This is a genomic window from Rhizobium sp. SJZ105 (assembly GCF_007828365.1).
GTDB lineage: Bacteria > Pseudomonadota > Alphaproteobacteria > Rhizobiales > Rhizobiaceae > Agrobacterium > Agrobacterium tumefaciens.
The window spans coordinates 286,584-399,926 of the sequence record NZ_VIUP01000003.1 but is presented as its reverse complement, the minus strand read 5'-3'; the positions used below and the strand labels follow the sequence as shown (position 1 = coordinate 399,926).

Genomic DNA, 113,343 nt, shown 5'->3' with positions numbered 1-113,343 from the left:
CATGATCCCAACGGCGTGTTCGACATCGAGGCGCTGAAGGCGGAAGCCAAGGCATGGAGCGGTCTCGTCGGCCTCGACCTCGCCATCGAAGCCACATCCGGCCAATCCTCCACCTGGACGGAAACGCCTTGGGTTTGGAACGAGGGTTACGGCACGCTGAATGAAGCCGATGCGAAGTACCATGTCGTCTGCGTGGATTTCGGCGTCAAGCGCAACATCCTGCGCCTCTTCGCCGGTCTCGATTGCAAGGTCACGGTGGTTCCGGCCCAGACATCCGCCGAAGACATTCTGGCATTGAAGCCGGATGGCGTTTTCCTTTCCAATGGTCCGGGAGATCCGGCCGCGACAGGCGAATATGCCGTACCGGTCATTCAGAACCTCATCAACAGCGACCTGCCGATCTTCGGCATCTGCCTCGGCCACCAGATGCTTGGCCTGGCCGTCGGCGCCAAGACTGAAAAGATGCATCAGGGGCACCACGGCGCCAACCATCCGGTCAAGGATTTCACCACCGGCAAGGTGGAAATCGTGTCCATGAACCACGGTTTTGCGGTTGACGCCAAGTCGCTGCCTGATGGCGTCGAAGAAACCCACACGTCGCTGTTCGACGGCACCAATTGCGGCCTGCGCATCGTCGGCAAGCCGGTCTTCTCCGTCCAGCACCATCCGGAAGCATCGCCCGGCCCGCAGGACAGCCACTATCTCTTCCGCCGCTTCGTCAACCTGCTGCGCGAGAGACAAGGTGAGGCAGCGCTCGCCGAGCGCTGAGACATCTTCGGAAAATCAGGAAAGATATACGGCCCGCTTTCAGCGGGCCGTTTTCATTTCACGCTTCACCAGAATGACGAAACGTATAGTCAGGAGAACGGCCGCCGTCGAAAGGCCGATCACGAAACCGAACCAGACGCCACGTCCGCCAAAGCCGAGCGGAAAGGCCATGGTCCAGGCCAGCGCCAACCCGATCGGCCAATAGGAAATCAGCGCCAGCATCGCCGGAATGCGCGCATCCTTCAATCCGCGCAGCAAACCTGCTGTCACGGCCTGGATACCATCGACCAGCTGGAAGATGCCGGCGATCACCACGAGGCTGCTTGCGTAGGCAAGCACTTCCGCCGCTTCCGGCAATTTCGCGTCAAGAAACCACTTCGCCAGAAATTCCGGAACAGCCGCAAACAGGATGCCGCCGCAAACGGCAATGCCGCAGGCAATCGCGTAGACCATGATGGCGGCGCGCACGAGGTTCCTGAAATCACCCTGACCGAACGCGACACCGACCCTCACGGTCGCCGCCTGCGACAGGCCGAGCGGGATCATGAAAGCGATGGAGGCAAGCTGCAGGGCGATGCCATGCGCCGCAAGCTGCACGGTGCCAATCTGTCCCATCAGGATCGAAGCGGCCGCAAACAGCGTCACTTCGGCAAGGATGGTGATGCTGATAGGCAGGCCAAGGCGCAGCACTTCGAACAGCGCATGCCAGTCCGGCCGCCAGAAGCGCACGAACAGCTCGTATTTCCTGGTTTCCTCACGCGTCTGCACATAAGCGACGATGAAGATGAAGCTGAAGGCATTGACGATGACGGCAACGACGGCCGCGCCGTTCATACCCATCACCGGCAATCCGAAATGGCCGAAGACCAGCGCATAGGCCATCAAACCGTTCATCACCAGCATGATGATGGTGACATACAGAATGATGCCCGCACGGCCGATTGCACTGACAAGCCCGCGCAGCACGTAAAAAAGCAGCGCCGGCAAAAGGCCGAACTTGGCGATGGCGAGATAATGGCCGGTCAACGCCGCAACTTCGGGGTTTTGCCCGAGATAGACCAGAATACGCTCGGCGTTGAAGAATATCGGCAGGGCAAGAATCCAGTACGCGATTGCCACCCACATGCCCATGCGCAGCGAGCGGCGGGCAGCCGTCGCATCGCCCTGCCCGTAAGCCTGCGCCACCATTGGTACCACGGCCACGGAAAATCCCGAGCCGAAAATGAAGACAACGAAGAAGAACTGCCCGGCCAGCACCATGGCCGCCAGCTTCTCAGCTCCGAGCTGACCGACGATGACCATATCTGTAGTGTGGATGCCAAGCTGCGCGAGCTGCGCACCGACAAGCGGAATTCCAAGCGCAAGCGTAGCCTTGAAATGCGAAAGCCACGACCCCGATCCAGAGGGAACGGTTTCTGCAACAACCGACGAAGACATTGTAATTCACCTGAATTTTGGCCATTGCCCGCGAATTGCGCAATGGCAGCAGGTGATGAATAAAATATTCCCTTCCTGCACGCAACCTTTGCGGATCAATGATCAAAATTTACGCAGAACGGCAATTTTACGTCCACTTGGGCCGAAACGGCGTGACATAAAACAAATTTAGCCGAATTTTACCATTTCACTTTACGCATTAGAATATCGCGAAGTTCTTTCAAACCATAAGCTGCATGACGCAGAATATTCCCGCCATTGAGGCATGTCTTTCCCATTATTTTCCAAGATGAGCCGAATGGGCACATCTGGTTCCAAGGACGTGTAGCTTGCCCAAAAAAACCAATCTCATGACGCGCATTCTGTTTGCGGCGTCATCGCTTGTCGTCGCCGCTTTTGCCGGCTTTTCCTTCTATATCGACAGTCTTCAGCACCAGGTGACAACGCAAGCCGTAGCGGAAAATATCGATTCGTCCGGCAAGCAGGCAGCGCAAAGCATCGCCAACTGGCTGAACGGCCGCATCATGCTGACCGAAACGGTTGCGAAGACGCTCGCCAAGCTCCCAGATGACGACGCCAAACTGCAGTTCCTCCAGAACGACGTGCTGACGGCTCAGTTCATGTCCACCTATTTCGGCAATGCCGAAAGCGGCAGTTTCACGACTTTCCCGAAATTGCCATTGCCGGAAGGCTACGACCCGCGCAAGCGCCCCTGGTATCTGGACGCCGTCAAGGCCGGCAAGCCAGTACTGACCGAGCCCTATAGCGATGCGTCGACCGGCGGCCTTATCATCACTGCCGCCATTCCCGTGTCCATCGACGGCAAGCTGGCCGGCGTGACGGGTAGCGACTTCTCGCTGGATTCGCTGGTAACGATGATCAAGTCGGTGGATGCCGGCAAGGATGGATACGCCTTCCTCGTCAGCAAGGACGGCAAGATCCTCATGCATCCCGATGCGAAATTCGTCGACAAGCCGCTGACCGATCTCTTCAAGGTTGATACACCGGCAATTTCTTCCGCGATTTCGCAAACCGAGATCGACGGCAAGCGCAAGATCACCAGCTTCATTCCCGTCGCCGGTCTGCCCTCGGTCGATTGGTATCTCGGTTTCGTTGTCGATTCCGACGTCGCCTACAGCGCGATCGGCCAATTTCGCCTCGCGGCAACCATCGCGACAATCCTTGCCGCCGCGATCATGATCGCCCTGCTGGCAACCGTTCTCAGCCGTTTCATTGTTCGCCCCGTCACGCAGATGACTGCTGCCATGGAAAGGCTTGCCGCCGGCAATCTCGATGTCGCCATTCCCGGCCAGGAGCGCAGTGACCAGATCGGCTCGATGGCTGCGGCGGTTGCCGTATTCAAATCGAACGCCACGGAACGTCTGCGTCTTGAGGGCGACGCCGAACAGAACCGCACGCTTTCCGAACAGGAGCGCAACGACCGCGAACGACTGGCGGCGAAAGACGCGGCCGACATCCAGTTCGCAGTCGATTCGCTGGCAAAGGGACTGACGCACCTTTCGAACGGCGACCTCAACTACCGGATCGAGACACCTTTCGTGACCCGCATCGACCGCTTGCGCGACGACTTCAACAACTCCGTCGCCAAGCTGAACGTTGCCTTGAGCACAGTCGGCCAGAATGCACGCGCAATCGATGCCGGTGCTGGAGAAATCCGCCAGTCTGCCGACGATCTGGCCAAGCGCACCGAGCAGCAGGCCGCCTCTGTCGAGGAGACTGCGGCCGCGCTTGAGGAAATAACCACGACGGTCAAGGATTCCGCCCGCCGTGCCGAAGAGGTAGGCCGTCTGGTCGACCGCACGCGCAACAACGCCGAGCAGTCCGGCATCATCGTCGAGGACGCTGTTCGTGCCATGGAAGGCATCGAAAAATCGTCGTCGGAGATCAGCAACATCATTGGCGTGATCGACGAAATCGCCTTCCAGACGAACCTGCTTGCGCTGAATGCCGGCGTGGAAGCCGCCCGCGCCGGTGAGGCAGGCAAGGGTTTTGCCGTCGTCGCACAGGAAGTGCGCGAGCTTGCCCAGCGCTCGGCAAATGCCGCGAAGGAGATCAAGACGCTGATCAACGCCTCAACATCACAGGTGCAATCCGGTGTCGATCTCGTCGGCAATGCCGGCAAGGCGCTGGAAACCATCGTGCGCGAAGTCCAGGAGATCAACCGCCACATCGACGCCATCGTAACGTCGTCGCGCGAACAGTCCACCGGACTTCAGGAAATCAACACCGCCATCAACACCATCGATCAGGGCACCCAGCAGAATGCCGCCATGGTCGAAGAACAGACTGCGGCAAGCCACGGCCTCGCCTCGGAAGCGGCGGCGCTCAACGAATTGCTTGCGCAGTTCCAGCTCGCCACGGCAACGCGGCGGCAGGCTGAATATGGGCGTGCCGCGTAGACCGAAAATAGCTCACTGGTGAGACAATCGCAACGTTACCCCGGATCCACAGTCCGGCATGACGGAGGAGACGTTTCAGTCTTCATTATGGCCGGAGCGATCCGGCCATTTTTCTTGTCCGCCCTCAGCACGCGAAAAACCCTGTTCCCGCCACTCACACGATCAGCTAGAGCTTGATCGATCATGATTTGCGGAGGGATCTATGCTGGATTTGATTTGGCGCGGTATTGCCATGGGGGTGGGTGGCACCGTGTTTATGGATATATGGGCGATTGTGCTGCACCGGTTTTTCGGCCAGTCCGCCCCGAACTGGGCACCGGTCGGCCGCTGGTTCTGGCATGTGCCGAAGGGCAGGATATTCCACGATTCTATCGCGACGGCCGCACCTTACGAGCATGAACTGGCGCTCGGCTGGGTCTCGCATTATGCCGTCGGCATTCTCTACGGCATCATTCTCGCCCTGATAGTGCCGGCCTCGTGGTTTTCAGAGCCTTCCTTCATTCAGCCTTGGATCGTGGGCATCGTCACGGTCGGCGCGGGCTGGTTCCTGCTGCAACCTGGCCTCGGCATCGGCTGGGCGGCATCGAAGACGCCGAACCCGAACAAGGTTCGCTTTCTCAACCTCGTTGCCCACACGATCTTCGCGCTTGGCATGTATGCCGTGGCGCTGTTGATGCGCTGAATAAAAGGGGGCTGAAAAGCCCCCTCGTTCATTTGATTATCAGATATTCGCCGAAAAGGTGTCGCAGTCCTCGACGCGTCCGTTCTGGAAGCCGCGCTTGAACCATTCCATGCGCTGCGCCGACGTGCCGTGGTTGAAACTGTCAGGCACCACATATCCTTGGGTCTGCTTCTGCAGGGTGTCGTCGCCGATCTGGTGGGCAGCGTTGAGCGCTTCCTCAAGGTCACCGGTTTCCAGAATGCCCTTCTGTTCGGTGAACTTGCCCCAGATACCGGCATAACAATCGGCCTGAAGCTCCACACGCACCGACATCTTGTTGGCGTCCACCTGGCTCATGGACTGGCGGCGGCGGTTGAACTCCGGCAGGACACCGGTCAGGTTCTGGACGTGGTGGCCCACCTCATGCGCAATCACGTAAGCCTGCGCGAAATCGCCAGACGCGCCGAAACGCTTGTCCAGTTCACTGAAGAAACTGGTGTCGAGATAGACCTTGCGGTCACCAGGGCAATAAAACGGGCCGCTGGCCGCAGAAGCAGAACCGCAGGCAGACGCAACCTGCCCGGAAAACAGCACAAGGGTCGGTTTCTGATAGGTCTCGCCGGCGGACTGGAAAATGCCGCTCCACGTATCTTCCGTCTCAGCCAGCACGGTGCGCACGAAAGCCGTCGTCTCGTCGGACGATTGGCCCTGCGGCCGAGTGCCCGCCTGCTGGCCGGATTGCTGCGTGGTACCGCCCCCATCCAGTGAAATGTCTCCGCCCGAAAGCAGCGTCAGCGGATTGATGCCAAGCACCCAGCTGATCAGCAGGATCAGCAGAAGACCGCCAATGCCGATGCCGCCGCCGCGGCGCCCGATCGGCACGCGCATTCCGCCACGCGAAAAAGGATCGTTGCCGGATGGCCCCGATCCCGCCGACATGCCGCGCCGATCCTCGATATTGTCCGACTGGCGGCGCCCTCTCCATTCCATGCTTTTCTCTCCGCAAACGTCGCCTCAACAGGCAACCTTATAACGGCACTATAATACATCTTGTTCCGGAAGAAAGCGGAGGTGGGTGCATTCGTTCAGGAGGCTCGCCGCCTTTGCGTGAAGACGGTCAGAGACAGCAGGGCAAACACGAACACGCCCGCGAAAAGCACCACAAGACCCGGCTGACCGTCACCGAAAGCAACCTCGTGAATGATCCGCCCCGGAACGAAGGTGAAACCGCCTGCGATGACGATACCGCCGAGATAGACACTCTGCATGATCCTCATATGGCGCCTGATTTCGCCCCTGCGCGCGAAAAGGACCGATTGCAGACAGCCATATATGGTGAGAACCGATAAAAGATGAATCGGGCTGAAACCGTAAAGCATCCTCAATTCATGGATGAAGAAGGTCGAAACGGACGTCATGACCATCAGCGTCACCCAGATCCTACCGAGTAGCCGGTGGATGGCGGTTCCTTTTGGGCGAAGAAAAATGAAGGCACCGAGAATCGCGGCCGGAACAACGGTGGCGACATGGAATTGCACGGCAAGCGGTGCGTCTAGCAAAGGCTGGAGTGACATGGTGAAGCGTTTTGACCCGGTTGAAATTATCGCTAACTTCGGCAAAACATGCGCGAAAGAAAAACGCATTGGCGTCAACCGCAGGAAAACTTCGTGGATCACCTCTCTTTGCAGTCCACGCTTCGTGAAATGCACGCCATCCTGCAATCGCGCAGACTGTGGCTGACCTTCCTTGCCATATTGGCGATCTTCATTCTGACCGGCCCTTTCGGGACAAGTGAGACCATGAGTTTCGCCGACCGGCTGCTTTACTGGACAATCGTTCAGGCTGGCGCATGGACGTTCGCAATATCCTTTTCCATCCTCGCCAACACCATCCTTGCCAGCAGCATTGAAAATATGCTGACACGCATGATGATCGGCTCGCTGACGGCAGCCCTGCCCATCGGGCTGCTGCTTTCCATCATGAACCAAATCTTTTCCGGCAGGGAAATGGGTTTCGCTGCCTTTCTGAAAAGCAGCCTGTCGGCCCTGCCGCTCTGCGCCATCTTTTGCCTGCTGAGCTACCTCACGGCCTGCCAGTCACGCGCAACGGCAACGGATGCCGTTGCGGACCCGAATGGAGATGCCAAAGGTGAGGTGAAAAGCATCGCGCCGCTGCTGGAGCGGCTGCCGCCGCAAAAGCGCGGAGAATTGCTGCGGCTGTCGGTGCAGGACCACTATACCGAAATCGTCACCACGCGCGGCCATCAGCTCGTTCTGCTGCGTTTTGCCGATGCGCTGAAAGAAATAGGCCTCACGGAAGGCTTGCAGGTGCACCGTTCCCACTGGATTGCCATTTCCGACGTCGTCTCGTTGCGTAAACAGGCTGGCCGTCTGCACGTCATTACAAGAGACGGCTCGGAAATACCCGTCAGCCGCTCCCATAGTGCGGCCGTGCAGGCCCGTTTCGCCGCGCATACACCGGCGGGTTAAGAGTTTCTGTCGATTCCGGAATTTATGGGGTTCCGTTCTCAAAAACATTTGCCTATAAGCCGCTTCTAGCCTGAAAACTTTGAATTGCGCGCCCCGGCCGGTGATCTTTCACCCTGGCTGGTGTTTTGCGCAACCAAAACGCGGAACGAGAGAGCCATGCCGAAGCGCCAAGATATCAAGTCCATCCTCATCATTGGCGCAGGACCGATCGTGATCGGCCAAGCATGTGAATTCGACTATTCCGGCACCCAGGCCTGCAAGGCGCTGAAGGAAGAGGGTTACCGGGTCATTCTGGTCAACTCCAACCCGGCCACCATCATGACCGATCCGGGCCTCGCCGACGCAACCTATGTCGAGCCGATCACCCCGGAAGTCGTCGCCAAGATCATCGCCAAGGAACGTCCGGACGCGCTGCTTCCCACCATGGGCGGCCAGACCGCGCTCAACACCGCGCTGTCCCTAAAGCGCATGGGCGTTCTCGACCGCTACAATGTGGAAATGATCGGCGCCAAGCCCGAAGCCATCGACATGGCCGAAGACCGCGCCCTCTTCCGCGAGGCCATGGCTCGCATCGGCCTCGAAACGCCGAAGTCCATGCTGGCCAACGCCACTGAAATCAAGGACGCCGACCGCAAGAAGCACGAAGCTGCCCGCGCCGAACTCAAGGCGAAGCTTTCCGGTGCGGAACTGGACAAGGCGCTGGACGATCTGGAAAACCAGTGGAACCTTGGCGAGACCGACCGCAAGCAGCGTTACATGGCGCATGCGATTGCAATCGCCGCCCAGGCGATCGACCATGTCGGCCTGCCCGCCATCATCCGCCCGTCCTTCACGCTCGGCGGCACTGGCGGCGGCATTGCCTATAATCGCTCCGAATTCTTCGACATCGTCTCGGGCGGCCTCGACGCTTCGCCGACCACCGAGGTGCTGGTCGAAGAATCGGTTCTCGGCTGGAAGGAATATGAGATGGAAGTGGTCCGCGACACCGCGGACAATTGCATCATCATCTGCTCCATCGAAAACATCGATCCGATGGGCGTCCACACCGGCGATTCCATCACCGTTGCGCCAGCGCTGACGCTGACCGACAAGGAATACCAGATCATGCGCAACGCCTCGATTGCGGTGCTGCGTGAGATCGGCGTGGAAACCGGCGGCTCGAACGTGCAGTTCGCCGTCAACCCGAAAGACGGCCGCCTCGTCGTCATCGAAATGAACCCGCGCGTTTCGCGCTCGTCCGCTCTCGCCTCCAAGGCAACCGGCTTCCCGATCGCCAAGATCGCCGCCAAGCTCGCCATCGGCTATACGCTCGACGAGCTGGAAAACGATATCACCGGCGGCGCGACGCCTGCCTCGTTCGAACCGTCGATCGACTACGTCGTCACCAAGATCCCGCGTTTCGCCTTCGAGAAGTTCCCGGGCGCCTCGCCGATCCTCACCACGGCCATGAAGTCCGTCGGTGAAGTCATGGCCATCGGCCGCACCTTCGCAGAATCGCTGCAGAAGGCGCTGCGCGGCATGGAAACCGGCCTCACCGGTCTCGATGAAATCGAAATCCCCGGCTTCGAAGAGGGCGAAGGCTCCAAGAACGCCATCCGCGCCGCCATAGGCACACCGACGCCGGATCGCCTGCGCATGGTCGCCCAGGCGCTGCGCATGGGAATGACGGAACAGGAAGTCCACGAAAACTCGAAGATCGACCCTTGGTTCATCGCCCAGTTCAAGGCAATTGTGGACATGGAAGCCCGTGTCCGTGAGCAAGGCCTGCCGCAGGACGCAGAGAACCTGCGCATGCTCAAAGCCATGGGCTTTTCCGACGCCCGCCTGGCAATTCTGACGGGCAAGCGCCCGAAGGAGGTGGCCGAACTGCGCAACAGCCTCAATGTTCGCCCGGTCTTCAAGCGCATCGATACCTGCGCGGCAGAATTCGCCTCACCCACCGCCTACATGTATTCGACCTATGAAATCCCCTTCGTCGGCGCCGCCCGCTCTGAAGCGCAGGTTTCCGACCGCAAGAAGGTCGTCATCCTCGGCGGCGGTCCGAACCGTATCGGCCAGGGCATCGAGTTCGACTATTGCTGCTGCCATGCTGCCTTCGCGCTGAAGGATGCAGGCTTCGAAGCGATCATGATCAACTGCAACCCGGAAACGGTTTCGACCGACTACGACACTTCCGACCGCCTCTATTTCGAACCGCTGACGGCCGAAGACGTGATCGAGATCATGCGCGCCGAACAGGAAAAGGGCGAGTTGGTCGGCGTCATCGTGCAGTTCGGCGGCCAGACGCCGCTGAAGCTGGCCGAAGCGCTGGAAAAGAACGGTATTCCGATCCTCGGCACCGCGCCTGACATGATCGACCTTGCCGAAGACCGCGACCGCTTCCAGAAGCTTCTGATGAAGCTCGACCTCGCCCAGCCGAACAACGGCATCGCCTATTCGGTTGAACAGGCGCGCCTCGTCGCTTCGGAAATCGGCTTCCCGCTGGTCGTGCGTCCTTCCTATGTTCTGGGTGGCCGCGCCATGCAGATCATCCATTCGGAAGGCCAGCTCCAGACCTATCTGCTCGACACGGTTCCGGGCCTCGTGCCAGAGGACATCAAGCAGCGTTACCCGAACGACAAGACCGGCCAGATCAACACCCTGCTCGGCAAGAACCCGCTTCTGTTCGACAGCTACCTGACCAACGCCGTCGAAGTCGACGTCGATGCACTGTGCGACGGCGAAAACGTCTTCGTGTCGGGCATCATGGAGCACATCGAAGAAGCCGGTATCCACTCGGGCGACTCGGCCTGCTCGCTGCCGTCCCGTTCGCTGAGCAAGGAAACCCTCGACGAGCTGGAACGCCAGACGACGGCGCTTGCAAAGGCGCTCAACGTCGGTGGCCTGATGAACGTTCAGTACGCGATCAAGGACGGCACGATCTACGTTCTCGAAGTCAACCCGCGCGCCTCGCGCACGGTGCCCTTCGTTGCAAAAACCATCGGTGCGCCGATCGCCAAGATCGCTGCCCGCGTCATGGCCGGCGAAAAGCTTGATGCGGCGATTGCCGCTTACGGCAAGAAACCCGACCCGCGCAACCTGAAGCACATCGCCGTCAAGGAAGCCGTTTTCCCGTTCGCCCGCTTCCCCGGCGTCGACATTCTGCTCGGACCGGAAATGCGCTCGACCGGCGAAGTTATCGGCCTCGACACCGATTTCGCACTCGCCTTCGCCAAGAGCCAGCTCGGCGCCGGCGTCGACCTGCCGCGCTCCGGCACCGTCTTCGTCTCGGTGCGCGACGACGACAAGGACCGCGTATTGCCCGCAATCCGTATTCTGGTCGAGAGCGGCTTCAGGGTACTGGCAACCGGCGGCACCCAGCGTTTCCTTGCTGAACAGGGCATCAACGCCGAGAAGATCAACAAGGTGCAGGAAGGTCGTCCGCATATCGAAGACGCCATCCGCAACCGGCAGGTCCAGCTGGTCATCAACACCACCGACAGCAACAAGGCGATTTCCGACTCGAAGTCGCTGCGCCGCGCAACGCTGATGCAGAAGGTGCCCTACTACACGACGATGGCCGGTGCGGAAGCAGCAGCCCTTGCCATCAAGGCGCTTAAGGCCGGCAATCTGGAAGTGAAGCCCTTGCAGAGCTACTTCCTGTAAAATCAGCCGACAACGAAGATCATGGAAACGCCGCGGGTCATGCCTGCGGCGTTTTGCATTGTCTCACAAAAAGCTCAAAAGCCTCACGCCGCCAGGGCTTCGCGCACGCAATTGCGCCCATCCGTCTTGGCGCGGTAAAGGGCGCGGTCCGCCATTTCCGCCAGGGTCTGAAGATCGCAGCGTGCATCTCCGCTGGTTGCGACGCCAATGCTGATCGTCACACCGACACGCAAACCGCCGCAATCGACTTCGGTTATCGCAATCGCATCGCGAATGCGTTCTCCGATCATGCAAGCCTTTTGAACACCGGCACCCGGCAGGAAGATGATGAACTCCTCGCCACCGTAACGCGCCAGCACGTCACCACCGCGTATGCTGCCGCCGATACGCTTCGCCACTTCCTGAAGAACGCTGTCGCCGACGGCGTGGCCGAAGCGGTCGTTGATTGATTTGAAGTGGTCGATATCGAGCAGCATCGCCGCATCGTTGGGACCCGGCACCGCCGGCATGGCCTGGAAGAAAAAACGACGGTTCTTGACGCCCGTCAAAGGATCGGTGTTGGCGAGAACCAGCAATTTGCGCTCTGACCGCTCGGCTACCAGCATCATCACGAACAGCGCAATGGCGAAGTTCAACATGATGATCAAGAAAAACGCATTGACCAGATCGATGGCGGCGTATTGGGGCAAAAGCACGCTCTTTGCCACCGACAACGAAATCAGGCCGGAAATACCCGCAATCGCGCCCAACGCGAAGCGGGACAGGAGTGGCTCCTTGCGCCACCGCGCAAAAAGCCCGCCCGCTCCCGCAAGATAGGCCACAGCCGCACAACCGTTGAACAGGGCCGCACGATAAGCGTTATTGTCAGCCACCTGCTGTGCAAGGACAATTGCCAGCAAGGCAATCAAACAGACAGCTGATACTGTCCCCCTGCTGGCAGCACGTCCATCGCTCACGATTTTCAGGCCAAGCCAGATCAGCGCATAACCCACGATACCGAAGACGATGCTGCCGAATTGCCACAAGGCCGGAGACATTATTCCCCATTCGCCGTACCCAGCGAGCGTGGAGCCGGCAGCCATGGCTGCGAAGCCTGCTGCAAGAGCTGTCGGGCCGTGCAAACCACGATTTGTGAGCTTCAGATATATAAAACTCAGCATTCCAACAATGTAAGAACACTTTTGCATCAGTATCACTGTTGCAAGATCTAGTTCGCCGAGCATCATACATCCACGCAATGAATAAATATAAATATCTGAATTATGGTATCAAGTATAAAATTTCAATAAAAATAACCAATAAACAAAAATTTAATCATATCGATGAAGATATCGATGATCATCCAATATAGCATAGCAACACACAAAACAGTCTATTAGAATAATCTTATAAAATCAATTTCATTCCTGAAATTCTGCATTTCCGCCTCCTTCTGCTGCGAGTCGGGAAGGCGAAGAAGATAGGAAGGGTGCACCGTGACAAAAAGCGTCCGCTCCTCCTGCATCGGTATCGGGCGACCCCGAACCTCGGAGACCTTTTCCTTTCCGCCTGTCAGCGCATAAAGCGCAGTTGCACCCATGGCAACGATAAGCTTCGGCCGTACCAGCTCGATTTCCTTGTTAAGCCACCAGCGGCATTGCTGCACCTCGCCCGCATCCGGTCGCTGGTGGATGCGCCGCTTGCCGCGAGCCTCGTATTTGAAGTGTTTGACGGCGTTGGTGACATAAAGCTTTTTGCGGTCAATACCGGCTTCAACCAACGTCCGGTCGAACAACTGACCAGCGGGACCGACGAAAGGTTTTCCGGCAAGATCCTCGTGATCTCCCGGCTGTTCCCCGACGATCATCACTTTCGCATCTTCAGGTCCCATGCCGAATACTGTCTGCGTTGCCTTGCAATGCAGGGCGCAGCGCGTGCATTGGCCAGCCTCCCGCGCCAATGAAGCGAGCGTACCGTCCGGCGCCGGTGGCGGCTCTTCACGCGCCGAGGCCGCGGCCTGCAGGCGGTGATGGAATGGTTGCGGCTGGCTCGCAGCCTTTGCCGCCATCTCCAGCACCCGCGCCTCGGCACCGAGAACGAGACCTGGAATAAGCTCGGCTTCCGGCAAATTTTTCCAGTATTTCTTTGGCATCTCTGCCGTCATCGCTTTTATCTTCAGACGCGCCGGATTGAATATATTGGCATAATAAGTTCGCCACAGCTCGTCCGTTTCATCCGTCAGCTCAGGCTTGGAAGCGGCCTGCCGCAATGTCTCCAGCACGTTTCCGTCCCACCGCGCGGAGCCGTTCGGTGTCGCGATCAGCCAGTCCATATCCGTGAACCGCCGCTGGAAAAACGGGGCCGTGCGCTCGACGATGAAGTGATCCGGCTCGAACCATGCAACGAAGCGCCGCCGCCCGCCCTGCCCCTGCAGCAAGGATAATTCCTTGAAGCGAACAAAGGCCGTCATCTTGTGACAATCGCGGCGGACCGATTTTTCAAGCTGCCGGGCTTCGGAAACATCCGCATCGGACTTGAACTGCAACAGGGCGCGATCCCGCTTCAGCCGCCACAGCAACCGGTAAAGCAGTGCGAAACGACCCGGATCGCTATGACAGATAATCGCTTGCGCCAACGTCACGAAGGAGGCTGGAACGGACACCTGCACGTCATCCGCACGGGCCGCCGGCAAAGGCTCTCCGGCAAAATCGAGAAGCCCGCCTTTCTCATCCCGCAACCGCCAGTCAATCGCCTCCGGCGGCACATTGGCGGCGAGAGCCGCGCGCGCCGCATCACGCCACTCGCCGAAATCGCCCCGCCCTTCCAGAACCGGGCCGTACATCACAGCAGCGATAATTGTTCGGGCTGCGGAGCAAACATCGCTCGCAAATCCGGCCGTTCGGTCAGCTTGCCCGGCGTCCAGCCGTCGGCAACGATGAAGGCCTTCACCTTTTTCAGGGAAACGCCGAAGCGGGCGATATCCTCCAGCCGCAATCGGCGAAACCGGCGTGAAGACAGGATCGAGGCGACCGTCTTGGTACCGAAGCCGGGCACGCGCAGCAATATTTCGCGATCCGCCACGTTCACGTCCACTGGAAAACGGTCGCGATTTTTCAGCGCCCAGGCAAGCTTTGGATCTATATCTAGATCGAGCATTCCGTTACCGCCGATCGCGGTTATTTCACCAATGTCGAACCCATAAAAACGATAAAGCCAGTCGGCCTGATAAAGCCTGTGTTCCCGCATCAAAGGCGGCTTGATGAGCGGCAGGTTCTTCGACGAATCCGGAATGGGGCTGAAAGCCGAATAATAGACGCGCCGCAAACCATAGCTGCCATAAAGCCGGGCGCTGGTGGACAGAATGGTGCTGTCATCAGCCCCATCCGCCCCAACGATCATCTGCGTGCTCTGTCCGGCAGGCGCAAAACGTTTGGTCTTTCGCGTCCTGACAGTCGGCTCCCCCGCCTCCTCGATCTTCAGGCGGATATCAGCCATCGAGCGGCGAATATTGGCGGGCTGCTTTTCCGGCGCAAAACGGCTGACGCCGCTATCAGTCGGCAATTCGATGTTGATCGACAGCCGGTCGGCGTAAAGCCCCGCTTCCTCAATAAGCTTTGGCGATGCTTCGGGAATGGATTTCAGATGGATGTAGCCGCGAAAGCCATGCGTGACGCGCAGTTCCCGCGCCACCCGCACCATCTCTTCCATCGTATGATCGGAAGAGCGGATAATGCCGGAAGAGAGAAACAGCCCCTCGATATAGTTGCGCCGATAGAACTCCAGCGTCAGCCACACCACCTCCTCGGCAGTAAACCGCGCCCGCTCGACATTGCTCGAAGAACGATTGATGCAATAGGCGCAATCATAGATACAGAAATTGGTGAGCAAAATCTTCAGGAGCGAAATGCAGCGCCCGTCCGGCGCATAGGCATGGCATATGCCCGACCCCTCCGTGGAGCCAAGTCCGCCGGATGCAGCAGAGCTGCGTTTCGTCGTGCCGCTGGAGGCACAGGACGCATCGTATTTGGCCGCATCGGAAAGAATGGCTAGCCGTTGCCTGATTGACTTCTTCATGGTTATGTTCACTATATGTTCTATTGAAAAATGTCAATCTCATCTGTTAAAGCCCTGAACGAATGCAAGAAAATGCCCGTCTCAAATTTGCTGGCATTTCGTTGTCGTCTTCTGATATAGTCGGCTTAGTTATGATTTTGGCATGGTTCCGGAGTTCCCCTCCGGAACCTGTTTCTTTTTGTGTCTGCAAGTAAAGCGACAGGACTGCGAAGGATAAAAAAATGGTAGAAAAAGTACCGATGACGCACGGTGGATTCATCAAGCTGCAGGAGGAGCTGCGCTTTCGCCAGCAGGAGGAGCGTCCCCGTATCATCGAGGCAATTGCGGAGGCGCGCGCCCATGGCGACCTTTCGGAAAATGCCGAATACCACGCTGCCAAGGAAGCCCAGAGCCATAACGAAGGCCGCATCACTGAACTCGAAGACTTGACCGCACGCGCGGAAGTCATCGACCTTTCCAAGATGTCCGGTTCCAAGATCAAGTTCGGCGCCACCGTCAAGCTTATCGACGAGGATAGCGACGAGGAGAGAATCTATCAGATCGTTGGCGACCAGGAAGCCGATGTGAAGGCTGGACGCATTTCCATTTCCTCGCCCATCGCCCGCGCCCTCATCGGCAAGGAAGTCGGTGACAGCATCGAAGTCAACGCACCGGGCGGCGCCAAGGGTTACGAGATTCTCGCCGTACAGTGGGGCTGATCTGCCCTTTCATGCAATGCGCCCCTCGGGCGCATTGCATTGATATCCTGAACTGAACATCCTGCCTTAGCCGCAAAGACGGAAGCCCATCTTGTCCCACGCCAGTCTGAAAGATGTGCAGGTGCTTGCGCCGAACTTCAAGCGCAGGCTCTCCGGCGTTACCTCCACCATCGTGCAGCTTATTCCGGTACAAAACCGGCTGGGTCAGAAAGTGGGCGTCATCGGCCCGGGCCTGCCGCAGCATCTGCCACATGTTCGCTTCCGTGATCTGTGGCGGCTCTGGCAAAACGGCCCGCTCAGCGGTCCGCGCATATGGCACGCCCGCCGCAATCTCGAAATGTTGCCGGGCATTCTCATGCGTGACGTGCTGCGCATGAAGGTGAAGCTGATGTTCACCTCGGCGGCGCAAAGGCGACATTCCGCCTATACCCGCTTTCTGATTTCAAAAATGGATGCGGTCGTCGCGACAAGCGGCCGCTCAGGCTCGTTTCTGGAAGTACCACACAGCGTCGTCATGCATGGCGTCGATACCGAGCTGTTTCATCCCGCAACCGGCCCGGAGGATACGATCGCTTCGACCGGCCTGCCGGGGCAATTTCTCATCGGATGTTTCGGACGGGTGCGCCACCAGAAGGGAACAGACCTTTTCGTGCGCGCCATGATCGAACTTCTGCCCGACTATCCCGAATGGACGGCCGTCATCTCCGGCCGCGTGACCGCAGAGCACAAGGCCTTCGCCGACAAGCTCATGGCCGATGTCGCAGCAGCCGGTCTTGCGGACCGCATAGCGTTTCAGGGCGAGGTGGACGACATCAAGCCCTGGTATCGGCGGCTAACCCTCTATGTCGCACCGTCACGCAACGAGGGCTTTGGCCTGACACCACTGGAAGCAATGGCTTCCGAGACGGCTGTCGTTGCCAGCAATGCCGGCGCTTATGAGGAAATGATCGTCAAGGGCGAGACCGGCATGGTCGTTGAGGCCGGCGACTACGCGTCCCTGCGGGATGCCATTAAAACCTATCTTGCCGATCCTGCTCTCGCCAGGGACCATGCCCGTGCCGGACTTTCGCATGTGCGCACTGCATTTCCGCTGGAAAAAGAGGCGACGAGCCTCGGCACGATCTATGACGCGTTGCGGCGCGGGTAAGCGCCGGCGCAATCACTCAAAGGTCCGCCGATCAAATTTCCACCAGACCGACGCGCTTGACCTGACGGATGGTGAGCATGGTGCGCACGGTGTCGACGTTTTCGTCCGCTGTCAGAACCTCGATGACGAAATCCTGAAACTCGGTCAGGTTTCTGGCGATGCAATGCAGAAGGAAATCGCTTTCGCCGGATACCATCCAGGCCTGGCGCACCAGCGACCATCCGGCCGTCGCCGCTGCAAAGGCTTTCAGATTGCTGTCCGACTGGCGTTTGAGGCCGACCATGCAGAAGGCAACCAGATCGAAACCGAGCTTCGGCGCGTTCAACATGGCGTGATAACCCTCGATCACGTCGGCTTCTTCCAGCTTGCGGACGCGCCTGAGGCACGGCGGCGCGGAAATACCGACCCGTTCGGCCAGCTCCACGTTGGTCATGCGCCCGTCGCGCTGCAATTCGCGCAGGATTTTCAGATCGATGGCATCGAGTTCGACGCTGGTCACGGAGAGGTTCCTCGTTAAGCCGGAGAACTTCCTTGTACTACCAGGCGCAGGATTCGCAACAATATGCCGCCGGCCGGTCACAAAATTGCGCGCGCATCCACAACTGCCTTGTTGGTAACGCAAGGCTGCCCTTGAATAAAGGCACTAGACAACCTTAAATACCGGGCAACGAAGGGGTTGCGGCCTGTCCACCGTGCTGCGGCTGGAATGTTCTGCTGCCGAAAGGCCCCGCTACTTTAAAAAGGATTGTTTCCATGTCTGCCCGCCACACCAAGGTATTGATCATTGGCTCTGGTCCCGCCGGTTATACCGCGGCGATCTACGCGGCCCGCGCAATGCTGAAACCCGTGCTGATTGCCGGCATGGAACAGGGTGGCCAGCTGATGATCACCACCGATGTCGAAAACTATCCGGGCTTTGCCGATCCGATCCAGGGCCCCTGGCTGATGGACCAGATGCTGAAGCAGGCGACGCATGTGGGTGCGGAAATCGTCAGCGACCTCGTGACCGAAGTCGAAACCAACACGCGCCCCTTCGTGGTCAAGACCGATTCCGGTCAGGTCTGGACCGCCGACACGCTGATCATCGCAACAGGCGCAAAGGCCAAGTGGCTCGGCATCGAGAGTGAGCAGCACTTTCAGGGCTTTGGCGTTTCCGCCTGCGCCACCTGCGACGGTTTCTTCTATCGCAACAAGGATGTGATCGTGGTCGGCGGCGGCAACTCTGCCGTGGAGGAAGCGCTCTATCTCGCCCATATCGCCAAGTCCGTAACCGTCGTGCACCGCCGCGACAGTTTCCGCTCGGAGAAAATCCTTCAGGAACGGCTCTTCGCCAAGGAAAACGTCAAGATCCTGTGGAACACGGAAATCGCCGAAATCACCGGCGCTCCCGCCAAGCCGCCAATCCCACCCTCTGTTTCGGGTGTGCGACTGCGTGACACCAAGACCGGTGTGATCAGCGATACGCCCATCGACGGCGTCTTCGTCGCCATCGGCCACGCGCCGGCCGTCGAACTGTTCAAGGGCAAGGTGAAGCTCAAGGACAATGGCTACATGTGGACCGCGCCCGATTCCACCGCTACCGACGTGGAAGGTATTTTCGCCGCCGGCGACGTTACCGATGACATATACCGTCAGGCCATCACCGCCGCCGGTATGGGCTGTATGGCCGCCCTCGAAGCAGAACGGTACCTCACCGCGCAGCAGCCGCTTGCGGTAGCAGCCGAATAACCGAAAGGCAGGATAGGCATGGCAATGCCATTGGACTGGGATAAACTGCGCATTTTTCATGCCGCAGCCGAAGCGGGGTCTTTTACCCACGCTGCCGACAAGCTGCATTTGTCCCAGTCGGCCATCAGCCGCCAGGTCAGCGCGCTGGAACAGGATGTTGGCGTGAAGCTGTTTCACCGCCACGCCAGAGGTCTTATCCTCACCGAGCAGGGCGAACTGCTGTATCGCACCGCCCATGACGTGTTGCTAAAGCTCGAAACCGTCAAGATGCAACTGACCGAAACGACGGAGAAGCCGAGCGGCAAGCTGCGCGTGACGACGACGGTTGGTCTCGGCCAGGGCTGGCTCACGGACAAGGTGCAGGAATTCCTGCAGCTCTATCCGGAAATGTCGATCCAGCTGATCCTCGACAATGAGGAGCTGGATGTGAACATGCGCCACGCCGATTGCGCCATCCGCCTGCGCCAGCCGCAACAGTCCGACCTTATCCAGCGCAAGCTGTTCACGGTGCACATGCACGTATATGCGGCGCCGTCCTACATCAACCGCCACGGCGAGCCGCAGTCGATCGAGGATCTGGACAACCACCGCATCATCTCCTTCGGCGAACCGGCACCCAACTATCTGCTTGATGTCAACTGGCTGGAAAATGCGGGACGCTCGTCGGACAACACCCGCATTCCGCATCTTCAGATCAACAGCCAGACCTCGATCAAGCGCGCCTGCCTGCTGGGAATAGGTATCGCCTGTTTGCCGGATTACATCGTCGGGCGCGATCCGGGATTGATTCAGTTGTCGCTTGCCGCCGATATTCCCTCGTTCGACACCTACTTCTGTTACCCGGACGAGATGAAAAACGCTGCAAAACTGAAAGCCTTCCGCGACTTCGTCGTTGCCAAGGCACGGAACTGGAACTTCTGACGTTTAAATAGGCCAGCGCCACAAAATATCATACTAATTCATGGGGTTGGCCGTCCCAAGATGGCGGCGCGCCAGACGCGCCGCACTTCAGCTTTGCACATAAATTATACCGGAAATATCCAGACCTGCATCGTACGCATGCCTGACCTGCACAAAAAAGAGTTGTTTCGTGCACAAAAAAGCACCATATCGCTCTCAGTTGATGCACACGGTGGCTTTTCCTCCCAGTTCCACCGCATCAGCTGTTCCCCTCTGGAGGTTTTTGACCTTCACACTTAAAGGGCCCTGGATTTATCCGGCGGCCCTCTTTTTTTTACCCGCAAGAATTTTCTCCAATTTGGCGAAATATCGCATGATGCAACCTTGTTTTGCATTCTTGCCACTCCCATATTTCAATCAGCTGTCACGCCTGCCTATGCACGCGACAGCTGTTCCCCTCTGGAGGTTTTAACCTTCAAACTCATTGGCCGCGGAGAAATCCGGCGGCCATTTTTTTGCGCGCTGTTCTCGGCTCGGGTGACTACCTCACAGAGACGTGAATTGTATATCGAAAACTATCGATATAAATATCGGGCATGTCAGATATTAGAGAAACGCAGATGAACCCGGAGGAAATCCTCAAAGCCCTTTCACACCCCGCAAGGCTGAAGTTCCTCGAGTGGCTGAAGAGCCCTGAAAGTCACTTCTGTCAGGACCATCCGCTCAGCATGGGCGTATGCGCCAATCAGTTCCAGATCAGCGGCCTGTCGCAATCGACGGTCTCCTCACATCTGGCGGTTTTGCAGGCAGCAGGCCTGATAAGGTCAAAGAAAGTCGGGCAATGGGTGTTTTTCGAACGCAACGAGGAAACCATCGACGCCTTCCGCAATTATCTGCAAGCCAATCTTTGAGCCTCCCAAGCTTATAAGACCGGGGCGTCGGACCGGAAACTGCAAGGCGGTTTTCTCTCTGATGCCCATACATTAGGAAAGCGCGCCAGCCGCGCAATTTCGCCAACCGACCAGAAAGTGAAGTCGCATGACAAGTCTTTTCGAACCGGCACAGGCCGGCGATATCGCACTCGCCAACCGTATCGTCATGGCTCCCCTCACCCGCAACCGCTCGCCGGGGGCAATTCCCAATAATCTCAACGCCACCTATTACGAGCAGCGCGCAACAGCCGGGCTGATCGTGACCGAAGGCACGCCGATTTCCCAGCAAGGTCAGGGTTACGCGGATGTTCCGGGCCTCTACAAGAAGGAAGCGGTTGAGGGCTGGAAAAAGATCACGGATGGCGTGCATGTCGCCGGCGGCAAGATCGTCGCGCAGATTTGGCACGTGGGACGCATTTCCCACACCTCGCTCCAGCCGCATGGCGGACAGCCGGTCGCCCCTTCCGCGATTATCGCCAAGTCCAAGACCTATATCATCAATGATGACGGCACCGGCGCGTTTGCGGAAACCTCCGAGCCACGCGCACTGACTATCGACGATATCGGTCTTATCCTTGAAGATTACCGGACCGGCGCGCGCGCCGCACTTGAGGCTGGTTTCGACGGTGTCGAAATCCATGCCGCCAACGGTTATCTGATCGAGCAGTTCCTGAAATCCAGCACCAACCAGCGCACCGACGAATATGGCGGCTCGATCGAAAACCGCGCCCGCTTCCTCCTGGAAGTCGTGGATGCGGTTGCAGAAGAGATTGGCGCAGGCCGCACCGGCATTCGCCTGTCACCCGTCACACCCGCCAACGACATTTTCGAGGCCGACCCGCAGCCACTCTATAATTACGTTGCGGAAGAACTCGGCAAACGCAATCTCGCCTTCATCCATGTTGTTGAAGGTGCGACCGGTGGTCCGCGCGACTTCAAGCAGGGCGACAAGCCCTTCGATTACGCAGCCTTCAAGGCCGCCTATCGCAATGCGGGCGGCAAGGGCCTGTGGATCGCCAACAATGGCTACGACCGTGAGAGCGCCATCGAGGCGGTGGAAAGCGGCAAGGTTGATGCCGTGGCCTTCGGCAAGGCCTTCATCGCCAACCCGGATCTGGTGCGCCGTCTCAAGGACAACGCGCCGCTGAACGAGCCGAACCAGCCGACCTTCTATGGTGGCGGGGCTGAAGGCTATACCGACTACCCGGCTCTTGGCTGATCAGTGCTAAACTTGAAACGCCGCACCGCTCCACAGCGGTGCGGCGTTTTGCCGTTTCAGGACAGGCCTCGCGCCTGCCGCGCAGCAAAGTCTGAAAATGCGCCCATTACGAAGGCGTTGGCCACATGCAGCGCCTGCAGAAAGCCACTGCCCGTTTCCCGACCGATGCTCATCAACGCCACCTGAAGGCAGTAGAGAGCGAGCAGCACGAGCGCGCGCCCAAGGTTTGGCCGGAGGTCATCATGACGAAGGGCGAGCACGACTAGAGATACAATGGGAACGGCGATCAGCATGCCAAGCCCTTTGTGAACCACAAGCAGCGATCCGTCATAATAGATCGACAGCCCGGCCAGCAGCACCTGCGCGAAAATCAACACCGGCACGCCTGCCGAAATCACGGCGAACATACGGCGCCGCCGGGAAAATCCATTAGCCACTGTAACCATCACACCCTACCCCCGGCATCGGTCGCATGATGAAGGCCCGCCGGTTGCTGCACCTCGGCGAGACACCCAAGGCTCGCCAGTGTTTCCGATACTGCCGCATCGATCGGCGTTCGCGGTTCCGCGCCGAGGAATTCGACAAGCTTGCGGTTGCTCATCCGGATCGGCATCTGCCAGAGATATTTCATTTCCATGACTTCGCGGAACAGGGGAACGAACGGTGCAGCCAGCCCGATGGCTAACCACGAAAGCCGCCGCATCTTGACCGGATGGCCGACGGCCCGCTCGATTGCCCCAACCAGTTGCAGCCCGTCGAAATCCCAGACACCCTCCATGTGGTAGACGGCAAACGTCTGAAGCTCGTCCGAGCGATCGAGCAGCCGTCCGATTATCTCCGCAACATCCGGCAGATAGGCCCATTGATGCCCGGCATTCGGTACTGCTGGATTCTGAACACTGCGAACCGGCTTGCCCGGTCGCACCAGCATCTGCGAAAACCAGTTGTTCTTCGCGTCAGGACCAAAGAAATCACCGGTGCGGACGATCAGGACCGGCACGCCGCGCATCGACGCCATTTTCAAACGCCGCTCCATTTCAACGCGCAAGCCGCCCTTGCGGGTGAAAGGCTTTTGCGGACTGTCCTCCGTCAGAAGCGGAAAGGCATCCGGGCCAAAATTATAGATGCTGCCTGGAAACACGATCCTTGCCCCGCAGGCCTCGGCAGCGGCAATGGTATTGTCGAGCATCGGCAGCACTTGGCTGTCCCAGTTGCGATATCCCGGAGGATTGACCGCATGGACGATGAGCCCGGCGCCTTTTGCCGCCTTCACCACATCCTCCCGGTTCATGGCATCGCCAATCACGCGCTCGATGCCATCGACGGCATCAACTGGTGCCGATCGGCGAGTCATCGCCCGCACCCGCCAGCCGCGCTGCAACAACATCTTTGAGACATGGCTGCCGACGCCACCATTCGCCCCAACAATCAGCGCCAGAGGCCGGTTATTCTCTGCTGTATTTGCGTGGATTTCATATATCATTGCCATTACTCCTTCTTCTGGGCTGGAGTATTGGGCCATCAGGCGATATACGAAATTGTCCAAATGAGTGGAGCCGCTATACAAAATATTATAATCAGAAGCCGCGATGTCAGCTGGGATTTTTACCGCACCTTCCTCAGCGTGCTGCGCGACGGCTCGCTTTCCGCCGCCGCCCGCGAACTCGGCATTACCCAACCGACAGCTGGGCGCCATATCGGAGCGCTGGAAGAGGCCATCGGCTTTCCGCTGTTCATCCGCTCGCCGCACGGGCTGATGCCGACGGAAGCGGCGCTGGCGCTCCGGCCATATGCGGAAAATCTGGCGGCGACGGCCGCCGCCCTTATGCGGGCGGCCTCCGGCGAGGTCGGCAAGATCGAAGGAACCGTGCGTATCAGCGCATCGGATATCATCGGCGTTGAAATGCTGCCGCCGATCATCGCTGCCATGCAGGAGATTCACCCCCGGCTTGAAATAGAACTTTCACTCTCCGACACGCTGGAAGACCTTTTGCGGCGCGAGGCTGATATCGCCATCCGCATGACCGAACCGCAGCAGGATGCCATCGTCATGCGCTATATCGGCAATTTCCGTCTGGGATTTCATGCCACACGCGACTATCTGGCAAGAGCCGGCATCCCGAAAAACATGGAAGAACTGAACAACCACCGTATGATCGGTTTCGACCGCAAGACGCCTTTCATCAGGGCGGCGATCCAGCGCATGCGCTCGCTCGATCCGGAAATACCCGATATCGAAGAAATTTCCTTCGAAATTCGCGCCGACAGCAACCTCGCCCAGCTTGCCATGATCCGCGCCAGCGCGGGCATCGGCGTCTGTCAGATCGGCCTGGCGCGCAAGGATCCGCGGCTTGTCCAGGTCCTTCCGAAAACCGACATCCCGCTGCACGCATGGGTCGCGATGCATGAAAATCTCAAGACCTCGCCGCGATGCCGTGCCGTGTTCAGCGCCCTTGTCGACGGCCTGAAGGCCCACCTGAAGGAAACCGATCCGGGCGCCCCGCCGCAACGACGCTAGCGCCATTACAGCATCGATGACGCGCGGCCTTGCGCCCGCAAATCCGCAAGACATACCGGCGAAGCATGGAGCGTGATGCTGTTCTCACCGGAAATGTTGACGCACTCCATCAAAACGGTCTGGCCGGCGGTGAAATCTTGTCGACCACTTCCGCCTCCGGCCGGTCGCCGCCCTGGCTATATTCCTCATGCCACTGGCCGCGTTCGTCCTGATAGCTGATTTCCTCATCATCGCCGCCCACCTGCTGTTCGGCAGCAACGATGCGCGCGGCCTCGACCGCATCGGCATAGGTAGGAAATGTTTCGGAATAAGCGCCGTTCATGCGGTAGGCGAAGCCACCGTCATGTTCCACGACTTCATATACCACTTTTGTCATGCATGTTCCTCCTGTTTCAGTAGGCGACATCGCAACCACAACCGCGCTTCAAGCATTGCACCCAACGGGGGACAACACGGCATGAGCAGCATGTCCTTGACCGTACTACTATCCTACCAAAAGCACTCAAGCGCAAATCCTGCTTGATCTTAACGACGATACGTCACAGCCTCACACTCTCAGGGGAAGGGAAATCGATGGCGGGTTCTATTTTAAAGCAGGAGCGCATGTTGCTGCTGGCAATACCGGTGGCAGCCGTCGCCTATATGGCCGAACATGCGATATTCGAGGCCGGCAAAACGGCGTCGCTGATTGCCGCGATCGCCCTGATCGGGATGATCGTTCTGGTGTCGATGCGGGTTGCCCACCACGCCGAAATCCTCGCCGCCAAGGTCGGAGACCCCTATGGCACAATGATCCTGACGCTGTCTGCCGTGGCGGTGGAAGTGTTGATCCTTGCCATCATCATGAGCGAATCCAATTCGCCGACGCTCGTGCGTGACACGATCTATTCCGCCGTGATGATCGACATCAACGGCATTCTGGGACTGGCCGCCCTGCTGGGAGGCCTTCGCCACGGCGAGCAGCCCTACAATGACGATTCAGGCAAGACGTACGGCGTCATGATCCTGACTGCCATGGGCATCTCGATGATCGTGCCGGAATTCATCCCCAAGGAAAGCTGGCACGTCTATTCCGCCTTCACCATCGTCGCAATGATCGCGCTTTATGCGCTGTTCCTGAAAATGCAGGTTGGTCCGCACAGCTATTTCTTCAGCTACGCCTATCCCCGCAAGGCTCATCCCAGCGGTCATCCATCCGGCGATCACACGGAGGACGAGGATGAGGGCAGCGTGTCCCTCTCCATCGGTCTCATCATCGCGGGCGTCGTGCTGATCGGCGTGCTGGCGGAATTCATGGCGGCCTTCCTAAGCCAGAGCCTCGAGGGCACAAGCGCGCCACCGGCACTGATGGCCGTCGTGGTCGCGACGATCTCCGCATCACCGGAAATCCTGACCGCGCTCAGGTCCGCATTGCGCAACCGCATGCAGGCTGTGGTCAATATCGCCATGGGCGCATCGCTTTCGACGGTCATCCTCACCGTCCCTGTGATGGAGGGCATCGCACTCTACACCGGTCAGCCGTTCATCATGGCGATGACGCCGGTTCAGACGGTCATGGTCTTCATCACCCTCATCGTCGCCGCCATCAACCTCAATGACGGTGAAACCAACGCGATCGAGGGAATGACGCATTTCATCCTCTTCGCCACCTTCATCATGCTGTTGTTTCTCGGGCTTTAGCCGCAACAAAAAAAGCCCGGCATCGCTGCCGGGCTTTGTTATTCAATATCCTAGACCGATCAGCGGCAATCGGCGCAGAAGCGCTGGATGCGCTTGCAGGCCTCTTCCAGCAGTGCTTCCGACGTGGCGTAGGAAATGCGGAAGTTCGGGCCGAGGCCGAACGCCGATCCTTGCACGACGGCAACACCTTCGGCTTCCAGAAGCTCGGAGACGAAATCCACATCCGACTCGATGACCTTGCCGGACGGCGCGGTCTTGCCGATCATGCCGGCGCAGGACGGATAGACGTAGAATGCGCCTTCCGGAGCCGGGCAATTGATGCCTTTCGCCTGGTTGAGCATGGAGACGACGAGATCGCGGCGGCCTTCAAAAATCTTCTTGTTGGCCGGAATGAAATCCTGCGTGCCGTTCAGCGCTTCGACAGCCGCCCACTGAGCAATCGAGCTGGCGCCCGAGGTCTGCTGGCCCTGGATCATATCCATGGCCTTAATGAGCGGCAGCGGGCCGGCTGCATAGCCGATACGCCAGCCGGTCATGGCATAGGCCTTGGAGACGCCGTTCATAGTAAGCGTGCGGTCATAGAGCGAAGGCTCCACCTCAACCGGCGTGACGAATTTGAAGTCGCCATAGGTCAGGTGTTCGTACATGTCATCAGTCAGCACCCAGACGTGCGGATGCTTGACCAGCACGTCCGTCAATGCCTTCAGCTCGTCATGCGAATAGGCAGCGCCCGAAGGGTTGGACGGCGAGTTGAAAACGAACCACTTGGTCTTCGGCGTGATCGCCTTTTCCAGCGCTTCCGGCTTCAGCTTGAAATTGTCTTCGAGCGTCGTGTCGACGAAGACAGGCGTACCGCCGCAGATCGCCACCATTTCCGGATAGCTGACCCAGTAAGGTGCAGGAATGACGACTTCGTCACCCGGGTTGAGTGTCGCCATGAAGGCGTTGAAAAGGATCTGCTTGCCACCGGTGCCGACGATGGTCTGCTCCGGCTTGTAGTCCAGACCGTTTTCGCGCTTGAACTTGTCGGCAATCGCCTTGCGCAGTTCAGGAATACCTGAAACGGGCGTGTATTTCGTTTCGCCGCGCTTGATGGCGTCAATGGCGGCTTCCTTGATGTTTTCGGGCGTATCGAAATCCGGCTCGCCGGCGCCAAGGCTGATCACATCGCGGCCCTTCGCTTTAAGCTCACGGGCTTTCTGGGTAACAGCGATGGTGGCGGATGGCTTTACGCGGGAGAGAATGTCGGCAAGGAAGGCCATTTTTAATCGGTCCTGTTGTGGTTGACATCGGCAGAGGCGGAAAATCCTGTCTTCTGCGGCATTTTCTATGTCGAAAGACAGGCGCTCTTTCAAGGTCAAAAGCAGCATATGTGACACGGGGAAGAATTTAAACCTTCCTTAACCCGGAAGTAACGCTTGATGCGCTATATTCTCCGGCTAGAGGTCGTGTCTCTGTAGCTGGTTGAAAAATGGCGCCCAAAAGCATCTTTTCCAGTCTTGTCCGCGAGGTCGATGGCACATGGTCCACGGCCTATGGCACCTTCAACTTGAAATCCGCCCTGCAGCCCATCTTTCGCCGAACGATGAACGGCGCTCTCGACATCGATTCCTTCGAGGGTCTGGTGCGTCCCCATCGCAACGGCGAACCTGTGACACCGGGTGAATTCTTCTCGCTGGTGGCGCCTGAAGATATAGAGAATATCGACAGTATTCTGCGCACGATCCACATTCTCAATACCGGCAGGCTCAATCGTTCGCGCGCCCGCGTTTTCGTTAACTTCCATCCGGGCCTGTTCCAGACCCCGGCCAAGATGCGTCAGGAAGTGGAGCGCATGCGCCTTACCGCCCACGAGGCCGGCATGACGGCAGACCGCATCGTCTGCGAAATCTCCGAGAAAAAAGTCTCCGATACGCAGATGGTCGCCGACTTCGCCTATCATATGCACGACATCGGTTTTCGTGTGGCGCTGGACGATTATGGCGCGGGCGATTCCGACATTGACCGGGTGAAACTCATCAAGCCGGACTATGTGAAATTCGAGGCAGGCTGGGTGCGTGATTTCATGCAGAATTCGGCAGGCGCCGCCCTTCTGCGCGTCATCGTCAGCCAGTTTCGCGACGATGGGATAGAGCCGGTGTTCGAAGGACTGGAAACCGGCAGGCAGGTGGATATCTGCGAGGACCTCGGCGTCCTGCTGATGCAGGGATACGTGTTGGCAAAACCCGAACTAGCGCCGACGAGTTTCGATGCGCGCTTTCCCGAACTCGGCAGCGGATATTTTTCACCCTCGCCAAGGTCGGACAGAAGCGCTGCGACACCGGCATTCCCGCGTGAAGACCGCCCAGCCGAGCCGCATACCCTGCGCCAGACCAGAACCTTCGGAAAACGCGGCCTTTGAGGCGGTTGACAGCGAAATTGTCCCGAAATCGGCTTTGCCACGATATTGCCACAATAAATACTGCGGAACGCCTGAATTCGGTCTCCAAGCCGTCCATTTCGGAGCCTCTTTTATCCTTTGAGAACAGGGACAAGAGGCGATCGCCATGTTTACCAACGACAGGACATCAGTTGAACGGTTAAGGGCGCAGAGAACGCTGTTTTCGCTCTGGATGGCCATTGCCGCCTTTCTTGTCGTCGTCACCATGGCCGCCGGGATCGCAACCTCGGCCAATGCAGCCCCTCAGGCAATCGACACCCTGCAGACATCCTCTATTCCGCAGGTGACGGCAACCGCGCGGGCGGGCGGGCACATGTTGCTGGTTATCTTCTCGGCCGCAGCCTTCATCAGCCTCGGCATAGGCGGCCTCGCGCTCACCCGGCGAAGCCTGAAGGACGAGGCCCGCCGCCACAAGTAAGCCGCCCTCTCCTCGACTTGCGGCATCGGCGTGTTGCTGCTAAAGCACAGGGGAAGTCGTCAGAACGACGTTTCAAAAATCCCCGAAATGCCAAGGCCGCGACGGAATGATCTTCGGGCCCCTGCTGTGCTGGTGCCATCAATGACGCGTATTCAGGCCAACATGCTGCTTCTGCTCGCCGCGGCGATCTGGGGAGGCGGTTTCGTCGCACAATCATCCGCCATGGCCTCGATCGGGCCATTCTGGTTTGTCGGTCTGCGCTTCGCCATTGCCGCCATCGCCGTGCTGCCATTCGCCCTGATGGAAAACCGCTCGAAAAAATCGTCGCCACGTCGCAGGGAAATCGGCGGCTTCGTCCTTGTGGGCCTCGCCCTGTTCGGCGGCGCGACGACGCAGCAGGTCGGGCTTTTGACTACAACCGTCACGAATTCCAGCTTCCTGACGGGACTTTACGTCATCTTCGTGCCCGTGATCGCCGTCGTTCTTTACCGGCGCCATCCCCACTGGATCGTCTGGCCCGGCGCCCTGATGATGCTGGGCGGAATTTTCCTGCTCTCGGGCGGCGCATTCGAGACGCTGACGCAGGGCGATATTCTCAGCATCATCTGCGCCTTCTTCTGGGCAATCCAGATTACGCTTGCAGGACGTTTCGTTTCCGAAAGCGGACGGCCGCTTGCGCTCTCATGCACTCAGTTTGCGATTTGCTCTCTCTTGAGTTGCATGATCGGCCTTGCGGTAGAACCCATCAGCATGGCGTCCATAGAGGGGTCGCTGGCGGAAATTCTATACGTCGGCCTCGTATCCTCCGGCCTCGCTTTCGTTTTGCAGGTCGTTGCCCAGCGGTATACGACCGCGCCGCAGGCTGCGATATTTCTCTCTTCAGAGGCGCTTTTCGGTGCCTTGCTGGCGTCGATTTTCCTGAAGGAAACCATTTCCAACGCCGGTTACATCGGCTGCGTGATCATTTTCGCCGCTATATTGATCGTCGAACTGGTACCGGAACTGACGCGTAAACGGCAAAAAACCGTCGTTGGAACGGCCTGACGCAGAAAGAACTGATTTTTCTGTTTCGAGGAAAAATCGTACCACCGCATTCAAAATTTTGCCCGGAAACCGAAGGCAACCGGCAATTATTTCATCAATTATCAAATATGCGGAAAAAATGTGCGACTACGCGCAGGAATTCTACCGCAGGTTTTTATCCGACAAAAAGCCCGTGAAAACTTTTGCTTGCCAATTTTCCATAAACGCAGCAATCTACTGCGGTTCGGGCAATTTGCGAGCATGGGAAGGCCTATAAATTTGCGCACTGGGGACGCTATAAACCTCGGGCGGTGGGACGAAAAACGTTGGATGAGAACGCCATTACTTCCCGCTGTGAAGGTCCTTTTTCTCAATAGTCAAGAGCTGCCTGCCAACGCCCTCGCAGGGCAAAACTGTAATGCTGCCTGTAGCTGAACGCGGGCAGAGCGAAAAGGACCTGATGCATGGCCGAAACTGGCACCGTAAAATTCTTCAACACAGACAAAGGCTTCGGCTTCATCAAGCCAGACAATGGTGGCGCTGATATCTTTGTTCATATCTCTGCCGTACAGGCTTCCGGCCTGTCCGGACTTTCAGAAAATCAGAAAGTGAGCTTCGACACGGAACCGGATCGTCGCGGCAAGGGCCCGAAGGCAGTCAATCTGCAGATTGCTGGCTAACCCTAAAACGGCTTTCATTTCTAGTTGAAGCCCGGCAGGAATGCCGGGTTTTTTTATGCCCAATCCGGAGGCGCCAATACGCGCCCGGAAACTCAGATCCCCTTGAGATAGGGGTTGGTGCGCCGCTCCTCGCCAAGCCGCCCGCCGGGGCCATGGCCGCAGATAAATCCGACATCATCACCCAGCGGCAGCAGCTTGTCGCGAATGGACGCCATCAGTTGCTCGTGGTTCCCGCCCGGCAGGTCGGTACGCCCCACCGACCCCGCAAACAGCACGTCGCCGACATGGGCGAATTGCTGGTCGCGATTATAATAGATGACGTGACCTGGAGCGTGACCCGGGCAATGGTAGACTTCAAAGACATGATCCCCGAACGATACCGTGTCGCCCTCATTCAGCCACCTGTCCGGCAAAACGTTCTGAAGACCGCTGATGCCGTATTTCTCAGCCTGGGTCTCGATCCTCTCGAGCAGCGGTCGATCGTCCTCATGCGGGCCGATCACCGGCAGGGAAAGCTTCTCGCGCAGTTCCTTGGCGCCGCCGGCATGGTCGAGATGGCCGTGCGTCAGCCAGATTTCCTTGAGCGCGATGCCGTTTTCGGAAACCACCTGAAGAATGACATCCACATCCCCACCGGGATCGACGACAACGCCTTCCTTCGTATCCTCATCGAAGAGAATGGTGCAGTTCTGCTCGAACGGCGTGACCGGAATAATGCCCGCCTGCAACTTTCCCATATCCCGTGTCTCCCTGTCTGACAAATCCCGCCTCCTATAGCCTGCGGCCGGTTCCGGCACAATGGCGGAGGAAAAAGCAACGGTTTCCGGTGACCTTGCCACTTTCAAAACCATGAGTTAATTCAATCAGATATCGGATATTTTCCCGCTCGAGACGGGAGGTATCTGTGAAAAATGTGGAACGCCCTGAAGGCTGCGACGTTGTAGGTCCAGTCTTAAAAGGAGTGAGACACATGGACAAGACGCTTAAAATGCTCATGGCTGGCGGCGCTTTCGCCCTCATGGCCGGTTACGCAAACGCCGCCATGGTCGCCACAACAGCATCGGACGTTTCCGTTCGTTCGGGCCCAGGCGAGGATTATCCCGAGCTTGGCCTTGCCACCCGTGGCAGCAACGCGGTTCTGGATGGCTGCATGGACGGCAGCAGCTGGTGCCGCATCGAAGTCAACGGCCTGCGCGGCTGGGCACATGCAGATTATCTGAATGTTATGTATGAGGGCTCTCCCGTCATTCTCGAACAGCGCCGCTCCGATATCAGCGTGCCGGTCGTGACTTACGAGAAGACCTCGAGCGTACAGGCAGAACCCAACCCCGGCGATCCGAACCTTGGCCGCGTCGGTGAAGTCAATCCGCCCGAAACAGTCATCTCCTATATTGACGAGCACCCTGCGGACACTGTCACCTTTGATGGCGAGGTAGCGGTCGGCAGCACCCTGCCCTCCGATACCCGGCTCGTGGAAATCCCTGATTACCAGTATCGCTACGTTCAGGTGAACGACGTGCCTGTTCTGGTGGAGCCATCGACGCGCCGGATTGTCTACGTCTACCAGTAGACGCGAACTCGATACCGGCAGCATGAAACCAATGAAGAGCGCGGGCTTTCCGCGCTCTTTTCTATTTCCGGTAAAGGCCAGTCAGGATTCCAGTTGCACCGGCACCCGCAGCATATTATCCACCGCAACAGAAAATGATCGCGGCATCCTCCCGAGCGGACGCATTTTCGGCTATGTTTACAGAATATTGGCGCATCGACGCATGTCAGCCGCAGAATATGAAGGAACCGCAGTGCCACCGCAATCGCTCAAAACCGCAGCCGCCAGGCAGACACCGGCACTCCCGAAGGTTGACGACGGCAAGATCGACTTCGATACGATAGAGGCGCTGTTCTTCGCGTATCGCGATTTCGTCTCAGATCCAGATGTCATTCTTTCGAAACTGGAATATGGGCGCGCGCATCACCGGGTGGTCTATTTCGTCAGCAGGCAGCCCGGCATGACGGTGGCGGATCTGCTCGACACCCTGCAGATCACCAAGCAGAGCCTTGCCCGCGTGCTCAAGCAATTGATCGACGACGGTTATATCCGCCAGATGGCTGGCCCGGAAGACCGCCGCCAGCGCAGGCTCTATCCAACGCTGACAGGGCGCGAACTGGCGCTGGCGCTGAGCGAGCCGCAGTCGCGCCGGATCGACCGTGCGCTGGAAGGGCTTGGACCCGACGCCCGCGCTTGCGTTCGCAAGTTTCTGGCGCAGATGCGCAGCCCGACACCGGGGGAAGGCGACTGACGATGGCCACGGCAACGACAAAACTCCCTCCCGCCGATGACGATGCGGCCCACCTTCTGATCGTCGATGACGACGCCCGCATTCGCAATCTTCTGCAACGTTTCCTCGGCGACAAGGGATACCGCATCTCCGTCGCAGCAGATGCGGCAGAAGCCCGGCGCAAGATGGTCGGCATCCGTTTCGACCTTCTCATTCTCGACGTGATGATGCCGGGGGAAAACGGGCTTTCGCTCACCCGGTCGCTGAATGAGAACAAATCCGTGCCGGTCATTCTCCTGACCGCCCGCTCGGAGGCGGATTCGCGAATTGCTGGGCTGGAAGCCGGCGCGGATGATTATCTCGCAAAGCCTTTCGATCCGCGCGAACTTGTCCTTCGTATCAACAACATCCTGCGGCGCAACACTTCGCCGGATACGCCCAAGATCGAACAGATCATGTTCGGCCCCTACAGCTTCTCTATCCCCAGGAAGGAATTGCGGCGCGGCCCTGAAACGATCCGCCTGACGGATCGCGAACAGGAGATCATGCTGCTCTTTGCACTTCGCGCCGGCGATACCATTCCACGGCACGAGCTGGTCGAGGCGGAATCCGAAGTGGGCGAAAGAACAATCGACGTGCAGATCAACCGCCTTCGCCGCAAGATCGAGGACGACCCTGCCAACCCGGTCTATCTGCAAACGGTGCGTGGCATCGGCTACCGCCTGAGCGTGGATTGACAAGGACAAACGAAAGGCGGGCGCACAGCCATGGCGAGCCTCGATTTTCTAATCACTGTCAGGAATAGCGGCGTAGCGAAGACCTGGCGCGCATTTACCAGATGGCTTCGCCACTGGCTGCCCACCGGGCTTTATACGCGCTCGCTGCTGATCATCATCCTGCCGATGATCCTGCTTCAGGGCGTTGTCGCGGCCGTTTTCATGGAGCGTCACTGGCAGCTGGTTACCGAGCGCCTTTCCTCCGCCGTAACGCGCGATATCGCAGCGATCATCGAGCTTCTGCAAACTGATGAGGAAGAAGACGACTATCAGCGCGTCATCCGCATCGCTCGCGAGAAGCTGGGTCTCAGCATCTACATCGAGCCGAAGGCCGATTTGCCGGCCCCGAGACCAGAACCGTTGTTTTCCATTCTGGATACGATCCTCGCCAATCAGCTGACCCAGCAAATCGGCCGGCCATTCTGGATCGATACTTATGGCAACGGTTCCCTGGTTGAAATACGTGTCCAGCTCGAAGACAAGACGCTCCGCGTCTTTACCAGTCGCAGCGCCGCTTATGCCTCCAACACGCATATCTTCCTTGTCTGGATGGTCGGTGCATCGCTGGTCCTGATCGCCATTTCCATCCTGTTTCTGCGCGGGCAGATCAAGCCTATCGAAGCGCTTGCCAAGGCGGCCGAAAATTTCGGCAGGGGCCAGAAGATCAGCGCCTATTCCCCACGCGGCGCAGACGAGGTGCGGCGGGCGGGACTTGCCTTCATATTGATGCGCGAACGCATCGAGCGGCAGATGGAACAGCGCACTGCCATGCTGAACGGTGTCAGCCACGACCTGCGCACCATCCTCACCCGTTTCAAGCTGCAACTCGCGCTTGCCGGCGACAATCCTGATCTGGAAGGGTTGGACAAGGATGTCGAGGATATGCAGTCGATGCTGGAGGCCTACCTCACCTTTGCCCGCACCGATGTCGAGGAGGATGTCGGCACGCTGGAGCTTCCGGCACTTCTGGAAAAAATCGACTATGATTTCGAGCTGCACGGCAAAAAATTCAGCTATGAGCTTTATAATATCGACCAGATCATCGCGCGCCCGAATGCCCTCTCCCGCCTCGTCGCCAATCTCGCGGAGAATGCCCGGCGCTATGCCAGCAAGCTCCATATCGACATCCGCAAGGCGCCACGCTCCATCATCATGACGTTTGATGATGACGGGCCGGGTATCCCGGAAGCGTCAAGGGAGGATGTCTTCAAGCCGTTCTTCCGGCTGGACGAGGCACGCAACCTCAACGCCTCTGGCACCGGGCTCGGCCTCTCCATCGTCCGCGACATCGCCCGCAGCCATGGCGGTGACGTATCGCTGGACGACAGCCCGATGGGCGGATTGCGGGTAATCGTCAAAATTCCGGCGTAGAGCAGCGGAGAGAAAAATGTGACGCGGCTCGCCCGCTTGCGTCATTCCAGCCTTGAACCGGAACGACGGAGAAAGAATGTTCAGCCTGCGCAATCTTCTGGTTGCGTGTTGTTGTGCGTTCTCAGCACATTTTCTCGCCGTTCGGCACCGGCCGCTCCACCGCGGCAAGCACGATGTCGCCGTTGCCATCGGCAAACCCCAGTGTCAGAACTTCGGAGCGGAACGGGCCAATCTGGCGCGGTGGAAAATTCACCACACCCAGCACCTGTCGGCCGATCAGACTTTCCGGGGTATAATGCACCGTGATTTGCGCCGAGGATTTCTTGATGCCGATCTCGGGGCCGAAATCGATCTTCACCTTGATCGCCGGCTTGCGTGCTTCCGGAAAAGGCTCTGCCTCAACGATCGTGCCGACACGGATATCGACCTTCTCGAAATCGGCATAGGAAATTTCACTGCTCATGCCATGCTCCCGCCAGCCTGCTCGTCTTCAACCAGCCAGTTCTTCGGCGCGATTTTTCGCCGCAGCGATCGCCTTGTCAAACAGGGGCTGCATGCCGTCTTCGGCCATCAGCACCGAAAGTGCGGCGGCCGTTGTACCGCCCGGCGAGGTAACGTTCTGGCGCAGGCGCGCCGCCTCGTCAGAAGACTGATGCAGGAGTTCGCCAGCACCGGCCACGGTTTCACGCGCCAGCCGCATGGCTATATCCGCCGGCAGACCTGCCTTGCGACCGGCTTCCGCCATGCATTCAACCAGATAGAAGACATAGGCCGGACCGCTTCCCGAAACCGCGGTAACCGCGTCGATATCGCTTTCGGTTTCCACCCATTCGACCGGACCGCTGACCTTCAGCAATCCATCCACCACGGCTTTAAGTGCCGGCGTCACCAATTCGTTGGCATAGGCGCCCGTCACGCCACGGCCAACCATGGCCGGCGTGTTCGGCATGGCCCGCACGGCGGCGACCGAGCCGAAATGCGAAACGAAAGTGCCGATGGTGGTGCCGGCCGCAATCGAAACCACCACGGTCTCGGGTCCGAGCAAGGGCTTGAGGGAGGGTAGCACTGCTTCCATCATCTGCGGTTTTACCGCGACAAACAGAATGCCCGCCTTCACGCCGTCAGGCACGCTTTCGCTATGCGTGGCGCCCGCTTCCGCAATTGTCGTGCGCATGGCGTCGGAGGGGCGCGGATCGATGACGATAACCTGCGAACCCGGCACGCCCTTTTTCAGCCAGCCCGAAAGCAAAGCGCCGCCCATATTACCCGCCCCAACGAGGACGAGAGGACCGGAAGCCCTGTAGACCATTTTCAAGCTTCTCCGACGGTCTCGAACATGACCGCTTCAATTGCACTTTTCGCATCCAGCCCTGACCATACGACGAACTGGAATGCCTGATAATATTGTTCGCATGCCTCAAGCGCGCTGGAAAGCAGCACTTCCACCTGCTGGTTGTTAGGCTCCGCACCGCCAGCCAGAAGCAGCGACTGGCGGAAGATCACAACATCTTCCTGCCGCCACAGATCGAAATGACCCATCAGTACCTGGCCGTTGACCTGAGACAACAGGCGAATGACTTCGTTGACGCGCTGATCGGGCACCTTGATGTCGAAGGCGCAGGCCAGATGCAGTGCCTCGAAATCTTCCATCCAGGAAAAGGAAACGTGATAATCGGCCCAGTGGCCCGCCACCGTCATGGCGATCTCGTCTTCGCCGGAACGTTCGAACGACCAGTCGTTCGAGGCGGCGACAATTTCGATCATGTCCACGGGATTGGACTGGCGCTCAATTTCAAATTCTATCAGGCTCATGCGGCACCTTCTCATCCGGTATGGATGTTCTGTTTTGAACGCCGGGCACAAAACGCACACACAAACCGGATTCAACACTTGAGACGATTGCCCGACACCAACAGAGTTACACATTCACCCTGTGTGGAGCTTACCAGGTTCGTTTCGAATCATCATTTAAAATCAGTGTATAATGGCCGAGTCCTGCTGCCACCCCTCGGGCAGCATTTTTACTTTTTGAACAGTGGATATCTTCTCCCCCATCACCTCAGGCGAGATACATAAGCGACTCTGGCAATTGCGTTTTTTGGAAGTGTCCACAGGCCTCAAAAAATTAACGATGGAGGCAGGTCCGGATCGACAGGGAATAATTTCGGGTTGCATGGCCCGCAAACAAAAAGTCCCGGAATCGCAGGCGATCCGGGACCTCTTGATGAAAAAGCGCGAAAAGAATCAATCCTTGGCAGCAGAAAGCTTTGCTTCCAGAGCCTCGATGCGAGCGCGCAACGCATCGTTTTCATCGCGCGCCTTGATCGCCATCTCGCGCACCGCGTCGAATTCCTCGCGCTTGACCACGTCGAGGCTGTTCAGCCAGCGATCCGCCTGTGCGTGCAAGGCAGCCTCGGCCTCCTTGCGCATTCCCTGCGCAGCGCCCGCCGCATCGGTCATCAGCTTGGCGAATTCATCCAGAAAACGATTGGTGCCTGTCGTGGTCATGGCCCTGTTCCTTCGTCGGTTCAGGGAGCGTTCCGTTCCCTGCTGTTGATGCCTTTCAGGTAGGCACTCGACAGCCGCCTTGCAAGCAAAATCGAAAAATCCACATGGCTTGCAATGGCCTTCGGCATCGCAAAGCGTCCCTTGAAGAATAATCTTGACCGGCGCTGCGGCAATCGCCATTTTCCTCGCGTAAAGAGACCGGAGAGCATCATCGCCCGCCTCCTTGAGGCAATGGGTCATTCTGTTGTCCGCCCAGCAACGATGACGGAATATACGGATTGTTAGCCGCTCCCACCCAACTTGCCATCATGCCATTTCCGAATATCGATCCGGTTGCCCTGTCTCTCGGGCCTCTGGCGATCCATTGGTACGGCATTGCCTATGTCGCCGGCATCATGCTCGGCTGGTTTTATGCCCGCCGCCTTGCGCTTACGCCTCGCCTGTGGCCAAACGATACATCGCCAATCTCGGCGCAGCATCTTGACGACTTCATCCTGTGGGCAGCCGGCGGCATCGTGCTTGGCGGGCGCATCGGCTACATCCTGTTTTACGATCTTGGCGCCGTCGCCGCAAACCCTATAAGAGCCCTTGAGATATGGAACGGCGGCATGTCGTTCCATGGCGGCCTGATCGGCACGACCATCGCCATGATCCTCTTCGCCCGCAAGAACGGCATCCCTGTCTGGAGCATGTTCGATATCATCGCAGCCGTCGCACCTGTCGGCCTGCTGTTCGGACGCATCGCCAATTTCATCAATGGCGAATTGTGGGGACGTATCGCCGACGTTCCCTGGGCCGTCGTGTTCCCGACCGGCGGGCCGTTTGCGCGTCACCCCAGCCAGCTTTACGAAGCGGGACTTGAAGGCCTCGTTCTCCTCGTCATTCTGGCGGTCACCATCTACGTTTTCAGGGCGCTCAAGACACCTGGCATCGTAACCGGCATCTTCGTTTGCGGTTACGCGCTGTCGCGCATCTTCGTGGAATTCTTCCGCGAGCCGGACGCCCAGATCGGTTATCTCGCGGGCAACTGGCTGACCATGGGCATGGTACTCTCCACGCCGATGTTCCTTCTTGGCCTCTGGGCCGTCTTGCGTGCGCGGCGCGCGAAAATACGCGCTTAAGCGGAATGGCCTGCCATGACGACACCGCTTGCGCAACGCATCAAATCCCTCATCCGCCTGAACGGCCCGCTCAGCGTCACCGATTTCTTCTCGCTTTGCCTTGCCGATCCTGAACACGGTTATTACCGGAGCCGCGAGCCTTTCGGCCGATCGGGCGATTTCATCACCGCTCCGGAAGTCAGTCAGCTTTTCGGCGAAATGCTCGGCGTTTTCGTGGTTCACGCCTGGCAGCGCCATGGCGCACCCGCAGATATTCGTCTGGTGGAAATCGGCCCCGGCCGCGGCACCATGATGTCTGACATGCTGCGCGTCATCCGCCGCATCGCCCCACCGCTTTACGAGACGATGCGGGTGCATCTGGTGGAGACCAGCCCTCGCCTTTGCGCCATCCAGAAAGAGACGCTCGCTGCGCATGCCGAACGGCTGACATGGCATGACAGTTTCGATGCGGTGCCGGAAGGTTTCCTGCTCCTCGTCGCCAACGAGCTTTTCGACGCCATCCCAATCCGCCAATTCGTGAAAACGCCGCAGGGTTTCCGCGAACGGGTGGTCAGTCTTGGTACCGATGGTGAACTGGTCTTCTCGACTGGGCTTGCCGGCATCGACCCGGCGCTGCTGCCGCCCGGCCCGGAACGGCAGCCGATTGGCAGCATATTCGAGATCGCACCCGCCCGCGAAGCCGTAATGACCGCAATCTGCCAGCGCCTGTCCGCATATGGCGGCACCGCACTCGCGATCGACTACGGCCATCTGGTCGCCGGGTATGGCGACACATTGCAGGCCATGCGCAACCATGCCTTCGACCCGCCGCTTTCTCATCCCGGGCAAGCCGATCTGACCAGCCATGTCGATTTCGAAAGCCTTATCAGGACGGCTGAGGCAAACGGCGTTCATGTCAACGGCGGCATCAGGCAGGGCGACTTTCTTTATGGTCTTGGCCTGAAGGAACGGGCAACCGCCCTTGCCGCAAAAGCTACACCCGACCAGACGCTTGAAATCGCCGAAGCGGTCAACCGTCTCGCTGGCGAAGGGGCTGGCAGGATGGGGGAACTTTTCAAGGTCATCGCCGTTTCAAGTCCCGCGCTCCATCTCATGCCGTTTCGCGCGGTGGATTGACAGTGCAATCACCTCTGGGCCAACATCGGCCTAGAACGAAGCAAGCGAACGCAGACACACTGCACCAGACAAACGCCGCGCAACGCCGTGGCAACAGGAAACATCTCGCTTAACGCATCCCACTGGCCAACAGCGACATTCTCCAAGGAACTCCCGCACCATGCAGAACGAAACGCTGCCGCTCCCCATCCAGAGCCCCCTGCTTGCCGCCTTGAGTGAAAACCGTGTCCGTCACGGTTTCTTCACCCGGCAAGGCGGTGTCTCCGAGGGGCTTTATCAGGGCCTCAATGTCGGCCTCGGTTCGAATGACGAGCCGGAACTGGTGCAGGAAAACCGCCGGCGCGTCACGCAATGGTTCGGCTTGTCTCCGGAACGTCTCGCCACCGTGCATCAGGTCCATTCTCCTGATGTCCTTGTGGTCGATGAAAGCTATGACGGCAGCCGCCCGCAGGCCGATGCGATGGTGACGGCGACGCCGGGTTTCGTGCTCGGCGTTCTGAGCGCCGATTGCGGCCCGATCCTTTTTGCGGACGCTGAAGCGGGCGTTGTGGGTGCCGCCCATGCCGGCTGGAAGGGTGCATTGTTCGGCGTGCTCGAAAACACGATCGAGACCATGAGGAAGCTGGGCGCCAGCCGCGAACGTATCTCCGCCTCCCTCGGCCCCTCCATCAGCCAGGCCAATTATGAGGTCGGGCCTGAATATGTGGCGCGCTTCACCGATTTCGATCCCGCCTATGCGGCCTATTTCACCGCTTCGGACAAAGGCGGCCATGCGCTATTCGACCTCAAGCAATTTACAGTAGACCGGCTGGTCAATGCGGGCGTGAGAGCGGAAAACCTCGGCCTATGCACCTATCCTGATGAAGAACGCTTCTATTCCTACCGACGCACGACCCACCGTGCCGAGCCCGACTACGGGCGGCAGATTTCCGCAATCGCAATTCTGGAGGACTAAATGGCCCTGCACTTCGAGCTCTCGGAATTCGATGCCCGCCGCGAACGGCTGATTGCGAAGATGGCGGAAGAGAAGCTAGACGCCATTCTGCTTTTCGCCCAGGAAAGCATGTACTGGCTTACCGGCTATGACACCTTCGGCTACTGCTTCTTCCAGACGCTGGTGGTCAAGTCGGACGGCTCCATGATGCTTCTGACCCGTTCGGCGGATATGCGGCAGGCCCGGAATACTTCGACGATCGAAAATATTCTCGTCTGGGTCGACCGGCCCAATGCCGACCCGACGCTCGATCTTAAGAACCTCCTCAGCGATCTCGATCTCCTTGGCGCCAAGATCGGCGTGGAATACGACACCCACGGCATGACCGGGCGCGTCGCCCGCCTGCTGGACAACCAGCTTGCCAGCTTCTGCCAGATGATCGACGCCTCCTATCTGGTCAGCAGCTTGCGGCTCATCAAGAGCCCAGCCGAGATCGCCTATGCGAGGAAGGCAGGCAGACTTGCGGACGAGGCTCTGGACGCTGCACTGGAACTCATCAAGCCCGGTGCGGACGAAGCCGCGATCCTCTCGGCAATGCAGGGAGCGGTTCTGGCCGGCGGCGGTGACTATCCCGCCAATGAATTCATCATCGGCTCCGGCGCGGACGCGCTGCTGTGCCGTTACAAGGCCGGGCGCCGCAGGCTCGATGACAAGGATCAGTTGACGCTGGAATGGGCGGGTGTCAGCGCCCACTACCACGCCGCCATGATGCGCACGGTGGTGATCGGCGAACAGGACTTCCGCCAGAAGGAGCTTTACAGCGCCTGCCTGCAAAACCTCACCGACATCGAAGAAGTGCTGCGGCCCGGCAAGACCTTCGGCGATGTCTTCGACGTGCACGCCCGCGTCATGGACGAGCGGGGGCTGACCCGCCATCGCCTGAACTCCTGCGGTTATTCGCTGGGCGCGCGTTTCTCACCGTCATGGATGGAGCATCAGATGTTCCATGCCGGCAACTCTCAGGAAATCGCCAGCGACATGACCCTGTTCGTGCACATGATCGTGATGGATTCCGATTCCGGCACCGCCATGACCCTCGGCCAGACCTACCTTACCACGGAAGGTGCGCCGGAACCGCTCTCGCGCCATAGCCTCGATCTTCTCACAGCTTAAATCTGCACCGGGTTTGACAGAGCGGGAAAACCGGCCCTACATTGCCGCCACCTTGGGCAAGAAGGAGCGGAACATGAGAGGAAACGTCGCATGAGCCGGACGGGGTTTACCCGCCCTTTCCAGACGTTTGTCGTTTCGGTCCTCGCCATTCCGGCGCTGGCGTTGACCCTGTCGGCCTGCAACACCACGGAGGCGCTGACGCCGCAGGTGAATGTCGGGCACAACAGCTCGCAATCGACACCGGTGACGCAGGGCGATCTCGACCAGATGGCTGCCGCCGCCGACCGCGCGCCCGCAGGCGCACCGGCAACCGCCTCTTCCGTGCCCGCTTACGCACCGCAGAACTCCCTGCAGGCGCAGGCACAGGCGCTTTCCAACGGCAATGAGTACGGCGAACCTCTTGGTCAGACCCAGTCTACCGGACAATCTGCAGGCCAGTCACCCGCCAGCACCCAGCCGCCGCCTCCACAGCAGACGGCTGCACTTGCCCCCGCTGCTTCCGGCAACACCATCCGCTTCCTGCCGATCATCGGCGCGCCCGTTCAGGCCGTCACGCCGCTTTCGCGGCAACTGGGCGCCGAGGCGCGGGCAAAGGGGCTGACAATCCGCGCCTCCAACGACAATTCGGCAGAGAACATCCTCAAGGGATATTTCTCCGCCTTCGCCGATGGCAGCAAGGTCAACATCATCTACGTCTGGGACGTTCTGGATGCCAATGGTGTCAGGCTCCATCGCCTGCAGGGGCAGGAAACGGTGGCAGCCAAAGGCAGCGATCCCTGGGCCGCCGCGACCGACAGGGTCATGCAGGATATCGCCGCAAAAACGCTCAACGAGTATTCGTCATGGAAGCAGTCTCAAAGGGGATGAGATGAAACGGCGGGAGAAGTCACAGAGATTTCATGAAAATCATTGCGAAAGCACGGAGTCCTCTTGCAATCGGAAGCAACAACGCTATTAAGGCGCGCATGGCAACAAGGCGTATCCGGCAAAGGCTTTTCAGCCGGATGTTCCTCCCCTTGAACGACGCTTGGTTACGGCAGACACTTTCCCGTGGCGCAAGGCGATTGCATGGAAACAGGCGGGCGCAATGAAGGTTTTCGCAGGCAATTCGAACCGGCACCTTGCCGAAGCGATCTGCAAGTATCTCAACGTTCCCTTGGGAAATGCCACCGTAAAGCGGTTTGCTGACCAGGAAATTTTCGTAGAAATCAGTGAAAACGTACGCGGGGAGGACGTTTTTCTCGTCCAGTCCACTTCGTTTCCGGCAAACGATCATCTGATGGAACTGCTCATCATGATCGATGCCATGCGCCGCTCCTCGGCAAAACGCATCACGGCAGTACTTCCCTATTTCGGTTACGCCCGCCAGGATCGCAAAGCCGGCCCCCGCACACCGATTTCCGCCAAGCTCGTCGCCAACCTGATCACCGAAGCAGGCGCCGACCGCGTTCTGACGCTCGATCTTCACGCCGGCCAGATCCAGGGCTTTTTCGATATTCCGACCGACAACCTCTTCGCAGCGCCCATTCTGGCCCGCGATATCAAGGACCACTACGACACCAACAACGTCATGGTCGTTTCGCCTGACGTTGGCGGTGTGGTGCGCGCCCGTGCCCTGTCGAAGCGTCTGGACTGTCTGCTGGCCATCGTCGACAAACGCCGTGACCGTCCGGGTGAATCCGAAGTCATGAACGTCATCGGCGACGTATCCGGCAAGGACTGCATCCTGATCGACGATATCATCGATTCCGGCGGCACGCTCTGCAATGCTGCCGAAGCGCTGTTGAAAAAGGGTGCAACCAGCGTCACCGCCTATATCACGCACGGCGTGCTTTCCGGCGGCGCCGTTGCCCGCGTGGCCTCATCGAAGCTGCGCGAACTCGTCATCACCGACAGCATCCAGCCGACCACCAGCGTCCAGTCCGCGCACAATATCCGCGTGATCAGCACTGCGGGCCTTCTGGGCGAAGCGATCAACCGCACCGCGCAGGAACAGTCGGTTTCCGGCCTGTTCGACTGAAGCAATCGTTTCTCTCGTACATCTGCAAAATCACTGCATCCGCATACTGTCACCTCGGATTTAGTCCGGGGTCCAGTGCGATCAAGTCTTTGATCGCGTGAGACCCTTTCTTACGGCGCGTCCGCGCCGTGGCTGGATGCTGGTTAAAGTTTGGCATGATGAGAAGAAAGCTTATCAATTTTGCCAGCTATCTCAGCATCCGCAGAGATCGCAGCACTCCATCTGCACCACTCAGGAAGATGCCGTGCCCGCATCCGGCGGTCGTTGCAGCCGTGTGGCGGCGGCCTTGATTTTCGGCCACCAGCGCCGAGCGCGGGTGCGAACAGCATGGCTGCCATTGCGCCAAAGGCTGATGGCATCGGCCGTAACGGCATCGCCGGTAAATAGATGACGATGACGGGCAATTGCCAGCGCCCGGTAAAGGAACAGCGTCGTCAGTGCGGAAAACAGCACGGACATCACCACATCGCTGAGAAAATGCCCGCCAGCTGCAATACGCAGACCGGACATGAGGATGATAGCGCCGGCGGCAGTGCTGCCCATGAAAAGACGCCCGCCCCATTGCAGGCGGTTCCAGACAAGCGCGCAGAGCGGCAGGAAAAAGCTCGCTATGAGCGCCGTTTCCCCGGAGGAAAACGAACAGTTTGAATAACATTGCGTGCTGAACTGGAAAGGCGGCGTAAAAAGCTGATGTCCACCGAAATCGCTGACGCTGAACGGGCGGGCGCGGCCGATATTGGCCTTCAGCACCCCGTTTACCAGAAGCCCGGCGCAGAGCACCACAGGCCCGCAGAGAAAGGCCCAGACGCGCCAGCCCGTGCGCTGCAGCGCCCCCAGCCTGATGTTGCCGACCAGAACGATGAAGGCCAGAAGTGCGGCCAGTTCCGTTAACTCCCGCAACGTATCGCGAAACCATTCCGGAACCGGCAGGCTTCCAGCCCACAGGCGCGCTTCGGGCGAGAAGAACAGGGAAGAAAACTCGAGGTCGATGGACGGGAAGGTCGCGAACAGGATGACGAGCGCCAATGTGGCGAACGTAACCCAGATCGTGATCCGCATATGCGAAAGATCATTGTCCATCGGCAACCCTCGGGATGCATTGTGGCGGCAGACGCCAGAGACCGATTTCCTTGCCCTCGAACGAGCCCGGCCCGGCAACCCAGGTCGACAGCGGCGCCTGGCCATCGAGACAGCCCGGCAGGCTGTCCGCCCTCGCAAGATAGACGGGATTTGTCGCCTCTCCGGCTTTCAGCGGGTAAAGAAGCGCGTAGTGGCTGGAAGGAACGCCGGTTTCAGGCAGAGCGCGCGGCATGAGCAGCTTTTCGTCCCGCAGCTGATAAAAAAGCTCGGCCAGAATGGAGCGATCTGCAGCGACGATTGCATCCGCCCCCGCCTCTCGCGCCCTTGAAAGGCCGGTCGACACAAGCTCCGAGCTGCCGAGATAACGCTTCATCGCCAGGTCGCCATTCGGCAAGCGCAATTCCGTTCCGGCAATCGTCATCAACGGCAGTGCGATGGCAACGATGCCGCCGAGCACAAGGGTGGAGACGGTAAGCCAGCGCCGGGATGCCAGGACAGGCACCGCCAGAAGCACGCCCGCGGCATAACCCCCCACCGCCCAGTTGGCGAGCGCCCGCGACATCAGTCCCTGTGCCGTGATCAGAAGCACGATCGGCACCGAAAGGGCGACAAGCGCCCGGGTTTCAGCGGTTTTGGCCCTGAACGTCGCGACGATCATGCCGATGAAGACGAACGGCCCGACAACACCCGCCTGCGAGAAGAAGAACTCGAGCGCCGGACCAATTTTCAGCTTAACGCCATGCCAGTTGGCATTGTCCGCCGTGTGGCGCGCGGTCATGAAATCATGCGCAGCATTCCACCACAGATTGGGAGCGATGACGGCGGCGCAGACAACTACAGCAATACCGGCGTCACGCCAACGGATGCGCCAGCCCACGCACAGCCAGCCGGCAGCGATGAAGCAGGGCAGAAAATAGATCATCGCATATTTAGACATCAGCCCGAGGCCGAAGCTTAGACCGAGCGCAATGCTCCAGAGCGTCGCGGACACACCGGCAGCGCGTGCTTCCGCGAGCTTGCGCACGCAGATCATCGACAGCACGATGAACAGCATCATCGGCGTATCGGTCGAGATCAGCAGACTGCCGAGCGTCACGGCGGGCAGCGTCAGATAGATGACGGCAGCCAGCGAAGCGAGCTTCGCATCATAGATCATGCGCCCGAGCGCAAGGATCGCCGCGGCCGCTATGCCATGGATGACCGGCGCGGCGAGCCGCACGTCGAAGGTGCTCTCGCCGCCGCTCAGAGTGGTGGCGGCGCGAATGATCCAGCCGATCAGCGGTGGCTTGGAATAGGCGCCGAACGCCATCTCCCGGCCCCACAGCCAATATTGCGCCTCATCAACGAAAAGATCGGTGCGGTTCAAAGCAAGCCCGAGGACGCGCAGCACGGTGACGAGCACGATTGCCGCAAGCGCAAACGTCATCCATTGGCGCTGCTCATTCGCCTGCGCGTAAGGCAGAGCTGCGGCCTCATGCATGCTGGCGGCGTTCTGCATGGATCAACCAGAGATTTCGGGCATAAATGAACAGGCCGGAGGCCTGTCCCAGAATGAAAACGGGATCGCGACGCCAGATCGCGTATAATAGCAGCACAAGGCCGCCGACGATGGAGAAATACCAGAAGGCTACCGGAATGACCGAGCGGTTCGCCCGTTCCGACGAAATCCATTGAACCAGAAAACGCATGGTGAACAGCATCTGGCCCATAAAGCCGGTGCAGACCCAGAGAAATTCCTTCCAGCTGTTCACATGCAGCATGGACCATAAGGCCGGTGCGTTCACGGCGATGTCTCCGTTTTGAAGGTTTCGGCCCAACTTGCCCGCTTGCGCCGCCGCAACAGCCAGGCAACGCCGATCAGGTCGTGGATGCCGACAAGCGCGCGGCCGATATTGGTGTAATGGGAATTGCCATGAAGGCGCGCCCGGTGCGTGACATCGACATGGGCAACCTGCCAGCCGTCGCGATTGAAGAGCGCCGGAAAATAGCGGTGGTGGTGATCGAAATAGGGCAAGGCGAGATAGGCGTCGCGACGGAAAGCCTTGAGGCCGCAGCCGGTATCCCGCGTGCCGTCCTTCAATATCCGCGCCCGCAAGCCATTGGCGAAGCGGGAGGAAAGACGTTTTGCAAGCGTATCGCGCCGGCCGACGCGCTGCCCAGCCACAAGCGCAAGCCGGCTCGGCGCGTTCGTGGCAAGAAGCGGCGCAAGAAGCGCCGGCAGATTGTCCGGCGGGTTCTGCCCGTCTCCGTCAAGCATACAGACAACCGGCGCGCGCGCTGCCTGCACACCGCTATGGATCGCAGCCGATTGCCCGCCCTGCCGGTCATGCCGCACCAGCCGCAGCATCGGATAACGCCCGGCAAGCGAAAGCGCCACATCCGCCGTGCGATCGGAAGATGCGTCGTCCACCACGATAATCTCGAACGGACCGACCGGCTGGCAGGCAGCAACGATCTCAGCGACAAGCGTTTCAACGCTCGCTTCCTCATTGTGCATGGGTACGATAACCGCGAAATCCGGAATAGATCTCAAAGGGGCTCCGTCATATCCATCCGCGGGTGTTCCGCAAACATCGTCGATAGTGGCAAGAGCAGGAGCGCGAAAAGCTTGCATGAATATGAACAGCCGTTGAACTTCGCACGGTATGCGCCCGTTCCATTGCAGTTTTATTACGGAGAATGGCCGGCCAGGGCCTTGGATTTTTTCACGGTATGCGGGAAATAATCATACAATTCCCCGCCAAGCTTAACCCGACCGTAAACAATTGTTGCGACGGTACCGCAACGTTCTTTTGGGGGGAGGAAACAGGATGCCGGGTGCAAATCCGACTGCTGTCAAAGCTAAATCATTGTCAATCAAGGCCAAATTCGCAGCGCTCGTCACGGGCGCGACGCTGGTTTCGTGCCTGGCCGTTGGGCTGCTGTCATACGAAATGGGCAAGTCCGGCCTGATCGACGCCAGCAAGATCAGGCTCGAGACGGTTGCGGGAAACCAGTCCAAACAGCTTGATGCCTATACGCTGCGCGTCGAACAAAGCATTTCCGAGCTGTCGCAGAACGCTGCGATCGCTCAGGCGCTGGAAACCATGACCACGGTCGTACCGACGGAAAAGGATGCGATCATTCAGGCATTCCGCCGCGAGGGCGTATCCGAGGAGGAGCGCGCCTCCTTCAACGGTGAAGGTTTGCGGCTGCTCTATGCCATTCGCCACGCCACGATCAACGCGGCCATCGCCAGCGTCTGGCGCAACACCCGGGTCAGCGACATCTACGTCATCGACAAGGCAGGCCTCATTATCTATTCCGTGACCAAGGGCAAGAACTTCCTGACCAATGTGACGGAACCGCAAAACAGCACGATCAAGGAATTGTTCGACCGCATCGAGGCCGGCAAGGACGGTGTCATCAGCACAACTGGGTTCAGCGATGGCGGCACCAATGACTCGGCCCTGATCGGCATGCCGCTCGCGGTCTCGAACTGGGGTCAGTTGCAGCGCAAGGGCGCCGTCATCATGCGCATTTCCGCAGACCGTATCGGTGCGGTGGTAACACCTGAGGAAACCGGCAAGTCCATCGACGACGCCGTTCTTCTGAGCGCTGAAGGCAAACTTCGCGCGGGCGTGCTCTCCGGTGGGGCTGGTGTCGCCGTTTCCGAAAGCCTCGCGGCACTTACAGGTGCCAGCGAAGCCGGAACGGTCATGGCGAAGACCCCTGCGGGCAGCATCTTCTACGCCTATCGTCCGGTCTCCGTTTTCGGACAGAAGCATCTTCTGGCCATCGGCCAGCAGGAGAGCAAGGTGCTGGCAGCGGCCAATGATCTCGCCTTCTGGGCTACGCTTGCAACACTTGCGGTGCTTGCCGTCATGACACTCATCGGCATTTTCGTTTCCGCCAGCCTGACCAAGCCGCTGACCGGCCTTGCCGGGTTGATGGAACGTCTGAACGGTGGTGACCATAATATTGAGATCAAGGCCGTTTCCCGTGGCGACGAAATCGGAACCATGGCGCGCGCCCTGGAATCCTTCCGCCAGGGCATTCTCGACAAGCAGCGCATGGAAACCGAGTCCCATCGCAAAAGCGAGGAACTGGACGAGGAACGTGCCCAGCGTGAGATGGAAAAGGCAAGAAGTGCAAAGGAGCTGGAAGAAGCAGTCGATGCGCTTGCGACCGGCCTTGCCAATCTTGCTGCGGGCAGGCTCGATCTTCGCATTGAAAAACCTTTCGTGCCGTCGCTCGACCATCTGCGCGTCGATTTCAACAACTCCATAGCGGGGCTGGATGCGACGATCTCCAGCATCGGCGAAAGCGCCAATGCCATCCGCTCCGGCTCCGGCGAGCTGAAAAGTGCATCGGAAGATCTGTCGCGGCGCACGGAACGCCAGGCGGCCGCCCTCGAAGAAGCAGCCGCCGCACTTGGAGACATGACGCAGGCCGTCAACGTTTCCCTCTCCCGCTGCGACGTCGCAGTCGGAACGACGGCGGAAACCATGCAGGATGCCCATAAATCCACCGCTGTCGTCAAAGAAGCAATCGTCGCCATGGAGCGTATCGAGACGTCGTCGTCCAAGATCCGCCAGATCATCGACGTCATCGACCAGATCGCCTTCCAGACCAATCTCCTGGCGCTGAACGCCGGGGTTGAGGCCGCCCGCGCCGGTGAGGCCGGAAAGGGCTTTGCGGTCGTGGCACAGGAAGTGCGGGAACTCGCGCAGAAATCGGCGGCCGCCGCACGGGATATCACGACGCTCATCGCCACCTCTGCGGGCGATGTGGAAAGCGGCGTGGCACTGGTGCTGAAAACTGGAGAAAGCCTCGAGCAGATCCAGAAACGCATCCAGTCGGTCAACGATCAGATCGGTGAAATCGCCACAGCATCGCGCGAACAATCCGGCCGCCTCGGCGAAATCAACGCCTCCGTCAACGAACTCGACCATGTGACGCAGCAGAACGCGGCGATGGTGGAGGAAACGACGGCTGCGGCCTTCTCGCTCGCAAGCGAAGCTGATGGCCTGACCGAACAGGTGGGCCAGTTCTCCGTAGGCGCCACCCGAAACCGCGACCAGCGTTACGCGGCATAGTCCGCAGTAAAAAGGCCGGAGGCAAAACCTCCGGCCTTTTATTTTGCTGAACTTCATCCGGGTTCCCAGGGACCGAAGCCCCTGGGAACTCGCCGGCGGCCGGAAATCAGGACGATCCGTCGCCGGCTTCCGGGGAGGAACTCAGAAGAAGCCAACCTTGTTCGGGCTGTAGGATACGAGCAGGTTCTTGGTCTGCTGGTAGTGATCGAGCATCATCTTGTGGGTCTCGCGACCAATGCCTGACTGCTTGTAACCGCCAAAGGCGGCACCGGCCGGATAGACGTGGTAGCAATTGGTCCACACGCGGCCCGCTTCGATGCCACGGCCAGCGCGATAGGCGATATTGGTATCGCGGCTCCAGACGCCAGCGCCAAGGCCGTAAACCGTGTCATTGGCGATTTCGAGCGCTTCTTCCACCGTCTTGAAGGTGGTGACCGAAACGACAGGACCGAAGATTTCCTCCTGGAAAACCCGCATCTTGTTGTTGCCTTCGAAGACCGTCGGCTGAATGTAATAACCGTCCTTAAGATCGCCCGTGAGCGTTTTGCGGTCACCGCCGGTCAGAACCTTTGCGCCTTCCTTCTTGCCGATATCCAGATAGCGCATGATCTTGTCGAACTGTTCCTGCGAGGCCTGCGCACCCAGCATGGTCGACGGATTGAGCGGGTCGTCCTGGCTGATGGCCTGAACGCGCTTGATCGCCTTTTCCATAAAGCGGTCGTAGATCGATTCATGCACCAGCGCACGCGACGGGCATGTGCAGACTTCGCCCTGGTTGAGCGCGAAGAAGGCGAAACCTTCAAGCGCCTTGTCAAGGAAGGCGTCGTCTTCATTCATCACATCGGCAAAGAAGATGTTCGGCGACTTGCCGCCCAGTTCCAGCGTGATGTTTGTGACATTGTCGGCCGCATAACGCATGATTTCCTTGCCGACCGGGGTGGAGCCGGTGAAGGCGATCTTGGCGATGCGCTTGCTCTGCGCCAGCGGCTTGCCCGCTTCAACACCAGTGCCGTTGACGATGTTGAGCACGCCCGGCGGCAGCAGGTCTTCGATAAGCTCCATCACCACCAGAATAGAAGCAGGCGTCTGTTCCGCCGGCTTCAGTACCACGCAGTTGCCGGCGGCGAGTGCCGGTGCAAGTTTCCATGCGGCCATAAGGATCGGGAAGTTCCACGGAATAATCTGGCCGACGACGCCGAGAGGCTCATGGAAATGATAAGCGACCGTGTCATTGTCGATTTCGCCGATCGTGCCTTCCTGCGCGCGGATGCAGCCCGCGAAATAGCGGAAATGGTCGATCGTCAGCGGAATATCCGCATTGGTGGTCTCGCGTAGCGGCTTGCCGTTATCCCAGGTTTCGGCCCGTGCGATGAGATCCAGATTGTCCTCAATGCGCTGGGCGATCTTGAGCAGGATGTTGGAACGTTCGGTAACGCTCGTCTTGCCCCACTTCTCCCGCGCCTGGTGGGCCGCATCCAGTGCGAGTTCGATATCGGCCGCATCGGAGCGCGGAACCTCACAAATCTTGTGACCCGTTACCGGCGACAGATTGTCCATGTAGCGGCCGGATTTCGGCTCCACCCATTTGCCGGCGATGAAATTTCCGTATTTCAGCTTGAAGGGCGCTTCGCCAGCTTTGTGCTGAACCTGAATATTCATGATTTCATCCTCCCTGATGAAAACGATCCGCGACGGACCGCATGACAGGAAGGTGGGCCTAGATGATCGTGGCGGGTAGTGGCACCGCGCGGTTCCGCAGCGCACATTGTCTCACATCTGCGACAAACCCGCTCCGATCCCGCTGAATTGAGCGGGTATCCTCTCGGGTAGCCTCAATGCACGTCGAATTTCTTCATCTTGCGATGAAGCGTGGCGCGGCTGATGCCGAGCAGGGACGCGGCCCGCGTGACATTGCCATTGGTGCGCGACAGAACCCGGCGCAAAGCCGAACGTTCCGCCTCCTCAAGATCGGAACCGCCGTCGTGACGCTGTTCCTGCAACACATCGGCGGCGGGCAGCCCCTGCGCAATGCGATGGTCATCGAGCTTCAGCGCAAGGCGCGCCGCGCGCGTCGCCCCAAGCACGAGATCGTCCTGATCGACGGCAAGCAACGAAAGTGCCGGACTGAAACCCGTAGGCACCACGACGATGCGCGCGCCGGGAAAGGCCCGGCGGAAGAGATTGCCCTCGATACGCTGGGCCGCATCCCGCACCGCCTGCGTGACGAAAGAAAACGTCATTTCGTTGATGTCGTCGCGGCATGTGGAAATATCGAGAGCGCCCGTCACCCGGCCGGTATGGTCGCGGATCGGGGCCGTGGTGCAGCACAGTTCCGTGTTCGACGTGAAGAAATGCTGATCGCGATAGACCACCACCGAACGCTCGTCGGCAAGTGCCGTTCCAATACCGTTGGTTCCGACGCTCGCTTCGCTCCAGACGGCGCCGGACCAGAGACCGAGCGCCCGAAAATCGCGATCGTCGCCGGCAGCACCCCGGCGCTCCAGCGCGACGCCCTGGGCGTCGGTCAAAAGCAGGCAGCAGCCGGATTTGCCGACACTGTGAAAAATGCGGTCGAGTTCATCCGTGCTTTCGGCAATCAGGCCCGCCGCACTTTCGCGTGCGCGGCGGAATTCGACGTCGGTGAGAAAGATCGGCTTGCGGTTTTCCTCCGGCGCAAGACGGTGCGTGACCATGCAACGGCGCCATGAGGCGATAATCGGAGAACTTGCGGCTGCGGAACGTTGGCGCGCTGTTTCATACACGCGGTCCGCATGGGCGATGTCTGTCGGCATTCGCTCCTCCCAAAGCTTTTCGGCAATGGTGCGCTGGAAGCGTTCACGTTTCAACTAAAAACTTTGCGACCCGCATCCGTCAGCGCAACCGCGAACTGCGCCTGATATCATACCGCCTTGAAATAGCGTTGGCCGGTGGTGGTGACCTCCGGCTCGTCCTCCGTCGAGAGGAACGTGTCGTCGACGAGATTGGCGATGGAGGTCAAGGGACCGGGCCTGCCGAAGAAGAAGCCCTGCACCTGCAGGCAGCCTTCGCGGCGAAGGAACTCGATATGGGCCTTCGTCTCGACACCTTCCGCAAGCACCGGAATATTGAGGCTATGCGCCAGAATGAGCGTGGAGCGAACGATCGCCTCCGACTGCACATTGGTCGACAGGCCATCGATAAAGGCCCGGTCGATCTTGATCTTGTCGAAGGGAAAGCTCTGCAGGGTCGAGAGGGAGGAATAGCCCGTGCCGTAATCGTCCATGGCGATCTTGACGCCGAGCGCCTTGAGTTTGCGGATCGTAATCAGCGCGTGGCGGTGGTCGGCGATGATGCTGCCTTCGGTGATTTCAAGCTCAAGCCTCTCAGGCGCAAGCGCCGTCTCCCGAAGAATCTTCTCGACCTTCTCGGGGAAATCATTGTCCGCAAGCTGCTGCGGGGCGACATTGACGGCGATGGAAAGCGATTTTTTCCAGAGAGCCGCCTGCGCGCAGGCTTCGCGCAGAACCCATTCGCCCAATTCGACGATAAAGCCGGTCTGCTCCGCGATCGGAATGAATTCGACGGGCGAGATCATACCGCGTTCCGGATGTTTCCAGCGCAACAGTGCCTCGAAGCCGACGATGCTGCCGCTCTTGGTATCATTCTGCTGCTGGTAATAAAGCTCGAACTCGCTGTTGGCGAGACCGCTGCGCATGGCCACGGCAAGCGCGTTGCGTTCGCGTGCGGCTTCATCCATGGACTTGTCGTAAAAGCAGATCGTGTCGGAATTCCCGCCTTTTGCCCGATACATGGCGACATCGGCCTGCGCCATCAGCGTGTCGGCGTCAATGGCGCCGGTATTGCGTACCGATATGCCTACACTCGCGCCGACCGAAAATGTCTGCCCGTTCCATTCGACCGGCCTGCTGATCTGCTCGATCAGCCGCTGGGCGAATTCCGCACCATCGGCGCGGGTATAATAGGAATGGGTCATCGCCACGAATTCATCCCCGCCCATACGCGCCAGAAACTCCCCGGCTTTCAGAACGGAACTTGCGCGGTCGGCAATGGCGCGCAGCACGGCATCGCCCGCCGCATGGCCGTGAACGTCGTTGATTTCCTTGAAGCGGTTGAGATCGATGGACAAAAGCGCCGTGTGCGCGCCCATGGAGAGATGGCGCGTGCGGCGGTTGAGATGTTCGATAAATGCCGCGCGGTTCGGAATGCCCGTCAGCGGATCGTGGAGCGAAAGATGACGATAGCGGGCGACCGCCTGCTGGGTGGACTGGGCGTCGATGACATAGGTGGAAAGCCCGAGCGCCAGCAGGAGAAGCGTCACGGCGATGGCGCCCCCACCCATGATGGCGGGCGGCAGCAGACTTTCCGAAATGACGATGCGCGGATCGAACTCGAACAACATCGAGGCCATGCCGGTGTAATGCATGGAGGCGATGGCCAGGATGAGGAACGCAACCGAGCTATATTGGCAAAACCGGTTGACTGGGCGCGCGATGCGATTGACCGCGAGCGCGCCGAATACAGCCCCGAGGACCAGCGAAGCGATGACGTAGGTCTGGTTCCAGAAAATCATGCCCTGAATCTGATAGGCAGCCATGCCGGTATAATGCATGGCCGCAATACCGAGACCGACTGTCGCACCACCCGCTTCCACCAGGGCCGTGCGTCCGCCATAGGCGGAAATGGCAAAGCCGGTTGTCGTTGTGGCAATGGCGATAAGAAGCGAAAGCCCGGTCAGATAGGGATCGTAACCCACCTCCCCGGCAGCGACATAACCCAGCATCGCCACGAAATGGGTGGTCCATATCGCCGACCCACCATTGACACCAGCCAGAAACAGCCAGTTGACCTTTTGCCAACCCCTCGCCTGACGCGCCCTCGAGAAAAGACGCATCGTGACGAAGCTCCCCAGCATGCAGACGAGGACCGCTGCTGTGGTGTATCGGAAGTCATGATCGACGGTAAGGCACTGGAGAACTTTAAGCATTGTCATCTACGCAATTGGAATTCCAGGCAGCCTTATCACTTGCCAAGTTTGCAGCCGGTTTATATGAATGGATAAGCATATATTAAAAGTTGCAATGCACGAGTGAATTAGACAAGTCTAATAAAATCACAGCATAGCATCCGTGGAAAACGGCCGCTCTTGTCTTTGTCTTCCGTTTGTATTATAGCGCCCGCACCCGTGTAGACACCCTTGGAGGCAACGCGGGCGAGATGGCTTTTAGCCTCTCCAGTTCAGCGCCTGCGGGCATGAACTCTCCATATAACCTCGAAAGGAATTGCCATGAGCAAAGAATCGTATGAGCTCAAGGCCGAGGCGCGCGAACGAGTTGGTAAGGGGTCCTCTCGTGAACTTCGCCGCAACGGTTTGATTCCCGCTGTCATCTATGGTGACAAGCAGGCCCCCATTTCCATCGCTCTGTCGACCAACGAAGTAACCAAGCGTATCCACGCTGGCGGCTTCATGACGACTGTGGCGGTAATCGACGTCGACGGCAAGAAGATCAAGGTCCTGCCGAAGGACTACCAGCTTGATCCGGTCCGCGACTTCACCATGCACGTCGACTTCCTGCGCGTTTCGGGCAACACGCTCGTCAACGTTGAAGTTCCGGTTCACTTCGAAAACGAAGAAAAGTCGGAAATCAAGATCGGCGGCGTTCTGAACATCGTTCGCCACACGGTGGAATTCCACTGCCCGGCCAACGACATTCCGGAATTCATCACGGTTGATCTCTCCGGTCTGAAGATCGGCGACAGCGTTCACATTTCGAATGTGAAGCTGCCGAAGAACATCTCGCCTGTAATCGCCGACCGTGACTTCACGATCGCAACGATCGTTGCTCCGGCTGGCGGCGTTGCTGAAGAAGAAGAAGAAGCCGGCGAAGCTTCTGAATAATAATCTGCGGCCATAAGGCCAGACAGATTTGAGCTAAAAGGCCCGTTCCGTTTTTCGGAACGGGCCTTTTAGTTTTTATGAACTTTAAAAGCAAAAACCTCTCGCCGCGTGCAGGATGCCGGTCCCGTTTCAGCGTGAATTAACAATTCCATGAAACGATGCCCATTGCGTTATCGTGAAAACACCGGACGGGTTGAAGAAATACAGTGAGGATACAAGGCCGTTGCCGAAAACCTCAAGGATGTCTCTCCGGACGGGGCGGAAACGGGGCGCAGTTATCTGGGGTAGAGGGTACTGCAATAGAACATGGCTCATTCCGTCGAAAGTCGCTTTATCGCGATTGTTTCCGGTGCACTTCTCACAGTGGTCGCCCCGCTTTTCACCCTTTTGCTGACCCTCTCCTATCACGAGGCTATCCGTAGCCAGCGCAATCACCTTGAGATCCTGCTGTCAACCAATGCGCAGGCGCTTGCCCGCCCGCTATGGGATCTCGACGACGACACCATAAATCAGATTACCGGCACCCTCGTTTCCGACCCCGTGATCCGCATGGTAGAGGTCAAGGATACCTCTGGCCAGCTAGACATCATCCAGACGGCCGGCAGCGACATCATTCAGGATGCAGCCTCCACGACCCGCGAAGTGACCTACAAAACCACAAACGGTGTCGTCACCGTCGGGCAACTGACAGTCTATTACGACGATATCGGTCTTCTGACCTCTCTCAGCCGCACCGAACTGGCGTTCATCACAATTTTCATTCTCGCCATTCTCACCACCGTTCTTGCGGCCATCGCCGGCAACCGCTTCATGGTCATCCGCCCGCTGATGCGGCTGGCGGCAGCGATAGAAGCGACACGCCGCGTCGGCTCCCGCCACCATGTCGACTGGCGCTCGAAGGACGAGATCGGCAGGCTGGCAAAAAGCTTCAACGAAATGCAGACCCAGCTTGAAAAGGAAGAGCTGGAAATCAAGCATGCCCATGAGCGGAAGACGGAAATCTACAATCGCACACCCGCCATGCTGTTCTCGCTTGACAGATACGACCGGATTGCCGCGGTCAGCGACTATTGGGTGCAGGCGACCGGTTATGATCGGGCCAGAATACTCGGCCTGAATTTCGCCGACCTCATCCACCCGGATGACCGGTCCCTTTTCCTGCAGCGCAAGGCGGCGCAACATTCGCCCGACGCCGCACATGCGGGTATCACGGTGCGTTTTCATTGCATGGATGGCAGCGTTATGGACGCCCTCATCCTTGAAAAAGCCCTTGATTCCGGCAACGCACATCAGGGCACATATCTCTGCGTCATGACTGACGTGACGGAGTTGCGCCAGTCGGAAAAGCGCAACCGCCAGCAGGCTATTTCCGACCATTTGACCGGCCTCTTCAATCGCCAGGGTTTCGAGGCCATTCTCGACGTGCAGATCCGTGACGCAGACAGGAACGGCAGCGAACTGGCATGCCTTTTCATAGACCTCGACCGGTTCAAGGCCATCAACGACAATCTCGGCCATGCGGCGGGCGATGCGGTTCTGCGGGAATTCACGCTGAAAATCGAACCACTGCTGACACCGCTGGACAGCGCATCGCGTCTGGGCGGCGACGAATTCGCCATCCTGCTTGCCGGCGACAAGGTGGAGGAGCGCGCCCAGCTGTTCTGCGAGCGGATTTGCACCATGCTGGACACGCCCTTCGAGATCGAAGGCAACAGCATCCGTCTCAGCGCCAGCATCGGCATGGCGATCTACCCGCTGCATGCCGCAAGCGCGTCCGAACTTTTGCAGAATGCCGACATGGCCATGTATACCCGCAAGAGAACGGGCAAGAACGGCTCGCAGATCTTCGACAGCTCGATCATGGACCGGGCGCGCGAACATGCGGAACTGGAACGGGATATCGCGCAGGCGCTTTCCGACAATTGGTTCGAGGCTTATTTCCAGCCGATTCAAGATCTTGCAACGGGCCAGACGGCGGGTTTCGAGGCGCTGTTGCGTCTCAACCATCCGGAAAAGGGATTGCTTCCTCCCGCCACGATCATCAGCCTTGCGGAAGAAAACGGCACCATCCATCGCATCGGCAATGTCATCCTCGACCAGTCAATCGCCAATCTGGCCAGACTGTCGCACCTGCCCGGCATGGAGCAATCCTATGTGGCGGTGAATTTTTCGCCGCTGCAGTTCGAACCGGGATTGCCGACCCGTATCGCCGGCGTCCTTCACCGCTACGGCATTCTTCCCAAACGGCTGATTATTGAGATAACCGAGGCGGTCATCATGAAGGACGATCCGCAAATCCGGGCGATCCTCAATGCCATTCACCAGCTGGGCTGCCGCATCGCGCTGGACGATTTCGGCACGGGTTATTCGTCGCTGAGCTATCTCAGCCGCTTTCCGGTCGACATCGTCAAGATCGATCAGTCCTTCACGCGCTCGATCTGCGACGACACGGTGGAGATAAGGCAGCGCAGCCGCATGCTGGTCGAGGGTATCGCCGCAATCTCACACAAGATGAATTGCTCCGTCATCGCCGAAGGCGTCGAGACGGAAGAGCAGAAGGAGCTTCTGACAGTGATAGGCGCGGATTACGGACAGGGCTATTATTTTGCGCGACCGCAGCCCATCGAACGGCTGATAGCTGCATTGAATGCGGATAACGGCGCAGACCGCGCCGCGGCGCGACAGGCGTAAACGGGTGGGAGCAGCCATGGGATTGATCCGCTTTTGTCTGATCTTTCTTGCTCTTGCCGGCCCGGCCAGCGCAGCCAAGCTTTTCCTGACCACCGAGGTTTACCCGCCTTATAATCTGCAAAACGACGACGGCAGCGTGGCGGGCGTTTATATCGACCAGCTCAGGATCGTACTTGAGGATACCGGCACCGATTACGAGGTTGCCGTCATGCCCTGGGCGCGGGCAATCGCATTGGCCACAACGAAGGCCATGCATTGCGTCTTTGCCACGGCGAGAACGTCCGAACGGGAAAAACTATTCAAATGGGTCTCGCCGATCCATAGCGACCGCAACATCCTCGTGGCGCGCCAGAATGCGGATATCAACGTCTCCAGTCTGGAAGACGCGAGGAAATACCGGGTCGGCACCCAGCGTGGCGACTACACCGAGGTCCTTCTTGGCAACCTCGGTTTCGAGCATGTGGATGTCGGTGCTGATTTCCAGATCACGCTTCACAAGCTGAACGCAGGCCGCATCGACCTGATGCCCATGTCGGAAAGCACTTTCAAAAGCCAACCCCCAGGCACGTTCAGGGAAGTGATAACGCTGGCGCGGCAACAGCTGGGTCTTGCATGCAACAAAAGCGTTCCAGACGAGGTCATTGCAAAATTGCAGGCGCGCCTGGACAGACTGATCGCCGATGGAACGCAACAGAGCATATTCGACCGCTACAAACTCGTCAGCCCTTGAGCGCCCGCTCGCCACATCCAAAAAATCCATAAAAAGATTGACAGCCGGAACATTTCGGGGTGGTGACAACAGCATCGTCAGGCAAAAAAGCGGACATGCCCCATGAAGATCATCGCAGGCCTTGGTAACCCCGGCGCCCAATATGCGGGAAACCGTCACAACATCGGCTTCATGGCCGTGGATGCGCTGCAGCGCCTGCCTTCCTTCTCGCCCTGGGCGCGGAAATTCAAGGCGGAGATTTCCGAAGGCGAAATAGGCGGTGAGAAAGTTCTGCTGATGAAGCCCCTCACCTACATGAACCTGTCGGGTGAATCCGTCGGCGAGGCCATGCGTTTCTTCAAGCTTGCACCGGCAGACATTATCGTCATCCATGATGAACTCGATTTGCTTGCAGGCCGCGCGCGCATCAAGACCGGCGGCGGCCATGGCGGCCATAATGGCCTGAAATCGATCGACGCCCATTGCGGCAAGGAATACCGCCGCCTGCGTCTCGGCATCGGCCATCCCGGCGACAAGGAGCGGGTGCATGGCCACGTTCTCGGTGATTTCGCCAAGACCGACCGGGTCTGGCTCGATCCGCTGCTGGACGCCATTGCCGACAATGCCGCCATGCTGGTGAAATCAGAGGATTCGCAGCTGATGAACAAGCTGGCGCTTGCCACCGGCAGCAAGCCGGAAACGGAAAAACCGGCCAAGGCGGCCAAGCCCGCCGCGCAATCCCACATCCATCAGGCGCGCAACAACGCCCAACCGAAAAAACTGCCGGAAACCGGGCCGATGGCAGAGATGCTGAAGCGGATGTTCGGCAAGAAGGATTGAGCGCAGATGTCTTCAGAGACCATGAGCCTTCGCGAAGCTGGCCCGGACGATCTGCCGAAACTGCTCGAACTTTACCAGGCGCTGAACCCTTCCGACCCGCAACTGACGGCGCAAGAGGCAAGCACGGTTTTCGCCGCCATGCTCGGCCAACCCGGCCTCACCGTGTTCTTTGCCATGGAAGAGCAGGAACCCGTTGCAACCGCCACGCTTCTCGTCATCCCGAACCTGACGCGCGCTACCCGTCCCTATGCCTTCATCGAAAATGTGGTGACGCTGGAAAGCCGTCGCGGCCGGGGATATGGCCGCGCAGTCGTGCGCCACGCCATCGAGACCGCCTTTGCCGCAAATTGCTACAAGGTGATGCTGCTGACCGGCCGGCAGCGTCCTGAGGTACATGCCTTCTACGAAAGCTGCGGTTTCATTCAGAACAAGACGGGTTTTCAGATCCGGCGGGATTGAGCATAAAGCCGTCACTCCTCCGGCTCGGTGGTGAACATCAGCGGAAACCCGGCCTCCTTGCCAAGATCGTTCGCCTCCTTGGCCTTGGTCTCGGCAATGTCGCGCTCGCAGACAACGACGACCGCGCTCCCGAAGCGATGCGCCGTCATCATCACCCGGTGGCCGGTGTCCTCGCCCATGTGGAAGACGACCTTCAACACCAGGGTGACGAAGTCGCGCGGCGTATAGTCGTCATTCAGCAGAATGACCTTGTAGAGCTTAGGCCGCTCCAGCTTCGGTTTGACTTTCGGTTTCGGTTTGAGATCAACAGGACTGTCACTCATCATTGTCGCCCGTGATTGTCACTCAATTGTAGCCCATGGGGAAAATCCCCGTTGATGACGAAAGATCGGTTGCTCGACCGGCGCATATTGCGCCGCAACCGCAGCATCGACAACCCCGGCCTCAAACTTGCGCAGAATTCCGCGCCATTCGCGGGGCTTTGCCCGCCCAAATCGGCCCCCGGGCTTGACCTTGCCCTGCCCTTTCCGCAAAAGGCTCCTCAACGAATTCTTTCAAACGGACAGGTTTCAAGCCATGGGCTTCAAATGCGGTATCGTCGGGCTGCCGAATGTCGGCAAGTCCACCCTCTTCAACGCGCTGACGAAAACGGCGGCCGCGCAGGCCGCCAACTATCCCTTCTGCACCATCGAGCCCAACACTGGCGAAGTTGCCGTGCCGGACCCCCGCATGCAGCAGCTTGCGGCCATTGCCGGATCGAAGGAAATCATTCCGACCCGCATTTCCTTCGTGGACATTGCCGGCCTGGTGCGCGGCGCATCGAAGGGTGAAGGTCTCGGCAACAAGTTCCTCGCCAATATCCGCGAAGTCGATGCCGTCGTGCATGTACTGCGCTGCTTCGAGGACGACGACATCACCCATGTGGAAGGCCGCATCAATCCGGTTGGCGATGCCGACACGATCGAGACGGAACTGATGCTCGCCGACCTCGAAAGCCTGGAACGCCGTGTCGAGCAGACGCGCAAGCGCGCCACCAGCAAGGACAAGGAATCATTGGCCCAACTGCCGGTGATGGAAGCCGTAATTGCTCTGCTAAACGACGGAAAACCGGCACGTCTGCTTTTGAAGACACTGGCGGACGAGGAAATCGAAATCCTCAAGGGCCTCAATCTCCTGACGTCGCACCCGGTGCTTTATGTCTGCAACGTCTCTGAAGCCGACGCATCCACCGGCAACGAGCACACCGCGGCTGTCGCGGAGATGGCAAAGCAACAGGGCGCCGAATGCGTGATCATCTCGGCGGCGATCGAGGCCGAAGTCGCGCAGCTTCCGGCCGATGAAGCCGAAGAATTCCTCTCAGCCCTCGGGCTCACCGAAGCCGGTCTCGACCGGTTGATCCGCGCCGGCTATCACCTGCTCGACCTCATCACCTATTTCACCGTCGGCCCGAAGGAAACGCGCGCCTGGACGATCGTGCGCGGCACCAAAGCGCCCGCTGCCGCCGGCGTCATCCATACCGATTTCGAACGCGGCTTCATCCGCGCCTTTACCATCGCCTATGACGACTACATCGCCTACAAGGGCGAAGTTGGTGCCAAGGAAGCCGGCAAGGGACGCGACGAAGGCAAGGAATATGTCGTCCAGGACGGCGACGTCATCCACTTCCGCTTTAATACCTGATCTGGTCTTGAGCGCGGCGGCGGTCACATCGCGTCTTTTGACGCGCTGACCGAAGTGACACACACCCGTGGCTTGTTTCTTCTCCCCGGCGGGGGAAGATAGCCCGGAGGATCGGATGAGGGGGCAAGGCTGGCGAATTACACGACCCTTGCCCTCATTCCGCTATCGCGACCTTCTCCCCCTCTGGGAGAAGGCAGCATGCCGCACTCGCTCTCTCAACAGCATCTCCCTATGCCGCAAAAGCACTCTCGATTTGACCTTTACGTAAAGGGAAAAATCATTTTAGATGCCGGTGACATCGACTAGGCAAGGGAGGAAGCCATGGCGCCGGTCGCGACATATGCCTATGAGGATTTTTCCGTTGGACGGGAATTTCCCCTGGGACCGCAATCGATTTCTGCAGCACAAATCATCGAATTCGCCAGCGAGTTCGACACCCAGCCCATGCATCTATCCGAAGAGGCTGGCCGCCAGAGCATTCTCGGCGGGCTGGCGGCATCCGGCTGGCACACCTGCGCCCTGCTGATGCGAATGATGGCGGAGAGCTATATCAGCGATTCGACATCGCAAGGCAGCCCCGGCATCGATTATGTCGACTGGAAAAAGCCGGTTCTGGCTGGCGATACGCTTTCGGGAAAATCCATTGTTCTGGAACAGCGCACCTCCAGCTCGCGCCCCGGCATCGGCCTCGTGAAGTTTCGCCATGAGCTTTATAACCAGCGCGGCGTTCTGGTATCGCACGGCGAAAACACCGTGATGTTCCTGATGCGTGCGGACGGAGGCCTTGCGGCATGAGACTGGCAGAACTTTCCCCGATCGGCGAACGGGTCACCCTCGACACATTGCATTTTTCCGCCGAAGACATTGTCCGTTTCGCCCGCGATTTCGATCCGCAGCCCTTTCATCTCGATGCCGAAGCGGCGAAAAACAGCGTCTTCGGCGCGCTCTGCGCTTCCGGTTGGCACACCGGAGCTGGCTGGATGAAATGTTTCCTTTCCCATTGGGGCAAGGAAGTGAAGAGGCTGAAACAACTTGGCCTTGAACCGCCGAAACTCGGCCCGTCCCCCGGCTTTCGTGAACTCAAATGGAAAAAGCCGGTTTTCGCCGGAGACGACGTGACCTATTTCGTCACCTTGCTCGATGCTCGACCGCTGGAATCAAGAGCCGGGGTTTGGCTGAACACCACCTTCAACGAGGGCGTGAACCAGTCCGGAGAAACCGTGATGACCTTCCAGAGCGGGGTTCTGGAGTTCGAATAGCGGCTGGCCGAGATAGCCCGCGCGCGATACCCTCGGAATCGGCATCGCGGCGGGAAGGCAAGAATGAACGATATCCTACAGGGTTATGCTGAAGCGGCAACGCCAGACCTGATTGCCAGGTTCGATGGACTGGATTGCCGGGAAATCTACGCACCGGTCATCGATCTGTTGCCGGTCACACCGGCCCGCGTCGCGGATATTGGCAGCGGCACCGGTCGCGATGCCGCCTGGTTTGCCGAATGCGGCCATGATGTTCTGGCGATAGAGCCGGTCAAGGAACTGCGTGAACCCGGAAAGAGATTGCACCTGTCGCACAAGATAACCTGGCTTGACGACTGTTTGCCCGATCTGATGAAAGCGCGCCGCCACGGCCCGTTCGATCTGGTTACGCTGTGCGGCGTCTGGCACCATATCGATGACGAGGCACGGCAGACCGCCATGAAAAGCCTCTCGGAGATGACGGCAGAGGGGGGATTGCTGATCATGTCCCTGCGTCACGGCCCCGCACCCGAAGGCCGCCGTGCTTTTTCCATTTCACCAGCGGAAACGACGGGCAATGCAGCCCGTCTGGGGTTCACGTTGATACGACAGGTAGAAGTTGCTTCCATTCAGGCGGGTAATCGCGCCATGGGCGTCCACTGGACATGGATCGCACTACGAAAGACCGGACAAAACACCGGCCTGTCGCAACATTCCTAGCCGGAAACCGGCCTCAATGCCCCGAAAACTCCACCAGTGTCCGCACTTCGACACCGAGGTTTTCCAGCTTCCTGCGGCCGCCGAGATCGGGCAGATCGATGACGAAGCAGGCCGAAACGATTTCCGCGCCCATCTGCCGCAAGAGTTTCACCGCACCTTCGGCGGTGCCGCCAGTCGCGATCAGGTCGTCGACCAGAATGACTTTTTCGCCCGGCTGCACGGCATCCACATGCATTTCCATTTCGTCGACACCATATTCAAGGCTGTAGGCCACGCGCACGGTGGTGTGCGGCAACTTGCCTTTCTTGCGGATAGGCACGAAACCGGCGGAAAGCTGGTGCGCCACCGCTCCGCCCAGAATGAAGCCACGCGCTTCCATGCCGGCGATCTTGTCGATCTTCGTCCCCGCATAGGGCTGCACAAGCTCGTCCACGGCACGGCGGAAAGCGCGCGGATTGCCAAGCAGAGTCGTGATGTCCCTGAAGATGATGCCCGGCTTCGGATAGTCGGGAATGGAGCGGATGGCAGCGGAAAGCTCCGAAGCGATAACGGTCATGGTATTTCCAGGTAGATTGGGAAATGGATCAGAAGGTTCGGGCCACCCTATCAACTTGGTGGCTGCGGACCAACTAAAAAGGACCGCCGCTCATTCCTGCCCCGACATTCCCTCGATCAGCGCCCAGACCGGGCAGACATCCGTGGAGGAATGCGACAGAGGCCGTAGCGCCTCGTCATTTCTGTCGTCAAAAGAGCCGGAAACGAGGGCGACAGTCGGTGCATCGTCGATGGCGCCAAGCGTGCTGCCGCAGACTGCGCAAAACGCACGGCTGGAATAATCGGAAGACCGGAAAACCATGGGCTGACCGCGCTCTCCGTCCAGACCACTGCATCGCTCGCAAACTCCACCCAGGCAAGGCTGGAAGCGCCGGAATGCCGCTGGCAGATATCGCAGGAGCAGCTGTGCGGATTGTCGGGTTCACCCGTGGCCTCGAAACGGACGGAACCGCACAGGCAGCCACCGCTCCGGACTTTCGCCATTTCTCATCCTCCTTCGACACATGAAAAGGCCCCCAGGGCAGGACCATGGGGGCCAATGATTGCAGGCATTTGAAGCCGCTCAATGTTCCTTGTTGGCGTAGACCGATTTCTTGGTGAGATAGATCAGCGCCGTGAAGATGAACAGGAACACCATGACCATGAAGCCGGTGCGCTTGCGTGCTTCCAGATGCGGTTCTGCGGCCCACATCAGGAAAGCGGACACGTCCTTGGAATATTGATCCACCGTCTGCGGCGCACCGTCGTCGTAAGTCACCTGATCGGCGCTGATCGGCGGCGCCATCTTCAGCGCCACGGCGCTGGCGAAATACGGGTTGAAATGCGTGCCTTCCGACACTTCAACGCCGGCAGGCGCGTCCTGGTATCCGGTCAGCAGCGCATGGATGTAGTCCGGGCCGCCTTCCTGATAACCGCCGATGATCGGAATCATGTCGATGACGAACTGCGGAAAGCCACGCTCCACGCCGCGCGCCTTGGCAAGCAGCGACATGTCCGGTGGTGCAGCTCCGCCATTGGCAGCAGCAGCCGCTTCGTGGTTCGGGAATGGCGAGGGGAAATGGTCGGAAGGCACAGCCTTGCGATTATACATTTCGCCGTCGGCGTTCGGCCCGTCCTGCACTTCATATTCCGCAGCAAAAGCCTTCACCTGCTCTTCCGAATAACCGAGATCGCCCAGCGTGCGGAAGGAAACGAGGCTCATCGAATGGCAGGCAGAGCAGACTTCCTTGTAGACCTTCAGGCCGCGCTGCAGCTGGCCCTTGTCGTATTTGCCGAAAGGTCCGGCAAAAGACCAGCTCTGCTCCTCGGGCTTGATGACCGGGAAGTGACCGCCAGCGATCGCATGCTCGGTCTTGGTGGCGAGATCGTGGCTCTCCTCCGCCGCAAAAGCGGCGGCGGAACAGCCGATGGCAGTGATAAGCGCGATGCTCGTTACAAGCTTCTTCATTGTCGTCATCCTTCCTTCGCGCTCAGACTTGGGCGGCCGCTGGCGCGGCAGTCTTCTTGGCGGCGTTCTTTTCCAGAACGGCCTCGGTAATCGAATTCGGAATACGCCGCGGCGTTTCGACCAGACCGAGGATCGGCATGATGACGAGGAAGAAACCGAAGTAATAAAGCGTGCCGATCTGCGACATGATGACATAAAGGCCTTCCGCCGGACGCGAACCCAGCCAGCCGAGCAGGATGGCGTTGACCACGAACAGCCAGAAGAACAGCTTGTACCAGGGACGATAGACGGCAGAGCGAACCTTCGAGGTATCGAGCCAGGGCAGGAAGAACAGCACGATGATTGCGCCGAACATGACGAGAACGCCACCGAGCTTGGAGTCGATCGGCCCGATATTGAAGGTGATGGCGCGCAGCATCGCGTAGAACGGCAGATAATACCATTCGGGCACGATATGCGCCGGTGTCTTCAACGGATCCGCCATGATGTAGTTGTCGGGATGTCCGAGGAAGTTCGGCATGTAGAAGACGAACCACGCATAAGCGATGAGGAACACCGAAACGCCGAGTGCATCCTTCAACGTCGCATAGGGCGTGAAGGGCACCGTATCGGTCTTGCTCTTCACTTCCACACCGGTCGGATTGGTCTGGCCGGTCACATGCAGCGCCCAGATATGCAGGATGACGACACCCGCAATCATGAACGGCAGCAGGTAGTGGAGCGCGAAGAAGCGGTTGAGCGTCGGATTGTCCACCGCAAAGCCGCCGAGCAGGAACTGCTGAATCCACTCACCTATGCCCGGGAAAGCCGAGAAGAAGCCGGTGATAACAGTTGCGCCCCAGAAGGACATCTGGCCCCACGGCAGCACGTAGCCCATGAAGCCCGTCGCCATCATCAGGAGGTAGATCACGCAGCCGAGAATCCAGAGGATTTCGCGTGGCGCCTTGTAGGAGCCGTAATAAAGTCCACGGGCGATGTGCAGGTAAACCGCGATGAAGAAGAACGACGCACCGTTGGCGTGCATGTAGCGCAACAGCCAGCCGTGGTTGACGTCGCGCATGATCTTTTCGACGGAATTGAAGGCAACCGTCGTTTCAGCGGCGTAATGCATGGCAAGCACGACGCCGGTGAGGATCTGCACGATCAGCATGACAGCCAGCATCGCGCCGAATGTGTAGGCGTAGTTCAGATTACGCGGGACAGGATAGGCAACGAAGCTGTCATAGATCATGCGCGGCAAGGGAAGCCGCGAATCGATCCACCTCTCGATGCCGGTGGACGGCTGATAACTGGAATGACCACTCATAAATATCTGTCCCCTTATCCGATCTTGATCACGGTATCGGATGTGAATGCAAATGTCGGGATGGCGAGGTTCTGCGGCGCCGGACCCTTACGTATGCGGCCCGCCGTATCGTAATGCGAGCCATGGCAGGGACAGAACCAACCGCCGAAATCGCCGGCCTGGCCGAGCGGAACGCAACCGAGATGGGTGCAGGAACCGATCATGACGATCCAGTTTTCCTTGCCCTGACCGGCGGAACGGTCAATGTCCGTCGCCTGCGCGTCGGGGGCAATGTTGGCGTTGCGCGCCACCGGATCCTTGAGATCGGCAAGAGCGACCGCATTGGCTTCGCCGATTTCCTTTTCCGTGCGGTTACGGATGAAAATCGGCTTGCCGCGCCACTTCACGGTCAGCGACATGCCCGGCTCGACCGCCGCGACATTCACCTCGATGGAGGCAAGCGCCAGCGTCGATGCGTCTGGACGCATCTGGTCGATAAAGGGCCATGCCACTGCGGCGGCACCAACGGCGCCCGTCATTCCGGTTACTAGATAAAGAAAATCGCGACGGGTCGGTTCACCCGAGGCGTCGTGATTGGTTACGTGCTCGCTCACCGCTACACCATCCTCTGCGCTGTTTTTGCCGTAAATCGCATGAGTCCTCCCGCTATGATTTGATCCAAGACAATCTCCGTCCCACCGTCTCGGTCATCCTCGCGGCGTTTGAGAAACCGCGTCATTCTGTTTGATCGCAAAATATTGACTGACTTGGCAAGAGCAAAGCACACAAAGCTGCCGTAATTCTGCCAGAAGGGGCGGATTTGTTTCTCATTTTTTCCTAAGCCCCGGCAAGCGGGCAACATTGTGCCCACCCTTGCGGCATGTTACGAGACATCAAGGGAGAGCTTGGAAAGCAGGGATTCGGATGACGGCGAAGCTCTCGTGCATGGTCTCCACGGTCGTGGCTGCCGTACTTTTCATCGCCAGCCTGCGTTATGTGACGGATTTCTGGCTTTTAGCCTTCGTCACCAGTTTCCAGCTTCACATCGCCTTCGTCTGTATCCTGCTGTCATGCCTGGTATTTTGGCTGACGCGTGACGCGATTTCCGCTTTCCTCATCATCTGGTCGCTTGCACTCGCCATCCACGCCGTCGCCATGCTCATGGAATTCTCGACAAGCGCCAATGCGGCACCTGGCGCCAGACCCTTCCGGCTATTGTCCTTCAACGTATTGATGGATAACGCCGCCAATGCGGATGCGATTGCCGACAGGATTCTCGAATCAGACGCGGATGCGGTCTATCTGTTTGAGGCGGCTGCGCTGGAATCGGTTTTGCCGCGTCTGCAGCAAACCTACCCCCACAGGCTTGGCTGCTATGCGGGAACACCGACCTGTGATCTTTTGATCCTGTCGAAGCGGCCGCTGCTGGAGGGCCGTTTCCATAGCCTCAGCGATCTGCGCCGCGACCGTTTCGCCATCGCCAGCATCGATTTCGACGGCACGAAGCTGACGCTCGCTGCAGGTCACATCACCAAACCCTATTTCGACGACTATCACCGGGACGAGCTGGACGAAGTCAGCGAAATTCTCTTTCGTGTCACCGGGCCGCTCATTCTGGCCGGAGATTTCAATTCGGCCAGCATCGCTCCCGACATGCGCGACTTCCTCGCCGCCAACGACCTGAAGAAAGCGCCATGGGAACCCGCCACATGGCCGACGAAGGCAGGTCGCTTCGGCATCGCCATCGACCATATCTTCGCCCGCGAACCGGCCACGCTCTTGAAAACCACCCGTCTGCCCGACAGCCTCGGTTCCAATCATTTCGGCCTGATGGCGGATTTCATGATCGGGAAATAGCTGCCAAAAGACCCTATTGGGCCGCCTCGTCCACAGCAAGGAAACCGCCCGACTGTCGCGCCCAGAGTTCCGAATAAAGTCTGCCCTGCGAGACGAGATCTGAATGGCTGCCCTGCTCGACGATACGGCCCTGATCCATCACGATCAGCCGGTCGAGAGCAGCAATTGTTGAAAGACGGTGGGCGATGGCCAGCACTGTCTTGCCCTGCATCAACTCATCGAGATTGCTCTGGATCGCCGCTTCTACTTCCGAATCAAGCGCAGACGTCGCCTCGTCGAGGACGAGGATCGGCGCATCCTTCAGCATCACGCGGGCAATGGCGATGCGCTGGCGCTGGCCGCCGGACAATTTCACGCCGCGTTCGCCGACATGCGCGTCGAAACCCGTGCGGCCGCGCTGGTCTTCCAGCCGTGCAATGAACTCATCCGCCTTGGCCCGGCGCGTCGCCTCCAGCAATTGCGCTTCGGTGGCATCCGTGCGCCCGAACATGATGTTGTCTCTGATAGAACGGTGCAGCAGCGATGTATCCTGCGTGACCATGCCGATATGGGCGCGCAGTGATTCCTGGGTGACCTTGGCGATATCCTGCCTATCAATGAGGATGCGGCCTTTCTCGACATCGTAAAACCGCAACAGCAGATTGACGAGGGTGGATTTGCCCGCGCCGGAGCGTCCGACGATGCCGACCTTCTCCCCCGCCTTGATATCGAGATTAAGATTGTCGATGACCCCGTTCGCCCGCCCATAATGGAAGCTGACGTTTTCGAAGCGGATACTTGGACTTTTCACGTCCAGCACTGTCGCATCCGGCGCGTCCACAAGGCCGATCGGCTGCGAAATCAGCTCCGCCGCATTCTGCACCGTGCCGAAATTGCGCATGATGCCGTTGAACTGCGTCATCAATCGCCCGAGCAGGAAGTTGAGGCGCAGAACCAGTGCCAGCGTGAAGGCGACAGCGCCGGAACTGATCTTGCCGGACAGCCAAAGGTCGATACACAGCGCCGCCATCGACGTGATCATCACACCAGACAGCAGCGCCATGGAGGCGCGCACACCGGTGATGAACCGCGTGAACGTCATCGTAGCGTTCTGGAAGATATCGAAGCCCTGCCGCATGTAGCGGTCATTGGCATCGTCGCGCCCGAACAGCCTGAGCGTCTGGATATTGCTGTACGCATCCACCATCCGGCCGGAAAGCATGGAGGCTGCCTCCGCCGTTTCTTTCGAATGGGAGCGGATACGCGGCACGAAATAACGCGCCAGCAGCGAGAAGATCAGCACCCAGACGAGGACGACGACGGCAAGCCGCCAGTCCAGTCCGCCGATCAGCAGCAGCATCGAGACGGAGTAGATGCCGACGAACCAGACGCTTTCCATAAGCGAGGTGACAAGATCGCCTGCCGCCTGCCCGCCCGACCAGACCTTGGTGACGATGCGGCCGGAAAAATCATTCTGGAAAAAGGTCAGCGATTGCCGCGCCACATGCATATAGGATTGCCAGCGCACCAAATTGTAAAAGCCGGGCGTGATGATCTGTTGGTCCACCAGCGCGGTTACCATGGTGACGATAAAACGCACGATGCCGATCAACACCAGCATGCCGACGAGTTCGCCGCCATGGGCTGCCAGCAGTCCAGCCCAGCCCTCTTCCGGCTTGACGGTCGAGAGAATGTCGACCAGCCGCCCGACGAACCAGAAAAGCGCAGCCTCAATGGCAGCCGTCAACCCGCCCAGCACCAGCATGGCAAGAAACGGCGCCTTGGCCTGCGAGATATAGAACCAGATGAAACCGGACGTCTTTTCCGGCGGCCGCAAATCGTCCTTTCGGGCGAAGGGCTTTATCCAGTTCTCGAAAAACTCGAAGATGCGGGTAATGACCATGATCCGGATATAGGCGGATTCCCGGAGCGGGAACAGCCGCAGAGCGTTCGGGAAGAGATTATATTTCGGTAACGTTCGGGAAATGAAAAAGGGCGAAGAATGTTCCACCGGGCTCTGGATAGATCCACCTGGATTTTGCGCACTCGCAGCATCCTCACTCCGTCACCAAGGACTAGATCCGGGGTAAAGCGCGATTCAAGTCTTTGATCGCGGATACTCCTTTCACGGCGCAGACGCGCCGTGGCTGGAAACCGGCTCAAGGCCGGCATGACGGAGGAGAGGTTTAACTCGCCTACATAGATAAACGCGAACCGCAAACGAAAGGGCGGGAAACCATGCTTCCCGCCCTTCGAGCTCTCCTTACTCGGCAGCCACTTCCGCCTCGTGGTCGGCGATGAAGCCGCCGGACTGTCGCCGCCATAGATCGGCATAGATACCGCCCATCGCCGCCAGTTCCGCATGGCTGCCCGATTCCACGATCTGACCCTTGTCGAGGATGATGAGCCGGTCCATTTCGGTCAGCGTCGACAGGCGGTGCGCGATCGCGATCACCGTCTTGCCTTCCATCAGCGAGAACAGATTTTCCTGAATCGCCGCCTCGACTTCCGAGTCGAGCGCCGAGGTCGCCTCATCAAGTACCAGGATCGGCGCGTTCTTGAGGAACACGCGGGCAATGGCGATACGCTGACGCTGGCCACCGGACAGCTTTACACCGCGTTCGCCCACCTGGGCATCGAGACCCTGGCGGCCATGCATATCGACAAGCGTTTCCACGAAGTCCCAGGCATTCGCCCGCTTTGCCGCCGCGATCACCTGCTCGTCGGTGGCCTCGGGATGGCCATAGGCGATGTTGTCGCGGATCGAACGGTGCAGCAGCGAAGTATCCTGCGTCACCACACCAATCAACTCGCGCAGGCTGTCCTGCGACACCTTGGAGATGTCCTGCCCGTCGATGGTGATCTTGCCCGCTTCCAGATCGTAGAAACGCAGGAGCAGGTTCATCAGGGTCGTCTTGCCCGCACCGGAACGCCCGACCAAACCGACCTTCTCGCCCGACTTGATATCCAGCGTCAGCCCGTCGATCACGCCCTTGTTCTTGCCGTAGTGGAAGCGGACGTTATCATAACGGATCGCGCCCTGCGGTGCCGCAAGCTGCGGCGCCTTCGGAGCATCAACGATATCGTGCGGCTTCGTCATCATCGACATGCCGTCATAGACCGTGCCGATGTTTTCGAACAGCGAGGTGACTTCCCACATGATCCATTGCGACATGCCGTTGACGCGCATGGCAAGGCTTATGGCAATGGCAACCGAGCCGGCCGTGACCGAACCCTGCATCCAGAAATAAAGACCGAGCGAGGCCGTGGAAAACAGCACGACCGCATTGTTGAGGTCGATCAGGATGTTGAAGCCGGAAATCTTGCGCATCTGGCGGTGAACGGTTCCGAGAAACACGTTCATACCCTCACGCGCATATCTTTCCTCGCGGCCCGCATGCGAAAACAGCTTGATCGTCGAGATGTTTGTATAGCTGTCGACGATACGCCCCGTCATCATCGAGCGCGCATCGGCCTGCTCCTGTGCGAGCCGGCCGAGCTTCGGCACGAAATAGGTGAGGATACCCATATAGATGCCGAGCCACACCAGCAGCGGAATGACCAGCCGCCAGTCTGCGGCCGCAACCATGAACAGCATCGAGACGACGAAGCTGATAGCGTAGACGAACACGTCGATCACCTTCAGCGCCACTTCGCGGATCGCCAGCGCCGTCTGCATCACCTTGGTCGAAACCCGGCCTGCAAATTCGTTGGCGAAAAAGTTCATGGAGTGGCGCAGCAGGAAACGATGCATCTTCCAGCGCGCGATCATGCCGAAATTGCCGGCAAGCGTCTGGTGCATCGTCATGGTGTGGATAGCGCCCATCAGTGGCAGCAGGAAGAGCACGAGCCCAGCCATGACCATCAGATGCCAGCCCTCATCGGCAAAGAACGTCTCTCGATTGGCCGTGGAAAGCCAGTCAACGATGCTGCCGAGGAATTTGTAGAGCATGGCTTCCGCAACGGCGATGCCCATGGACATCAGGCCGAGCAGCAGGAGCCACGGCCATGCGGGCTGCACATAATGCCACACGAACGGCAAAAGCTTCTTCGGCGGCACAGACGGCGCCGAAGAGGGAAAAGGATCAAGGCGTTTTTCAAACCAGCCAAACATAGGCCAAGCTCCGGCAAGCAATCGCCCCATCGTGAAACGTGAGCAAACGCAAATATGGCTCACGACGGAACAGAAAAGTATTGGATATGGCCGCAACAGCCACATGACGAATCAGACTATGGGAAACGCGGTCGAACCGCGGGGGTAACACCTAGGCCAGCAGCGGCACTACTGGGGCCGGGAGGCGAATACGAATGTCATTTTGCATCAGAACCTCCCTAGCTGGTGTTGAAGATGTCGCCTTGTAGCGCAAAAATTAATCGTTGACCAGCCGCAAAGATACCGAACGCGTCAGAAAAGCTCTCGATTGCGACCGATTCTGCCGAACGGGCGGAGAAGACCCGGCAAAGGTCTCCGCCCGTTGTAAGGCCTGGATACGCAGCTTACTCGGCGGCGTCCTGCGCCTGCCCGAGCGCCTTGATCTGCGCCAGAGTATCGGCCAGCGTGGCCGAGGTGTCGGAATAAATATCATCGTCCTGCACCTGCGGATTGCCCACATGCAGGTCGGTCAAATGGACGAAATTCGCCCGTTCGGACATGATATCTTCCTGTTTTTGCTGCGCGGGATCCGGATCGAAACAACGCCGATCCGACGCAACCGGATGTGCCGGATCGGCCTGACGACACGTTGGTTAATGGGTAGCCCGACTGTGTGTCACGCGAATGAATACGGCACTCTTCGAAACGGTCTTCTCCGGCTGCATCTGTCACAAACCCGCCGCCCGTGATAAGCGCTCCGACATTCCAAATGCGGTGAGAAGACCATGAGCGATATCAGACCCGAAATCAGGATTGCCCTCTACCAGCCGGATATTCCCGGCAATACCGGCACGATCCTGCGGCTGGCGGCCTGTCTCGGCCTCGGCGTCGATATCATCGAGCCGGCCGGTTTCGATATTTCCGACCGCAACCTGAAAAGGGCAGGCATGGATTATATCGCAGCGGCGGCGCTGACGCGCCACGTCAGCTGGGACCGGTTTGAGGAGTGGCGCGCAACCACCGGCCGCCGCCTCGTTCTCGCCTCCACCAAGGCCGCCCTGCCCTATACGAAAATCGCCTATCGCCACGACGATATCCTGCTTTTCGGCCGTGAAAGTGCTGGTGTGCCAGACCACGTGCATGAGAAGGCGCAGGAGCGAATCATCATCCCGATGGTCGAGGGGCAGCGCTCCATCAACGTCGCAATGTCCGCCGCGATGATCACCGGCGAGGCTTTGCGCCAGACCGCATGGTCTTAAGCGCCTTTTTTAGCGCCATTTTTTCATGCAAATACAAAAATTGACCGTTTTTGCTTCAAAACTGTCGCAACCCGGCCTGTACCGAAGGCGTTCAGGCTCCTATACTTATTAGCCGGACAACAAAAATCGCCCTCGCCGCAGCCATCCGCCGGCGGGTGTGAGGAGACGTCGCATGCAATCCACCATTGTCATCGTCAACCTTCTCGGCGCAGTCGCGCTGCTGCTCTTTGGTCTTGCCCAGGTCAAGGATGGGGTTACCCGTGCCTTCGGCATGAAACTGCGAAGTGTATTGGCGACGGGCACCCAGAGCGGCCCGCGTTCCTTCTTTTCCGGCTTTTTCGCCACTGTCGCGCTGCAAAGCTCGACGGCAACCGCGCTTACCGTCGCCTCCTTCGCAGAACGCGATCTCATCAAGCCGCGCATGGCGCAGGTCGTGCTGCTCGGCGCCAATGTCGGCACCGCCGTCACCGCCTGGATTGTCGCGGCCGGTGTGGAGTGGCTGTCGCCGCTGCTGATCCTCTCCGGTATCGTGCTCAAAAAGGGTAGCTCAAACGCCCGACAAGGTGGCGGAACCGCGGTCATCGGCATCGGCCTGATGCTTCTGTCATTGCATCTGTTGAGCGGCGCGACCGAACCGATGCGTGCCTCGCCAGCCCTTGGCGTCTTCATCGGTCTGCTTGATGGCGCATGGCCCGTCGCGCTGATCTTCTCCGCCGTGCTGGCCTTCGTCTCCTCCTCCAGCCTCGCTGTCGTGGTGCTTATCCTGTCGCTTGCTGCTACCGGCACGCTGTCCGCCGGTCTCATCATCGTTCTCATTCTCGGCGCCAATCTCGGCGGCGCCATTCCGCCGGTCATCGCCACGCTCTCCGGTCCGGCCTCGGCGCGGCGCATCACCATCGGCAACCTTGTGGTGCGCACCATCGGCTGCCTCATCGCCATGCCACTAGCATCCTATGGCGCAACGCTTTTGCAGCAATTGCCGCTTTCGCCCGCCAAATTGCCTGTTGATGCGCATCTCATCTTCAATGTCATTCTAGCAGCGGTTGCCTGGCCCTTCTCAGCCCTCATATCCGACCTGATGGCAAAGCTGGTGCCGGGCGATCCGAAAACCGAAGATGGCCCGAATTTCCTCGATCAGCAGGCGCTGGATACGCCTGTTGTGGCGCTCGCCAATGCCACGCGTGAGGTCTTGAGCGTCGGCGATGCTATCGAGCGCATGCTGATCCGCGCCGAAAACGCCTTCAAGCATAATGATCTGGCACCCCTTCAGGAGGTGTCCCTGCTCGAAAAGAAGGTCGATCGCCGTCAGCAGGAGGTGAAGGTCTATCTTTCCCAACTGGGGCGCAAAGGGCTTGCAGACGACGAAGCGCGCCGTTCGATCGCCATCATCGATTACGCGATCAATCTCGAACATATCGGCGACATCATCGAAAAAGGCATTTGCGAGCAGATCCGCAAGAAGGTGCTGAACAGCTTCAAATTTTCCGACGACGGTTATGAGGAGTTGAAGACGCTGTTCGACATGACAATCGAAAATCTGCGGGCCGCCCAGAGCATTCTGGTGACCGGCGATTTCGATCTCGCCCGCCGGCTGATGGAAAGCAAGGTGGATATACGCCGCCTCGAAAAACAGTCGTCCAACCGCCATCTGGAGCGGCTGCGCGATGGGCTGACGGAAAGCATGCAGACGAGTTCACTGCATCTCGACATGCTGCGCGACCTGAAGCGCATAAACGCCCATATCGTGTCTGTGGCGCATCCCATTCTGGATGAAAGCGGCGTTTTGATCGAAAGCCGCCTGCGTTACGCCGAACCGCGTGCTTAAAGCTTAGTCTGCCGAAGGAAGCCGCCGCATGGTGAATTCGATGCGGTCGCCTTCCAGCTGCCGCCAGCTTTCCACTTCGGTCCAATAGGCGGCCTTCGGAAAACTGTCGAACCACTCGCGCGCCTTGGCACGGGCTTCTTCACGGTCGAGACAAAAGGTCTGCCGCACGAACATGCCGTTGCGCATCGCATCGCCGCCGTCACTTTCACGCGCCTTGCGGTGATTGGCGATCCTGCGCTTCAGCCCGTCCAGGGGCGGCGGTCCGGCAAATTTCGTCATGATATTCACCTCTGGCACCTACATCGCTAAAGATAGTGCCCGCATGTGAACTTGGCGAGTCGAATTTGTGCGCAAGGCCAGCACCTGCTAGATGCGACAGGGAATCGACTTCACCAAAGGAGAACATGCATGGAACGGCCATCTTTGCCGAAGGGCTTGCCCGAGGACATAGAAGACAAGAAGGCCGCCGCCCAGGCCTGGTTCCAGCATCTGCGCGACACCATCGTTACCTCCTTCGAAACCCTTGAAGACGAGCTGAGCGGCCCGCTCGCCGATCAGGAACCGGGACGCTTCGTGCAGAAGGACTGGCTGCGCGACAATGGCGCGGGCGGCGGCGGCAAGATGTCGATGATGGAGGGCCGCGTCTTCGAAAAGGTCGGCGTCCACACCTCCACCGTCTATGGTGAGTTCTCGCCGGAATTCCGCCAGCAGATACCGGGTGCGGAAGAAGACCCCAGCTTCTGGGCCTCGGGCATTTCGCTGATCGCCCATCCGGTCAATCCCAATGTGCCGGCTGTTCATATGAATACCCGCATGGTCGTCACCACCAGCCACTGGTTCGGCGGCGGCGCGGACCTGACGCCCGTCCTTGGACGCCGGCGGACGGAACAGGATCCGGACACCCAGCTTTTCCACCGCGGCTTCGAGATCACCTGTAACCGCCATCCCGTGGCCGACTATCCGCGCTACAAGTCGTGGTGCGACGAGTACTTCTTCCTCAAGCACCGCAACGAGCCGCGCGGCACCGGCGGCATCTTTTTCGACTGGCTGCACCCGGAAGAGGAAAAGGGCGGCTGGGACGCCAATTTCGCCTTCGTGCAGGATGTTGGCCGCGCCTTCAACCTGGTCTACCCAAAAATCGTGCGATCCAATTTCAACCAGTCCTGGACCGAAGAGGACCGCGACGAGCAGCTCATTCGCCGTGGCCGCTATGTGGAATTCAACCTGCTTTACGACCGCGGCACGATCTTCGGCCTCAAGACCGGCGGCAATGTCGAATCGATTCTGTCTTCCCTGCCGCCCGTGGTCCGGTGGCCCTGAAATACTCACGTAAATTTGACGCCCGTCAGGAATTTGGGCGCAAATCGCGCAAATTAGGACTTATGGAAAAATAAAGGCAATGATAATCTCCTGCGTGCAGACGTACTGGAGGAGCTATCGTCATGATTACTTCGAACAGCATGCCTATATCCGCTTCCGCTGAGGGAGCCTCGCATTCCATCGATACCCCTGATTTGATCGACCGCATGGCAGCGGAAATGCGTGCCACCGGCGATCGCGAACTGCCGCATTCCTTTTATGTCGAACAGGTAAAACGCACGCTTGCCGGAAAAGCGGTGACGCGGGCCGACAATGACGAAATGCCTCGTACAAAAATCCCGGCAGCCGGCACATCCTCTGTTTTCCAGTGCTGGGCGATGCCCGAATAGGGCCTGAACAGGGTCAGCGGACACCGCTCTGGAACATTAGCGGCGACCGTTCGTTTCTTGTCAGAGGGACAGCAGGCACTTGCAGGCTGTCCCTCTGTCTAAAACAGGGAGGCAAGACCATGAGACTGTTTGAATGTGGAACGCTCGTGCCCGGCTGTGCCTGGCACACCCGCGCGGATGACGACGCGGAAGTCGTGCGCCGCACCGTGGAACATATGCGATCGGCCCACGGCGAAACCATCATCCGCGAAAACATGATCGAAAACATCAAATCCCGCATCCGCGACGAGGCAAATGCGGCCTGAGCCGCAACGCCTCCGGCACTGCGATCTCAATTCTCCAGCATATCCTTCAGCCGGGCAGTCAGCGCTGCCCGGTCTAGCGAGAAATTGACGTCGATCCACTTTTCTTCGAGGCTTTTCAGCACCTCGCCTACCTTCGGACCGGACTCCACGCCCGCGGCCATCACATCAGCGCCGCTCAGCGGAAAGCCGGGCTTGTGGAACTTGTTCGCTCTCGTCAGCAGCGTCGAAAGTCGCGCGACTTTCTGCATCGCCGCCTCACCGCCCGAAAGGTCGGCGCGGGCCGAGGCAAGCGCCAGTTTCAGGCGCGTCTTCACACCGTCAACGCCCTGCCGGTAAAGAAGCCGGTCTAGCGCCGTCTCCTTCATCTCCGGATCGATCACCGGCGCGGAAGCCCAGTGGGCGAGATATGCAGCTTCAGCCTTCGACAGCCGCAGCCGCCCAGCAAGCGCCGTTAGCCTCTCCCTGTCGGGCGGCACTATGGCAGCAAGCCGCAGCATCGGGCCAACTGTCCAGCCAAGCGCCTGTTCGGTTGCCACCAGCCCGTGAATGGCGTCGATACCCCATTTTTCCGTTTCGGGAAGAATTTCCGCCAACACGCCGGATTGCCGCATCCACAGCAAGGCGCGGGAGGGATCGCGCGCGGAAAGCAGCTTTTTCAGCTCGCTCCACACCCGCTCGGCCGAGAGCGTCCCCAGCTTGTCCTTGGCCCGCGCACTGGCGCGCAAGCCATCGGCATCAGGACGACCGGAGCCATAATGGGCGAAAAAGCGGAAGAAGCGAAGAATCCGCAGATAATCTTCCGAAATCCGCATTGCCGCATCGCCGATGAAGCGCACCGTGCCGGTTTCAATGTCGGGCAGACCATCGATGAGGTCGATGATCTCGCCTTTCTCGTCGGCGTAAAGTGCGTTGATGGTGAGATCGCGCCGCTCGGCATCGGTTTGCCAGTCTGTGCCAAAAGCGACCTGCGCATGACGGCCATTGGTCTCGACATCGCGGCGCAGCGTCGTCACCTCGAAACCTTCGCCGTCGATCACCAGCGTCACCGTGCCGTGTTCAATGCCGGTCGGTACCGCCTTGATGCCCGCCGCCTTGGCGCGCTCAACCACCACATCGGGGGTAAGCGTCGTCGCCATATCGACATCGACGACCGGTTGTTCCATCAGCGCATTGCGCACGGCGCCGCCGACGATCCGCACCTCGCCGCCATCGGCGTTCAACAGCGCGAAGATGCGCTTCAGCGCCGGCTTTTCAAACCAGTCCCGCCCGGCAAGGCTGCTCATGAATAAAACCTCTCGTAAATCGTCCGCACGATGCCCGCCGTAATGCCCCAAATGTAGCGCTCGCCATAGGGCATTTCGTAGAAAAACCGCTCCTTCCCCTGAAAGATGCGGCTGCCGCGCCCGTGATTGGCTGGGTCCATCAGGAAAGACAGCGGCACCTCGAAAACCTCATCCACTTCCGTGGGATTGAGCGTCAGGTCAAAGCCGGGACGAACGACCGACAGCACCGGCTTGATGCGAAAACCGGTACCGGAAATATAATCCGGCAGACGCCCGACTGTTTCCACGAAAGATCGCGAGAGGCCGATCTCCTCTTCCGTCTCGCGCAGGGCCGCCTCTTCCGGTGTGCGGTCCCCGGCATCGATGCCACCGCCCGGAAAGGAAATCTGGCCGGAATGTTTGCGCAGGGTTGCGGTACGCTGGGTGAAGATCACCCGCGCTTCGTTGCCGTCGTCGATGACAGGCACCAGCACGGCGGCGTCCTTCAGCCTTATGCCGTTTCCCGAAAGCACCACGCCCGGATTGAGCAGATGATCGCCATTCTCGCGTTCCGCCACGCCCTCTCCTTCCTCCAGCACCCGGCGGCGGAAATCGGCGGCGGTAAAAGTTTCAAGGCGGGTTGTCGTCATTGTCATTGCGAAAGCCGTTCCAGTTCTTTGGCGGGCATCACGGGAAAGACAACCCCGCCCGAGCGCACGGCAAACATCTCGACGCCGTCCACATCGATCACCTCGCCGAGTGCCACGAGATCATACATCACCGCCCGCGAGACGAGCGCCTCCAGCCTGCCGCGCACCAGAATGTAGGGTTTCAATTCGCGGTTTTCTCCGAAAATCGTAAAGCGTAGCGGATGCTCCGGCCCGGCCTCCACCACATCGCCGACATTGGTGCGGAAGGTCAGCAGCGGCCCGCCATCTTTCTCGCCCGCCGTCACCTTCATCTCGACGGCCACGAAAGGAGCATCCACCACGCGGATGCCGACTTTTTCCACAGGAGTTACAAGATAGGTCTTGCCGTCGTCATCCTTGCGCAGGACCGTGGAAAACAGCCGCACCAGCGGCGCCCGGCCAATGGGCGTACCCATATAGAACCAGGTGCCGTCTGCGCGGATTTCCATGTCGAGATCGCCGCAAAAGGGGGGATTCCAGCGCTCCACCGGCGCAGGTCCACGTTTGGCGTCGCCGGTCTGCTCGGCGGCGCGTGAAATCATCGCCGCCAGCCCTGCTGCATCGCTTGCCGAATTTATCGTCTCCGCTGCCATATTCGAGTCTCGCTTTGCCGATAAGGAAATACTAAGTCACGACATAGTCATTCGAATGGCGCTTGTCAGCGGCCAAGAGAGCAATAAGCTAGTTGCAGCGCGAAATCCGCTCCGGCCAATGGCCATCAAGATCGGAGCAGGAATGGGTCGGCGGCAAAGGTATGAGGAGAGCGACATGGGCGTGATGAATACCGGCGAAACCCTCGACGAAAAAGCCATCGTCGCCTCGGCCGAAAAGGCGCTTTCGGATATTGCCGCGATCCGCGCGGAGGTATCCAAGGTCATCTTCGGCCAGGAAAAAGTGGTGCAGAACACGCTTCTCGCCATACTCTCGGGCGGCCACGCGTTGCTCGTCGGCGTTCCCGGGCTTGCCAAGACCAAGCTCGTCACCACGCTCGGAACGGTTCTCGGGCTCGATGCCAACCGCATCCAGTTCACACCGGACCTCATGCCATCGGATATTCTCGGCTCCGAAGTCATGGATCAGGATGAAAACGGGCGGCGCTCCTTCCGCTTCATTAAAGGTCCGGTGTTTGCGCAATTGCTGATGGCGGATGAAATCAACCGCGCCAGCCCGCGCACGCAGTCCGCACTGCTGCAGGCCATGCAGGAATATCACATCACCATGGCCGGCCAGCGTTACGACCTGCCGAAACCCTTCCACGTTCTCGCAACCCAGAACCCGCTGGAACAGGAGGGCACCTATCCACTGCCTGAAGCGCAGCTCGACCGCTTCCTGCTGCAGGTGGATGTCGGCTATCCCGAGCTTGCTGCCGAACGCCAGATATTGCTCGACACGACAGGCACCGCATCGGGCGAGGCACGCAAGGTTATCGACGCCGAACGCATGATGGAAATCCAGGCCCTCATCCGCCAGATGCCAGTCAGCGACAAGGTGGTGGACGCGATTCTTTCGCTTGTCCGCTCTGCCCGCCCCGGCCACGGCAACAAATTGACCGACAAACACGTTGTCTGGGGCCCGGGTCCCCGCGCCGGCCAGTCCCTGATGCTGACGGCACGCGCCCGCGCGCTTTACGAAGGCAGGCTCGCGCCGTCGCTGGACGATGTCTATGCGCTGGCCGAACCGGTGCTGGAGCACCGCATGGCGCTGACATTCGCCGCCCGCGCCGAGGGCATGTCGGTGCGCGATGTCATCGCAGCCCTTGTGGAGCAGGCGAAGAACTAAGGCATCGGACCGAAAAGTGTGACGCTGTTTTCGGAAAATCCGATGCTCGACAAAAACTCGGAGCGGCCCGCCGCTCTGACATCTGCCTAAGCTTTCTCGAAAGGAGTGCCTGTGGCATCCATCGGCCAGATCGTAGATAAGACACCGGGTAGCGAAGTCCTGGCGCGCGCGCGCCAGCGTGCCGCACTGGTGCCGGACTGCATGGTCGAAGCCAAGCGCATCGCCAACACCGTCACCGCCGGCTGGCACGGCCGCCGCAAGCGCGGCATTGGCGAGAATTTCTGGCAGTTCCGCCCCTATGCCGAAGGCGAGAGCCTGTCGCGCATCGACTGGCGACGCTCGGCCCGCGACGACCACACCTATGTGCGCGATCGGGAATGGGAAGCTGCCCACACCATCTGGCTGTGGGCCGACATGTCGCCGTCGATGATGTTCAAATCCACCCTCGGCTCCGTTTCCAAGGAAAGCCGCGCATTGGTGCTGATGCTGGCGCTGGCGGAAATCCTTGCGCGCTCGGGCGAGCGCATAGGTTGTCCCGGTATCATGGAGCCCATCTCGGCCAGAAACGCCGCCGAACGTCTGGCTGCCGCCATCATGCACGCGCCGCTCACCACAGGCATGCCGGAAACGGGCATGATCCGCGGTGCAAGCGACATCGTCCTCATAGGCGATTTTCTCGACGATGCGAAAAACGTTATGGAGCGGATTTCGCCACTCGCGCGGCGCGGCTTGCGCGGCCATGTGGTGGAAATCGCCGATCCGGCCGAAGAAACCTTCCCCTATTCGGGCCGCACCGAATTTACCGACCCGGAAACCGGTGAAAAACTCGTCTCCGGCCGCGCGGAAACCATTCGCGAGGATTATACCCGCGCCTATCTCGCCCGCCGCGAAGCGCTGTCTTCGTCGCTGCGCCGTCTAGGCTGGAATTTCGTGTTTCACCGCACCGATCATCTTGCCTCCGAGGCGCTTGTGGCTGTTCACATGTATTTGTCCGGTGCGCCCGCGCAAGGCGGTGGCAACCGATGAGCGCATTGCCCTTCGTCTTCACCAGCCCCTATATTCTCTTCGGCCTTCTGGCGCTTCCAGCCATCTGGTGGCTGTTGCGGCTCACCCCGCCGCGCCCCAAGGCAGAGGTTTTTCCGCCGCTGAAAATTCTGGCCACCGTGCTGAAGCGCGAGGAAACGCCCTCGAAAAGCCCGTGGTGGCTGACATTGCTGCGCATGGCGCTCGCCGCCGCCGTGATTTTCGCGCTGGCCGATCCGGTGGTGAACCCACGCAACAACAGCATTGCCGGCACTGGTCCCCTGGTGCTTGTGGTCGATAATAGCTGGGCCTCCGCAACTGATTGGCAGAGACGCGTCGACACCGCTCAGGCCCTGATCGGCGATGCGGAAAGGGCTGATCGCCCCGTTTCCATCAGCTTCACCGCAGATGCCGAACACGACGCCGTGCCAGCCACAACGGCGGTGGCGCTGGACAAGCTCGCCGCCGCCAAGCCGAAGCCGCTTGCGCCCGACCGCGTGCGCACGGCGGAAGCCATTACCGAGGCGCTGAACGGCACCTCCCCCGGCACGCTCGCCTATATTGCCGACGGCGTTGCCACCGCGCAGGATGAAAGCGCACTCAAAACGCTGGCCAGCCTCTCAGCTGCCGAGTTCCGCATCGTCACGGGTGATGGGAAATCCATCGCCGCCATTACCGGCGCCGCCAACAATGCCGATGCGATGAGCGTCACGCTATCGCGGCTCGACACGGCCTCCCCCAGCCGGTTGACCGTCAATGCGCAGGACAGCCAGGGCCGCATCCTTGCCACTGGCACCGCCAGTTTCGCCCCCGGCGAAGCGGAAACGACGGCAACGGTGGAAGCGCCTTTCGAATTGCGCAACGACTTCGCCCGCCTCTCCATCGAGGCAGTTTCGACGGCGGGCGCGGTGCATCTTCTGGATGACGGTTTCCGCCGCCGCCGCGTGGCGCTGCTGGCCGGTGAAACCGGCAATGATTTCCAGCCGCTGCTGCAGCCGCTTTATTACATCAGCCGCGCCCTTCAGCCTTTTGTCGATCTCATCCCGCAACGACAGGCAGATCTTGCGCAGGCGATCCCGGAAATCCTGCAATCCAATCCTTCCGTCATCGTCATGGCCGATATCGGACGTCTGCCGCAGGAGACCTATGAGCCGATGCAGCGCTGGCTTGCCGCCGGCGGCACGCTGATCCGTTTTGCCGGACCGCGCCTTGCCGCAGCCCCCACCAATGATCCGCTGGTGCCGGTGACGTTGCGGCAGGGTGAACGCGCACTTGGCGGCGCGCTCTCATGGGCCGAGCCACAGCCGCTTGCCGATTTTCCGAATTTCGGCGCCTTTGCCGGAATGCCGAAGGCCGATGGCGTGCTCGTAAAACGGCAGGTTCTGGCCGAACCGACACCGGACCTCGCCGAGCGCACCTGGGCGAGCCTTGCCGACGGCACGCCACTCGTCACCACCCGCAATGTCGAAGCGGGCCGCATCGTGCTGTTCCATGTCAGCGCCGAGGCAAGCTGGTCCGACCTGCCGATATCAGGCCACTTCGTCGATATGTTGCGCCGTATCGTGCAATTGTCCAAGGCAGGCGGTGCTTCCACCTCCGCGAATGCCCCGGCCGCAGCATTACCGCCCTTCCGGCTACTGACGGCCGAAGGTGCCTTGTCAGCCGATGTCGGCTCCGCCCGGCCGTTGGAAATGCGCCCCGGTCAGGCTCCCCGCACCGGTTTCGACAATCCCCCCGGCCTTTATGGCACAGAGGATGGTTTCGTGGCTCTCAATCTTCTACCGGCTGGCGCCACGCTTCGCCCGCTCGATACCTCGCTCGCCGGTGTCAACACCACCAGCGAAGCACTGATCGGCGAAACGGCGAAATCGCTGCGCCCGGCCTTGTTCATCGCCGCCTTCCTGATGTTGATTGCCGACAGTCTCATCGTGCTCTTTATGAACGGCGCCTTCGCACGCCTGCCAAAAGCCCGCAGCGCTACAGTCGCGACCGTACTACTGGCCATTGGCGCCTTCGCCGCGATGTCCCCGAGCGATGCGCGCGCCGACGACCCCAAACCCGGTGACGAGCAGATTTTCGAGCGGCTGGACACGACGCATCTCGCTTATGTCCGCACCGGCGAGGACGATGTCGACCGCATTTCCGAACAGGGTTTGCAGGGATTGAGCGAATTCCTGACATGGCGCACGACGCTGGAGCCCGGCCAGCCGGTCGGCCTCGATATATCCAAGGATGAATTATCGTTTTACCCGATCATCTACTGGCCGGTGTCGGCCTCCGCCCCCATGCCGTCGAGCGCTGCCATATCGCGTATCGATGCCTATATGCGCGCCGGTGGCACCGTTCTGTTCGACACGCGCGATCAGTTTTCGTCGCTCGACACCGGCGCGACCAGCCCCAATGGCGAACGTTTGCAGGCGATCCTCGCCAATATCGATATTCCGCCGCTGGAGCCCGTGCCGGAAGACCACGTCCTGACGCGGTCTTTCTACCTGCTCACCAATTTCCCCGGCCGCTACAACGGCTCGCCGCTCTGGGTGGAATCGCGCCAGGGGGCGGCAAAGACGACATCCGGCCTCTCTTCCTCCGGCGATGGCGTGACGCCGATCATGATAACAGGCAATGATTTTGCCGGCGCATGGGCCGTCGATGCGCAGGGCGCACCGGTGCTGCCCACTGTGCCGCCGGACGAGTTGCAGCGCGAACATGCGTTTCGCTCTGGCGTCAACATCATGATGTATATGCTGACCGGCAACTACAAGGCCGATCAGGTACACGTTCCCGCACTTCTCGAACGGTTGGGGCAGTGACATGACATTGACATTCGCCCCCTTCCTGCCGTGGATCGTGATTGCCGTTCTGGCCGTCGCCGCCCTTCTTCTCTCCTTCATCGGCCTGTGGCGCGGCGTGCGCGGCGCATGGCTGCGCGGGCTGGCGCTTGTCGCCCTGCTTGCCGCCATCGCCAATCCGCTTTTGACGCAGGAGGAACGCGAGCCTCTCTCCACAATCGTCCCCGTTGTCGTCGATCGATCGCAGAGCCAGGACGTGCAGGACCGACCGCAGATGACGGATACGGCGCTTGCCGCGCTGAAAGACCGGCTGTCGCGCTTCCCGCGCATCGAACCGCGCATCGTGGAAGTGCGTGATGATGGTGAAAGCGATTCACCTTCGACGCAGCTTTTCTCGGCCCTCTCCTCCGCCGTCTCGGATGTTTCACCCTCCCGCGTCGGCGGTGCGATTTTCCTCAGCGATGGCCAGATCCACGATATTCCGAATGCTCTGCCCAATGCCGAACAGGCGCTTGGTTTCCGCGCTCCCCTCCACGGGCTGATCACCGGCAAGGCCGATGAATTCGACCGCCGTATCGAGATCGTCCGCGCGCCGCGCTTTGGCATCGTCAACGAGGAACAGCAACTGACGCTGCGCGTCTTCGATGATGGCCGTGCAGCCGCAGGCGGTGGTTCGGCGGAAGTAACCGTGAAGATGAACGGCGAAGAAATCGCCACCTTGCAGGCCACACCCGGCCAGCCGACACCCTTTACTTTCAAGGTTCCGCGCGGCGGCAACAATGTCATGGAATTTTCCGTCGCCGAGCTTCCCGGCGAAGTGACGGCCGCGAACAACCGTGCGGTTCACCTGATAGAAGGTATCCGCCAGAACCTTCGCGTGCTGCTGGTCTCCGGCGAGCCGCATGCGGGCGAGCGCGCCTGGCGCAACCTCCTGAAATCCGACGCCTCGGTTGATCTGGTGCATTTCACCATTCTGCGCCCGCCGGAAAAACAGGACGGTACGCCGATCAACGAGCTGTCGCTGATCGCCTTCCCCACACGCGAATTGTTCGTCGAGAAGATCGAGGATTTCGACCTCATCATCTTTGACCGCTACCAGCATCGCGGCGTGCTGCCGATCCTCTATTACGATTACATCGCGCAATATGTCGAAAAGGGCGGCGCGCTATTGATCGCAGCCGGCCCGGAACATGCCGGTCAGGATTCGATCGCCATGACGCCGCTTGCATCCGTGCTGCCGGCCCAGCCGACAGGCCAGGTGCATCAGTCCGCCTTTTATCCCCGCCTCTCGGAAGCGGGCAAGAAACACCCCGTTACCCGTGGGCTGGACGGGTCGGGCGATGAGCCGCCGCATTGGGGCCGCTGGTTCCGCACCGTCAGCGTCGAGCCGCCGCAGGGCCAGACCGTGATGCTGGGTGACGGGCAGGACCCGCTGCTGGTGCTGAACCGCCAGGGTGAAGGCCGTGTCGCCATGCTGCTTTCCGATCAAGGCTGGCTTTGGGCGCGTGGCTACGAAGGCGGCGGCCCGCATGTGGCACTTTACCGGCGCATCGCCCACTGGCTGATGAAGGAACCGGAGCTTGAGGAAGAGGCGCTGACGGCGCGCGCCAACGGCCGCACATTGCAAATTACCCGCCAGACCATCGGCGACGACCCCGGTCAGGCAAGCGTGCATTTCCCCTCGGGCAAAACCGAAAACATGGCCTTCAACAATACCGAGCCCGGTCTTTACAAGATCGAGCGTCGCATGGACGAGACCGGCCTGTTCGAAATCAAGAACGGCGATTTCACTACGCTCGTCCATGTCGGCGCGGTGGATGCGCCGGAATTCAAGGCAATGATTTCGACAACCGAAACGCTGAAGCCGCTTGCCGACGCCACCAAGGGCAGCGTGCACCGTGTCGCAGACAATTCGGGCCGCGTGGCACTACCCGATATCCTGCCTGTCAGGGGCGATATCAGGGTTGCCGATGAGGATCGCATGCTGATACGCATGACCGACGAGACTGTGCTGAAAGGTGTCAATACCCTACCGCTGTTTGCCGGTTTTGCCGGGCTTGCCGCCCTGCTCCTTGCTTTCTCCGCGCTCTGGTGGCGTGAGGGCCGGTAGGAGCTTTCCGGTGGAAGCTTAGGCGCTTTCACGTCTCGCAGTGGAAACGAGAAACGGCCGCCGCTCGGCGACCTGGGAAAGATAATCATGAATTTCGTTTTGAGCGACATCGCGGATGCAGAAGCTGAAAAGGCCATCCGCGATCCCCTGGTGGCCTATAATCTCGCCCGTTTTGGCGAAAGCGACAAACGCGAACTCATCATCACCATCCGCGACGATGAGAACACCGTCACCGGCGGTCTTGTCAGCTATACCGGCCGCGGCTGGCTTTATGTGCAGCTTCTCTTCATCCCCGAGACCTTACGCGGTCAAGGCACGGGCGCGAAGCTTCTCGGCATGGCGGAAGAGGAAGCGAAAAAGCGCGGCTGCATGGGCGCTTATATCGACACGATGAACCCGGATGCGCTGAGGCTTTATGAGCGCTGCGGTTTCACCAAGATCGGCTCGCTTGCCCCCCTCTCCAGTGGCCAGGCGATCACATGGCTTGAAAAGCGTTTCTAATCCGTTCGAAAGAAAGCGGTTGGCGCAGCAGTGTCAGGAGAGCGCCACCCGCCGCGTTTCCGCGTTGATCATCGTTGCGGCAATCGCAGCCAGCACCAGCAGCCCGGCGAAAATGCCGATGGCGAAACCGAAGCCCTGCGCGATGGCATAACCCAGCAACGACGGCGCCAGAAGGCCGCCCAGCCTTGCCATGGCGCCCGCAGCCCCCATGCCGGTCGCACGCGATTCCGTCGGGTACAATTCGGGCGTGAAGGCGTAAAGCGCACCCCAGGTGCCAAGCAGCGCAAAGCTCATGATCAGAAGCGACGTGGCGATCATTGCGCCGCCTGTAGCGAGCGTGAAGAGCAGGCAACCGAGGGCGGACAGCAGGCAGAAACCGATCAGCGTCGGCTTGCGGCCCCATTTTTCAACGCCATAGGCGGCAAGCGCATAACCGGGGATCTGCGCCAGTGCCACCAGCACGAGGAAACCATAACCGCGCACGAAGCCGAAACCGTCTCCCGCCAGTTTTGCCGGCATCCAGGTGAAGACGCCATAATAGGAAACGGAGACAAGGAACCAGATGGCAAGGATCATGATGCTGCGCTGTCTGAGCGCCGGCGAAAATATCCCCTGCCCTTTTGAAACCTCCGGCTGAAAAAGCCCTGTCCCGGCATCAAGTGGCGCGCGGCCGTTTACCACCAGCATACGGTTGACGATGACCTTGGCTTCGTCCGATCGGCCTCTTCGCACGAGGTAAAGCGGCGATTCGGGCACCATGAACCGTAAACCCAGACCCACAACGGCTGGGAAAGCCGTAACCGCGAAAATATAACGCCAGGCATCGACAACACCGGCAAGGCTTGCGCCCCACGCTGCAAGCGCCACGATCAGGGTTCCGATGGCCCAGAAGCCTTCCAGCATGACCAGCCAGCGACCCCGGTTCTTTGCGGGCAGGAATTCCGCCATCATCGCATAATCCACCGGCAGGGTGCCGCCGACAGCCGCACCCGTTAGAAAGCGCAGGACAAGAAGAATGGCAAAGTTCGGCGCAAAGACGGAAAGCACACCGAACACGGCATCGCAGGCCACGGTGACGATCAACACACGGCGGCGACCGTAACGGTCCGCCAGACGCCCGAAACCGGCAGCACCTAAAAGCATGCCAAAGAAGAAGGCCGTTCCGGTTTGAAGGGCCTGCGGAACAGTCAGGCCAAACGTTAGGGCAATCGAGGCGGCAGTGAAGCCGACCGCAAGCACCTGCATGGCATCCGCTGCCCAGACGAGGCCGAAAATACCCATCAACCGCCGCTGATAGGCGCCCGCACCTGCGCGTTCCAGCGCATCGTTCATGGTGATTGCCGTCATATGCTCGCCCCCGTGCCGAAATCGACTATCGAGTGCTATCGCATAGGGGAAAGAAACGGAATTGAATTTTGCGAAGTACGATGCATGGTTTCAAGGCAGAACACCATCCCGTCATCTTTAGCGAAATAACCGGCCAGTGTATGGGCGATTCAACGCTCCGTCCCTCATCAAGTCAGTCGTATTTGATGAGGGAAAAAGTGCGCACTGGTGAAGGGCGGGAAATCCGACGTAACGAAATCCGTCAGCCGTAAACCCGAAGAGGCTCTTCGAAGCCGTCGTCTTCCGCCTGGGCTGCAGGCATGGCGGCCTCGCATTTGCGCCAGCCGATCTTGCCCTTCAGCCGCTGGTGCACGTCGTCACCAACAGGCACGACCAGCACCCGGTTCGGATCCACCGGGCCTGGAAAATCAAGCGCGGCGTAGGCGACCTTTTCGAAACCAAGCGGCATGTAATAGGGCGGATCGCCGATCAGAATGACGGCCTCCGAACCCTTCCGCCGGGCGGCAGCGATGGCAATCCGGACGAGTTCACGACCGATGCCCATGTTCTTGTGCGAAGGCCGCACGGCAAGCGGGCCGAGCATATGGCCTTTCACCCCACCGGCCAGAACCGGCGTCATGCGCACCGAAGCGATCGTCTCGCCATCATCGGCGCAGACGAAGGACAGCGACCGATCATGCGGACCCTGCTCGCGAATGCGCGCGGCGGCACGGGTGTGCCGACCGGGGCCGAATGCTTCTTCGTTGATGATTTCGATGATGGCGTCGTGCGACGCGTCCTCGGTGAGGTAGACAAGATCGTGCTTGGACATGAAGAGACCGAAACTTCCAAAATGCGGATGCGACAATAGATGACGGCTGCGCCGGTAAAGGCGTTCAGGAGCGTCAGCGTCGTCGGAGCATCCGTGTTTCGATCATAATCTACGATTTCCTCAGATTTGTGAAAATCGCAATTATCAGGAAAATTCCCACCCGTCCAGAACAAATCTCGGCACTATCCCATTCAGCCCATGCAAGACCGGAAACGCATTGTTCAATGCGCCACGGGTTCGCGACACCGCGCTAAACGGTTAGGATTGCGGTCAAGGAAACAATCAAGGAGATCATCATGGGCATGCTGGTGGAAGGCGTATGGAAAGACGTCTGGTACGACACCAAGGAAACCAAGGGGCACTTCAAGCGCAGCGCCTCGCAATTTCGCAACTGGGTAACGGTGGATGGCGCGCCCGGACCTTCCGGCGAAGGTGGCTTCAAGGCCGAGAAGGATCGCTACCACCTCTATGTGTCGCTCGCCTGCCCCTGGGCGCATCGCACCCTGATTTTCCGTAAACTGAAAAAGCTGGAAGACCTGATTTCCGTCTCTGTCGTCGATCCGCTGATGCTGGAAAACGGCTGGGAGTTCAGACCGGAAGGCGAACGCACTCCGGGTGCAACCGAGGACCACCTCTTCGGCTTCTCCACACTGTGGCAGGTCTATACCAAAGCGGATGCCAACTATTCGGGACGGGTGACCGTGCCGGTACTGTGGGACAAAGAACGCGGCACCATCGTCTCCAATGAATCGGCCGAAATCATCCGCATGTTCAACGTGGCCTTCAACGACCTCACCGGATCGGCGGCGGATTATTATCCCGAAGCACTGCGCGCCGACATCGATGCGCTGAACGACGTTATCTACGACACCGTCAACAACGGCGTCTACAAGGCCGGTTTCGCCACCACCCAGGATGCTTATCAGCAAAATGCCGTGAAGGTGTTTGAAACGCTTGATATGCTGGAAGACCGGCTGGAGGACCGCCGTTTCCTGTTCGGTGCAGAACAGACGGAAGCTGACTGGCGTCTCTTCACCACGCTGGTGCGATTCGACCCTGTTTATGTCGGCCACTTCAAGTGCAACATCCGCCGCATTCACGATTACCCGCATCTCACGGGTTACCTCCGCGACCTCTACCAGACACCAGGCGTGCCGGACACAGTCGATATCCGCCACATCAAGGAACATTATTATCGCAGCCACTTCACCATCAACCCGACAGGTATCGTGCCCGTTGGCCCGGAACTGGACCTGACCATGGCCCATGGCCGTGAGACGCTTACCTGACGGCAGAGACGCCGCCGCTACCAGTAGTCGGCAATCGCCGCTTTGCCGGAAAGTTCGGCAAGGCGGCGGCGGGTGGCGGGCGTCACATTTTCCGGCAGGTCCGAGAGATCGAAAAAACCGCTTTCGGTGATTTCATGATCCGGTTTTTTTGGCGTGGTCTGGGTGACCTGAAGCCGGTAGAGCGCCACATGATCGCGGTTGCTGCCTTCCAGATTGAGGTAGACATGGACAAGCTCGGGGGTCGACGTAGCCTCGAGATTGCCTTCCTCGCGGATTTCCTTGTTGAGCGCCATCAGCAGCGTTTCGCCGCGTTCCACCCCGCCGCCGGGCAGATACCAGCCGGGCAGATAGGTATGCCGCACCAGAAAAATCCGTCCCGCATCATCGAAGCAGAGCGCACGTACACCGAGGGTGGCACCGCGTGTGAACAGAAAAACGAAATGAAGCAGGCGGATAAGGATACGCGTGTGGAACGGACGGGCCTGCCGCTCGGTTCTCTCGTCATTCACCCTGGTTTCTCCTTGCCGGCAGGCTTTTATTGGACGTGCCGCATATCATAGGTTATCTCTGCCGCCATGTTCAAACTTGCGCATATTTCAGACGTCCATCTCGGGCCATTGCCAAAACTCACTTTCCGGGAACTTGCATCCAAGCGTATCACCGGTTTCGTCAACTGGCACCGCAACCGCCGCAAGCACCTTTTCACCGACACTCTGGAAAAGCTGCTCGATGATCTCGAAGCCAAATCGCCGGATCATCTGGCTATTACCGGCGATCTCGTCAATCTTGCGACAGGCATTGAAATTCGCGCCGCCGCCGACTGGCTGGAAGAAGTCGGCGACCCTGAAAAGATCTCGGTCGTTCCCGGCAATCATGACGCCTATGTTTCCGGCGCGCACGACAAGGCCATGCGCGCCTGGTATCCTTATGTTCGGGGCGATGGCGACCCGGCGGAATGGGACGATGACCGCAAGATTTTCCCCTACATGCGCGTGCGCGGTCCCGTCGCACTGATCGGCTGCTCCACCTCGATTGCAACGCCGCCCTTCTCGGCCACCGGCTATTTCGGCAACCGTCAAGCACGCGCAACCGCGGAACTCTTAAAAAAAGCCGGTGAACAGGGGCTGTTCCGCGTGGTGATGATCCATCACCCACCGATCCGCGGTGCGGCGGCTGCGCACAAGCGCATGTTCGGCATTCGCCGTTTCGCGGCAGCGCTTGGCGTCGGCGGCGCCGAACTCGTGCTGCATGGCCACACCCATTTGAACACCGTATACTGGCTGAATACTCACCACGGGCAAGAGCACATCCCGGTCGTCGGCATCGCCTCCGCCAGCCAGGGACCGGGCGGCGAAAAACCGCGCGCGGCCTATAATCTCTTCCAAATTTCCGGTGGCCCCGGCACCTGGAACGTCGCCTGCGAACGCCACAGTCTCAACGACACCGGAACGGGTATCGGGCTTGAAGATATCAGGGTATTTTATGAGAATGGTAGGCCGTTGGGGTTTTCGCGGCTGGGGGGATAAACTCCGGAGTGTTGAGGTTAGAGTCTGTGGCTCACCCCCTCTGCCCTGCCGGGCATCTCCCCCACAAGGGGGAGATCGGCAAGACGCTCTTTCGTCAATTCATTCTGAGCGTTGAGATGGGCGAGACCGTGCCTCAGGTCGATCTCCCCCCTTGTGGGGGAGATGTCCGGCAGGACAGAGGGGGGTAAACCCACCCTCAAACCCCCACTTACCTAGCTCGCTCTTCCAGCACCCGATTGGCCGCCGAAACAATCGCCTCCAGCGAAGCGCCAACAATATTCGTATTCACCCCGGCGCCGAACAATTTTCCGCCCGGATGCTCCATCTCAACATAGGCAATGGCGGAAGCATTGGACCCATGTTGCAGCGAATGCTCGGAATAGTCATTCACCGACAGATCGATGCCGAGATAGACCGACAGTGCATTGATGAACCCGTCGATAGGACCGGTGCCCTTGCCCTCGATGCGCTTCACCTCACCGTTATCGGTGATTTCGGCGGCGACAATGCGCACGCCCTTGAAATCGCCCGCCGGATAGGTGTGGTGATCGACGAACTTGATGCGCGCATTCGGCTGCGTCACGTAACGCTCCATGAAGCGCTCGTAGATGCGCTTGGCCGGCAGTTCCACGCCTTCTTCATCGGTGATGCGCTGGATGTCTTCGCGGAACTCCACCTGCAGGTTGCGCGGCAGGTTGATGCCGTAATCCTGCTGGAGAATATAGGCGATTCCGCCCTTGCCGGACTGCGAATTGATGCGGATGATCGCTTCGTAGGAGCGGCCGACATCCTTCGGATCGATCGGCAGATAGGGCACTTCCCATACCGGGTGATTGGCAACCTTGATCGCCTTCATACCCTTGTTGATCGCATCCTGATGCGAGCCGGAAAAGGCCGTATAGACCAGTTCGCCGACATAAGGGTGGCGCTCGGGGATCGTCATCTCGTTCGAATATTCGTAGACCGCCTTGATGCGCTCAATATCGCGGCAATCCAGCTCAGGATCGACGCCCTGCGTATACATGTTCAGCGCCAGCGTCACGACGTCGACATTGCCGGTGCGCTCGCCATTGCCGAACAGCGTGCCCTCGACACGGTCCGCACCGGCCATCAGAGCCAGCTCCGTCGCAGCGATGCCAGTGCCGCGGTCGTTGTGCGGATGCAGCGAAATGATGACGTTTTCGCGATTGTCGATATTGCGGCACATCCATTCGATCTGGTCGGCATAGATGTTCGGCGTCGCCATTTCGACTGTGGAAGGCAGGTTCAGGATCAGCTTGTTATCCGCCGTCGGCTTCACCACCTCGACCACCGCGTTGCAGATTTCCAGCGCCACTTCCAGCTCGGTGCCGGTAAAGCTTTCCGGAGAATATTCGAAGCGGAAACCGCCGCCGGCCTTGGCCGCCATGTCGGTGATCATCTTGGCGGCATCGACGGCAATCTGCTTGATGCCGTGCACGTCCTTGCCGAATACCACGCGGCGCTGCAATTCCGAGGTGGAGTTGTAGAAGTGGATGATCGGCTTGTTGGCGCCTTCCAGCGCTTCGAAGGTGCGGGTGATCAGTTCCGGACGGCACTGCACCAGCACCTGCAGGGAAACATCCTCAGGCACATTGCCCTGCTCCACGCACCAGCGGGCAAAATCGAAGTCCGTCTGCGAAGCGGAGGGGAAACCGATCTCGATTTCCTTGAACCCCATTTCGAGCAGCAGCTTGAACATGCGGGCCTTGCGGTCATGGCCCATGGGGTTGACCAGCGACTGGTTGCCGTCACGCAGGTCCACCGAACACCAGATCGGCGCCTTGGTGATGGTCTTGCCCGGCCACGTGCGGTCAGGAATATTGATGGTCGGGTAAGGGCGATACTTGACGTTCGCGTCCGACATGCCTTTGGAAATATTGGTGATCTTTCCGTCCATTTCGCTTCCTCCTTGCGCATTCCGCGGGCTTCTCGAGCCATCGGCGGATGCGCGGCCCTCAAGGGCCTAAATCCAGTATAAAATGAGATTTCGAGATGAGGAGCGTTTGCGCCAGCGGGCTTTCGGCCGCCGGGCGCTCCTCACTGGACCCGGCAACCGCGTGTAAGGTCGAGGCTAAGAAGCGAGAGTGCACCGCACGGAGAGGCAATCGCAGAAATCTGCGCGCTCATGCCGGAAATGGTTGCGATGCTGTTGCTCATGGGCAAGCTTATAATCGGCGAAATATTTGGATGCAAGGGCTATTGTCTCTTCAATCCTTTTACGAAACCGGTCAAAGCCATCATCAACCCGCCACCGATCAGCCCCCAGAAGGCACCGGAGACACCGGCGAAGGAAAGGCCGGAGGCGGTGATGAGGAAGGTGATCGCCGCTGCCTCGCGTGTTTCCGGATCCTTGAAAGCCGCAACGGCAGAGCCGGAAAAGGCGCCCACCAGTGCAAGCCCCGCCACCGCCTGAATGAGGACAGGCGGCGCCAGTGCCACGAAAGCCGTGACCGCGCCCGCCAGCAGGCCGAAGACGATGTAGCCCACACCGCCGATGATCGCCGCCCAATAGCGCCGTTTCGGATCAGGATGGGCGTCCTCGCCAGCGCACATCGCCGCCGTAATCGCGGCAAGATTGACCGCATGGCCGCCGAAGGGTGCGGAAAGCAGTGAGAAGAAGCCGGTCGCCGCGAAAAGCGGTCCGGGCTGCGGATCGTAGTGATTGACCTTCAGCACTGCGATACCGGGAATATTCTGCGACGCCATGGTGACTATGAAGAGCGGCAGCGCGATGGAAATGACGGCGTGCAGGCTGAAGACGGGCGTCACCCACTCCATCGGAGGCGTCAGCGATTGCGCCACACGGTCAAGCGCCCCCGCCGGAATATCGACACCGAAGATCATCACCAGCACGAAAGCGGCAAGTGCCGCAGGCACGGCGAAAAGTCGTTTAAAGGCTCCCACCACGATCCAGGCAAGAATGATCGGCAATCCGAGCGCCGGGTTAAAGCCGATCGCCTTGATCGGCGCAAAACACAGGCCGATGATGACCCCGGAAAGCATGGCGTTGGCAAGTGGCGCTGGAATGGAGGCCACCGCCTTTCCGAGCGGCCGGAACAGGCCGGCAATGATGATCAATATGGCGCAGATGATGAACCCGCCCACGGCGGCCGGAAAACCGCCCTCGATCACGCCTGTGGTCGCCAGCAGGGCTGCACCAGGAGTCGACCATGCGATGCTGACAGGCATCCGCGTCGCGACTGAAAGCGCTATCGCGCAAACCCCCATCGCAACCGAAAGCGCCATCAGCCCAGACGCCGCCTCGAAATCCGTCGCACCGACAGCCTTCAGGCCCTGCAACACCACGGCGAAAGAACTGGCAAAGCCGACAAAGGCGGTCAGGCACCCCATGAACAGGCTCTGTACGGAAAAATCTTTCATCAACATGGCGGTTCCCGGATCTTCTGTTTCCCTTGAAGATCAAAAAACCCAACCGCTGGCAAGATGCCCGGAGGCTGAACAAGTACGCCTTTTACCAGCGCAGAAAACGCGAACCGGCAAAAGCGCCGATCAGGCCGGTGATGAAGATGCCAAGCGAATACCAGATCAGCACGAAAGCCATGCCGTTTTCGGTGCAGAACCAGGAATAAACCCAGGCTGCGGCTGCACCCGCCGCAATGCCAGCCACAAAACCTGCCAGGGCTGGATCAGCCGGGGCTGAGCGTTTGAGAACTGAAAAATTCGCCAGGAATACCGGAAGCGCGAAAGCGACGATCAAAAACGGGCAATGCAGCGCGGAAGACCCCAGAACAAGCGTCCTGTAATTGTCCGGAAAGGCAAACCCCAGCTGTACGAGCGCTATCGCCGCCATCACAACGAAAATTAGCGCAAGCCAAACGAAAAGGCAGCCGCTGTTCCCCTCGGGGCGAGTAAGGCGGCCGACCGCGAAAAACGCAGTCATGGCCAGCAGGGCGTTATAGGCGGACTTGATCCAGAAACCCAGCTCGGTCAAAGCGTCGTGCATGTCGACCCGTGGCCCGAGAATGGCAAGCATCAGCAACAGCGAAACGCCAAGGCCGGGCAGGACGGCCAGCGCCAGCCGGCGCTCCAGTGACAAGGCAGGCACGGGCTTGAGGCCGCTTGCCAGTTGTTCAATGATGTCTTCCGTCTTCCTCACGTTTCGCCTCGCAACTTTGCCGCCAGCATTTTAAGCGTCCTGTGAATGCCGACCCTCGCCGCAAGCTCGGTCTGGCCGGATTTTTGGGCCGCTTCGGCGATTGACTGACCCTCGAGTTTCACCCTGCGAATGAGGTCGCGTTGCCGCTGCGGCAACTCGTCGAGCAACCGTTCCACATCCATACGTGCCGTGACCTGATCGACGGACGATCCCGCTTCCAGCGTCTCATCAAGTTCCACTTCCGAAAGCTGGCGCGCACCCCTGCCCCTGTAGTGATCGATGAGTTTGTAGCGCGCTATCGAAAAGAACCAGGCGGTAAACGGCCTTGCTCGATCATAGGTCTCGCGTTTGGCGTGAAGCGACAACAGGGTTTCCTGAACGAGATCTTCCACATCCTCCCGTGAAGCGGCCCTCATGCGCCGGTCGAAATAGGCTGTCAGCAGCCTGCGTAGGGCATGGAGCAAATGCCTGTAAGCGCCCTCGTCCCCATCGAGGGAACGCAGCATCAGCATTTTTAATGTCTCTTCCGAAAGGCTGCCTGTCATCGTCACTATCGGGTTATTCGCAATCGGCGGGATATTGTTACATAATGGCGTGAAAAGAATCTCGCCCGAATATGATGTCACAAACGCGTGAGCGTGTAACGACACACGTATCCCCACCGAATGGACAATCGTGAGCCCCGGTGCAACGCCGGCGGACATTTAATGACGTCCAGAGGAGATCTTTCATGACCCGCATTTTTACCGCCATCGCCACCGCTTCCATGCTGTCTGTTCTTTCTTTCGCAGGCATCGCCCATGCCGACGGCATGAAGACCGATATGACGAAAATGCACAACGACACCATGAAGACGCAGACGATGAAAAAAGGCGACATGTCCATGGCATCCAAAAAGGACTGCATGCACAAGGCTGACATGGAAATGAACAAGATGAAAAAAGCCGACATGATGAAGGCCTGCAACACGATGAAGTGATGCCGGCCGAACATTCAATGCACATGACCGGGAGCGGCACGTATCATCCGGCCTGAATGAAAAAAGCCCGTGCCGGTTTCCACCGGCACGGGCTCTCTCAACTAAAAATCAAAACCTTAGACTTCCGACTGGCTCTCGACGATCTTGCCGACGAGGCCGTAGCCCTTGGCTTCTTCAGCGCCGAGCCAGTAATCGCGATCGATGTCCTTGGCGATCTTTTCTTCGCTCTGGCCGGTGGCCTTGGCGAAGATCTTGATCAGGCGCTGGTTCATCTTGATGATTTCGCGGGCCTGGATTTCGATGTCGGATGCCATGCCGCGCGTGCCGCCGGAGGGCTGGTGCAGCAGGAAGCGGGTGTTCGGCAGGCAAAGGCGACGTTCCTTCGGCACCGAAACATAGATCAGCGCGCCAGCGGAAGCGACCCAGCCCGTACCGATGATATAAACCTTCGGCTTGATGAACTTGATCATGTCATGGATCGAATCACCCGATTCGACATGGCCGCCCGGCGAATTGACGTAAACGCGAATGTCGTCGTCGCTGGCGGCGGCAAGTGCCACGAGCTGCGTGCAGACCTTCTGCGCCAGTTCCTGCGTGATGCCACCATAGATGAAGATCGAACGCGACTTGAAAAGATTCGCTTCCGTTTCCTTGCCGATCGGCAGTTCCTTGCTCTTGTCGTCTTCGTCTTCGTTCATCAGCGGCTCTCCAGCGTAATTCATGCATGCCCTTCGGACATAGTGCGACTTGTTACGTAAGGCAATGAGCAAAAAAGGCAAGGTTTACGCCCCAACAATAAACAGCGCCCCCGGCAGATGACGCATGGACAGCCTCTCCGGGTTCGCGGTATCGTCAGGTCCTCATTGCAGTGCCGCCGATTGCGGGAACCCCAAGATCCCCTTGCTGGCGGCGATAATCAAAAGAGGGAATCATGCTGAAAAGACTAAGCCTTGCTGCCGCAGCGCTCGGCGCCACCGCCCTGCCGGCTTTCGCCCATTTGAACCCGGAAGAACACGGCTCCTTCATGGCTGGCGTCTCCCACCCCTTCTTCGGTGCGGATCATATTCTGGCAATGGTTGCCGTCGGTCTCTGGGCATCGCAGATCGCCATGGCGCAGAATGACCGCAAGGCGCTGTGGATCGTGCCTGCCGCCTTCGTCGGCACCATGGCCATTGGTTTCCTGATGGCCGTTTATGGCATCGGCCTTCCGTTTGTCGAACCGGCCATCCTGGCCTCCGTCATCGGCCTCGGCCTGCTGGTCACGATTGCGGCAAAGCTGCCGACGGCAGCCGCTGCGGCCGTGGTCGGCGCTTTTGCCCTTTTCCACGGCCATGCCCATGGCGGTGAACTCGGCAGCGCCGGCGCCCTGCAATTCGGCATCGGTTTCATGATAGCAACCGCGATCCTGCATCTCGCGGGCATCGTGCTTGGCCTGCGCATTGCCCGTTTCGGCTCGGCCGCAAGCCGTACCGCCGGCGCGCTGACGGCAATAGCGGGCCTTTCGCTTGCCTTCGGCGGGTGACGATCATTACCGAAATTTAAAGTTTCGACCGCTTTGAAAAGCCTGAATTTGGACCTACCTCCTTATCGTTGATTTCCGCTTCACGGTAAGGAGGCATCATATGTCACCGGAAGAAAGCCAACTTCTCAAGGCCCTGTTCGACAGGACAAAAGCCGCATCCGCCACTCCGCGCGACCGCGAGGCGGAAATATTGATCGCAGATGCCGTGCGCGATCAGCCCGCAGCCCCCTATTATCTCGCCCAGGCGGTGATTGTTCAGGAAAAGGGTCTGGAAGCGGCAGCAGCACACATCCAACAGCTCGAAGACCGCATCCATGCGCTGGAAAGCGGTAATGCGGCCCCGCAAGCAGCCGCACAGGGTGGTTTTCTGAGTTCGATCTTCGGCACCGGCCAACAGCAATCACCTGCTCCGGCGCCCGTCTCTCCACCGCCCCAGACATCATGGCGCAACGATACCGCAGGCCAGACAGCCGGTCCCTGGGGCTCACCAGCCGGCCGCGCACCTGATCAGCAGCCCGGTGGCCTCTGGAGCCAGCAACCCGCAGCAGCCGGACGCTCCGGCGGCGGTTTCCTGCAAGGTGCGCTCGGCGCTGCTGCAGGTGTTGCCGGCGGCATGCTGCTCGCCAATTCGCTGAGCGGTATTTTCGGCAACCACGCATCGTCGCTCGGCATTGGCTCGCCATTCGGCGGCGGCAATCCGCTGGGCAACAATGCACCGGTCGAAGAAACCGTCATCAACAACTACTACGGCGACAGTTCCTCCCAGCCGGACAATAGTAACGATGTCCAGCAGGCCGACTACGACGACAGCGCCGATGACGATTTCGATCAAGGCGACGACGGGTCGTTCGCCTGAACGTTTTCAACCGTGAAAAGCCGGATCAGCCGCGGCCGCGATAGGTCGGCACACCCTGATCCGGCAACCACACGCCCTCGGGCACCGGTCCGGTCTGCCAGAAAACGTCAATCGGAATACCGCCGCGCGGATACCAGTAAGCGCCGATGCGCAGCCATTTCGGCTGCAACAGCTCCACCAGCCGCCTGGCGATATAGACCGAGCAATCCTCGTGAAATGCGCCGTGGTTGCGGAAGGATTGCAGGAACAGCTTCAGCGACTTCGATTCCACCAGAAAATCACCGGCAATATAGTCGATGACGATATGGGCGAAATCCGGCTGTCCGGTCATCGGGCAAAGCGAGGTGAATTCGGGTGCTGTGAACCGCACCACATAATCGGTACCGGCATTGCCGTTCGGCACCTTTTCGAGAATTGCCTTTTCCGGGCTCTCGGGCGTATCGACCTTCGCGCCCAGCTGCGACAGGCTGGAAACATCCGTCACGGACATGGAAAACTCCTGCTTATTCAAACGATCACTTTGACGCCATGCGCCTTTTCGCCTTCCGGCTCGACGTGAATGGCAAGGCTGGCACCCGGTATGACTTCCCTTATGGCATCTTCAAGGCGGTCGCAAATATCATGCGCCTCGCGCACCGTCATCGGGGCGGGAACAACGACGTGGAAATCGATGAAGGCGGCCGAACCGGCGCGGCGGGTTCTAAGATCATGCACGCCGATGATGCCGACGGAATTTTCGGCGATCGCCTTCTTGATCGCCTCGTCTTCTTCCGGTTCCACCGCCCGGTCCATCAACCCGCCGAGCGAATGCAAAATGACCTTCGATCCCTGGAACAGGATGTTGATGGCCACCAGAATGGCGAGCAGCGGATCGAGAATGGCGTAACCCGTCAGAAGCGCCAGAACCAGGCCGACCAGCACGCCTGCCGACGTTACGACATCCGACATGATATGATGACCATCAGCCTTGAGGGCGGGAGAAGCGTATTTCCGGCCGACGCGGATGAGGATTGTCGCCCAGACGGCGTTGATGACGCCCGCTGACGCGTTGATGGCAAGACCGAGAACCGGCGCTTCCGGCAGCTTCGGGTTGAAGAGACCACCCCAGGCTTCCTGCACGATGAGAAGTGCGGCGACGACGATCAGCACGCCCTCGACGACAGCCGAGATATATTCCGCCTTGTGATGGCCGAACTGGTGATCGTCATCTGCGGGCTTCTGCGCATAACGGATGACGAAATAGGCAATGAAGGCCGCAACAACGTTCACGGTCGATTCCAGACCGTCCGACAGCAGCGCTACCGACCCTGTGACCCACCAGGCCACGAGCTTGAGGCCAAGCACGCCGAAAGAAAGTGGAATGCCCCAGAATGCGAGCTTCCTTACCAGTGCATTGCCTTCAGTGTTCATTTTTTGCCCCCGTGCGGATGCGAACGAATTGCAGAACTGACCGCCAAAACGCACGAACCGCGCGCACGGGGTCTCCGTGCACGCGGCTCGTTATTTGCGCTTCCTATCGTTCAAACCGCAGCCGAGGTCAAGACCCATGAGGTCACGTCGAAGACGTCACCCCTCGCTTTTCTGCTCACAGAAACGGATACGGTTGCCGAATGGATCGATGACTTCCATGACATCGCCCCAGGGCAATTCTTCGACACCAGGCTTCAGGAAGCGGTAGTCTTTGCCCGCCAGCTCTTTTTGGAAGGCATGCACGCCGTGCATGGTGGCGAAGATATTGGAGCCCGGCGTCGCGTCGCCATGATGGCCGCTGAGGTGAAGCCCCATTCCGGCCCGCGAAACCTGCATGTAGAGCGGGAAGTTTTCGCCGAAGCGGTGTTCCCAGTCGACCTTGAAACCGAGAAAATCAACATAGAATTCCCGCGCCTTGGCCTCATCGAAAATTCTGAGAATCGGGAATATCCGCGCAAAGCCAATGTGAGGAAGGTTTTCCCCACCAGCCGCGCTTGCATCCCGGGCGTCCAGGTCACTGCCCATTCTGCTTGCCCCTTGTCAGGCGACGGAGATGGTACCGGCCGCAACGGATGCGGCCGGTACGCCTTATCCTTATTCGGCTGCGACGATCTTGCCGTCCTGCCACTTGTAGAGCGAGAAAGCCTGCGATGACAGGTCGCCACTCTCGCCATAGGTGACCTTGCCGATCGCCGTGGCAAAAGCGTCACCGCTCTTCAGAGCCGTGATGACCGCTTCGGAATCCTTTGCGCTTCCAGCCTTCTCGATGCCGGCCTTCAGCACTTCGACGGCAGCGTAAGCGTTAAGGGTGAAGGCTTCCGCAGGAATGTTGGCGGCCTTTAGAGCTTCGGCAGCAGCCTTGGAATCCGCGTTCTTCAGGGCGTCGGAGGCGTTGGTGAAGATCGTGCCTTCACCAGCCTTGGCACCGATGTTCCAGAACTCGCTGTTCGACAGGCCGTCACCGCCGATAACGGCAGCCTTGGCGCCGATATCGTTCAACTGGCGCACCAGAAGACCGGCTTCCGGATGGTAACCGCCGAAATAGACGATATCGACATTTTCAGACTTCAGGCGGGCCGTCAGCGCGCCGAGATCCTTTTCGCCTGGTGTCAGCGCGTCATAGAGAACTTCGGTAACGCCACCGGCATTCAGCGTGGTCTTGAAGGCATCCGCCAGACCCTTACCGTAAGCGCCCTTGTCATGAATGATGGCGACCTTCTTGTCCTTAAGCTTGGCAAGAACGTATTTCGCCGCAACTTCGGCCTGCTGGTCGTCCCGACCGCAAGTGCGGAAAACATTGGTAAGGCCACGGTTCGTCAGGCCCGGCGAGGTCGCCGTGGGGGTGATCATCAAGACACCGTTTTCAGCAAACACGTCCGATGCCGGAATGGCAACGCCTGACGTGACCGGACCGACGACGAAATGGATGCCTTCGGCAACCAGCTGGTTTGCGGCCGACACACCCTGCTTCGGCTCGCCGCCATCGTCTGCAAGCTTCAGAACGACCTGCTCTCCGAGAATGCCGCCCTTCTTGTTGATTTCATTGACTGCCGTCTGGGCGCCGTTCTTGACCTGGTCGCCATAGGCGGCGACGGGACCGGTAAGCGGCGCAATCAGGCCGATGACGATTTCGGCATGGGCAAGCGGTGCGAATGCGAAGGACGCTGCAAGCGTCACGCTGGTCAATGTCTTCAGTTTCATCCTGGTGTCTCCTTGGAAATGGGGTCTCAGCCCCGATGAGCGCCTTGGGCGCCGACCGAATGAAACTTCGCGGACGCCTCCCGGCGAAAACCCGTTCCATTTTTGAATTCCGAGCCTTCATTTCAACTCATACGGAAGGTTTGATGGCTTATGCAAGTCACCTTTGCTGGATAAGGTCTATTCGCGGTAAATCTATCGTCAGGCCAGGCTCGATCGTGTCATCGAAACGGGCGAGCGCAACGGCGTAAACGCTTGGCGTTTGGTCGCCGCAGGAGGATAATGGCGGCATGATAACAGCAGATGACGAATTTCTGACGGGTCTGCCCGTCTTCCGGCATTTCGAGGACGTGGCCGACCCGGCGCTTTATCGCGCCCTGCCGCCGGGATGGGCGCTGGCCATTGCCGATATCATCGATTCGACAGGGGCGATCGGCACCGGCAGATATAAGTCCGTCAACATGGCGGGCGCTGCGGTCATCTCAGGCATATCGAACAGCCTCGGGCGTCACGACCTGCCCTTCGTGTTCGGTGGCGATGGAGCCGCCGTTGCGGTGCCACCGAACGGGATATCCCTTGCGCGCACCGCCCTTTCGAACGTGCAGCGCTGGGTGAAGGACGATCTCGACCTTTCGATGCGTGTGGCGCTTGTTCCGGTGAAGGACATACGCAACAACGGCTTCGATGTGCGCGTCGCGCGCTTTCAGGCAAGCGAGGATGTTTCCTACGCCATGTTTTCGGGCGGCGGCAACAGCTGGGCCGACGCGCGGATGAAGGAGGGGCAATACGCCCTGCCTACGGTTGCGACAGGCGGTCGGCCGGACCTGACCGGCCTTTCATGCCGCTGGAACCCCATTCCGGCAACCCATGGCAAGGTGGTGTCGATCATCGCCATGCCGGGACCCTCACTGGATATGCCGGCATTCCGCCAGCTGGTCATCGATCTCGTCGATCTGGCCACGCAGGACGCAAGACAAGGCCACCCCGTGCCGGAGGATGGGCCGAAACTGGGCTTCGTGCGGGAAGGCCTCGGTCTGGAAGCCAGGGCAGGTGCGGCCTATCACGATAGCTGGGGCAAGGTGCGCCGTTCGCTGCGCATTCTCGGCGAGAGCTTCCTCGTGAATTTCCTCGGCATGACGGGATTGTCGCTCGGACGGTTTAATGCGGATCGCTATCGTCGCTCGGTTGCCAGCAACACCGATTTCCGGAAATTCGACGATGGCCTGAAAATGACGGTTGATATCGACGCCGAGAGGCTCGAAAAGATCCGTGCGCGGCTGGAGCTGGGGCGCCTCTCCGGCACCTGCTATTTCGGCCTGCACGAGCAGGACGCCGCATTGATGACCTGTATCGTGCCCTCCCCGCTTTCGAAGGACCATATGCATTTCGTCGATGGTGCCGACGGTGGATATGCGGCTGCGGCAAGCCGCCTAAAGCAACAGATACAGGCTGCGTCTTCGCCCTGAGTGGCGCGGGCGACTTTTCACCGCATTACATGCGAGCCAGACGCCAAAAAAAGAAAAAACCGGCGTCATGCGCCGGTTTCAACGGAATGGCACCGCCGGGCCGTGGGATGGCCGTTAGATCAAGCGGCAGCAGTCTTGCTGCTCTTCTGCACCTGGCAATAAATCTCCTCGAGGGAAGCGAGGATTTTTTTGACGGATTCGGAATTGCTGGAATAATAGATGGTCTGAGCATCCCGTCTTGTTTTCACCAGCCGCTGGGCACGCAATTTCGAAAGATGTTGCGAGAGCGCGGACTGGCTGAGACCAACTTGGGAGGCGAGAACACCGACCGGCACTTCCGTATCCACCAGCGTGCACAAGATCATCAGGCGCTTGGGATTTGCCATCGCTGAGAGCAAGTCTGCAGCGGCGATGCTATGTTCCGACAGAGATTGGTTATCCATACGCTCAAGTCTCCTGATGACAGTCGGAAAGACCGTCATGGTGGCTATTATAGGTGGTCCAAAAGGTGTTTTTTATAATTCAGTCGATACGTTGTATATACCTAAATCTTGCTTATATCGTGTCCCCCTCCAAGACTATTCTTCATTGATCATTTACCTGGACATCTTGATCAAATTTTCAGACTTTCGCCTGTTTTTCGTCATTTTAGCAACAAACTGCTACATTCCCAGTAGTATTTGGAGCAAAAAACAATCAAAAATTGAGCACACAAATCTTGTCTTCCAATGTCTGGCTTCGTGACCACTACCTTACACCACCTTAAATTTAGCAAGGAGGTACAGAATCTAGTTTTACTTTGCGCAATTTTCTCAAAGTTTGCAATATGCTTTTTATTCGTAATTATTTTAATGCATAACTTATAATGTCTTGGGTATTCTTTTTCTTTATACCAGCATTAGGTAATACAAAAAGGCCTTCCGGGGAGGAAGGCCTTTCGTTTTCTCGACCAATGCGAGTGTTTCTCATTTCTTGCGGTGGCGAGTGAGGCCTGTCACAATTTCGTCTGCGGAAATCGTGCCTATAATTGCGCCATTATCGACAACACCGATCGCGCCGGAATGTTTCGAGAGCGCATCGAGGATATCGATCAGCGGCGATGTCGGACGGGCGGTGGCGGCCACGTTCAACCGGCCGTTTTGTTCATCCACGCCTGGCTTCATCACGTCCGCGGCGGTCAACATGGAAATCGGGTTCATGTTCTGCACGAAATCCGCGACATATTGCGTAGCCGGTTGCTTGACGATCTGCTGCGGCGTGCCGCACTGGATGATACGCCCGCCTTCCATCATGGCGATGCGGTTCCCGATGCGGAATGCCTCGTCCAGATCGTGACTGACGAAGAGGATGGTTTTCTTCAACCGGCTCTGGAACTCCAGAAGTTCGTCCTGAAGGCGGCTTCTGATGAGCGGGTCGAGCGCCGAGAACGGCTCGTCCATCAAGAGAATGGGCGCTCCGGTTGCGAAGGCGCGCGCCAGCCCTACGCGCTGCTGCATGCCGCCGGAAAGCTCCCCCACCTTGCGGTCAGCCCAGGCGGACAGGTTCACCAGCTCAAGCTGCTCGGCCACCATGCGCTTGCGTTCGGCTTCCGGCGTTCCGGAAAGCTCCAGCCCGAAACCGACATTGTCGGCAACGTTTCGCCAGGGCAGCAGGCCGAATTGCTGGAAGACCATCGAAACAGTATGCATGCGCAGATCGCGCAGCGCCTTCGCCGTCGCCCGATAGGGATCGACAAAACCGGACGCCGTCTTCACGCTGACATTGCCGCGCACCACAGGCGCAAGGCCGTTAACGGCCCTGAGCAGCGTCGATTTACCGGAGCCCGAAAGCCCCATGAGCACGAGTATTTCGCCCTCATTTACCGAAAGCGAGGCATTCGCAACGCCGAGGACCAGTCCGGTCTGCTCGTTGATCTCGTCACGCGTGCTGCCCTTGTCGATCAGCGCCAGCGCCGCCTCGGGCCGGTCGCCGAAGACGATATCGACATTTCCGAAGATGATTGCATCACTCATAGATCATGCTCCGTGCCGGGAAGGCGGAAAAGTCGGTCGAGAACGATCGCCAATATGACGATGCACAACCCAGCTTCGAAGCCCATGGCGATGTTGACTGTGTTCAATGCGCGCACCACCGGCACCCCCAGGCCGTTGGCGCCAACGAGGGCGGAGATGACCACCATCGAAAGCGAAAGCATGATCGTCTGGGTAAGACCCGCCATGATCTGCGGCGCAGCGAAGGGAAGCTCCACCTTGCGCAGAACCTGCGATGGCGTGGCACCGAAGGCGATGGCCGCTTCCACCAGCGCCGGCGGCGTCGAAACGATGCCGAGACGGGTCAGGCGCACGGGCGCGGGAATGGCGAAGATGACGGTGGCGATAAGCCCGGGAACCATGCCGAGGCCGAACAGCACTAGCGCCGGAATGAGATAGACGAAGGTCGGAATGGTCTGCATCAAATCCAGCACCGGGCGCATGCCGGCATAGATCCACTTGCGCCGCGCCGCCAGTATTCCAAGCGGTATGCCGATGATCATGCAGACCGCGCTGGAGGCAAGAACGAGCGCCAGCGTTTCCGTCGTCGCCTTCCAGTACCCCAGATTGATGATGAACAGCAGACCAAGCGCCGTAAAGACCGGCATGCCGACCGACCGCCTTGTCCAGGCTGAAAGAGCCGTCACAATCGCGACGATGACCAGCGGATGCGGCGCCTGCAAAACGTAAAGCAGGGCGTTAATGACGCTTTGGAAAATGAAAGAAAGCCAATCGAAGAAAAAAGCGAGATTGCCGGTCAGCCAGTCAATGGCCTCCTTGGCATATCGGCCGACGGGCAGGCGGTTTTCAGGAGCGCTGAGCCATTCCACGGTAAGACAAGACCTTTCGTGAACCAGAGCAATTCCAGTAAAAATGCGTAACGGTTTTGGGCCCGGAATTGCAAAAAAATAAGAAGAACAGGCATTGAAGGTGATCCCGTTTCACCGGAAATGCCGCTAATGCAGAAACGACGGCCGGCAACAGCATTGCCGGACACCGGGATTGCGCGTGACCCCGGATGCGAGAAAAATTCGCGGACCGAGATCATGCAAAGGACATCGTAATTTCCTGCGGTATCCGGCCCGCTTACAAGGTTAGGCCGGATACATGCGTTATCTGCAACCTAGAGGCCCAAGGCCTTCTTGACGGCGGGCAAGGCGTCAGCGCTGCCATCCTTGGTCTTGACGTTGGCAAGCCAGGGTTCGATCGCGGCCGGGTTGGCCTTCAGCCAGGCAGTCGCCGCCGCTTCGCCCTCGAGGCCATCATTCAGGATCTTGCCCATGATCTCGTTTTCCATGGGCAGGGAGAATTCCAGGTTCTTGAGAAAGATACCAACATTCGGGCATTCCTCGGTGTAACCCTTGCGGACATTGGTGTAGATCGTCGCACCGCCGAGATTGGGGCCGAAAACCTCGTCACCGCCGGTCAGATAGGTCAGCTTGAAATTCGTATTCATGGGATGCGGTTCCCAGCCGAGGAACACGATCGGTTCGCCGGATTTCCCCGCGCGGGCAACCTGCGACAGCATGCCCTGTTCGGAGGATTCGACCACCTCGAAACTCTTCAGCCCGAAGGTGTCCTTGGCGACCATGTCGAGGATCAGGCGGTTGCCGTCATTGCCGGGCTCGATGCCGTAGATCTTGCCGCCGAGATCGCCGCTATGGGCCGCGATATCCTTGAAATCCTTGATGCCGAGTTCAGCACCCTTGGCATTGGTCGCGAGCGTGTATTTGGCGCCGGTCAGGTTTTCACGCAGCGTTTCAACCGACTTGTCGTCGCGGTAAGGCGCGATATCGCCTTCCATGGTCGGCATCCAGTTGCCGAGGAACACGTCGATGTCCTTGTTTTTCAGGGATGTATAGGTAACGGGCACCGAGAGAAGCTTGACGTCGGTTTCATAACCTAGGCTCTTCAGCAGCACCGTGGCAGTCGCTGTGGTGGCAGTGATGTCGGTCCAGCCCACATCGGAAAAACGAACCTTGCCACAACTTGCCGGCTCCGCAGCGCCGGCTGCATTGAACGTCATGACGGAGATTGCTGCGGCCAAAGCCAGACAGCGACTTCTATTTGCAAACATCGCTTGCTCCCTTTTTTTCGTTCCCTTGCCATTATCAATATCTGCCGGATACAATCAACTCGCGTGCATTTGCGTGCTTTGGCCCGCCGTTTGCGACACGACGATGAAAATCTCCGGCCTTTTAGTCCGCGATACGGACAGCTGCGGCATGCGGAAATCTGTGTTTTTCCCGTTGCGGCACTTTTCAACCCGACCCTTCGCCGTCAAAAGACGCGAAGGTGTACAGGGAGTGGACGATGGCAAAACTCTATTTCAATTATGCGGCGATGAACGCCGGCAAGTCGACCATGTTGTTACAGGCATCCTATAATTATCACGAGCGCGGCATGCGCACGTTGATTTTCACGGCCGCCTTTGACAACCGGGCCGGCTTCGGCCGGGTCGCGTCACGCATCGGCCTGTCGTCCGACGCACGGACCTTCGACGCAAACACCGATATCTTCTCCGAAGTGGAGGCCCTGCATGCCGAAGCGCCCGTTGCCTGCGTTTTCATCGATGAAGCCAACTTCCTGTCCGAACACCATGTCTGGCAGCTTGCCGGTATTGCCGACCGGTTGAACATTCCGGTGATGGCCTACGGCCTGCGCACGGATTTTCAGGGCAAGCTTTTCCCGGCCTCCAGGGAACTGCTCGCCATTGCCGACGAGCTTCGCGAAATCCGCACCATCTGCCATTGCGGCCGCAAGGCGACGATGGTCGCCCGTTTCGACAATGAAGGAAATGTGGTCAAGGAAGGCGCGCAGATCGATGTCGGCGGCAACGAAAAATACGTCTCCTTCTGCCGCCGCCACTGGGTCGAAACGGTCAAGGGCGACTGACCGTCTGCGGCCGGTTGCCGCATTTGATTTTTCGCAAGGATGGCTCCCCTGCTCCTGCGCTAAGACCATGCGGACACATTCGCGTGGATGTGCTTTCTCTCAGGAGCAAAAGATATGCACAACAAAACTGCCACCGTCGCCAGCCTTGCCATCGCTGCTGCCCTCCTTGCCTTTCCCGCCCTGTCGGCCGAAATCGAGGTGAAGATGCTCAACAAGGGCAGCGATGGCCAGGCGATGGTCTTTGAACCGGCAACCGTCAAGGCAGCTGTCGGCGACGTCATTTCCTTCGTGCCCGTCGACAAGGGTCATGATGCGGCTGCCGTCAAGGAAATGCTTCCCGAGGGCGTTGCGGACTTCAAGGGCAAGATGAACGAGACGGTGAAACTGACCGTCGAGAAGGACGGCGCATACGTCGTCAAATGCACGCCGCATCTCGGCATGGGCATGGTCGCCCTCGTTGTGGTCGGCGATGCCGCACCGGCCAATCTCGATGCCATAAAGACCGGCAAGCTGCCGAAAAAGGCGCGGGAGCGGCTGGACGCCGAAATTGCCAAGCTCGGTCTGTAACCGCCTGTCACCTTGTTAAGGCGATACATGCTCCACGCGTAGTTCCGGAACACGGGAACGACCCGCGCGGACCGCAGGTTGAGAAAAGTTTCGCAATCATGTTGTATCCCGGTGGGTAGGGACATATCTGGAAGACAGTAAACGACCGCGGTTGTTGCGAAGCGCCAAAAGGCGCATGGCCGAACCGCGGTTGTACCTTCCGGCGTTCAGCCCCACGGCCAGAGGAGACTATGACGACATGATCGACCGGATAACCGCTTTGATTCAGGCAGCCTTCAACGCCATCGGCAAGGCCGCCGGTCTCGTCGTCGCCTGGCTTTTGTGGCCTTTCATGGCCGCCCACGGCTGGTATCGCGACCGCAACTGGATCATCAAGGGTCCGATCGCTCTGGTGCTCATCCTTCTGGCCGGCTTTTACGGATACTTCTTCTGGCAAACGCAGGTCTGGACGAATTTCGACCCGGATTATATTTCCCGTTACAAGCTTGCCGAACGCACGGTGCCGCCCGGGCAGGAATTGCCGGCTGCAACACCCACGGCCGCCGCCGGCGCCACCGGTGCTGCGGCAAACACCTCCGCACCGGTATGCCAGCGCTCGGCTATCGTCGATGCTGCCGCCGATCTTACCGATTTCAACGTCAATCAGAATGCATGGATTTCCTCCATGCTGCTCTATCGTCTCGGCCTTTTCGGCATGGACTGGGACAGCACGCCATTTCTGGACAACAAGGCGTCCTTCCAGCGCGGCGTGAACCAGGCGGTGCGCCGCACCGCGGTGGAACTGGTGGATACGCTCGGTCGCGTTCGTGGAACATCCGGTATCAACAACAATCTCCAGGAAGCGCGCGGGAACATGCAGTTCAGCGAATATTCCTGGTATTTCGGCCTCGATCCGTTTGGCCCCAAAACACCGACACCGAGCTACTATCGCGCCGCCATCCGCAGCTTCCAGGCATTTAACGGCGAACTCACCGCCTGCAAGGCCGTCTTCGATACACGCGCCGATAACCTCATCCAGTTCATCGACCGCATTGCCGGCGATATCGGCTCGACATCGGCCATTCTGCGCGAGCGTTCGGAAAACTATAATGGCGGCTGGTTCGACACTCGCGCGGACGACCGTTTCTGGTTCGCCTATGGCCAGCTCTATGGTTATTACGGCGTGCTGTCGGCAGCCGGATCGGACTTCGCGCAGGTTATTCGCGAACGCAATCTGACCAATCTGTGGAATGACACCCTGGGGCAGACCCGTGCGGCGCTACGCATCCAGCCGGCAATCATTTCCAACGGCGACGAAAGCGGTTGGATCATGCCCTCGCACCTTGCCACCATGGGATTTTACGTTCTGCGCGTTCGCTCCAACCTCGTCGACCTCCGCTCCGTTCTCGACAGGTAAGGCAACAGCTTGGACCGGCAGGAAAATCAGCTTATCAGGCCAAGGCGTATTGTCTTGGCCACTAGCTGCGCGCGGTTGACGCAATCGAGCTTGCGAATGGCGTTGTTCATATAGGTATTGACGGTGTGCTCCGAGATGGACAGAAGCTCGGCAATCTCCACGGAGGTCTTGCCCTGCGCAGTCCAGCGAACCACGTCGAGTTCCCGCTTCGTCAGTGGTGAGGGGAGTTTTGAGCCTGCACGACAAAGCCGGTCATAGGCCTCCAGGGCGTGAAGGGCGATCATGCACAGCTCGTTCAGCGAACCCTGCGACAGGACATCGCAATCGCCTGCGAAATTCAT

Annotated in this window: 109 protein-coding genes and 1 pseudogene (2 of these 110 running past the window's edge); 57 read left to right on the top strand and 53 right to left on the bottom strand. The window is 59.1% G+C overall.

Features of this window, described 5'->3' with window-relative positions; all coding sequences use genetic code 11:
* Positions 1-768: the 3' portion of a glutamine-hydrolyzing carbamoyl-phosphate synthase small subunit gene (carA, locus tag FB593_RS14015; protein WP_003513375.1), read on the top strand. 438 nt of this gene lie to the left of the window's left edge; 768 of the gene's 1,206 nt are visible here — the last part of the coding sequence; its start codon lies off the left edge, out of view; it ends in the stop codon at positions 766-768.
* A gap of 39 nt (positions 769-807) precedes the next feature.
* Here the strand turns inward: carA and FB593_RS14010 are convergent, their stop codons facing one another.
* Positions 808-2,205 carry an MATE family efflux transporter gene (locus FB593_RS14010; protein ID WP_013636556.1) on the bottom strand — a complete coding sequence of 466 codons (1,398 nt, stop codon included), beginning with the start codon at positions 2,203-2,205 and terminating at the stop codon, positions 808-810.
* Positions 2,206-2,534: 329 nt separating this feature from the next.
* On the opposite strand from FB593_RS14010, the gene FB593_RS14005 reads away from it, so the two are divergent.
* Entirely contained in the window at positions 2,535-4,625 is a 2,091-nt protein-coding gene (locus FB593_RS14005) for a methyl-accepting chemotaxis protein (RefSeq protein ID WP_113472942.1), read from the top strand.
* 202 nt (positions 4,626-4,827) lie between these two features.
* Positions 4,828-5,307, top strand: a complete 480-nt coding sequence (locus tag FB593_RS14000; RefSeq protein ID WP_013636558.1) for a DUF2938 domain-containing protein — start codon at positions 4,828-4,830, stop codon at positions 5,305-5,307.
* 39 nt (positions 5,308-5,346) lie between these two features.
* On the opposite strand, the gene FB593_RS13995 is transcribed toward FB593_RS14000, so the two are convergent.
* Together FB593_RS13995 and FB593_RS13990 are read right to left on the bottom strand one after the other, a co-directional pair.
* Positions 5,347-6,276 (bottom strand): neutral zinc metallopeptidase, encoded by a 930-nt coding sequence (locus FB593_RS13995; RefSeq protein ID WP_003513383.1) that lies wholly within the window; start codon positions 6,274-6,276, stop codon positions 5,347-5,349.
* A 95-nt stretch (positions 6,277-6,371) separates the two neighbouring features.
* On the bottom strand, positions 6,372-6,860 hold the full coding sequence (locus FB593_RS13990; RefSeq protein ID WP_038491721.1) for a DUF2306 domain-containing protein: 489 nt from the start codon (positions 6,858-6,860) through the stop codon (positions 6,372-6,374).
* 48 nt (positions 6,861-6,908) lie between these two features.
* Between FB593_RS13990 and FB593_RS13985 the strand changes: the two genes are divergently transcribed.
* Complete coding sequence (locus FB593_RS13985; protein ID WP_065687156.1) at positions 6,909-7,775, top strand: LytTR family DNA-binding domain-containing protein; 867 nt, start codon at positions 6,909-6,911, stop codon at positions 7,773-7,775.
* Between the two features lie 156 nt (positions 7,776-7,931).
* The gene (carB, locus tag FB593_RS13980) at positions 7,932-11,420 is read left to right on the top strand and encodes a carbamoyl-phosphate synthase large subunit (RefSeq protein ID WP_026330773.1); all 3,489 of its coding nucleotides are present in this window, start codon (positions 7,932-7,934) and stop codon (positions 11,418-11,420) included.
* Positions 11,421-11,503: 83 nt separating this feature from the next.
* Here carB and FB593_RS13975 read toward each other — a convergent pair whose 3' ends face one another.
* The 3 genes from FB593_RS13975 to FB593_RS13965 form a co-directional block, all read right to left on the bottom strand.
* Positions 11,504-12,643, bottom strand: a complete 1,140-nt coding sequence (locus FB593_RS13975; RefSeq protein WP_026330772.1) for a GGDEF domain-containing protein — start codon at positions 12,641-12,643, stop codon at positions 11,504-11,506.
* Between the two features lie 152 nt (positions 12,644-12,795).
* Positions 12,796-14,241, bottom strand: a complete 1,446-nt coding sequence (locus tag FB593_RS13970; protein ID WP_145166687.1) for a UdgX family uracil-DNA binding protein — start codon at positions 14,239-14,241, stop codon at positions 12,796-12,798.
* Positions 14,241-15,473, bottom strand: coding sequence for a putative DNA modification/repair radical SAM protein (locus FB593_RS13965; protein WP_065702322.1), 1,233 nt, complete (start codon positions 15,471-15,473; stop codon positions 14,241-14,243). The genes FB593_RS13970 and FB593_RS13965 overlap by 1 nt, the downstream gene beginning before the upstream one ends.
* 221 nt (positions 15,474-15,694) lie before the next feature.
* On the opposite strand from FB593_RS13965, the gene greA reads away from it, so the two are divergent.
* The gene (greA, locus tag FB593_RS13960) at positions 15,695-16,171 is read left to right on the top strand and encodes a transcription elongation factor GreA (protein ID WP_003513396.1); all 477 of its coding nucleotides are present in this window, start codon (positions 15,695-15,697) and stop codon (positions 16,169-16,171) included.
* A 91-nt stretch (positions 16,172-16,262) separates the two neighbouring features.
* The gene (locus tag FB593_RS13955; protein WP_112752082.1) at positions 16,263-17,318 is read left to right on the top strand and encodes a glycosyltransferase family 4 protein; all 1,056 of its coding nucleotides are present in this window, start codon (positions 16,263-16,265) and stop codon (positions 17,316-17,318) included.
* Between the two features lie 31 nt (positions 17,319-17,349).
* Here the strand turns inward: FB593_RS13955 and FB593_RS13950 are convergent, their stop codons facing one another.
* Complete coding sequence (locus FB593_RS13950; protein WP_003513401.1) at positions 17,350-17,817, bottom strand: Lrp/AsnC family transcriptional regulator; 468 nt, start codon at positions 17,815-17,817, stop codon at positions 17,350-17,352.
* A gap of 254 nt (positions 17,818-18,071) precedes the next feature.
* Between FB593_RS13950 and trxB the strand changes: the two genes are divergently transcribed.
* From trxB to FB593_RS13930, 4 genes are all read left to right on the top strand, one after another.
* Positions 18,072-19,046, top strand: a complete 975-nt coding sequence (gene trxB, locus FB593_RS13945) for a thioredoxin-disulfide reductase (RefSeq protein ID WP_112752081.1) — start codon at positions 18,072-18,074, stop codon at positions 19,044-19,046.
* A 24-nt stretch (positions 19,047-19,070) separates the two neighbouring features.
* Complete coding sequence (locus FB593_RS13940) at positions 19,071-19,967, top strand: LysR family transcriptional regulator VtlR (protein WP_003513405.1); 897 nt, start codon at positions 19,071-19,073, stop codon at positions 19,965-19,967.
* Between the two features lie 599 nt (positions 19,968-20,566).
* The gene (locus FB593_RS13935; protein WP_003513408.1) at positions 20,567-20,857 is read left to right on the top strand and encodes an ArsR/SmtB family transcription factor; all 291 of its coding nucleotides are present in this window, start codon (positions 20,567-20,569) and stop codon (positions 20,855-20,857) included.
* A 127-nt stretch (positions 20,858-20,984) separates the two neighbouring features.
* Positions 20,985-22,097 carry an alkene reductase gene (locus FB593_RS13930; RefSeq protein WP_003513410.1) on the top strand — a complete coding sequence of 371 codons (1,113 nt, stop codon included), beginning with the start codon at positions 20,985-20,987 and terminating at the stop codon, positions 22,095-22,097.
* A gap of 56 nt (positions 22,098-22,153) precedes the next feature.
* Here the strand turns inward: FB593_RS13930 and FB593_RS13925 are convergent, their stop codons facing one another.
* Both FB593_RS13925 and FB593_RS13920 read right to left on the bottom strand, forming a co-directional pair.
* Positions 22,154-22,543 carry a DUF6220 domain-containing protein gene (locus FB593_RS13925; RefSeq protein WP_025594112.1) on the bottom strand — a complete coding sequence of 130 codons (390 nt, stop codon included), beginning with the start codon at positions 22,541-22,543 and terminating at the stop codon, positions 22,154-22,156.
* Positions 22,543-23,580, bottom strand: coding sequence for an NAD-dependent epimerase/dehydratase family protein (locus FB593_RS13920; protein ID WP_113472939.1), 1,038 nt, complete (start codon positions 23,578-23,580; stop codon positions 22,543-22,545). Before FB593_RS13920 ends, FB593_RS13925 begins: the two co-directional genes overlap by 1 nt.
* Before the next feature lie 63 nt (positions 23,581-23,643).
* On the opposite strand from FB593_RS13920, the gene FB593_RS13915 reads away from it, so the two are divergent.
* Positions 23,644-24,615 (top strand): LysR family transcriptional regulator, encoded by a 972-nt coding sequence (locus FB593_RS13915; RefSeq protein ID WP_186447920.1) that lies wholly within the window; start codon positions 23,644-23,646, stop codon positions 24,613-24,615.
* 109 nt (positions 24,616-24,724) lie between these two features.
* On the opposite strand, the gene FB593_RS13910 is transcribed toward FB593_RS13915, so the two are convergent.
* Positions 24,725-24,991, bottom strand: coding sequence for a DUF2188 domain-containing protein (locus FB593_RS13910; RefSeq protein WP_003513427.1), 267 nt, complete (start codon positions 24,989-24,991; stop codon positions 24,725-24,727).
* Positions 24,992-25,188: 197 nt separating this feature from the next.
* On the opposite strand from FB593_RS13910, the gene FB593_RS13900 reads away from it, so the two are divergent.
* Entirely contained in the window at positions 25,189-26,295 is a 1,107-nt protein-coding gene (locus tag FB593_RS13900) for a calcium:proton antiporter (RefSeq protein ID WP_145166686.1), read from the top strand.
* A 59-nt stretch (positions 26,296-26,354) separates the two neighbouring features.
* Here FB593_RS13900 and FB593_RS13895 read toward each other — a convergent pair whose 3' ends face one another.
* Positions 26,355-27,557: a pyridoxal phosphate-dependent aminotransferase gene (locus FB593_RS13895; protein WP_003513431.1), complete on the bottom strand. Its 1,203-nt coding sequence runs from the start codon at positions 27,555-27,557 to the stop codon at positions 26,355-26,357.
* Positions 27,558-27,766: 209 nt separating this feature from the next.
* Between FB593_RS13895 and FB593_RS13890 the strand changes: the two genes are divergently transcribed.
* From FB593_RS13890 to FB593_RS13875, 4 genes are all read left to right on the top strand, one after another.
* Positions 27,767-28,696 carry an EAL domain-containing protein gene (locus FB593_RS13890; protein WP_038491745.1) on the top strand — a complete coding sequence of 310 codons (930 nt, stop codon included), beginning with the start codon at positions 27,767-27,769 and terminating at the stop codon, positions 28,694-28,696.
* Between the two features lie 145 nt (positions 28,697-28,841).
* On the top strand, positions 28,842-29,153 hold the full coding sequence (locus FB593_RS13885) for a hypothetical protein (protein WP_013636575.1): 312 nt from the start codon (positions 28,842-28,844) through the stop codon (positions 29,151-29,153).
* Between the two features lie 141 nt (positions 29,154-29,294).
* Complete coding sequence (locus tag FB593_RS13880) at positions 29,295-30,197, top strand: DMT family transporter (RefSeq protein ID WP_145166685.1); 903 nt, start codon at positions 29,295-29,297, stop codon at positions 30,195-30,197.
* Positions 30,198-30,640: 443 nt separating this feature from the next.
* Positions 30,641-30,856, top strand: coding sequence for a cold-shock protein (locus FB593_RS13875; RefSeq protein WP_003494703.1), 216 nt, complete (start codon positions 30,641-30,643; stop codon positions 30,854-30,856).
* Between the two features lie 92 nt (positions 30,857-30,948).
* Here the strand turns inward: FB593_RS13875 and FB593_RS13870 are convergent, their stop codons facing one another.
* The gene (locus tag FB593_RS13870; protein WP_025594124.1) at positions 30,949-31,593 is read right to left on the bottom strand and encodes an MBL fold metallo-hydrolase; all 645 of its coding nucleotides are present in this window, start codon (positions 31,591-31,593) and stop codon (positions 30,949-30,951) included.
* Between the two features lie 233 nt (positions 31,594-31,826).
* Here FB593_RS13870 and FB593_RS13865 point away from each other — a divergent pair, with 233 nt between their 5' ends.
* The 4 genes from FB593_RS13865 (at position 31,827) to FB593_RS13845 (ending at position 35,282) form a co-directional block, all read left to right on the top strand.
* Positions 31,827-32,426, top strand: coding sequence for a DUF1236 domain-containing protein (locus FB593_RS13865; RefSeq protein ID WP_003513439.1), 600 nt, complete (start codon positions 31,827-31,829; stop codon positions 32,424-32,426).
* Between the two features lie 202 nt (positions 32,427-32,628).
* A complete protein-coding gene (locus FB593_RS13855; protein ID WP_003513440.1) occupies positions 32,629-33,156 on the top strand; it encodes a MarR family winged helix-turn-helix transcriptional regulator in 528 nt (175 codons plus the stop codon).
* 2 nt (positions 33,157-33,158) lie between these two features.
* Complete coding sequence (locus FB593_RS13850; RefSeq protein ID WP_019565223.1) at positions 33,159-33,872, top strand: response regulator; 714 nt, start codon at positions 33,159-33,161, stop codon at positions 33,870-33,872.
* Positions 33,873-33,902: 30 nt separating this feature from the next.
* Positions 33,903-35,282, top strand: coding sequence for an ATP-binding protein (locus tag FB593_RS13845; protein WP_003513442.1), 1,380 nt, complete (start codon positions 33,903-33,905; stop codon positions 35,280-35,282).
* A gap of 121 nt (positions 35,283-35,403) precedes the next feature.
* On the opposite strand, the gene FB593_RS13840 is transcribed toward FB593_RS13845, so the two are convergent.
* The 4 genes from FB593_RS13840 to FB593_RS13825 all read right to left on the bottom strand — a co-directional run bounded on the left by FB593_RS13840 (position 35,404) and on the right by FB593_RS13825 (position 37,790).
* The gene (locus tag FB593_RS13840) at positions 35,404-35,745 is read right to left on the bottom strand and encodes a tRNA-binding protein (protein WP_003513443.1); all 342 of its coding nucleotides are present in this window, start codon (positions 35,743-35,745) and stop codon (positions 35,404-35,406) included.
* Positions 35,746-35,772: 27 nt separating this feature from the next.
* Positions 35,773-36,591 carry a pyrroline-5-carboxylate reductase gene (proC, locus tag FB593_RS13835; protein ID WP_013636581.1) on the bottom strand — a complete coding sequence of 273 codons (819 nt, stop codon included), beginning with the start codon at positions 36,589-36,591 and terminating at the stop codon, positions 35,773-35,775.
* Between the two features lie 2 nt (positions 36,592-36,593).
* Complete coding sequence (locus FB593_RS13830; RefSeq protein ID WP_006311131.1) at positions 36,594-37,094, bottom strand: YbjN domain-containing protein; 501 nt, start codon at positions 37,092-37,094, stop codon at positions 36,594-36,596.
* Positions 37,095-37,526: 432 nt separating this feature from the next.
* The gene (locus FB593_RS13825) at positions 37,527-37,790 is read right to left on the bottom strand and encodes an accessory factor UbiK family protein (protein WP_013636582.1); all 264 of its coding nucleotides are present in this window, start codon (positions 37,788-37,790) and stop codon (positions 37,527-37,529) included.
* Between the two features lie 308 nt (positions 37,791-38,098).
* On the opposite strand from FB593_RS13825, the gene lgt reads away from it, so the two are divergent.
* The 6 genes from lgt (at position 38,099) to FB593_RS13790 (ending at position 44,154) form a co-directional block, all read left to right on the top strand.
* The gene (gene lgt, locus FB593_RS13815; protein ID WP_029658791.1) at positions 38,099-38,911 is read left to right on the top strand and encodes a prolipoprotein diacylglyceryl transferase; all 813 of its coding nucleotides are present in this window, start codon (positions 38,099-38,101) and stop codon (positions 38,909-38,911) included.
* A gap of 15 nt (positions 38,912-38,926) precedes the next feature.
* The gene (locus FB593_RS13810; protein ID WP_097100646.1) at positions 38,927-40,027 is read left to right on the top strand and encodes a class I SAM-dependent methyltransferase; all 1,101 of its coding nucleotides are present in this window, start codon (positions 38,927-38,929) and stop codon (positions 40,025-40,027) included.
* Positions 40,028-40,187: 160 nt separating this feature from the next.
* Positions 40,188-40,982 (top strand): peptidoglycan editing factor PgeF, encoded by a 795-nt coding sequence (gene pgeF, locus FB593_RS13805; RefSeq protein ID WP_019565220.1) that lies wholly within the window; start codon positions 40,188-40,190, stop codon positions 40,980-40,982.
* Positions 40,983-42,134 (top strand): M24 family metallopeptidase, encoded by a 1,152-nt coding sequence (locus FB593_RS13800; RefSeq protein ID WP_025594132.1) that lies wholly within the window; start codon positions 40,983-40,985, stop codon positions 42,132-42,134.
* Between the two features lie 90 nt (positions 42,135-42,224).
* Complete coding sequence (locus FB593_RS13795; RefSeq protein ID WP_145166684.1) at positions 42,225-43,001, top strand: hypothetical protein; 777 nt, start codon at positions 42,225-42,227, stop codon at positions 42,999-43,001.
* A 220-nt stretch (positions 43,002-43,221) separates the two neighbouring features.
* Complete coding sequence (locus FB593_RS13790) at positions 43,222-44,154, top strand: ribose-phosphate pyrophosphokinase (RefSeq protein WP_003513466.1); 933 nt, start codon at positions 43,222-43,224, stop codon at positions 44,152-44,154.
* Positions 44,155-44,385: 231 nt separating this feature from the next.
* Here FB593_RS13790 and FB593_RS13785 read toward each other — a convergent pair whose 3' ends face one another.
* The 4 genes from FB593_RS13785 to FB593_RS13770 are packed head-to-tail and all read right to left on the bottom strand — an operon-like array spanning position 44,386 to position 47,854.
* Positions 44,386-45,234: a phosphatase PAP2 family protein gene (locus FB593_RS13785; RefSeq protein ID WP_003513468.1), complete on the bottom strand. Its 849-nt coding sequence runs from the start codon at positions 45,232-45,234 to the stop codon at positions 44,386-44,388.
* Positions 45,224-46,732: an ArnT family glycosyltransferase gene (locus tag FB593_RS13780; protein ID WP_186447919.1), complete on the bottom strand. Its 1,509-nt coding sequence runs from the start codon at positions 46,730-46,732 to the stop codon at positions 45,224-45,226. Before FB593_RS13780 ends, FB593_RS13785 begins: the two co-directional genes overlap by 11 nt.
* The gene (locus FB593_RS13775; protein ID WP_019565216.1) at positions 46,707-46,994 is read right to left on the bottom strand and encodes a lipid-A-disaccharide synthase N-terminal domain-containing protein; all 288 of its coding nucleotides are present in this window, start codon (positions 46,992-46,994) and stop codon (positions 46,707-46,709) included. Before FB593_RS13775 ends, FB593_RS13780 begins: the two co-directional genes overlap by 26 nt.
* 20 nt (positions 46,995-47,014) lie before the next feature.
* The gene (locus FB593_RS13770; RefSeq protein ID WP_038491769.1) at positions 47,015-47,854 is read right to left on the bottom strand and encodes a glycosyltransferase family 2 protein; all 840 of its coding nucleotides are present in this window, start codon (positions 47,852-47,854) and stop codon (positions 47,015-47,017) included.
* Between the two features lie 190 nt (positions 47,855-48,044).
* Between FB593_RS13770 and FB593_RS13765 the strand changes: the two genes are divergently transcribed.
* Complete coding sequence (locus tag FB593_RS13765) at positions 48,045-50,312, top strand: methyl-accepting chemotaxis protein (protein WP_025594141.1); 2,268 nt, start codon at positions 48,045-48,047, stop codon at positions 50,310-50,312.
* A 141-nt stretch (positions 50,313-50,453) separates the two neighbouring features.
* Here the strand turns inward: FB593_RS13765 and adh are convergent, their stop codons facing one another.
* The 3 genes from adh to FB593_RS13750 all read right to left on the bottom strand — a co-directional run bounded on the left by adh (position 50,454) and on the right by FB593_RS13750 (position 55,296).
* Positions 50,454-51,971 (bottom strand): aldehyde dehydrogenase, encoded by a 1,518-nt coding sequence (gene adh / locus FB593_RS13760; protein WP_145166683.1) that lies wholly within the window; start codon positions 51,969-51,971, stop codon positions 50,454-50,456.
* A 173-nt stretch (positions 51,972-52,144) separates the two neighbouring features.
* Positions 52,145-53,104, bottom strand: coding sequence for a helix-turn-helix domain-containing protein (locus FB593_RS13755; RefSeq protein WP_145166682.1), 960 nt, complete (start codon positions 53,102-53,104; stop codon positions 52,145-52,147).
* A gap of 107 nt (positions 53,105-53,211) precedes the next feature.
* On the bottom strand, positions 53,212-55,296 hold the full coding sequence (locus tag FB593_RS13750; RefSeq protein WP_026330768.1) for a putative bifunctional diguanylate cyclase/phosphodiesterase: 2,085 nt from the start codon (positions 55,294-55,296) through the stop codon (positions 53,212-53,214).
* A 300-nt stretch (positions 55,297-55,596) separates the two neighbouring features.
* Between FB593_RS13750 and FB593_RS13745 the strand changes: the two genes are divergently transcribed.
* The 5 genes from FB593_RS13745 (at position 55,597) to FB593_RS13725 (ending at position 60,907) form a co-directional block, all read left to right on the top strand.
* Complete coding sequence (locus FB593_RS13745) at positions 55,597-56,208, top strand: 50S ribosomal protein L25/general stress protein Ctc (protein WP_013636594.1); 612 nt, start codon at positions 55,597-55,599, stop codon at positions 56,206-56,208.
* 306 nt (positions 56,209-56,514) lie between these two features.
* Positions 56,515-58,899 (top strand): bifunctional diguanylate cyclase/phosphodiesterase, encoded by a 2,385-nt coding sequence (locus tag FB593_RS13740; protein WP_145166681.1) that lies wholly within the window; start codon positions 56,515-56,517, stop codon positions 58,897-58,899.
* Positions 58,900-58,915: 16 nt separating this feature from the next.
* Positions 58,916-59,629 carry a substrate-binding periplasmic protein gene (locus FB593_RS13735; protein ID WP_111798773.1) on the top strand — a complete coding sequence of 238 codons (714 nt, stop codon included), beginning with the start codon at positions 58,916-58,918 and terminating at the stop codon, positions 59,627-59,629.
* 102 nt (positions 59,630-59,731) lie between these two features.
* A complete protein-coding gene (gene pth / locus FB593_RS13730) occupies positions 59,732-60,448 on the top strand; it encodes an aminoacyl-tRNA hydrolase (RefSeq protein ID WP_003513491.1) in 717 nt (238 codons plus the stop codon).
* A gap of 6 nt (positions 60,449-60,454) precedes the next feature.
* Complete coding sequence (locus FB593_RS13725) at positions 60,455-60,907, top strand: GNAT family N-acetyltransferase (RefSeq protein WP_113472935.1); 453 nt, start codon at positions 60,455-60,457, stop codon at positions 60,905-60,907.
* An 11-nt stretch (positions 60,908-60,918) separates the two neighbouring features.
* Here the strand turns inward: FB593_RS13725 and clpS are convergent, their stop codons facing one another.
* Positions 60,919-61,230: an ATP-dependent Clp protease adapter ClpS gene (gene clpS, locus FB593_RS13720; protein WP_003513495.1), complete on the bottom strand. Its 312-nt coding sequence runs from the start codon at positions 61,228-61,230 to the stop codon at positions 60,919-60,921.
* A 253-nt stretch (positions 61,231-61,483) separates the two neighbouring features.
* Between clpS and ychF the strand changes: the two genes are divergently transcribed.
* The 4 genes from ychF (at position 61,484) to FB593_RS13700 (ending at position 64,545) form a co-directional block, all read left to right on the top strand.
* On the top strand, positions 61,484-62,587 hold the full coding sequence (gene ychF / locus FB593_RS13715; RefSeq protein WP_003513497.1) for a redox-regulated ATPase YchF: 1,104 nt from the start codon (positions 61,484-61,486) through the stop codon (positions 62,585-62,587).
* Between the two features lie 321 nt (positions 62,588-62,908).
* Entirely contained in the window at positions 62,909-63,382 is a 474-nt protein-coding gene (locus FB593_RS13710) for a MaoC family dehydratase (RefSeq protein WP_145166680.1), read from the top strand.
* Positions 63,379-63,846 (top strand): MaoC family dehydratase, encoded by a 468-nt coding sequence (locus tag FB593_RS13705; protein ID WP_003513502.1) that lies wholly within the window; start codon positions 63,379-63,381, stop codon positions 63,844-63,846. Before FB593_RS13710 ends, FB593_RS13705 begins: the two co-directional genes overlap by 4 nt.
* Positions 63,847-63,909: 63 nt before the next feature.
* Positions 63,910-64,545, top strand: a complete 636-nt coding sequence (locus tag FB593_RS13700; RefSeq protein ID WP_113472934.1) for a class I SAM-dependent methyltransferase — start codon at positions 63,910-63,912, stop codon at positions 64,543-64,545.
* Between the two features lie 13 nt (positions 64,546-64,558).
* Here the strand turns inward: FB593_RS13700 and FB593_RS13695 are convergent, their stop codons facing one another.
* The 5 genes and pseudogenes from FB593_RS13695 to petA form a co-directional block, all read right to left on the bottom strand.
* Positions 64,559-65,101 carry an adenine phosphoribosyltransferase gene (locus FB593_RS13695; protein ID WP_003513506.1) on the bottom strand — a complete coding sequence of 181 codons (543 nt, stop codon included), beginning with the start codon at positions 65,099-65,101 and terminating at the stop codon, positions 64,559-64,561.
* Between the two features lie 90 nt (positions 65,102-65,191).
* A pseudogene (locus tag FB593_RS13690) lies at positions 65,192-65,583 on the bottom strand (GFA family protein).
* A gap of 79 nt (positions 65,584-65,662) precedes the next feature.
* On the bottom strand, positions 65,663-66,547 hold the full coding sequence (locus FB593_RS13685; RefSeq protein WP_145166679.1) for a cytochrome c1: 885 nt from the start codon (positions 66,545-66,547) through the stop codon (positions 65,663-65,665).
* 22 nt (positions 66,548-66,569) lie between these two features.
* Complete coding sequence (locus FB593_RS13680; RefSeq protein ID WP_019565206.1) at positions 66,570-67,853, bottom strand: cytochrome b; 1,284 nt, start codon at positions 67,851-67,853, stop codon at positions 66,570-66,572.
* A 14-nt stretch (positions 67,854-67,867) separates the two neighbouring features.
* Positions 67,868-68,446 (bottom strand): ubiquinol-cytochrome c reductase iron-sulfur subunit, encoded by a 579-nt coding sequence (gene petA / locus FB593_RS13675; RefSeq protein ID WP_003513514.1) that lies wholly within the window; start codon positions 68,444-68,446, stop codon positions 67,868-67,870.
* A gap of 310 nt (positions 68,447-68,756) precedes the next feature.
* On the opposite strand from petA, the gene FB593_RS13670 reads away from it, so the two are divergent.
* A complete protein-coding gene (locus FB593_RS13670; protein WP_065659149.1) occupies positions 68,757-69,689 on the top strand; it encodes an endonuclease/exonuclease/phosphatase family protein in 933 nt (310 codons plus the stop codon).
* A 13-nt stretch (positions 69,690-69,702) separates the two neighbouring features.
* On the opposite strand, the gene FB593_RS13665 is transcribed toward FB593_RS13670, so the two are convergent.
* The 3 genes from FB593_RS13665 to FB593_RS27545 form a co-directional block, all read right to left on the bottom strand.
* Positions 69,703-71,679: an ABC transporter ATP-binding protein gene (locus tag FB593_RS13665; protein WP_414896260.1), complete on the bottom strand. Its 1,977-nt coding sequence runs from the start codon at positions 71,677-71,679 to the stop codon at positions 69,703-69,705.
* Between the two features lie 252 nt (positions 71,680-71,931).
* A complete protein-coding gene (locus FB593_RS13660) occupies positions 71,932-73,782 on the bottom strand; it encodes an ABC transporter ATP-binding protein (RefSeq protein ID WP_003513520.1) in 1,851 nt (616 codons plus the stop codon).
* 383 nt (positions 73,783-74,165) lie between these two features.
* Entirely contained in the window at positions 74,166-74,321 is a 156-nt protein-coding gene (locus FB593_RS27545) for a hypothetical protein (RefSeq protein ID WP_019565203.1), read from the bottom strand.
* Positions 74,322-74,546: 225 nt separating this feature from the next.
* On the opposite strand from FB593_RS27545, the gene FB593_RS13655 reads away from it, so the two are divergent.
* On the top strand, positions 74,547-75,020 hold the full coding sequence (locus FB593_RS13655; RefSeq protein WP_003513525.1) for a tRNA (cytidine(34)-2'-O)-methyltransferase: 474 nt from the start codon (positions 74,547-74,549) through the stop codon (positions 75,018-75,020).
* Positions 75,021-75,192: 172 nt separating this feature from the next.
* Positions 75,193-76,845: a Na/Pi cotransporter family protein gene (locus FB593_RS13650; protein WP_019565202.1), complete on the top strand. Its 1,653-nt coding sequence runs from the start codon at positions 75,193-75,195 to the stop codon at positions 76,843-76,845.
* A gap of 3 nt (positions 76,846-76,848) precedes the next feature.
* Here FB593_RS13650 and FB593_RS13645 read toward each other — a convergent pair whose 3' ends face one another.
* Positions 76,849-77,124 carry a hypothetical protein gene (locus FB593_RS13645; RefSeq protein ID WP_019565201.1) on the bottom strand — a complete coding sequence of 92 codons (276 nt, stop codon included), beginning with the start codon at positions 77,122-77,124 and terminating at the stop codon, positions 76,849-76,851.
* A gap of 129 nt (positions 77,125-77,253) precedes the next feature.
* Between FB593_RS13645 and hemF the strand changes: the two genes are divergently transcribed.
* From hemF to FB593_RS13630, 3 genes are all read left to right on the top strand, one after another.
* Positions 77,254-78,165: an oxygen-dependent coproporphyrinogen oxidase gene (hemF, locus tag FB593_RS13640; RefSeq protein WP_013636609.1), complete on the top strand. Its 912-nt coding sequence runs from the start codon at positions 77,254-77,256 to the stop codon at positions 78,163-78,165.
* 122 nt (positions 78,166-78,287) lie between these two features.
* Positions 78,288-78,554, top strand: a complete 267-nt coding sequence (locus FB593_RS13635) for a hypothetical protein (protein ID WP_003513532.1) — start codon at positions 78,288-78,290, stop codon at positions 78,552-78,554.
* Between the two features lie 119 nt (positions 78,555-78,673).
* Complete coding sequence (locus tag FB593_RS13630) at positions 78,674-78,859, top strand: DUF1059 domain-containing protein (protein WP_003513537.1); 186 nt, start codon at positions 78,674-78,676, stop codon at positions 78,857-78,859.
* Between the two features lie 26 nt (positions 78,860-78,885).
* On the opposite strand, the gene FB593_RS13625 is transcribed toward FB593_RS13630, so the two are convergent.
* Genes FB593_RS13625 through FB593_RS13615 form a run of 3 tightly spaced genes read right to left on the bottom strand, consistent with a single transcriptional unit; the run spans position 78,886 to position 81,403 of the window.
* Positions 78,886-80,142 carry a CCA tRNA nucleotidyltransferase gene (locus FB593_RS13625; protein ID WP_145166678.1) on the bottom strand — a complete coding sequence of 419 codons (1,257 nt, stop codon included), beginning with the start codon at positions 80,140-80,142 and terminating at the stop codon, positions 78,886-78,888.
* Positions 80,139-80,777 (bottom strand): NUDIX hydrolase, encoded by a 639-nt coding sequence (locus FB593_RS13620; protein WP_003513539.1) that lies wholly within the window; start codon positions 80,775-80,777, stop codon positions 80,139-80,141. The genes FB593_RS13625 and FB593_RS13620 overlap by 4 nt, the downstream gene beginning before the upstream one ends.
* A complete protein-coding gene (locus FB593_RS13615; protein ID WP_025594170.1) occupies positions 80,774-81,403 on the bottom strand; it encodes a DUF1285 domain-containing protein in 630 nt (209 codons plus the stop codon). The genes FB593_RS13620 and FB593_RS13615 overlap by 4 nt, the downstream gene beginning before the upstream one ends.
* A 175-nt stretch (positions 81,404-81,578) precedes the next feature.
* Between FB593_RS13615 and FB593_RS13610 the strand changes: the two genes are divergently transcribed.
* From FB593_RS13610 to FB593_RS13590, 5 genes are all read left to right on the top strand, one after another.
* Entirely contained in the window at positions 81,579-82,589 is a 1,011-nt protein-coding gene (locus FB593_RS13610; RefSeq protein WP_003513541.1) for an AAA family ATPase, read from the top strand.
* A gap of 111 nt (positions 82,590-82,700) precedes the next feature.
* Entirely contained in the window at positions 82,701-83,615 is a 915-nt protein-coding gene (locus FB593_RS13605) for a DUF58 domain-containing protein (RefSeq protein ID WP_003513542.1), read from the top strand.
* Positions 83,612-86,422, top strand: a complete 2,811-nt coding sequence (locus FB593_RS13600; protein ID WP_112290410.1) for a DUF4159 domain-containing protein — start codon at positions 83,612-83,614, stop codon at positions 86,420-86,422. Before FB593_RS13605 ends, FB593_RS13600 begins: the two co-directional genes overlap by 4 nt.
* A 1-nt stretch (position 86,423) precedes the next feature.
* Entirely contained in the window at positions 86,424-88,511 is a 2,088-nt protein-coding gene (locus FB593_RS13595; protein ID WP_145166677.1) for a hypothetical protein, read from the top strand.
* An 87-nt stretch (positions 88,512-88,598) separates the two neighbouring features.
* On the top strand, positions 88,599-89,012 hold the full coding sequence (locus FB593_RS13590; RefSeq protein ID WP_112154067.1) for a GNAT family N-acetyltransferase: 414 nt from the start codon (positions 88,599-88,601) through the stop codon (positions 89,010-89,012).
* 33 nt (positions 89,013-89,045) lie between these two features.
* On the opposite strand, the gene FB593_RS13585 is transcribed toward FB593_RS13590, so the two are convergent.
* Together FB593_RS13585 and FB593_RS13580 are read right to left on the bottom strand one after the other, a co-directional pair.
* Entirely contained in the window at positions 89,046-90,359 is a 1,314-nt protein-coding gene (locus tag FB593_RS13585; protein ID WP_013636616.1) for an MFS transporter, read from the bottom strand.
* 241 nt (positions 90,360-90,600) lie between these two features.
* Positions 90,601-91,170 (bottom strand): GNAT family N-acetyltransferase, encoded by a 570-nt coding sequence (locus FB593_RS13580; protein ID WP_013636617.1) that lies wholly within the window; start codon positions 91,168-91,170, stop codon positions 90,601-90,603.
* Between the two features lie 296 nt (positions 91,171-91,466).
* On the opposite strand from FB593_RS13580, the gene FB593_RS13575 reads away from it, so the two are divergent.
* Positions 91,467-92,459: a glutathione S-transferase family protein gene (locus FB593_RS13575; RefSeq protein ID WP_145166676.1), complete on the top strand. Its 993-nt coding sequence runs from the start codon at positions 91,467-91,469 to the stop codon at positions 92,457-92,459.
* A 17-nt stretch (positions 92,460-92,476) separates the two neighbouring features.
* Here FB593_RS13575 and FB593_RS13570 read toward each other — a convergent pair whose 3' ends face one another.
* Positions 92,477-92,968: an NUDIX domain-containing protein gene (locus tag FB593_RS13570; RefSeq protein ID WP_013636619.1), complete on the bottom strand. Its 492-nt coding sequence runs from the start codon at positions 92,966-92,968 to the stop codon at positions 92,477-92,479.
* A 66-nt stretch (positions 92,969-93,034) separates the two neighbouring features.
* Here FB593_RS13570 and FB593_RS13565 point away from each other — a divergent pair, with 66 nt between their 5' ends.
* Positions 93,035-93,985, top strand: coding sequence for a metallophosphoesterase family protein (locus tag FB593_RS13565; RefSeq protein ID WP_038491828.1), 951 nt, complete (start codon positions 93,035-93,037; stop codon positions 93,983-93,985).
* 208 nt (positions 93,986-94,193) lie between these two features.
* Here the strand turns inward: FB593_RS13565 and leuA are convergent, their stop codons facing one another.
* The 4 genes from leuA to FB593_RS13545 all read right to left on the bottom strand — a co-directional run bounded on the left by leuA (position 94,194) and on the right by FB593_RS13545 (position 98,635).
* The gene (gene leuA / locus FB593_RS13560; RefSeq protein WP_003513556.1) at positions 94,194-95,903 is read right to left on the bottom strand and encodes a 2-isopropylmalate synthase; all 1,710 of its coding nucleotides are present in this window, start codon (positions 95,901-95,903) and stop codon (positions 94,194-94,196) included.
* A gap of 299 nt (positions 95,904-96,202) precedes the next feature.
* On the bottom strand, positions 96,203-97,390 hold the full coding sequence (locus FB593_RS13555; RefSeq protein ID WP_065659345.1) for a benzoate/H(+) symporter BenE family transporter: 1,188 nt from the start codon (positions 97,388-97,390) through the stop codon (positions 96,203-96,205).
* Between the two features lie 88 nt (positions 97,391-97,478).
* A complete protein-coding gene (locus tag FB593_RS13550; RefSeq protein WP_065659140.1) occupies positions 97,479-98,123 on the bottom strand; it encodes an NrsF family protein in 645 nt (214 codons plus the stop codon).
* Positions 98,120-98,635, bottom strand: coding sequence for a sigma-70 family RNA polymerase sigma factor (locus tag FB593_RS13545; RefSeq protein WP_186447927.1), 516 nt, complete (start codon positions 98,633-98,635; stop codon positions 98,120-98,122). The genes FB593_RS13550 and FB593_RS13545 overlap by 4 nt, the downstream gene beginning before the upstream one ends.
* A gap of 218 nt (positions 98,636-98,853) precedes the next feature.
* Between FB593_RS13545 and FB593_RS13540 the strand changes: the two genes are divergently transcribed.
* Positions 98,854-99,102 (top strand): pentapeptide MXKDX repeat protein, encoded by a 249-nt coding sequence (locus FB593_RS13540; RefSeq protein WP_065659139.1) that lies wholly within the window; start codon positions 98,854-98,856, stop codon positions 99,100-99,102.
* Positions 99,103-99,218: 116 nt separating this feature from the next.
* On the opposite strand, the gene FB593_RS13535 is transcribed toward FB593_RS13540, so the two are convergent.
* Positions 99,219-99,800 (bottom strand): ATP-dependent Clp protease proteolytic subunit, encoded by a 582-nt coding sequence (locus tag FB593_RS13535; RefSeq protein WP_003513567.1) that lies wholly within the window; start codon positions 99,798-99,800, stop codon positions 99,219-99,221.
* Between the two features lie 233 nt (positions 99,801-100,033).
* Here FB593_RS13535 and FB593_RS13530 point away from each other — a divergent pair, with 233 nt between their 5' ends.
* Both FB593_RS13530 and FB593_RS13525 read left to right on the top strand, forming a co-directional pair.
* Positions 100,034-100,624, top strand: a complete 591-nt coding sequence (locus FB593_RS13530; protein ID WP_003513569.1) for a HupE/UreJ family protein — start codon at positions 100,034-100,036, stop codon at positions 100,622-100,624.
* A gap of 100 nt (positions 100,625-100,724) precedes the next feature.
* Positions 100,725-101,480, top strand: coding sequence for a DUF2076 domain-containing protein (locus tag FB593_RS13525; RefSeq protein ID WP_065659138.1), 756 nt, complete (start codon positions 100,725-100,727; stop codon positions 101,478-101,480).
* 25 nt (positions 101,481-101,505) lie between these two features.
* Here FB593_RS13525 and queF read toward each other — a convergent pair whose 3' ends face one another.
* The 4 genes from queF to FB593_RS13505 form a co-directional block, all read right to left on the bottom strand.
* Complete coding sequence (queF, locus tag FB593_RS13520) at positions 101,506-101,970, bottom strand: preQ(1) synthase (protein WP_013636627.1); 465 nt, start codon at positions 101,968-101,970, stop codon at positions 101,506-101,508.
* 17 nt (positions 101,971-101,987) lie between these two features.
* A complete protein-coding gene (locus FB593_RS13515; protein WP_003513576.1) occupies positions 101,988-102,890 on the bottom strand; it encodes a cation diffusion facilitator family transporter in 903 nt (300 codons plus the stop codon).
* 156 nt (positions 102,891-103,046) lie between these two features.
* Entirely contained in the window at positions 103,047-103,475 is a 429-nt protein-coding gene (locus FB593_RS13510) for a glyoxalase superfamily protein (protein ID WP_145166675.1), read from the bottom strand.
* Between the two features lie 69 nt (positions 103,476-103,544).
* Positions 103,545-104,651, bottom strand: coding sequence for a branched-chain amino acid ABC transporter substrate-binding protein (locus tag FB593_RS13505; RefSeq protein WP_013636629.1), 1,107 nt, complete (start codon positions 104,649-104,651; stop codon positions 103,545-103,547).
* Between the two features lie 287 nt (positions 104,652-104,938).
* Here FB593_RS13505 and FB593_RS13500 point away from each other — a divergent pair, with 287 nt between their 5' ends.
* Positions 104,939-106,114: a DUF3095 domain-containing protein gene (locus tag FB593_RS13500; RefSeq protein WP_145166674.1), complete on the top strand. Its 1,176-nt coding sequence runs from the start codon at positions 104,939-104,941 to the stop codon at positions 106,112-106,114.
* Positions 106,115-106,233: 119 nt separating this feature from the next.
* Here FB593_RS13500 and FB593_RS13495 read toward each other — a convergent pair whose 3' ends face one another.
* From FB593_RS13495 to FB593_RS13475, 4 genes are all read right to left on the bottom strand, one after another.
* Positions 106,234-106,557: an ArsR/SmtB family transcription factor gene (locus FB593_RS13495; RefSeq protein WP_003513586.1), complete on the bottom strand. Its 324-nt coding sequence runs from the start codon at positions 106,555-106,557 to the stop codon at positions 106,234-106,236.
* A gap of 522 nt (positions 106,558-107,079) precedes the next feature.
* Positions 107,080-108,126, bottom strand: a complete 1,047-nt coding sequence (gene choV, locus FB593_RS13485) for a choline ABC transporter ATP-binding protein (protein WP_003513591.1) — start codon at positions 108,124-108,126, stop codon at positions 107,080-107,082.
* A complete protein-coding gene (choW, locus tag FB593_RS13480) occupies positions 108,123-108,974 on the bottom strand; it encodes a choline ABC transporter permease subunit (RefSeq protein ID WP_003513593.1) in 852 nt (283 codons plus the stop codon). Before choW ends, choV begins: the two co-directional genes overlap by 4 nt.
* 293 nt (positions 108,975-109,267) lie before the next feature.
* Positions 109,268-110,170 (bottom strand): choline ABC transporter substrate-binding protein, encoded by a 903-nt coding sequence (locus FB593_RS13475; protein WP_236772433.1) that lies wholly within the window; start codon positions 110,168-110,170, stop codon positions 109,268-109,270.
* Between the two features lie 287 nt (positions 110,171-110,457).
* On the opposite strand from FB593_RS13475, the gene FB593_RS13470 reads away from it, so the two are divergent.
* From FB593_RS13470 to FB593_RS13460, 3 genes are all read left to right on the top strand, one after another.
* Complete coding sequence (locus tag FB593_RS13470; RefSeq protein ID WP_111798790.1) at positions 110,458-111,039, top strand: thymidine kinase; 582 nt, start codon at positions 110,458-110,460, stop codon at positions 111,037-111,039.
* Between the two features lie 114 nt (positions 111,040-111,153).
* Positions 111,154-111,606, top strand: coding sequence for a pseudoazurin (locus tag FB593_RS13465; protein ID WP_003513601.1), 453 nt, complete (start codon positions 111,154-111,156; stop codon positions 111,604-111,606).
* Positions 111,607-111,844: 238 nt separating this feature from the next.
* The gene (locus FB593_RS13460; RefSeq protein WP_145166671.1) at positions 111,845-113,002 is read left to right on the top strand and encodes a DUF2333 family protein; all 1,158 of its coding nucleotides are present in this window, start codon (positions 111,845-111,847) and stop codon (positions 113,000-113,002) included.
* 26 nt (positions 113,003-113,028) lie between these two features.
* Here FB593_RS13460 and FB593_RS13455 read toward each other — a convergent pair whose 3' ends face one another.
* Positions 113,029-113,343: the 3' portion of a helix-turn-helix transcriptional regulator gene (locus tag FB593_RS13455; RefSeq protein ID WP_097172353.1), read on the bottom strand. The gene runs 402 nt beyond the window's last position; only the last 315 of its 717 coding nucleotides appear in the window; the start codon falls outside the window, past its right edge — the gene reads right to left on this strand; its stop codon occupies positions 113,029-113,031.

Excerpts from the sequence above, each read along its gene's own strand:
- FB593_RS14010 (WP_013636556.1), bottom strand. The coding sequence starts at position 2,205 with ATGTCTTCGTCGGTTGTTGCAGAAACCGTTCCCTCTGGATCGGGGTCG.
- FB593_RS14000 (WP_013636558.1), top strand. The coding sequence starts at position 4,828 with ATGCTGGATTTGATTTGGCGCGGTATTGCCATGGGGGTGGGTGGCACC.
- FB593_RS13995 (WP_003513383.1), bottom strand. The coding sequence starts at position 6,276 with ATGGAATGGAGAGGGCGCCGCCAGTCGGACAATATCGAGGATCGGCGC.
- FB593_RS13990 (WP_038491721.1), bottom strand. The coding sequence starts at position 6,860 with ATGTCACTCCAGCCTTTGCTAGACGCACCGCTTGCCGTGCAATTCCAT.
- FB593_RS13985 (WP_065687156.1), top strand. The coding sequence starts at position 6,909 with ATGCGCGAAAGAAAAACGCATTGGCGTCAACCGCAGGAAAACTTCGTG.
- carB (WP_026330773.1), top strand. The coding sequence starts at position 7,932 with ATGCCGAAGCGCCAAGATATCAAGTCCATCCTCATCATTGGCGCAGGA.
- FB593_RS13975 (WP_026330772.1), bottom strand. The coding sequence starts at position 12,643 with ATGCTCGGCGAACTAGATCTTGCAACAGTGATACTGATGCAAAAGTGT.
- FB593_RS13970 (WP_145166687.1), bottom strand. The coding sequence starts at position 14,241 with ATGTACGGCCCGGTTCTGGAAGGGCGGGGCGATTTCGGCGAGTGGCGT.
- FB593_RS13965 (WP_065702322.1), bottom strand. The coding sequence starts at position 15,473 with ATGAAGAAGTCAATCAGGCAACGGCTAGCCATTCTTTCCGATGCGGCC.
- greA (WP_003513396.1), top strand. The coding sequence starts at position 15,695 with ATGGTAGAAAAAGTACCGATGACGCACGGTGGATTCATCAAGCTGCAG.
- trxB (WP_112752081.1), top strand. The coding sequence starts at position 18,072 with ATGTCTGCCCGCCACACCAAGGTATTGATCATTGGCTCTGGTCCCGCC.
- FB593_RS13940 (WP_003513405.1), top strand. The coding sequence starts at position 19,071 with ATGCCATTGGACTGGGATAAACTGCGCATTTTTCATGCCGCAGCCGAA.
- FB593_RS13935 (WP_003513408.1), top strand. The coding sequence starts at position 20,567 with ATGAACCCGGAGGAAATCCTCAAAGCCCTTTCACACCCCGCAAGGCTG.
- FB593_RS13930 (WP_003513410.1), top strand. The coding sequence starts at position 20,985 with ATGACAAGTCTTTTCGAACCGGCACAGGCCGGCGATATCGCACTCGCC.
- FB593_RS13925 (WP_025594112.1), bottom strand. The coding sequence starts at position 22,543 with ATGGTTACAGTGGCTAATGGATTTTCCCGGCGGCGCCGTATGTTCGCC.
- FB593_RS13920 (WP_113472939.1), bottom strand. The coding sequence starts at position 23,580 with ATGATATATGAAATCCACGCAAATACAGCAGAGAATAACCGGCCTCTG.
- FB593_RS13915 (WP_186447920.1), top strand. The coding sequence starts at position 23,644 with ATGAGTGGAGCCGCTATACAAAATATTATAATCAGAAGCCGCGATGTC.
- FB593_RS13910 (WP_003513427.1), bottom strand. The coding sequence starts at position 24,991 with ATGACAAAAGTGGTATATGAAGTCGTGGAACATGACGGTGGCTTCGCC.
- FB593_RS13900 (WP_145166686.1), top strand. The coding sequence starts at position 25,189 with ATGGCGGGTTCTATTTTAAAGCAGGAGCGCATGTTGCTGCTGGCAATA.
- FB593_RS13895 (WP_003513431.1), bottom strand. The coding sequence starts at position 27,557 with ATGGCCTTCCTTGCCGACATTCTCTCCCGCGTAAAGCCATCCGCCACC.
- FB593_RS13890 (WP_038491745.1), top strand. The coding sequence starts at position 27,767 with ATGGCGCCCAAAAGCATCTTTTCCAGTCTTGTCCGCGAGGTCGATGGC.
- FB593_RS13885 (WP_013636575.1), top strand. The coding sequence starts at position 28,842 with ATGTTTACCAACGACAGGACATCAGTTGAACGGTTAAGGGCGCAGAGA.
- FB593_RS13880 (WP_145166685.1), top strand. The coding sequence starts at position 29,295 with ATGACGCGTATTCAGGCCAACATGCTGCTTCTGCTCGCCGCGGCGATC.
- FB593_RS13875 (WP_003494703.1), top strand. The coding sequence starts at position 30,641 with ATGGCCGAAACTGGCACCGTAAAATTCTTCAACACAGACAAAGGCTTC.
- FB593_RS13870 (WP_025594124.1), bottom strand. The coding sequence starts at position 31,593 with ATGGGAAAGTTGCAGGCGGGCATTATTCCGGTCACGCCGTTCGAGCAG.
- FB593_RS13865 (WP_003513439.1), top strand. The coding sequence starts at position 31,827 with ATGGACAAGACGCTTAAAATGCTCATGGCTGGCGGCGCTTTCGCCCTC.
- FB593_RS13855 (WP_003513440.1), top strand. The coding sequence starts at position 32,629 with ATGTCAGCCGCAGAATATGAAGGAACCGCAGTGCCACCGCAATCGCTC.
- FB593_RS13850 (WP_019565223.1), top strand. The coding sequence starts at position 33,159 with ATGGCCACGGCAACGACAAAACTCCCTCCCGCCGATGACGATGCGGCC.
- FB593_RS13845 (WP_003513442.1), top strand. The coding sequence starts at position 33,903 with ATGGCGAGCCTCGATTTTCTAATCACTGTCAGGAATAGCGGCGTAGCG.
- FB593_RS13840 (WP_003513443.1), bottom strand. The coding sequence starts at position 35,745 with ATGAGCAGTGAAATTTCCTATGCCGATTTCGAGAAGGTCGATATCCGT.
- proC (WP_013636581.1), bottom strand. The coding sequence starts at position 36,591 with ATGGTCTACAGGGCTTCCGGTCCTCTCGTCCTCGTTGGGGCGGGTAAT.
- FB593_RS13830 (WP_006311131.1), bottom strand. The coding sequence starts at position 37,094 with ATGAGCCTGATAGAATTTGAAATTGAGCGCCAGTCCAATCCCGTGGAC.
- FB593_RS13825 (WP_013636582.1), bottom strand. The coding sequence starts at position 37,790 with ATGACCACGACAGGCACCAATCGTTTTCTGGATGAATTCGCCAAGCTG.
- lgt (WP_029658791.1), top strand. The coding sequence starts at position 38,099 with ATGCCATTTCCGAATATCGATCCGGTTGCCCTGTCTCTCGGGCCTCTG.
- FB593_RS13810 (WP_097100646.1), top strand. The coding sequence starts at position 38,927 with ATGACGACACCGCTTGCGCAACGCATCAAATCCCTCATCCGCCTGAAC.
- pgeF (WP_019565220.1), top strand. The coding sequence starts at position 40,188 with ATGCAGAACGAAACGCTGCCGCTCCCCATCCAGAGCCCCCTGCTTGCC.
- FB593_RS13800 (WP_025594132.1), top strand. The coding sequence starts at position 40,983 with ATGGCCCTGCACTTCGAGCTCTCGGAATTCGATGCCCGCCGCGAACGG.
- FB593_RS13795 (WP_145166684.1), top strand. The coding sequence starts at position 42,225 with ATGAGCCGGACGGGGTTTACCCGCCCTTTCCAGACGTTTGTCGTTTCG.
- FB593_RS13790 (WP_003513466.1), top strand. The coding sequence starts at position 43,222 with ATGAAGGTTTTCGCAGGCAATTCGAACCGGCACCTTGCCGAAGCGATC.
- FB593_RS13785 (WP_003513468.1), bottom strand. The coding sequence starts at position 45,234 with ATGGACAATGATCTTTCGCATATGCGGATCACGATCTGGGTTACGTTC.
- FB593_RS13780 (WP_186447919.1), bottom strand. The coding sequence starts at position 46,732 with ATGCAGAACGCCGCCAGCATGCATGAGGCCGCAGCTCTGCCTTACGCG.
- FB593_RS13775 (WP_019565216.1), bottom strand. The coding sequence starts at position 46,994 with ATGCTGCATGTGAACAGCTGGAAGGAATTTCTCTGGGTCTGCACCGGC.
- FB593_RS13765 (WP_025594141.1), top strand. The coding sequence starts at position 48,045 with ATGCCGGGTGCAAATCCGACTGCTGTCAAAGCTAAATCATTGTCAATC.
- adh (WP_145166683.1), bottom strand. The coding sequence starts at position 51,971 with ATGAATATTCAGGTTCAGCACAAAGCTGGCGAAGCGCCCTTCAAGCTG.
- FB593_RS13755 (WP_145166682.1), bottom strand. The coding sequence starts at position 53,104 with ATGCCGACAGACATCGCCCATGCGGACCGCGTGTATGAAACAGCGCGC.
- FB593_RS13750 (WP_026330768.1), bottom strand. The coding sequence starts at position 55,296 with ATGCTTAAAGTTCTCCAGTGCCTTACCGTCGATCATGACTTCCGATAC.
- FB593_RS13745 (WP_013636594.1), top strand. The coding sequence starts at position 55,597 with ATGAGCAAAGAATCGTATGAGCTCAAGGCCGAGGCGCGCGAACGAGTT.
- FB593_RS13740 (WP_145166681.1), top strand. The coding sequence starts at position 56,515 with ATGGCTCATTCCGTCGAAAGTCGCTTTATCGCGATTGTTTCCGGTGCA.
- FB593_RS13735 (WP_111798773.1), top strand. The coding sequence starts at position 58,916 with ATGGGATTGATCCGCTTTTGTCTGATCTTTCTTGCTCTTGCCGGCCCG.
- pth (WP_003513491.1), top strand. The coding sequence starts at position 59,732 with ATGAAGATCATCGCAGGCCTTGGTAACCCCGGCGCCCAATATGCGGGA.
- FB593_RS13725 (WP_113472935.1), top strand. The coding sequence starts at position 60,455 with ATGTCTTCAGAGACCATGAGCCTTCGCGAAGCTGGCCCGGACGATCTG.
- clpS (WP_003513495.1), bottom strand. The coding sequence starts at position 61,230 with ATGAGTGACAGTCCTGTTGATCTCAAACCGAAACCGAAAGTCAAACCG.
- ychF (WP_003513497.1), top strand. The coding sequence starts at position 61,484 with ATGGGCTTCAAATGCGGTATCGTCGGGCTGCCGAATGTCGGCAAGTCC.
- FB593_RS13710 (WP_145166680.1), top strand. The coding sequence starts at position 62,909 with ATGGCGCCGGTCGCGACATATGCCTATGAGGATTTTTCCGTTGGACGG.
- FB593_RS13705 (WP_003513502.1), top strand. The coding sequence starts at position 63,379 with ATGAGACTGGCAGAACTTTCCCCGATCGGCGAACGGGTCACCCTCGAC.
- FB593_RS13700 (WP_113472934.1), top strand. The coding sequence starts at position 63,910 with ATGAACGATATCCTACAGGGTTATGCTGAAGCGGCAACGCCAGACCTG.
- FB593_RS13695 (WP_003513506.1), bottom strand. The coding sequence starts at position 65,101 with ATGACCGTTATCGCTTCGGAGCTTTCCGCTGCCATCCGCTCCATTCCC.
- FB593_RS13685 (WP_145166679.1), bottom strand. The coding sequence starts at position 66,547 with ATGAAGAAGCTTGTAACGAGCATCGCGCTTATCACTGCCATCGGCTGT.
- FB593_RS13680 (WP_019565206.1), bottom strand. The coding sequence starts at position 67,853 with ATGAGTGGTCATTCCAGTTATCAGCCGTCCACCGGCATCGAGAGGTGG.
- FB593_RS13670 (WP_065659149.1), top strand. The coding sequence starts at position 68,757 with ATGACGGCGAAGCTCTCGTGCATGGTCTCCACGGTCGTGGCTGCCGTA.
- FB593_RS13660 (WP_003513520.1), bottom strand. The coding sequence starts at position 73,782 with ATGTTTGGCTGGTTTGAAAAACGCCTTGATCCTTTTCCCTCTTCGGCG.
- FB593_RS27545 (WP_019565203.1), bottom strand. The coding sequence starts at position 74,321 with ATGTCCGAACGGGCGAATTTCGTCCATTTGACCGACCTGCATGTGGGC.
- FB593_RS13655 (WP_003513525.1), top strand. The coding sequence starts at position 74,547 with ATGAGCGATATCAGACCCGAAATCAGGATTGCCCTCTACCAGCCGGAT.
- FB593_RS13650 (WP_019565202.1), top strand. The coding sequence starts at position 75,193 with ATGCAATCCACCATTGTCATCGTCAACCTTCTCGGCGCAGTCGCGCTG.
- FB593_RS13645 (WP_019565201.1), bottom strand. The coding sequence starts at position 77,124 with ATGACGAAATTTGCCGGACCGCCGCCCCTGGACGGGCTGAAGCGCAGG.
- hemF (WP_013636609.1), top strand. The coding sequence starts at position 77,254 with ATGGAACGGCCATCTTTGCCGAAGGGCTTGCCCGAGGACATAGAAGAC.
- FB593_RS13635 (WP_003513532.1), top strand. The coding sequence starts at position 78,288 with ATGATTACTTCGAACAGCATGCCTATATCCGCTTCCGCTGAGGGAGCC.
- FB593_RS13630 (WP_003513537.1), top strand. The coding sequence starts at position 78,674 with ATGAGACTGTTTGAATGTGGAACGCTCGTGCCCGGCTGTGCCTGGCAC.
- FB593_RS13625 (WP_145166678.1), bottom strand. The coding sequence starts at position 80,142 with ATGAGCAGCCTTGCCGGGCGGGACTGGTTTGAAAAGCCGGCGCTGAAG.
- FB593_RS13620 (WP_003513539.1), bottom strand. The coding sequence starts at position 80,777 with ATGACAATGACGACAACCCGCCTTGAAACTTTTACCGCCGCCGATTTC.
- FB593_RS13615 (WP_025594170.1), bottom strand. The coding sequence starts at position 81,403 with ATGGCAGCGGAGACGATAAATTCGGCAAGCGATGCAGCAGGGCTGGCG.
- FB593_RS13610 (WP_003513541.1), top strand. The coding sequence starts at position 81,579 with ATGGGCGTGATGAATACCGGCGAAACCCTCGACGAAAAAGCCATCGTC.
- FB593_RS13600 (WP_112290410.1), top strand. The coding sequence starts at position 83,612 with ATGAGCGCATTGCCCTTCGTCTTCACCAGCCCCTATATTCTCTTCGGC.
- FB593_RS13595 (WP_145166677.1), top strand. The coding sequence starts at position 86,424 with ATGACATTGACATTCGCCCCCTTCCTGCCGTGGATCGTGATTGCCGTT.
- FB593_RS13590 (WP_112154067.1), top strand. The coding sequence starts at position 88,599 with ATGAATTTCGTTTTGAGCGACATCGCGGATGCAGAAGCTGAAAAGGCC.
- FB593_RS13585 (WP_013636616.1), bottom strand. The coding sequence starts at position 90,359 with ATGACGGCAATCACCATGAACGATGCGCTGGAACGCGCAGGTGCGGGC.
- FB593_RS13580 (WP_013636617.1), bottom strand. The coding sequence starts at position 91,170 with ATGTCCAAGCACGATCTTGTCTACCTCACCGAGGACGCGTCGCACGAC.
- FB593_RS13575 (WP_145166676.1), top strand. The coding sequence starts at position 91,467 with ATGGGCATGCTGGTGGAAGGCGTATGGAAAGACGTCTGGTACGACACC.
- FB593_RS13565 (WP_038491828.1), top strand. The coding sequence starts at position 93,035 with ATGTTCAAACTTGCGCATATTTCAGACGTCCATCTCGGGCCATTGCCA.
- leuA (WP_003513556.1), bottom strand. The coding sequence starts at position 95,903 with ATGGACGGAAAGATCACCAATATTTCCAAAGGCATGTCGGACGCGAAC.
- FB593_RS13545 (WP_186447927.1), bottom strand. The coding sequence starts at position 98,635 with ATGCTGATGCTGCGTTCCCTCGATGGGGACGAGGGCGCTTACAGGCAT.
- FB593_RS13540 (WP_065659139.1), top strand. The coding sequence starts at position 98,854 with ATGACCCGCATTTTTACCGCCATCGCCACCGCTTCCATGCTGTCTGTT.
- FB593_RS13535 (WP_003513567.1), bottom strand. The coding sequence starts at position 99,800 with ATGAACGAAGACGAAGACGACAAGAGCAAGGAACTGCCGATCGGCAAG.
- FB593_RS13530 (WP_003513569.1), top strand. The coding sequence starts at position 100,034 with ATGCTGAAAAGACTAAGCCTTGCTGCCGCAGCGCTCGGCGCCACCGCC.
- FB593_RS13525 (WP_065659138.1), top strand. The coding sequence starts at position 100,725 with ATGTCACCGGAAGAAAGCCAACTTCTCAAGGCCCTGTTCGACAGGACA.
- queF (WP_013636627.1), bottom strand. The coding sequence starts at position 101,970 with ATGTCCGTGACGGATGTTTCCAGCCTGTCGCAGCTGGGCGCGAAGGTC.
- FB593_RS13515 (WP_003513576.1), bottom strand. The coding sequence starts at position 102,890 with ATGAACACTGAAGGCAATGCACTGGTAAGGAAGCTCGCATTCTGGGGC.
- FB593_RS13510 (WP_145166675.1), bottom strand. The coding sequence starts at position 103,475 with ATGGGCAGTGACCTGGACGCCCGGGATGCAAGCGCGGCTGGTGGGGAA.
- FB593_RS13505 (WP_013636629.1), bottom strand. The coding sequence starts at position 104,651 with ATGAAACTGAAGACATTGACCAGCGTGACGCTTGCAGCGTCCTTCGCA.
- FB593_RS13500 (WP_145166674.1), top strand. The coding sequence starts at position 104,939 with ATGATAACAGCAGATGACGAATTTCTGACGGGTCTGCCCGTCTTCCGG.
- FB593_RS13495 (WP_003513586.1), bottom strand. The coding sequence starts at position 106,557 with ATGGATAACCAATCTCTGTCGGAACATAGCATCGCCGCTGCAGACTTG.
- choV (WP_003513591.1), bottom strand. The coding sequence starts at position 108,126 with ATGAGTGATGCAATCATCTTCGGAAATGTCGATATCGTCTTCGGCGAC.
- FB593_RS13475 (WP_236772433.1), bottom strand. The coding sequence starts at position 110,170 with ATGACGTTCAATGCAGCCGGCGCTGCGGAGCCGGCAAGTTGTGGCAAG.
- FB593_RS13470 (WP_111798790.1), top strand. The coding sequence starts at position 110,458 with ATGGCAAAACTCTATTTCAATTATGCGGCGATGAACGCCGGCAAGTCG.
- FB593_RS13465 (WP_003513601.1), top strand. The coding sequence starts at position 111,154 with ATGCACAACAAAACTGCCACCGTCGCCAGCCTTGCCATCGCTGCTGCC.
- FB593_RS13460 (WP_145166671.1), top strand. The coding sequence starts at position 111,845 with ATGATCGACCGGATAACCGCTTTGATTCAGGCAGCCTTCAACGCCATC.